The following is a 112,922-nucleotide window of genomic DNA, read 5'->3' as shown; positions in this document are numbered from 1 at the left end:
CGGGCGCGGCCGCGTAAAGCTGGGCGACACGTTGTGGCGCGTCTCCGGCCCTGACCTGCCGGCCGGAACGCAAGTGCGCGTGACGGGCGCCGCTGATACCGACCTGGAACTGACGGTCGAGGCGGTCTAGAAGCCCGCTAGGCAGCACCGATGCGCAGCAGGTCGTGCAGATGGACGAGCCCGATCGGCCGCCTGCCTTCGACCACCATCAGGCTGGTGATAGCCGAGTCGTTGATCGTCTGCAGCGCCGTCGCAACAAGCGTGTCGGGCGCGGCCATTTTCGGCTCTCTGGTCATCACCTGATCGACGCTCATTGCCAGGAGATCGCTGCCGATATGGCGCCTGATGTCGCCATCGGTGATGATGCCGATCAGCTTGCCGTCCGCGGCAGTCACGGCCACGCAGCCAAACCCCTTGCGCGACAATTCGAGGATTGCCTCGCGCATGCCGGTACCTGACGACACCAGCGGCAGCCTGTCGCCGACATGCATGATCTCGCGGATCTGCGTCAGGTTGGCTCCGAGCTGGCCGCCGGGATGGAACGTGCGGAAATGGTCCGGGGTGAAGCCGCGTGCCTCGAGGAGCGCGATGGCCAGCGCATCGCCCATCACCATTTGCAATAGTGTCGAGGTCGTCGGCGCAAGCCCGTGCGGGCAGGCTTCCGGTGCTCGCGGCAGCAGAAGCACAACGTCGGCCGCGCGCGCCAGAGCCGATTTTTCACCCGCGGTGACCGCGACCAGCGGGATCGAGAAGCGCCTCGAATAGGCGATGATGCCCTTGAGCTCAAGGCTTTCGCCCGACCACGAAAGCGCGATTATGGCGTCGTTTCTGGCGATCATGCCAAGGTCGCCGTGATTGGCTTCGGCAGGGTGGACGAAGAAGGCCGGCGTGCCGGTCGAGGCGAGCGTTGCGGCGATCTTCGAGCCGATATGGCCGCTTTTGCCGACCCCGGTGACGATGACGCGGCCATCGATCTGCGACACCATGCCGACGGCTCGTGCGAACGGCTCGGCCAGCCCGTTTTCGAGAGCGTCTGCCAGTGCCGCGACGCCGGCCTGCTCCGTCGCCACGGTTCTCAGCGCCGAGGCAATCGCGGCCTGCCCGTCATGCCGCTTCCTGTCTGGGGATTTCACGTCCATGGACGATGCGATTAGCGCTTCGGCGCGCGCCTGTCCAACGGAATTGCCGTCCCGAACCTCCTGACGGGCCATGCCTCAACGCTCCGTTAACCATCCCCATTTACGGTTTCGTAAGTATGGCGCGCGTGCGCCGCGCAAGCAGTGGTGCCGATGTCCGGGTTTCAGCCTCAAAACAAAATGGGACGAAAGGGCAAGGCGGTCTGCGCTTTGCTGCTGGCAACCAGTGTCTTTGCGTTGTCGCGGCCGGCACTGCTTTGCGCCCAGGAAACCGAGCTGCGCGGCGAGGTTTCGGAATCGACAATCCTGGACGACCAGCAGTACAAGATCAGGCAATCGAGCATAGCCGGAACCCAAGCCGCGCAGGCTGCTGCAACCGCCAACGACAATACGCCGCTGCCTACCTATCGCCCGGCCAGCCAAGGGGCGTTGCCTGACGACGGCACGGGCGAGGCGGCCAAAACCGGCGGCACTTTCGATCAACCAGCGGCCATCGGCGATCCATTTCCCGACAACCCTGCTCCGCCCCCCCGACGGCGGCCAAGCGCGACGCAACGCGCCGCCAATGCGGCCAACGCCGAAGACGAGACCGCTGACAGCCAGAAGCGCAAGAGAACCGCGACTGCAGCCGCGGCGGCGACCGACGACACCGATACCGCCGCCATAGACGAGCAGGATACGGTCAACCGCCGTGCCGTCACCATCGATTCCGCCGAGAGGCTCAAGCTCGACCCTGGCGCCGAGCGCACCGAAGCCATCGAAGGCCAGGACAACAAGAACGAGGACGACCCGTTCGCCGCCACCGGCATCAAGCTCGGCTCCTTCGTGATCCGGCCGACGCTCGAGCAAGGCCTGACGTCTTCGACAAACGCCGATTCGAGCAGCCTCGGCAAGCCGGCCTTGCTGTCGGAAACGACGCTGCGCTTCAACGCCGTCTCCGACTGGCGGGAGAATTCGGCGACGGTTGAGGGCTATGGCATCTTCCGCGAAACCTTGTCCGGCTATGACATTCACGAGGCGCAAGGCCGCGTCGACGGCACACTCAACATCGATCTCGACAATGATCTGCGCGCCATCGCCAAGCTGGGCTATGAGGCCTTGCCCGAATCGGCCTCGGCGCCGGACGCGGTCGTCGGCGCCGTTGGCCAGCCGGTGCGCCAGACCGTGAACGGCAGTCTCGCCGTCGAGAAGGATGCCGGCAAAATGCGCTTCGCGCTGACTGGCGCGGTCGAGCACGACATCTTTGGCGACGCCAAGCTTTCGTCGGGCGGATCGCTGTCGCAGAAGGGCCGCGACTCGACGCTCTACACGGCCATTTTGCGTACCGGTTACGAGATCTCGCCTGCCATCACCCCGTTCACCGAAATCGAGATCGGCCGGCGCGCTTATGATTTGCGCGTCGATCCAAACGGCTTCCAGCGCTCCTCGACCAGGCTTGGCGCACGGGCCGGCGTCGAGCTCGATCTCCGCGAGAAGCTTAGCGGCGAGTTCTCGGTCGGCTGGCTGCGCGAAGCTATCGACGACGATGCCCTGCCGGCTATTTCGGGCGCGACGGTCAATGCCGATCTCAAATGGTCGCCGGAACGCGGCACCACGATCGGGCTCACCGCACAGACGACCGCCGAGAACACGACGAATGCGGGCGAAAGCGGCGACATGCTCTATTCCGGCAGCCTCACCGGCGAGCGGCAGATCCGCGCCAACCTGACCGGAAATGCCGCTCTCGGCCTTGAATGGCGCGACTATACCGGCTCCGACGATCATGATTTGACGCTGAGCGCCGAGGCTGGGCTGACGTGGTGGCTGAACCGCTACACCGGGCTCACCACCCGCGCCAGGACTGAAAAACTGACCAGCAACCTGGTTGGGCGCGACTACACGGCCAACAGTATCTTCGTCGGCTTGAAGTTGCAGCGCTAAATGCATGTCGCGCAAAAGTGTGCAGCGGTTTTGCGATAACGACTTGCGTAAAACAAGAACCTAAAGCGCGTCGCATGAGGCCGGTCGAACGCGGCGCGCTTTAGCCGATCAGCGCGGCAACCGGTGTTGAAACTACAAGGCTACGCCGCGGCGTTCTGACGGCGCGAGTTCGTCGAGAAGCGTGCGAATGACACCGGCCATGCTGGCATTCATGTCTCTGCGCCACAGTGCGAAGGCAACGTTGGCCTCGACGAAGCCTTCGGGCGAGCCGCAGTCGAACGTCCGCCCGCGGTAGTGGTAGCCGTAGAAGGACTGTTGCTTCTGCAGCTTCAGCATTGCATCGGTGAGCTGGATCTCGTTGCCGGCGCCTTTTTCCTGACCTTCGAGTATCTTGAATATCTCCGGCTGCAGGATATAGCGCCCGTTGATGTAGAGGTTCGACGGCGCCGTGCCGGTCTTCGGCTTTTCCACCATGCCGGTGATGCGGAAACCGTGATGCGCGTCCTCGCCGCGGCCGACAATGCCGTATTTGTGCGCCTCGGCCGGATCGCATTCCTGCACGGCGACGATGTTGTTGCCGGTCTCGGCGTAAAGCTCGACCATGTCCTTCATGCAGCTTTTTTCCGACTGCATGATCATGTCGGGCAACAGCAGCGCAAAGGGCTCGTCGCCGACGAGCTCGCGCGCGCACCAGACGGCGTGACCAAGGCCGAGCGGTACCTGCTGGCGGGTGAAGCTGGTCTGCCCCGGCGCCGGCTGCAGCCGCTGCAGGCGGGCGAGCTGGTCGTCCTTGCCGCGCTGCGCAAGCGTGTCGTAGAGCTCGAACTGGACATCGAAGTGATCCTCGATGACCGCCTTGTTGCGGCCGGTCACAAAGATGAAATGCTCGATCCCGGCTTCGCGCGCCTCATCGACCACATACTGGATGACCGGCCTGTCGACGACCGTCAGCATTTCCTTGGGAATGGCCTTGGTGGCGGGGAGAAAGCGCGTGCCGAGACCGGCAACCGGGAACACTGCCTTGCGAACTCTCTTCATGTGCCAATTATCCATTTGCATGACTGTTCGGCAATCCCGATTCGAGACATTTTCATGCCGAAATCGAGGATTACTGAACGGCGGGTCAGAAATCTCAGCTGGTAAAGCATTGACGCATCTTTTCACCCCGGACGACACCTATGGTAAACCAAATGCTAACCGGGTTCGGCGATGAATAGTCTTCCTGAGATGAAGAAGGAGGAAAAGATGTCCGTTCGCAACGCCGCAAGGCGCTTCACCAGCGTCCTGACGGCCGCCAGCCTCTCGTTTGCCTTGCTCATGCCCAGCGGGCCGGCTTTTGCCGATGCCGGCTTCCGCCAATGGGTCGCCAGCTTCCGTGCTACCGCCGTGGCGAGCGGCGTTTCCGGCTCCGTCTACGACCAGGCATTCAAGGGCATCAACGATGCTGACCCGGTGGTGCTGGAAAAGGCCCGTACTCAACCCGAATTCACCGCACCCGCCTGGGATTATTTCGACAACCGCGTCCATGACCAGTCGGTCGCCGTCGGCCAGCAGATGGCAAGGAAATGGAAGCCTTGGCTGGACAGGATCGAGGCAAGATACGGCGTCGACCGCTACATCCTGCTGGCCATCTGGTCTATGGAATCGAACTACGGCGAAACTCTCAAGCGCGATGATATCATGCGCAATGTGGTGCGCTCGCTGGCAACGCTTGGTTATGCCGATCCGAAGCGAGCGAAATTTGCCCGCACCCAGCTAATCGCGGCGCTGAAGATCCTGCAGACCGGCGACATCGACGAAAGCCATCTCAGCGGCTCATGGGCCGGCGCGATGGGCCATACCCAGTTCATCCCCACCAGCTACCAGTCCTATGCGGTCGATATGGACGGCAACGGCAAGCGCGACATCTGGAATTCGATTCCCGACGCACTGGCGACAGCCGCCAATTTGCTGAGGAAGAACGGCTGGCAGGCAGGCAAGACCTGGGGTTATGAGGTCAGCCTTCCGGACGGCAAGAAGCTGCCCGGAGGCTCGAAGTCGCTGTCGCAATGGCAGGCGCTGGGGGTCAGCCGTGCCAACGGCAAGCCGTTCAAGAACGGTGCGGACAAGGCGACGTTGAAGCTGCCCGGCGGCCGCGGCGGGCCGGCTTTCCTGATGATCAAGAATTTCTCGGTCATCAAGCGCTACAACAATGCCGACAAATATGCGCTCGCCGTGGGCCTTCTTGCCGACGAAATCGCCGGCTATGGCGGGCTTGTGCAGGACTGGAAGCGACCGTTTACCAAGCTCTCCTTCGAGGAAAGGCAGGAGCTTCAGAAGCGACTTTCCGAGCACGGCTATTACGACGGCAAGTTCGACGGCAAGATCGGTGACGGATCGAAAACCGCCATCATGGCCTTCCAGGCAAAGGCCGGCTTGACCCAGGACGGGTATCCGAGCAAGGAAGTGCTCAAATGGCTCAGGCAGAACTAGAGCCGGTTGCGGGATGGAGAGGGTGATTGGTTTCGGCTGCGCGCATCCGGTTAATCGTTCGTCGCGTGCCGATCCTGGTTCTGGCGATCGCCGTTCTGGCAGTGGGCGCAGCCAGTGCCTTTCATACCTCGGCCATGGCGCAGGAGCCGGAAAGTCGTGGCTGGTCGCTGCGCGACCTGTTGTTTCCGCGCAGAAGCGAGCGGTTTGAGCAGCCGCCGCCCGAATTCCAGAGAGAATTCCAGAGAACAAAGCCCAGGCCCAAGCTGAGAAAGCCCCGGTCAGTTCGCCGGCCGCCGCCGGCCGGCCCGACAACCCCGGTGGCCGAGAAGGCGCCGGATGCACGCGTCGTTCTGGTGGTCGGCGATTTCATGGCGTCTGGGCTGGCTGAGGGGCTCGACGCCGCCTTTGCCGAGAACACCGGCGTCAGGATCGTCGTCCGTGCCAACGGATCGTCCGGCTTCGTGCGTGACGATGTCTACAACTGGCCAGACCAGGTCAAGTCGCTGATCGCCGCCGAAAAACCGGCAGCCGTCGTCGTCATGCTCGGATCCAACGACCGGCAGCAGATGCGCGTCGGCGATGTGCGCGAGCAGCCGCGATCCGAAAACTGGACCAAGGAATACGAGCGCCGGACCGAAGCGTTCGGCAAGGCCATCGCAGCAACCAAGGTGCCGTATCTGTGGGTTGGCATGCCGGCCTTCCGGGTCTCGAAAATGACCTCCGACATGCTGGCCTTCAACGACATCTTCCGCTCGTCCACCGAAAGCCACGGCGGCGAATTCGTCGACGTCTGGGACGGGTTCGTCGACGAGAACGGCGCCTTCATCACCAGCGGACCGGACATCAACGGCCAATCGGTGCGCCTGCGCTCCGACGACGGCATCAACATGTCGAAGGCCGGCAAGCGCAAGCTCGCCTTCTATACCGAAAAGCCGCTGATGAAGATCCTTGGGCTGGCCGCGCCGGGAAGCGTGGTCCCGGCTTCTGCCCCGGCCGGCGCTCCCGTCGAGGCGCCGTCACCTGCTGCCGCACCGATAGCTGTCGATCGCACCGTGCCGATGCTGCTCAGCGATCCGGCGCTGGACGGCGGCTCGGAACTTCTCGGCGCCGCCCCGCCGGCAAAAGCTGACAAGAATTTGCCGGGCGAAAGGCTGATCGTCGAGGGCAAGGCGCCCGACGCCTCACCGGGCCGCGCCGATGACTTCTCCTGGCCGCCCAAGACACAACCTGCGACGGCGGCCGCATCCGATACGACGACGGCGATCCGCCAGTAAACAGAACCTCTTCGGAACGGGCTCAGCGCGGCAGCACGCTCGATCCCATCAGCGCCTCGTCCATGGCGCGCGCCGCCTGGCGACCCTCGCGGATCGCCCAGACGACCAGCGACTGGCCGCGCCGCACGTCGCCCGCCGCATAGAGCCTTTCGACGCTGGTCCTGTAGTCCCGGTCATTGGCCTCGACATTCTTCGAACGGCGGCTGTCGGTGACGATCTTCATCTGCCCGTCGAGTTCCGAGACCGGCCCGCGAGCGGCTGGCCCGGCAAAGCCGATGGCGATGAACGCGAGATCGGCGCGGATGACGAATTCGGTGCCGGCGATTGGCTTGCGCTTTTCGTCGACCTCGCAGCATTTGACCCCGGTCAGCTGGCCGTCCTCGCCGATGAATTCAAGCGTCGCCACCTGGAATTCGCGCTCGGCGCCTTCGGCCTGCGACGATGACGTGCGCATCTTGGTCGCCCAGTAGGGCCAGACCGACAGCTTGTCTTCCCTTTCCGGCGGCTGCGGCCGGATGTCGAGCTGGGTGACGCGCACCGCGCCCTGGCGGAAGGCGGTGCCGACGCAGTCTGAGGCAGTGTCGCCGCCGCCGACGACGACGACATGCTGGCCGCCGGCGACGATCGGGCGCGACGGCCATGCGACCGACTGGATCGGCTCGCCGCCGATACGCTTGTTCTGCTGCACCAGATAGGGCATGGCGTCGTGCACGCCGTCGAGATCGTCGCCCGGGATGTTGGCCGGGCGCGGCGTTTCGGAACCGCCGCAATAGAGCACGGCATCATATTCGGCGAGCAGTTCGGCAACCGGCTTGTCGACGCCGACATTGACGCCGCAATGGAAGCTGACACCTTCGCCCTGCATCTGCTCGATGCGCCGGTCGATATAATGCTTCTCGATCTTGAAATCGGGGATGCCGTAGCGCATCAGCCCGCCCGGCCGGCTCTCGCGCTCATAGACGTGAACGTCATGGCCTGCGCGGCCGAGTTGCTGGGCAGCCGCCATGCCTGCCGGCCCCGAGCCGATGATCGCGACGCGCTTGCCGGTCTTCCGTTCCGGCGGATAGGGCCGGATATGGCCGGTTTCATAGGCTTTGTCGGCAATCGCCTGCTCGATCGTCTTGATGGCGACCGGAATATCCTCGAGGTTCAGCGTACAGGCTTCCTCGCAAGGTGCGGGGCAGATGCGGCCGGTAAATTCCGGAAAATTGTTGGTCGAATGCAGGTTGCGGATCGCGTTTTCCCAGTCGCCATTGTAGACGAGGTCGTTCCAGTCCGGGATCTGGTTGTGGATCGGGCAGCCGGTCGGTCCATGGCAATACGGAATGCCGCAATCCATGCACCGAGCGGCCTGTTTCTCGACCTCCTTGTCCGACATCGGCAGCGTGAACTCGCGGAAATGCCGGATGCGGTCGGAAGCCGGCTGGTACTTGTGCACCTGCCGGTCGATCTCGAGAAACCCTGTTACCTTGCCCATAGTCCAGTCCCTACTGTCCGGAAGGCACGCCTGGCGACGCACCCGTTAACCTCATAAGGCAGCTGTGGCAACCTTCAGTCCGAGGTCAGGATTCTTGATGAAGATGGTTGCCGGGACGCACGGCCTCCCGGCAATTTCCAAATCTATTCCGCCGCCACGTTCATGCGCATCCGCTCCATCTCGATCAGCGCGCGGCGGTATTCGACCGGCATGATCTTCCGGAATTTCGGCCGGAAAGTCGCCCAGTCGTCGAGGATTTCGCGACCTCGTACCGAGCCGGTGTAGTGGACGTGGTTGGAGATCAGCTGATAGAGCCGCTCCTCGTCATGGCTGGTCATATCGCCGGATACGTCGACACGGCCCTTATGGTCGAGATCGCCGCCATGGTGGAGCAGCTTTTCCATCAGGTCGTCCTCTTCCGGAACCGGCTCCAGCTCGACCATCGCCATGTTGCAGCGTTCGGCGAAATCACCCGCCTCGTCGAGCACATAGGCGACGCCGCCCGACATGCCGGCGGCGAAGTTGCGGCCGGTCTGGCCGATGACGACGACGATACCGCCGGTCATGTATTCGCAACCATGGTCGCCGACGCCTTCAACGACGGCGGCGACACCCGAATTGCGCACGGCAAAACGCTCGCCGGCAACGCCGCAGAAATAGGCCTCGCCCTCGGTTGCGCCGTAGAGCACGGTATTGCCGACAATAATGGACTCGGCAGCAACGATTTTCGTGTTCTCCGGCGGGCGGATGACAATGCGGCCACCCGACAGGCCCTTGCCGACATAGTCGTTGGCAGCGCCCACCAGTTCGAACGAGACACCGCGCGCCAGGAAGGCGCCAAAGGACTGGCCGGCCGTGCCGGTGAGCTTGACCGAGATCGTGTCCTCGCGCAGTCCCTTGTGCTTGAAGCGCTTTGCCACCTCGCCCGACAGCATGGCGCCGGTCGAACGGTCGACGTTGCGGATCGGCAGTTCGATACTGACCGGCTGCCTGGCTTCGAGCGCCGGCTTTGCGAGTTCGATCAGCTTGCGGTCGAGCACGTCGTCGATCGGATGCTTCTGCCGCTCGGTCCAGTGCACCGCCTCGTGCGGCGCATCGGGCTTGTAGAACATCTTGCTGAAGTCGAGCCCGCGTGCCTTCCAGTGCTGGATCAGCTCGCGCTTTTCCAGAAGGTCGGTGTCGCCGATGATCTGGTCGAGATGGGCGTAGCCCATCTCGGCAAGCAGCGCCCGCACCTCTTCCGCCACATAGAAGAAGAAGTTGATGACGTGCTCGGGCGTGCCCTTGAAGCGCTTGCGCAGCACCGGGTCCTGTGTCGCGACGCCGACGGGGCAGGTGTTGAGATGGCACTTGCGCATCATGATGCAGCCGGCCGCGATCAGCGGCGCGGTCGAGAAGCCGAACTCGTCGGCACCGAGCAGTGCGCCGATGATGACGTCACGCCCGGTGCGCAGGCCGCCATCGACCTGCAGCGCGACGCGCGACCTGAGGCCGTTGAGCACCAGCGTCTGGTGCGTCTCGGCAAGGCCCATCTCCCACGGGCTGCCGGCATGCTTGAGCGAGGTCAGCGGCGAAGCGCCGGTGCCGCCGTCATAGCCTGATATGGTGATGTGGTCGGCACGCGCCTTGGCGACGCCGGCCGCAACCGTGCCGACGCCGACTTCCGAGACCAGCTTGACCGATACGTCGGCCGCCGGATTGACGTTCTTCAGGTCGTAGATGAGCTGCGCCAGATCCTCGATCGAATAGATGTCGTGATGCGGCGGCGGCGAGATCAGGCCGACGCCCGGCGTCGAATGCCTGACCTTTGCTATGGTCGCGTCGACCTTGTGGCCCGGCAACTGGCCGCCCTCGCCCGGCTTTGCCCCTTGCGCGACCTTGATCTGCATCATGTCGGAATTGACCAGATATTCGGCCGTGACGCCAAAGCGTCCCGAGGCGACCTGCTTGATCGCCGAGCGTTCGGGGTTCTTGCCGCCGCCCGGCAGCGGCAGATAGCGATCGGCCTCTTCGCCGCCCTCGCCGGTGTTCGACTTGCCGCCGATGGCGTTCATGGCGCGCGCCAGCGTCGTGTGCGCTTCCCTGGAGATCGAGCCGAAGGACATCGCCCCGGTCGAGAAGCGCTTGACGATATCGGCCGCCGGCATCACCTCGTCGAGCTTGACCTTCTTACGCCCGGTCTCTTGCGCAAGCTTGATCTTGAACAGGCCGCGAATGGTCTGCGCCTGCGCCGTCTCGCTGTCGATCTGGGCGGAATAGTCCTTGAACGTCTCCCACGAGCCTTGGCGCACGGCGTGCTGCAAGGTCGCCACTGCGTCGGGCGACCAGATGTGGGCCTCGCCGCGCATGCGGAACATGTATTCGCCGCCGACCTCGAGGCTGTTGCGCAGCACCGGGTCGTTGCCGAAGCCGTCGGTGTGGCGGCTGACCGTTTCGGCGGCGATCTCGTCCAGCCCGACGCCTTCGATCAGCGTCGCCGTGCCGGTGAAGTACTTCTGCACGAAGTCCGACTTGAGCCCGATGGCGTCGAATATCTGCGCGCCGCAATAGGACTGGTAAGTGGAGATGCCCATCTTGGACATCACCTTCAGGATGCCCTTGCCGATCGACTTGATGTAACGGGAGACGACTTCGTAGGCATCGACCTCCGCCGGCAATTCGCCACGCTTGTGCATGTCGAGCAGCGTGTCGAAAGCGAGATAGGGATTGATCGCCTCGGCGCCGTAGCCGGCGAGACAGCAGAAATGATGCACCTCGCGCGGCTCGCCGGATTCCACGACGAGCCCAACCGACGTGCGCAATCCCTTGCGGATCAAATGATGGTGCACGGCCGCAGTCGCCAGCAGTGCCGGAATGGCGATGCGGTCCGGGCCGAGCTGACGGTCCGACAGGATGATGATATTGTAGCCGCCGGCGACCGCCGCCTCGGCGCGCTCGCATAGCCGGTCGATGGCGCCCTGCATGCCGGCCGCGCCTTCATTCGAACCGTAAGTGATGTCGATCGTCTTGGTGTCGAAACGGTCTTCGGTGTGGCCGACGGAGCGCAGCTTCTCCAGATCGCCATTGGTCAGGATCGGTTGGCGCACTTCGAGCCGCTTGCGGCGCGAATTGCCGACAAGATCGAAGATGTTGGGCCGCGGCCCGATGAAGGACACCAGGCTCATCACCAGCTCCTCGCGGATCGGGTCGATCGGCGGATTGGTGACCTGTGCGAAATTCTGCTTGAAATAGGTGTAGAGCAGCTTTGATCTGTCCGACATTGCCGAAATCGGCGTGTCGGTACCCATCGAGCCGACCGCTTCCTGGCCGGTGGTCGCCATCGGCGACATCAACAGCTTGGTGTCCTCCTGGGTGTAGCCAAACGCCTGCTGGCGGTCGAGCAGTGAGACATCCCTGCGCAGGGCGCGCGGCTCGACCGGGTTCAGATCCTCGAGGATGAGCTGTGTGTTGGCGAGCCAGCTCTTGTAGGGGTGCCTGGTCGCGATCTCCGACTTGATCTCCTCGTCGGAAACGATGCGGCCCTTGTCCAGGTCGATCAGCAGCATGCGGCCGGGCTGCAGCCGCCACTTCTTGACGATCCTTTCCTCCGGCACCGGCAGCACGCCGGCTTCCGAGGCCATGATGACGCGGTCGTCGTCGGTGACGATGTAGCGCGCTGGCCGCAGCCCGTTGCGGTCGAGCGTGGCACCGATCTGGCGGCCGTCGGTGAAGGCAACCGCCGCTGGCCCGTCCCACGGCTCCATCAGGGCTGCGTGATACTCGTAGAAGGCCTTGCGGTCCTGACCCATCAGCTTGTTGCCGGCCCAGGCTTCCGGGATCAGCATCATCATGGCGTGGGCGAGCGAATAGCCGCCCTGCGTCAGGAATTCGAGCGCATTGTCGAAGCAGGCGGTGTCGGACTGCCCTTCATAGGAGATCGGCCACAGCTTCGAGATGTCGTTGCCGAACAGTTCGGAATCGACCGAGGCCTGCCGCGCCGCCATCCAGTTGACGTTGCCGCGCAGCGTATTGATCTCGCCATTGTGGGCGACCATGCGGTAGGGATGCGCCAGCTTCCACGACGGGAACGTGTTCGTCGAGAAGCGCTGGTGGACCAGGATCAGCGCCGTCTCGAAACGCGGGTCGGTGAGGTCCTTGTAGTAGGCGCCGACCTGATAGGCCAGGAACATGCCCTTGTAGACGATGGTCCGCGACGACATCGAGACGACATAGAAGCCGTTGTCGACGCCTTTGGTCTCTTCGTGGATACGGCCGGAAATGACCTTGCGCAGGATGTAGAGCCGCCGCTCGTAATCGTCGTCGTTCTCGATCTCGGCGCCGCGGCCCAGGAACACCTGCCGGTGCACCGGCTCGGAAGCGGCGATGTCGGGCGCCTTGGACAGCGATGAATTATCGACAGGCACGTCGCGAAAGCCGAGCAGCGGCTGGCCCTCGAGTTGCGCCACCTCGGCGATGATGCCTTCGATATGCGCCTGCAGCTCCGGGTCGCGCGGCATGAACACGTGGCCGACGGCATAGTGGCCGGGCTTCGGCAGTTCGACCCCTTGCTTGGCCATCTCCTCGCGGAAGAAGCGGTCCGGCAGCTGCACCAGCACGCCGGCGCCGTCGCCCATCAGCGGATCGGCGCCGACGGCGCCGCGATGCGTCAGGTTTTCGAGCACGGCAAGGCCGTCCTCGACGATCTGGTGCGACTTCACGCCCTTCATGTTGACGATGAAGCCGACGCCGCAGGCATCATGCTCGTTGCGCGGATCATAGAGGCCGTGCGCGGCATAGCCGGTGCTGGTTCGCCCAATATTGGTCAGGGACGGATTTTTGACGGCTGCCGCTTTCGTCTGCGCGGCCTTCGTCGCAGATGGCGTCATGTCCGTCATCGTCCTGTCCTCCGTTCCGTCCCCTTCGGGCGCTGGTTTCCGTCGGGAAGCGCGTGGCTCCCCTTTCAATCTTGCGGCACGTCTTGCGAAATTCTTGCCGACCGTGCGGCTTTCCGCATCGTTCGCATATGGTATTCGTACAGGCCGGAGCCAGGCTGTCTAGCTGTCGCTCGCGGCAATGCCGCAGAGGCGCAATCATATGCCAATGCGGCCAGTTTTGTGCGACAAAATAAGACAGCACTACTGTCCTAAATTTTTATGACAGAAATTTTGGATGCACACAAGACCGATTCACAAAATTCTTGAGGCTTTCGCGACAGAAAATTGCGCGGAACGCCGTGTCAGCGTAGCCTTCAGTCGCTGCATCTACGCTCATGCGTTTCGCTGGCTTTAGCGGATTTTCGGCATCTGCCACTTGCGGCCGGCATGCGAAAGCGGCCAAGCTCGCATCGATTTCCCCAGCATAGGCAGACGCATGATTTTCGCTTCCGACAATTGGGCAGGCGCCCATCCCCGTATCGCTGCCGGCCTGTCGGGCCATGCCGACGGCTTCTCCACCGCCTATGGCGACGGTGCCCTCGACAAGGCCGTTTACCAGCGCTTCAATGAAATCTTCGAATGCGAGGTCGCGGTGTTTTTCGTCGCCACCGGCACCGCTGCCAATTCGCTGTCGCTGACTACCTATAACAAGCCAGGCGGCATTTCCTTCTGCCATCGCGAATCGCACGTCATCGAGGACGAATGCGGTGCACCGGAATATTTCACCGGCGGTTCGCGGCTTTATACAGTCGAAGGCGCACTCGGCAGGATCGATGCCGGCAATCTGGAACGGGCGGTGGACCGTTTCGCACCCGAAAACGTCCATTCCGGGCGGCCGGTTGCCGTTTCGATCACCCAGTCGACCGAAGTCGGCACCGTCTACACGCTGAACGAAATCGCCAGGATTTCGGCGATCGCAAAGCAGCATGGACTGCCGCTGCACATGGATGGGGCCCGCTTTGCCAATGCGCTCGTCGCGCTGGAAACGACGCCGGCCGAAATGACCTGGAAGCACGGTGTCGACATCCTCTCCTTTGGCGGCACCAAGAATGGCTGTTGGTGCGCCGAGGCGATCGTGCTGTTCGACCTCGAGCGAGCCAAGGAATTGGCCTTTTTGCGCAAGCGCGCGGCCCAGCTGTTCTCGAAATCGCGCTTCATCGCCGCGCAATTCGATGCTTATTTCAGGGGTGGGCTATGGCTCGACACAGCACGGCACGCCAATGCGATGGCGGCACGGCTTGCCGCGGCGATAGAAGATTCCCCTTCGGCCCGGCTGGCCTGGCTGCCGCAGGCGAACGAGGTCTTCGCAGTCATGAAAAAGGCCGAGGCCGAAAGAATGCAAGCGGCAGGGGCGGCCTTCCACAACTGGCACAGGCCGCTCGGCTACGACGGCTACATTGGCGAAGACGAAGCGCTCTATCGCTTCGTCACCAGCTTCGCGACCACGCCCGACGAGGTCGACCGTTTCGGCTACCTGCTCGCCGGATAGCAAGCCTTGCCCACCAGCAAAAAAGGGCGGCGCATTGCTGCACCGCCCTTTCTTCCCGGGGAGTTGGCGTCCCGGAGTTTAGCTGCCTGGCTTAGGCGGCAGTCTTGGCCTCGATCTGCTTGGCCTTGGCCGGAGCCGAGGTGATCGCGATCTTGCGCGGCTTCAGCTCTTCGGGGATGTTGCGCTTGAGGTCGACGAAGAGCAGGCCGTTCTTCAGCGCGGCGCCGACAACCTCGACGTGATCGGCAAGCTGGAAGCGGCGCTCGAAGGCTCGGCTGGCGATACCGCGATAGAGCAGTTCGGAGCCTTCGCCATTGCCTTCCTCCTTGCGCTCACCCTTGACGGTCAGCACATTGCGGTGAGCTTCGATCGAAATCTCATCTTCCGAGAAGCCGGCCACAGCCATCGAGATGCGATAGGCATCCTCGCCCGTGCGCTCGATGTTGTAAGGCGGATACGTCTGGCCTTCCGGCTGCGCAAGCGAATCGAGCATGGTGAACAGCCGGTCAAAACCGACGGTCGAACGGTAGAGCGGGGAAAAATCAACGTGACGCATGGTGTGTTCTCCTGTTGAGCAACAAGGTTGCGTATGGCCGGTGCGAAACCCGTGACGGCGTTCCGGATGGGCCAGCGGCCCCGACATTGGCGACCGCATGACAAATTTGGGAAGCCGGCGACGGCATTTCAAGATTTCCCGCGTCCGAACGGGACCGGTTCCGGCCCACGTCCCGATGCCGATGAACGGCAGATGAACCGTGGCTTCGGCGAGCGTTCAGCCAGGCGGCACTAAAACTGTTCTCGAGATCACGAACAGGTCGCCGGAAAAGGCGACACGACGAGGCCGAACCGGGTGTAACGTCCCTTCCTCCCGGTCGACAGAGGCCGGAAGCACGCCAAGGCTGCTTCCGGCCTTACTTGTTCGCTGCCTGGGTCGACCTCCCCGGCGTCCCGAATTCCTTTGCTTTTGGCGCATGGGCGTTTATGCCTGACTTGCGCCCACGCCGGCACCGACACCAACCAAACACCGTATGACCGATCTTCTCCACCAGCCCCCTCTCTTCCACGAAACTCCGGGCAATCCGCTGCCGGAAAACACGGCCGGCGGCTTCTTCACCACGCGCGACGGCAAGAAGATCCGCTATGGGCTGTTTGCCGCGGTTGCCCGCCCGATGAAGGGCACCGTCGTTGTCCTGACCGGCCGCAACGAGTGCATCGAGAAGTATTTCGAGACCATTCGCAACCTTACCGACCGGGGCTTTGGCGTGGCAACCCTCGACTGGCGCGGCCAGGGCGCTTCCGACCGGCTGATCGGCGACCGACAGCGCGGCTTCGTCCGGAGCTTCTTCGACTACACCGGCGATCTGGAGCAGTTCTTCGAGGAGATCGTGCTGCCCGATTGCCGAGGACCCTACTACATACTGGCCCACTCGGCCGGCGCGGTGATTGCGCTGCTCGCCGCGCCCTCGATGGCGAACCGCGTGCGCCGCATGGTGCTGATCGCACCGTTCTTCACCGTGCCGGACCTGCCGGTTTCGGTAAAAACCGTCCGCCGCATCTGTTCGCTATTCTGCCTTCTCGGCCTTGGCCGACTCTATGCCGCATGGGGGCCGCGGCCCAAGGAATCGGTGCCCTTCGCCATAAACAAGCTGACCAGCGACCCGGAACGCTATCGGCGCAATACGCTGATCTACGAAACCTATCCGCAGCTGGCGCTCGGCGGACCGACGATCCGCTGGCTGAAGGCGGCGACGGAGGCGTCCTTGATCGTCAGCGACCCGGATTTCATGGCCAAGATCCACGTGCCCTTGCTGATGATCGCCGCCGGCGCCGACCAGGTCGTCTCGACCAGGGCAGTCGAGGCCTATGCGAGACGTCTGCGCGTCGGCTCGCTAGTGATGATCGACGGCGCCCGCCATGAGATCCTGCAGGAAGCCGATCTCTATCGCGAGCAGTTGCTAGCCGCATTCGATGCCTTCATCCCCGGAACCGGTGACGTCTGAGCCACATACCTTGTCCGGCTTCAGCTCGTGCGGGCGAAATCCATGATCCAGTTGGTCTCCCATGCCTTGCCGCCGTCCGGCGAAAAGGCCTGCTCCCAGCGCGCCGACCCGTCCGTGATCCGCGACCACAGGAAGCGGACCTGGATCGGCTGGCCGTCGAAGACGTCTTCGCACAGGAACGTGCCGACGCCCGCCACGAAAGTGCCGCGCATCGGAACATCGATGGTCGACGGATTGCGGCCGTCGATCCACCAGATCGACCATTGCCTCGCCGCAGGGTCGAAGGTCCGCAAGGTGGCGGCGCGATAGGGCCCGCCGGGCAATTCAATCCAATTGTCGTCGACATTGCCGAGGCCGCCAAGGATCGGCCGCACCTCGCACGTGCCGCCAAACACATCCCAGTTGCCGTCGCCCTGCAGCCGCTTCTGCAATCTTCGATGGCCGACGGTCCAGCGCCCGAAAAAGAAATCGAAATCGCTCCGCCCGTCCGCCGGAGCATCGGAATGGCTGGCTGCTGGCTGCGTCGGCATCTATGGTCCTCCCCGGCTGACAGCGTTCCATAGCGCATGCCAACTGACATCATCCTGTCAGGAGGTATGGCAACGATCTTGCCTGGGCAGCAATGGCCAATCTCAGCCGCGCAGCGCCGCCATTGCTGCCGCGTGCAGCTCCGGTGTCGCCGCTGCCAGAATGTCGCCGCCCTTTTCCGCCGGTCCGCCTTCGAAAGTGGTGATGACGCCGCCCGCCTTCTCGATGATCGGGATCAGCGCGACGATGTCGTAGGGCTTCAATCCGGGATCGGCGACGATATCGACGCTGCCCGCCGCCACCATGGCGAAGGCATAGCAGTCGGTGCCGTAGCGGGCGAGTTGGACCTGTTGCTCGAACAGGTCGTAGCGCAGGCGCGCGTCTCCCTTGAACAGCGCCGGCGTGGTGGTGAACAGCGTCGCCTCGGCGAGATTCGTCGTCTTGCGCGTCGCGAGTTTTCGCGGGCCACCGGGACCTTCATAATGCGAGCCCGAGGCATTGGCGTAGAACAGCTCGCCGGTGAAGGGCTGCGACATCATGCCGGCGACGGCATCGCCGTCGACCGTCAGCCCGACCAGCGTGCCCCATACCGGCAGGCCGGAAATAAAGGCGCGCGTGCCATCGATCGGATCGATCACCCAGACATGCCGGCTGGAGATGTTTTCGCCGCCATGTTCCTCGCCGAGAATGCCGTGATCGGGGTACTGCGCTGATATCAGCGCCCGGATGGCGCGCTCGGCCTCGCGGTCGGCCTCGGTGACCGGGTCGAAGCTGCCGCGCTCCTTGTTGGTGACCGCGCCCTGGTTGCGGAAGCGCGGCAAGGTCTCGGCTGCGGCGGCACGCGCAATGCGCCGCATGAACTCGATGCTGATGTCCAACTGATTCTCCCGCTCCAGCATGTTTGGAGATGCCCGTTTGCCTACGGATTTATGCCGAAACAAAGGCGTTCGGAGCCTCTCGCATGGTGCCAACTGTTGCTCGAATGCAACGCCGCCGTCATGGAAATGCAGTTTCCACTTCACAGTGAATTAAAAAAGCCGGAACGCGCCTTGACATTTGTGCAGCGCACAATACGTTTGTTCTCGGACAGGGGTTCCTGTCCATGCCCTCCTTGGGCGTTTCCTCCCTAGACTTCGACCGTGTCGTGCAAACGATGCGGTCTTTTTTTACGCTGCCGCATGAGCGGCGAGTACCGCGATTCCACGGCTATTCGGCGGCCAGCGGCAGATCCATGAAATTGTGATCGGGCATCGCCATCAGTTCGGCCGAAAACCGCGCCAGATCGTCGGCCAGGGCGTCGAAACCAGCCGATCTCTGGAACGTCCGCTCATTCATGTAGAGCCCGCGATTGACCTCGATCTGCAGCGCATGCAGATGGCGCACGGGGCGGCCATAGTGCTCGGTAATGAAGCCTCCGGCATAGGGCTTGTTGTGGGCGACGCTGTAGCCCATGCCGGTGAGCAGGCCGATCGCCGTCTCGGTCAACGCCGCCGCGGCGGAAATGCCAAAGCGGTCGCCGACGATGAAGTCCGGCCGCAATCCGCTGTCGCCGACCCTTATGCTTGCCGGCATCGAGTGGCAGTCAATCAGCACGGCGTAGCCGAAGCGCGCATGGGTTCTGGTCAAAAGCCGTTTCAGCGTCTCGTGATAGGGCTTGTAGACCGCTTCGATGCGCGCCACGGCTTCCGCCAGCGGCAAGCGGCCGGAATAGATGTCGAGCCCCTCGCCGACCAGCTTGGGCACGGTGCCGAGCCCGCCGGCCACCCGCGCCGAGCGGATGTTGCAGAATGACGGCACCGGTTCGGCGAACATGCGCGGGTCGAGTTCCCACGGCTCCCGGTTGACGTCGAGATAGGCGCGCGGGAAGTTTGCCGCCAGCATCGGCGCCCCGAGCGCGACGGCGCCGCCGAACAATTCCTCGACATAGCAGTCCTCTGAGCGGCGGATGGCGTTGCGGTCCAGCTTGGCCATAGCCATGAACCGGTCCGGATAGTAGCGGCCGCTATGCGGCGAGTTGAAGAGGAAGGGAACGCGCTGTTCGGCGCCCGATCGGATTTCGAAGGGAGGAACGACCGAAAAATCCTCGGCTGCCGTTTTCAATTTGAACGAACCCGGGAATACCAATGCATCATGATAGGAAAGTGCCACCTCGCCGCCCGCATGTCCAGCCGCCGAAGCGCAAGCCAAAACAGGATTGTGCGCCCAACGTTCACTTGATGTTTACCGTCGCCTCCTCATATACAGCATGGTTAACGGGCTTGCCGCACGGCATTGTCGGTTGGGTGATTCGGACGGGACAAGATGGCACGCATTCTGCTGGCGGAAGACGACGACGACATGCGCCGGTTCCTCGTCAAGGCGCTGGAGCGCGCCGGTTATCAGGTCAGCGATTTCGACAATGGCGCCAGTGCCTATGAGCGGCTGCGCGAGGAACCTTTTTCGCTGCTTTTGACCGACATCGTCATGCCCGAGATGGATGGCATCGAGCTCGCCCGTCGCGCCACGGAGATCGATCCCGACCTCAAGGTGATGTTCATCACCGGCTTCGCCGCCGTCGCGCTGAACCCTGATTCCAAGGCGCCGAAAGACGCCAAGGTGCTATCGAAGCCGTTCCACCTGCGCGACCTCGTCAACGAAGTCGAAAAGATGCTGCAGGCCGCCTGACGCGCTTTTTGTCGCGTCTTGACCGACGCCGCAAGCCAGCCATTCTTTCCCCTTTCCCGCTATTGACGTGCAGAACCAAAAATGGTGTATGCGCGGCTTCGGATGGGCGTGTAGCTCAGCGGGAGAGCACTGCATTGACATTGCAGGGGTCACAGGTTCAATCCCTGTCACGCCCACCATCCAGACAATCCCTCAATTGGCCGTCGGTATTTTTCGTCGACTGACGTTCCCGGCCTATACCGGCCTCAGGCGGCGCCGAGGCGGAGATCGCCGCTCTCGACGTGCTCCAGAAACCACGCATAGGTCTGTTCCAATCCGCTGCGCAGCGAATAGCGCGGGCGCCAGCCGGTGGCGAACAGACGCGACACGTCCATCAGCTTGCGCGGCGTGCCGTCCGGCTTCGTCGCATCGAACGTTATCGCGGCATCGGCGCCGGCGACCGACACGATGGTGCGGGCAAGGTCGGCAATGGTGATGTCTTCCCCAGAGCCGACATTGATGTGGCTGTCGCCCGAATAATTCTTCAGCAGCCAGACCAGCGCGTCGGCGGCGTCGTCGACATGCAGGAGTTCACGCATCGGCGTGCCCGATCCCCACACCTCCAGGCTCTTGCGGCCGGCGCGCCTGGCCTCGTGCGCCTTGCGCATCAGAGCGGGCACGACATGGCTGGAATTGAGGTCGAAATTGTCGCCCGGACCGTAGAGATTGGTCGGCATCGCCGAGATGTAGTCGACGCCGTACTGGCGCCGATAGGCCTGGCACAGTTTCAGCCCGGCGATCTTGGCGATCGCATACCATTCGTTGGTGGGCTCGAGCGGCCCGGTCAGCAAGGCGTCCTCGGAGATCGGCTGCGCCGCGAATTTGGGATAGATGCAGGATGAACCGAGAAACAGCAGCTTCTGCACCTCGTTGCGGAAGGCGCTGTCGATGACATTGTTCTGCATGACGAGATTGTCCTGCAGGAAATCGACGGGAAGCCTGTTGTTGGCCAGGATACCGCCGACCTTGGCCGCCGCCATCACCACTGCATCCGGCTTGCGGTCGGCCATCCAGCGCCGCACGCCGGCCTGGTCGAGAAGATCGAGCTCGGCGCGCGAGGCGGTCATAACCTCGCAATCCTCGTCGGCCAATCGGCGCAGGATGGCCGAGCCGACCATGCCGCGATGTCCGGCCACGAAAACGCGCTTGCCCTGAAGGTCGAAGGTCATCAGCTTACCCCAATGCAGAACGGCAGCTTTTTGCCAGTTGGCCGGCGGAGCGCCGGATCGGCTTCTCTGTTGCCGGACGCATACCGCATACAGATTTGCCCAGACAAGGCAAATCGCAAAGCCACCCGAAGCAACCTTTGATCGGATGCTGTAGCGCTCGCGATCAGACGCCCGCTACCGCGCAGAGGCTTGTCATTCTGGCAATGGCAAGCTCGGGGTCGGCCAGCAACCCTGCCTGGTCGGCAAGGCGAAAGACATCGGAATAGTGACGGATGCCGCGCGCCGATTGCATGCCGCCGATCATCGAAAAATGCTCCTGGTGGCCGTTCAGCCATGCCATGAAGACGATGCCGGCCTTGTAATATTCGGTCGGCACCTCGAAGATTTTGCGCGACAGCGGCACTGTCGGCGCCATCAGCGCGTCATAGCCGGCGCGGTCGCCGTCGGCCAGCTTTGCCAGCGCTGCATTGGCGACCGGCGCGATCGCATCGAAAATGCCGAGCAGCGCGTGCGAATGTCTGTCGCCGTCGCCGGCGATCAGCTCGGGGTAATTGAAATCGTCGCCGGTGAACATCAGCACGCCCTCGGGCAGCCGGTCCCTGAGCGCAATCTCCTTGCCGACATCGAGCAGCGATATCTTTATGCCTTCGACCTTGCCGGCATGGCGTTCGATGATCGCGACCACCGTCTCCAGCGCAGTTTCGAAGTCGCTGCTGCCCCAGTAGCCTTTCAGCGCCGGGTCGAACATGTCGCCCAGCCAGTGCAGGATGACCTTGCCGGAGGCCTGGGACAGGATGCGGTCGTAGACGCCGATATAGTCGTCGGGGCCTTTGGCGACCGCCGCAAGCGCCCGGCTGGCCATCATGATCGCCTTGCCGCCAAGCCCTTCGATGAAGCCGAGCTGTTCTTCATAGGCCGCGATGACATCGTCTAGCCTGCTGGCGCCCCCCGGCGCCAGATGGTCGGTGCCGGCGCCCGACGCAAGATCGGCGCCTTCGACGCTGCGCGCCTCGGCGATCGAGCGGCGGATCAATTCCTTGGCATTCGCCCAGTCGAAACCCATGCCGCGCTGAGAGGTGTCCATCGCTTCGGCGACACGGAAGCCAAGCCGCCAGAGGTGATGGCGAAACGCCATCGTCTTGTCCCAGTCGACCGCGGGCCTCGACCACGGATCGGTCATGGCGCGGGGATCGGCAACGACATGGGCGGCGGCGTAGGCGATGCGCGAGAAGCGAGCGCCGGCCACAGGCTGCACCGGCTGGCCGACAAGCCGGTAGCGGACACGGCCGGCGCCTTCCCCGGGCAAGGTGATGTCCATGGCTCTCTCCCTTACCAACGCCTATTAACTGGAACGTTCCAACAAATCAAGATATTTTGCCGCCCTGCCTCGTGCAGCAAAAATTGCTGCATCGCAGCAGCCGAAAGCCTGCTTGCCGGAGGATTGCGCCACCGAGCCGCATTTTTCCCGGGTTCGCAAAAACGCGATTGACTCAAATGCGCCCCAGGGATTAGATCGTTCCAATAAAATCGCACAAGAAACCACCGGGAGGACAGATCTGGATGGCCAGCCGGGCCAAGGCAACGATACTCGACATAGCCCGTGAGGCGGGCGTGTCCAAATCGACGGTATCGCTGGTGCTGCAAGGCAGCGGGCTGATCCGGCCCGAAACCGCGCTCAAGGTGCGCAAGGCGATCGAGGACGTCGGCTATGTCTACAACCGCGGCGCCGCCAATCTGCGCAAGGCCCATTCCAACGTCATCGGCATGGTCATCAACGATCTCACCAATCCGTTTTTCGCCGAGCTCGCGGTCGGCATGGAGCGCGTCTTCCAGTCGGCCGGCGTCGTGCCTTTCATCGCCAATACGGCTGAAAACCCGGTGCGCCAGGAAGAGGTTCTGAAATCGTTGATGGAGCAGGGTGTCGCCGGGCTCGTCGTGTCGCCGGCGCGCGGCTCCACGCCTGGCGCGTTCCGTCGCCTTGAGACCGCAGGCGTTCCGGTCGTCTTCGTCATGCGCCGGCTTCCCGAAAGCCGTATCCCGGTGATCACGCCCGACAATCATCGCGGCGCCTATCTCGCCACCGCCCATCTGATCGGCAAGGGCCATCGCCGGCTGGCCTTCTTCGGCGGCTCGTCCGACCTTGTCGTCTATCACGAGCGCCTGGGCGGCTTTCGCGAGGCCTGTGAAGCGCTCGGCATCGAACCGGCCGACAGGCTGGTCTTCGAGGGCGAAACCAGCCGCAAGGGCGGTATTGCCTGCCTGGAAACCGCACTTGCCATGGCCGCGCCGCCGACCGCGGCCCTTTGCTTCAACGATGCGGTCGCCTTCGGCGTCTTGCTGGCGCTGCGCAAGCGCGGCCTGGAACCCGGTGCGGACTTTGCCGTCGTCGGCTTCGACGACGTCGCCGAGGCCGAGCACTATATGCCGGCGCTGACCAGCGTCGCGGTGAACACCGCCGGCCTCGGCGAGCGCGCCGCCCATGTCGTGCTGAAGATGATCCAATCGCGCACCACGCGCGCCGAGGATCATATCGGCGCCGTCAACCTCGTGGTCAGGGAAAGCTGCGGCCCCGATCGCAACGAGCATGGCTGTGCAGGAATGGGAGACGCGGCATGACCGTCAGTTGGGGGCTGATCGGCGCCAGCACGATCGCAAGACAGTTCATGATCGGCGCCATCCGCGCGCAGAAGGACGGCGAGATCGCCGCGGTGATGAGCTCCAGCCCGGAGCGCGCCGCCACTTACGCCAGTGAAAACCGCATTCCGGCGGCGGTCTCGACGCTCGACGCCCTGCTCAAATCCGATATCGACGCCGTCTACATCTCGACCACTAACGAATTGCATCTCGAACAGGCACTCGCCGCCATCGAGGCGGGAAAGCATGTGCTGTGCGAAAAGCCGCTGGCGCTGACCAGCGCCGACGCGCGCAAGATGGTCGCGGCGGCCAGGGCCGCCGGCGTCGTGCTCGGCACCAATCACCATCTGCGCAATGCCGGCTCGCATCGGGCGATGCGCGAAGCGATCGCTGCCGGCCGCATCGGCAGGCTGATCGCCGCGCGCGTCTTCCACTCCGTCTATCTGCCGGAAAACCTGCAGGGCTGGCGCATCACCAGGCCGGACGCCGGCGGCGGCGTGGTGCTCGACATCACCGTCCACGATGCCGACACGCTGCGCTTCGTGCTCGGCGACGATCCCGTCGAGATCTCGGCATTCACGCAGTCGGCCGGCATGGCCGCCGGCGGACTGGAAGACGGCGCCATGTGCCTCTGGCGCTTCGCATCGGGCGTCATCGCCCAATCGCATGAGGGCTTCACGACAAAATTCGCCGGCACCGGCTTCGAGGTGCATGGCAGCGAAGGCTCGCTGATCGCCAAAAATGTGATGACGCAGAAGCCGGTCGGCTCGGTCTTGCTTCGCACGGCACAGGGCGAGGAGGAATTGAGCTTCGACCGCGAAGACCTCTATGCCCGTTCGCTGCGCGAATTCTACGCAGCGATCCGTGGCGACGGCCAGCCGTCCGCCACCGGCGAGGACGGCGTCTGGTCGCTGACATCAGCCGAGGCGGCATTGCAATCGGCCAGGTCCGGAAACGCCGTTGCCATCGACCCGAAGCTCGGGAGCGCCGCGTGAGCAAGCTCGTTTCAGCGGCTGAAGCTGCCGGCCTGATCAGGGATGGCATGGTCGTTTCCGTGTCATCGTCGAGCGGCCTCGGCTGTCCGGATGCGGTGCTGGCTGCCGTCGGCGAGCGCTTCGACGCGGAAGGCCATCCCAGGGACATCACGACGCTGCATCCGATCGCCGCCGGTGACATGTACGGCATCAAGGGCATCGACCATCTAGCCAAGCCCGGCCTGTTGAAGCGCACTTTGTGCGGCTCCTATCCGTCCGGGCCGTCATCGTCGGAACCGCCGCAGATCTGGAAGATGATCGGCGACAATTCGGTCGCCGCCTATAACGTGCCGTCCGGCATCCTGTTCGACATGCATCGCGAGGCCGCGGCCAAGCGCCCCGGCGTGCTGACCAAGGTCGGGCTCGATACCTTTGCCGACCCGCGCCATCAGGGTTGCGCCATGAATGCTGCCGCCAGCGAGCCGATCGTTTCGGTGCAGCAGTTCGACGGCGAGGAATGGCTCTATTTCCGCTCGATCGTACCGCAGGTCGCGATCATCCGCGCCACCACGGCGGACGAGCGCGGCAACCTTACCTATGAGCATGAGGGTGCCTATCTCGGCGGCCTCGAACAGGCGCTGGCCGCCCGCAACAATGGCGGCATCGTCATCGCGCAGGTCAAGCGCGTCGTCGCGAACGGCACGCTGAAGCCGCACGATGTGCGCGTGCCCGGCGTGCTGGTCGACCATATCGTGGTGGCGCCCGACCAGTTGCAGACGACGCTGACGCCTTACGATCCGGCCATCTCCGGCGAGATCTTCCGGCCGCTGTCGAGCTTTCGCAACGCCGAGATGAACGTCCAGAAGGTCATTGCGCGCCGCGTCGCCATGGAGCTTGCCGACGGCATGGCGGTCAATATCGGCTTCGGCATCTCGGCCAATGTGCCGCGCATCCTGCTCGAGGAAGGCCAGCACGGCAAGGTCACCTGGGTCATCGAACAGGGCGCGGTCGGCGGCGTGCCGCTGCTCGATTTCAAGTTCGGCTGCTCGTCGAACGCCGACGCCTTCATGCCTTCGCCGCACCAGTTCATCTATTTCCAGGCCGGCGGCTTCGACGCCTCCCTGCTGTCCTTCCTGCAGATCGACCGGCACGGCTCGGTCAATGTTTCGAAGCTTTCGGCGCGGCCGCATGTCACCGCCGGCGCCGGCGGCTTCGTCGACATCACCGCGCGGGCGAAGAAGATCGTCTTTTCCGGTTTCTTCAATGCCGGCGCCAAGCTGTCGCTTGCCGGTGGCGGCATCCGCATCGACCAGGAGGGCAAGGTCAAGAAAGTCGTCGGCGAGGTCGAGCATATCTCCTTCTCGGGCAAGCGTGCCGTCGCGCAGGGACAGGATATCACCTATGTCACCGAGCGCTGCGTGATGAAGCTGACGCCTGCGGGGCTGATGGTGACCGAGTTGGCGCCGGGCATCGACCTCGAGCGCGATGTGCTGGCGCAGGCCGAGATCCCGCTCGCCGTCGCCAACGACCTGAAAGTGACGCCGGATGCGCTCTACCGGGACCGGCCGATCGGCCTATCGCTCAATGGCGGCGTGTCGCTTGGAGCCGCACATGGCTGAGCGTCTGGTAACCTTTGAAACCGACGGCGCCATCGGCATTGTCACGCTGCGCCGGCCGGAGAAATTCAACGCGCTCGATATTCCGATGCTGCGGGCGCTGGAAGCGGCACTCGACGAGGCCGAGACAGCAACCGGCGTCCGCGTCGTGCTGGTCTGCGGCGAAGGCAAGGGCTTTTGCGCCGGCGGCGACGTCGAGGCTTGGGCAGAAATGAGCGCTGCCGATTTCCAGGTGCAATGGGTGCGCTACGGCCACCGCGTCTTCGACCGGCTGGCGCGGCTGCGGCAGCCGACGATCGCCGTTCTTGCCGGCCATGCGCTGGGCGGCGGGCTGGAACTGGCGGCGGCTTGCGACTTTCGCGTGGCGGAAACGCAGGTGAAGTTGGGGTTCCCCGAAACCTCGATCGGCGTCGTTCCCGGCTGGTCCGGCACCCAGCGCGCCGTGCGCCGCTTCGGTGCGCAGGCAGTGCGGCGGATGGCGCTCGGCGGCGAAGTGTTTCTGGCTACCGAGGCTCTTGCTCTGGGGATTGTCGACCGGGTGGTCGAGACCGGTAAGGCGTTCGCCGAAGCCAAGGCCTGGGCCGGCAAGATCGCCGAGCGCGGCCCGCTCGCGACCGAAGCCGCCAAGCTGATGATTACAATCGCCGAGGGCGAAGAGAGTGCTGCCGCGACCGAAGCGCTGGCCAGCGGCTTCATCGCGCTGACAAGCGATCTCAGGACCGGCGTCGAGGCTTTCAAGACCAAGCAGAAGCCGGCGTTCTCAAGATCTTAGGAACCTGGAAATCACATGAACGCACCCCTCAACATCGCCATGCCCGCCGAGGCAGCCGCAGCGCCGAAAAGCTACCGGCTGCTGATCGGCGGCAGGTTCATCGACGCCCAGGACGGCCGCACGCTGGAGCGCAGCAGCCCCGGCCACGGCTTCACCGTCTCGCGCTATGCGCAGGCCGGCGCGGCGGACGTAGAGGCGGCAGTTCAGGCCGCGCACAAGGCCTTCGACACCGGCCCGTGGCCGCACATGAAGGCCGCCGAACGCGCCACGATCCTGCTCAAGGCTGCTGACCTGATCGAGGCGCGGCTGGACGAGATTGCCCGGCTCGACGCGCTGGAATCCGGCAAGCCGATTGCGCAGGCGCGCGGCGAGATCGGCGGCGCCGTCGACATCTGGCGCTATGCCGCGGCACTTGCGCGGACGCTTCACGGCGAAAGCTACGCCAATCTCGGCGATGCCATGCTCGGCGTCGTGTTGCGCGAACCGATCGGCGTCGTCTCCATCATCACGCCGTGGAATTTCCCGTTCCTTATCGTCAGCCAGAAACTACCCTTCGCGCTCGCCGCCGGCTGCACGGCGATGGTCAAGCCGAGCGAGATGACCTCGGCCTCGACCTTTGTGCTCGGCGAGATCCTGATGCAGGCCGGCTTGCCGGATGGCGTCGTCAACATCCTTGCCGGGTTGGGCGCCGATGTCGGCGCACCGATGGTCAGCCATCCGCTGGTCGAGATGGTGTCGTTCACCGGCTCCACCCGCGTCGGCAAGATGACCATGGCGTCTGCCGCCAACTCGCTGAAGAAAGTCGCGATGGAGCTCGGCGGCAAGAACGGCCAGATCGTCTTTCCCGATGCCGACCTCGAGGCCGCCGCCGACGCGGCGGTGTTCGGCGGCTTCTTCAATGCCGGCGAATGCTGCAATGCCGGCAGCCGGCTGATCGTCCATGAGGCGATCGCCGACGAGTTCCTCGGTGCCGTCAAAGCCCTCACCGCCAAGGTGGTTGTCGGCGACCCGCTCGACGACCGCACCAAGGTCGGCGCGATGATCTCTGCCGACCATGTGGCCAAGGTCACCGGCTACGTGACGGCAGCGGAAAACGGCGGCGGCCGGATCTGTAGCGGCGGCAATCAGCTTGCTTCGAGCGCCGGCCAGTATCTTGATCCGACCATCGTTCGCGACGTCACCGAAGACATGGCCATTGCACGCGAGGAAGTGTTCGGTCCGGTGCTCTCGGTGCTGACTTTTGAATCGATTGAAAGGGCGTTGCACATCGCCAACAACACGCCCTATGGTCTGTCGGCGGGCGTGTGGAGCGCCAGCATCGATACCTGCATGTCGGTGGCGCGGAATGTGCGTTCGGGAACCGTTTGGGTGAACACGTTCATGGAGGGTTACCCCGAGCTGCCTTTCGGCGGCTACAAGCAGTCCGGTCTCGGACGCGAACTCGGCAAGCGCGCCGTCGAGGATTATACCGAGGAAAAGACAATCCAGTTTCATCGCGGCCAGCGCACCGGATGGTGGGTCGGCTGAGTTGGGAAGAACCCGGTGGGCATCCGCCGGTCGTGTAAGTTCAACAAGGGAGGAAGTACATGTTGCGCAAACTGCTTATCGGGACGGCTCTCGCATCGGGCGTTGCGTTCGCGGCCCATGCCGAGGACGTCAAGGAAGTCCAGATGCTGCATTGGTGGACGTCGGGCGGCGAAGCTGCCGCTCTGAACGTGCTCAAGCAGGATCTGGCCAAGGAAGGCTTTGCCTGGAAGGACGTGCCGGTGGCCGGCGGCGGCGGCGACGCCGCCATGACGGCGCTGAAGGCGATGGTGGCAGCGGGCAACTACCCGACCGCCTCGCAGATGCTTGGCTATACCGTGCTCGATTACGCCGCAGCCGGCGTTATGGGCGACCTGACCGAGACGGCGATAAAGGAAGGCTGGGACAAGTCCGTTCCCGCGGCCCTGCAGAAATTCTCCGTCTATGACGGCAAGTGGGTCGCGGCTCCGGTCAACGTCCACTCGGTCAACTGGCTATGGATCAACAAGGCGGTGATGGACAAGATCGGCGGCACCGAGCCCAAGACCTTCGACGACTTCATTGCGTTGCTGGACAAAGCCAAGGCGGCGGGCGTCATCCCGCTCGCGCTGGGCGGCCAGAACTGGCAGGAAGCGACAATGTTCGACTCAGTCGTGCTGTCGACCGGCGGGCCTGAGTTCTACAAGAAGGCCTTCAACGACCTCGACGAGGAGTCGCTGAAGTCCGACACGATGAAGAAGTCGTTCGACAATCTCGCCAAGCTCGTCACCTATGTCGACCCGAACTTCTCCGGCCGGGACTGGAACCTCGCCACCGCCATGGTCATCAAGGGCGATGCGCTGGTGCAGGTGATGGGTGACTGGGCCAAGGGCGAATTCAACGCCGCCAAGAAGGTCCCGGGCACCGACTTCCTGTGCTACCGCTTCCCGGGCACCGACGGCAGCGTCGTCTACAACTCCGACATGTTCGGCATGTTCAACGTTCCGGAGGACCGCAAGGCCGCCCAGATCGCCCTGGCCACCGCCACGCTGTCGAAGAGCTTCCAGTCGGCCTTCAACGTCGTCAAGGGCTCTGTTCCGGCCCGCACCGACGTGCCGGACACCGATTTCGACGCTTGCGGCAAGAAGGGCATGGCCGACCTGAAGGCCGCCAATGAAGGCGGCACGCTGTTCGGTTCGCTGGCGCAGGGCTATGGCGCGCCTCCCGCGGTTGCCAACGCCTATAAGGATGTCGTCTCGAAATTCGTGCACGGCCAGATCAAGACCTCGGACGAGGCCGTGACCCAACTGGTCAGCGCGATCGAAGACGCCAAGTAAGGCACCCGCCCATGTGAATGATCTCCCCGGCGCAAGCCGGGGAGATCCCCTGCGGCGAGGTTTTGCGGTTGCGCCGACCGGCACGCTTTCGTGCCGCAGAGCCCGAGACAGCAGAATTCCGGACCCGCCATACGGAATGGACAGATGAGCACAGTTGCTGAAACCAGTATCACGCTGACGCCGGAGCACGATGCCCGTCCGGGCGCCACGGTGCGCTCGCGCCTTCAGGACGCGCTGCCGAAGCTCGTGCTGGCGCCGAGCTTCGCCGCCACTATCGTCTTCGTCTACGGCTTCATCCTGTGGACGATCTATCTGTCCTTCACCAATTCCAAGACCTTTCCCTCCTATGCGATCACCGGGCCACGCGCCTATCAGCGGCTATGGCGCTGGACTTTCGAAAGCGATCCGCCGTCCTCCTGGTACACGTCGATCACCAATATGGGGATTTTCGGCTTCCTCTATATTTCCATCTGCCTGGCGCTCGGCCTGTTCCTGGCGATCCTGCTCGACCAGAAGATCCGCGGCGAAGGTGTGCTGCGGCCGATCTACCTCTACCCGATGGCACTGTCGTTCATCGTCACCGGCGTTGCCTGGAAATGGTTTCTGGACCCCGGCCTCGGCCTCGAGCAGACGCTGCACCAATGGGGCTGGACGAGCTTCCATTTCGACTGGATCAAGAACAAGGATTTCGTCATCTACACAGTGGTCATCGCCGGCGTCTGGCAGGCGTCGGGCTTCATCATGGCGATGTTCCTGGCCGGCCTGCGCGGCATCGACGGCGAGATCCTGAAGGCGGCGCAGATCGACGGCGCCACCACCTTCCAGCTCTACCGTCGCATCGTCATCCCGCTGCTGCGGCCGATCTTCCTGTCCGCCTTGATCGTCCTCGCGCATCTCGCCATCAAATCCTACGATCTGGTGGTCGCGCTGACCAGCGGCGGGCCGGGCGGTTCGGCCTGGCTGCCGTCCAACTTCATGTATGAGTACACCTTCAAGCGCAACGAGATGGCCGTCGGCTCGGCCAGCGCCGTGATCATGCTGATGACCATCACCGCGATCATCGTTCCCTATCTCTATTCCGAGCTTCGGGAGAAGCCGCGATGAGCGCCGTGGCCACTCCTGCTCGCCAGAGCACTGGCGGTATCAGCGCCAGGACGGTCAACCGTATTGTCATCTACGGGCTGCTGGCGCTGTTCGCGCTGTTCTACCTGATGCCGTTGTTCGTCATGCTGGTGACCTCGTTCAAGACCATGGACGAAATCCAGAACGGCAACATGCTGGCGCTGCCGCAGGAGCCGACCTTCGCACCTTGGATAAGGGCGTGGAGCGAGGTTTGCTCGGGTCTCACCTGCGTCGGCATGAAGGGTTATTTCTGGAACTCGATCAAGATGGTGGTTCCGGCCGTCATCATCTCGACCCTGCTCGGCGCGCTCAACGGCTATGTGCTGACGAAATGGCGCTTTCGCGGGGCGACGCTGGTGTTCGGGCTGATGCTGTTTGCCTGCTTCATTCCGTTCCAGTCCGTCCTCTTGCCGATGGCAACGATCCTCGGCAGCCTCGGCCGGTTCGGCGTCAAGCTGCAGAACGCGACCGGCCTCACCTTCGGCTTCGGCAATCCGACCGTGAACCTGGTGTTCGTTCACGTCGTCTACGGCATCGGCTTCACCACCCTGTTCTTCCGCAATTATTACGAAGCGTTTCCGAACGAGCTGGTGAAGGCGGCGCAGATCGACGGCGCCAGCTTCTTCCAGATCTTCCGGCGCATCATGCTGCCCAACTCGCTCCCGATCATCGTGGTGACGGTGATCTACCAGTTCACCAACATCTGGAACGACTTCCTCTTCGCTTCCGCCTATGCCGGCTCAGGCGACGTGATGCCGATGACGGTGGCGCTGAACAATGTCGTCAACACCTCGACCGGCGTCGTCGAATACAACGTCAACATGGCGGCGGCGATGATCGCCGCGCTGCCGACGCTCCTCGTCTACGTGCTCGCCGGCCGCTATTTCGTGCGCGGCCTGATGGCCGGCGCCGTCAAAGGATAATCGCATGGCTTTTCTGGAAATTGACGGGCTGAAGAAGCGTTTCGGAGCGGTCGAGATCCTGAAAGGCATCGACCTCGACCTGGAAAAGGGCGGCTTCCTCGTGCTGGTCGGGCCTTCCGGTTGCGGCAAGTCCACGCTGCTCAACACTATTGCCGGCCTGGAAACCATCACCGAAGGGGAAATCCGCGTCGACGGACGCACGATCAACGATCTCCACCCCTCCAAGCGCGACATCGCCATGGTCTTCCAGAGCTACGCGCTCTATCCGAACATGACGGTTGCCGGCAATATCGCCTTCGGCATGGAGATGCGCGGCGTGCCGGCCGGCGAGCGCCAGAAGGCGATCGACAAGGTGGCGAAGGTCCTGCAGATCGGCCATTTGCTGAAGCGCAAGCCAAGCCAGCTCTCCGGCGGCCAGCGCCAGCGCGTCGCCATGGGCCGGGCGCTGGTGCGCGATCCAAAGCTGTTCCTGTTCGACGAGCCTTTGTCCAATCTCGATGCCAAGCTGCGTGTCGACATGCGCATCGAGATCAAGCGCCTGCACGCCACCACCGGCACCACCATCGTCTACGTCACCCACGACCAGATCGAGGCGATGACGCTGGCCACCAAGATCGCGGTGATGCGCGACGGCGAGGTGCAGCAGTTCGGCACGCCAGCCGAAATCTATAACAATCCGGTCAACCTGTTTGTTGCCGACTTCATGGGCTCGCCGGCGATGAACCTGATCCCGGCGACGATCGGCAGCAACGGCAGCGGCTTCTCCGTCGTCATGGAGCGCGAGGCGCGCCAGCCGATCTCGCTGCCGCTGGGCAATGCGCCGGCCGGCCTGTCGGCATTCCAGGGAAAACCGATCATCTTCGGCGTCCGCCCGGAAGCACTGACCGATCCCGAGGGTGCCGAACGCAATGCCTCGAACATCGCCCGCGCCGACTGTCACATCGAGGTCATCGAGCCGGCCGGCTCGGATACGTTCGCGGTCACCAATCTCGGCGGCAAGGCGGTGGTGGCGCGGCTGCGCGCCGATGCCAAAATCCAGCCCGGCACGGTCACGCCGCTCGCCTTCAACCTGACCAAGGCGGTGTTCTTCGATCCGGCGACCGAGAAACGCATCGTCTGACCGCCATGACAAATCCCGACATCGTCATCATCGGCTCCGGCATAGGCGGCGCCACGATCGCCTCCGGCCTTGCCGGCAGTGGCGCCTCGATCCTGATGCTGGAGCGCGGCGAACCACTGCCAGCAACGCCGCACACACGCGACACCCACGCAATCTTCGTCGACGGCCATTATCGGCCGAAGGAGATGTGGCTCGAGGCCGGCGGAGCGCCTTTCAACCCGGGCAATTACTACTATGTCGGCGGCAATTCGAAATTCTACGGCGCTGTGCTGATCCGCTACCGCAGGGAAGACTTTTCGGAGATGGAGCACTATGGCGGCATCTCGCCGGCCTGGCCGTTTTCCTATGAGGAATTCGAACCCTGGTATTCCAAGGCCGAGCAGCTTTTTCGCGTGCGCGGTGCACTCGGCGAAGACCCGACCGAGCCGTTCCACTCTACGCCCTACCCTTTCGGGCCGGTACCAGACGAGCCGCCGATCGCGCGTGCGCGCGCCGAGTTGAAGAGCCTGGGCCTGCATCCGGCATCGCTGCCGCTCGGCGTCGACATCGAAGCCTGGCTGAAAGACGGCAGCACGCCGTGGGACGCGTTTCCCAACACCGGGACCGGCAAGATCGACGCGCAATCCGGGCCGTTGGCAGCAGCCCTTGCCGATCAGAATATCCGGCTTGAGACCGGCGCCCATGTCGAATATCTCGAGGCATCGCCGGACGCCAGGACGATCGAGACCGTCCATTACCGCCAGAACGGTGCGCTGAAGAAAGTCGCGCCGAAGCTGGTCATCCTATCGGCCGGCGCAGTCAATTCCGCCGCCATCCTGCTGCGCTCGCCCACCCCTCAGGGCAGAGGCGGTGGCAGAGGCCTGGCCAACCGCTCCGACCAGGTCGGCCGCAACTTCATGAACCACAATTCGAGCGCCATGCTGGCGATCGATCCACGCCGGCGGAACAAATCCGTCTACCAGAAGACGCTGATGCTGAACGATTATTATCTGTCCGACGGCAAGGGCGGCAAGCCGCTCGGCAATGTCCAGCTCCTCGGCAAGATCGACGGCAACATCCTCAAGGCCAATGTCAGGCGCGCGCCCAAATTCGCGCTGGATTTCATGGCCGGCCACGCCGTCGACTGGTATTTGATGTGCGAGGACCTGCCCGATCCCGAGAGCCGCATCATGGTGGACGGCAAGGACATCGTCATGCAGTGGCGGCGCTCCAACATGCAGTCGCTCGACGGACTGACCAAGGTGATGCGCGAGAATTTCCGCGCCTGCGGCTATCCGATCGTCCTGTCGCGTCCGTTTGACAAGCGCACGCCCTCACATCAGTGCGGCACGGTGAAGATGGGCAACGATCCAGCGACCTCGCCGCTGGATCCGTTCTGCCGCTCCTTCGACCACAGCAATTTGTTCGTCGTCGATGCCGGCTTCCTGCCGAATTCGGCCGCCGTTAATCCGGCGCTGTCGATCGCCGCACAGGCGCTGCGCGTCGCCGATCATATCCGCAAGACGGAGCTTGCAACATGAGCCGCCCAGCAGCGATCGTCACCGGCGGCGCGCGCGGCATCGGCCTTGCCTGCGCCGAGGCGCTGGCCGACGCAGGCTTCGACATCCTCGTCTCCGACCTTGCCGACGAAGCCGCCAACGGGCTCGCCGCCGACATCACCGGGCGCGGCGCGAAATTCGCCTATGTCAGTTGCGACATCGCCGACCTCGACGGCCATGCAGCGCTGATCGATGCCGCGACAAGCGCCTTCGGTCGCATCGACTGCCTGGTCAACAATGCCGGCATCGGCGCCGTCCTGCGCGGCGATCTGCTCGAGCTCAAGCCGGAAAATTTCGACCGGGTGCTCGGCATCAATCTGCGCGGCACCGTATTCCTCAGCCAGGCCGTCGCCAAAGCGATGCTCGGCCTGCCAAGCGATGGTGCGAGATCGATCATCACCATCACCTCGGTCAGCGCCGCCATGGCCTCGCCGGAACGTTCCGATTACTGCATCTCCAAGGCTGGGCTTTCGATGTGGGTGAAGAACCTGGCGCTGCGGCTTGCCACCGAAAACATCGCCGTGTTCGAGGTGCGGCCAGGCATCATCCGCACCGACATGACCGCGGGTGTGACCGCCAAATATGACGGGCTGATCGACGGCGGGCTGGTGCCGGCGATGCGCTGGGGCGAGAGCGAAGATATCGGTGCCGCCGTGGCAGCACTCGCCGGTGGCAAGTTCGGCTTTTCGACCGGCTCGGTCATCAATGTCGATGGCGCGCTGTCGGTGCCGAGGCTATGAACAGGTGACGCCATGACGGACTACATAATCGTCGGCGCCGGCCCGGCCGGCTGCGTACTCGCCAACCGGCTGAGCGAAGATCCGTCGCATCAGGTGCTGCTGCTCGAAGCCGGCGGCAAGGACTGGCATCCGCTGATCCACATGCCGGCCGGTTTTGCCAAGATGACCAAGGGCATCGCCGCCTGGGGCTGGTCGACGGTGCCGCAAAAGCACATGAACGACCGCGTCTTCCGATACACGCAGGCCAAGGTGATCGGCGGCGGCTCGTCGATCAACGCGCAGATCTACACGCGCGGCAACGCCCGCGACTACGACGCCTGGGAGAAGGAAGAAGGTCTTGCCGGCTGGGGCTATCGCGACGTGCTGCCCTATTTCAAACGCGCGGAGAACAACCAGCGTTATGCCAACGATTTCCACGGCGACCAAGGCCCGCTCGGCGTGTCGAACCCGATCGCGCCGCTGCCGATCTGCGAGGCCTATTTCCGTGCCGGACAGGAGATGGGCATCCCCTTCAATCCCGACTTCAACGGGGTAGCCCAGGAGGGCGTCGGCTATTACCAATTGACGCAGAAGGACGCGAAGCGCTCCTCCGCCTCTGTCGCCTATCTCCGGCCGATCCGCGAGCGAAAGAATCTCACCGTCAGGACCGGCGTTCTGGTGACACGCATCGTCGTCGACAAGGGCCGCGCCGTCGGCGTCGAGATCGTCGACAGGCCGGGCGGCCAGCCAACGATCCTGCGCGCCGAGCGCGAGGTGATCGTCTCGTCCGGCGCTATCGGCTCGCCGAAGCTTCTGATGCAGTCGGGCATCGGCCCGGCCGACCATCTGAAGACGATCGGCGTGACACCGGTGCACGATCTGCCCGGCGTCGGCTCCAACCTGCAGGATCATCTCGACCTGTTCGTCATCGCCGAATGCACCGGCGATCACACCTACGACAACTACGCCAAGCTGCACTGGACGGCGTGGGCCGGGCTGCAATATCTGCTCCTGAAGAAAGGCCCGGTGGCTTCCAGTCTGTTCGAGACCGGCGGCTTCTGGTACGCCGATCCAACCGCCGCCTCTCCCGATATCCAGTTGCATCTCGGCCTCGGCTCCGGCATCGAGGCCGGCGTCGAGAAGCTGAACAATCCGGGCGTGACACTGAACTCGGCCTTCCTGCGTCCGCACTCGCGCGGCACGGTGCGGCTGAACAGCGCCGACCCGGCCGACCGCCCGCTGATCGATCCGAACTATTGGTCCGATCCCTATGACCGCGACATGTCGATCAAGGGGCTGAGGCTGGCGCGCGAGATCATGCGGCAGAAGGCGCTGCAGCCCTATGTGCTGCGCGAGGTATTGCCGGGACCCGACCTGCAGAGCGGCGACGAGTTGTTCGACTACGCTTGCCGCAGTTCCAAGACCGACCACCACCCGGTCGGCACCTGCCGCATGGGCTACGATGCAATGAGCGTGGTGACGCCCGATCTCAAGCTGCGCGGTATCGAGGGCCTGCGCGTCTGCGACGCCTCGGTGATGCCGCGCATCCCCTCCTCCAACACCAATGCCCCGACGATCATGGTTGGCGAAAAAGGCGCCGATCTGATCCTTGGCCGCGAGCCGCTGCCGCCGGCGGTGTTTTCCACCAACCGAGCGGCATGAGGGACAAAGAATGATCAGGCACTGTGTCTTCGTCAGATTTCGCAACGATGTCGCCGACGCCGAGCGCGCGGCAATCCATGCCGATCTCGAAGCGTTGCGGGCGGTGATCGACGGCATGGGCAAGGTCGAATTCAGCGCCAATACCAGCCCGGAACCCTTCGCCCGCGGCTTCACGCACGGCTTCACCATCGACTTTCGCGACGCTGCGGCACGCGATGCCTATCTGGAGCATGAAGCGCATCAGCGAGCCGGCGCAAAACTGGTCGCGGCGCTCGAAGGCGGCACCGACGGGCTGATGGTGTTTGATCTGGAGATCGCGTGACTATCCCATTCTCAGCGCAACGACGCCGGCAACGATGCTAAGCACCGCGGCACCTCGCCATGCCGTCATCTTCTCGCCGAGCGCGAACACCGAGATCATCATGGCGAACAGGATCGATGTTTCGCGCAGCGACGCCACCGAGGCGATCGGCGCCTTGGTCATCGCCCACATCACGATCCAGTAGGCGCCGCCGCTGAGCACGCCGGTATAGATTCCGGCCTTCCAGTCGCGCGCCAGCACCGGCAGCGCCTGTGGGCCGCGAAAGACGACGCATAGCACCAGCGCCCACAGCGCATCGCAGACGAACAGCCAGGCGGCATAACTCGACGCGGTGGCGGCCAGCCGCGCGCCGCTGCCGTCCGACAGCGTGTAGCTGGCGATGAAGATCGATGTGCCCAGCGCGAAGCCGACGGCGCGCAGGTTCAATTTCTCCAGATGCGCGCCGCCGCGAAACGACAGCACCAGCGTGCCCGCCGACAACAAGAGGATGCCGAGAATGGCGAGCGGCGCCGGCATCTCGGCAACCACCACAACGCCCCCCAAAGCGGCCAGCAATGGCGCGGTGCCGCGCGCCAGCGGATAGGTCTGGGCGAAATCGCCGGCCTTGTAGGCGCCGATCAGGAACGTCCTGTAGCCCATGTGGAAGACAACCGAGGCGAGGATGTATGGCCACACTTCCGGCTTCGGCACCTCGACGAAAGGCAACGTCACCAGCGCAGCGGCACCCATGCCGAGCGTCATCAGTGTGATCGACAGGAAACGGTCGAGATGGACCTTGACCAGCGCGTTCCAGATCGCATGCATGGAAGCGGCGGCGAGCACCGCGAAAAAGACAAACAGGCTCATCGGCGCTTCATCCGCCGCCCGTCCCGATGACGATCGGCGTCTCCAGGTCGATATCGACCCAGAGCGGAAAATGGTCGGAAGCGATTTGGCCGATATCGGCGCTGACCGAGCGCACGCGCCCGGCAAACATGCCGCCGACGAAGCAATGATCGAGCCGGCGCTTTGCCAGCCTGCCATCGATAGTCTTCACATGGGTGTGGAAATCCGCTGTCGGTTCCATTGCGACGGCGGCGGCATCGACAAAACCGTCGAGATAGGCGGCACCGCGATGATAGGGCGCGCTGCCGACAATGCGCCGGTACTCGGCGCTATCCGGCTCCATGTTGAAGTCGCCCAACCAGATCGCCGCTACGGGGTTTTCTGGCTCCTGTTCGCCATTGCTCCAGTTGCGCGCCGGCTCGTCGTCGGCGCCGCTCCATGGGCCGCCCTCGGACGGCGCGCGGCGATGCTCGGCCAGCAAATAGTCGATCTGCTCCAGCCGCTCCTCGGCCGCGATATGCGCCAGATGCAACGACAGCACCCGCACCGGACCGGCAGGGGTGCGGATCATGCATTCGAGTGCGGCATTGCGGGTGTTGAGCGGCCGCAGCGTGCGCCTGAGCGGCAGCGTATGCAGCCGCGACCAGACGATCGGAAGCTTCGACAGAACCATGGTGCCGAATTGCCGCCGCCGGTTGACGATGCGGCCTTCATGCCGGTGGCTGGCATCCATGTCGAAGGCCGGCCCGTAGACCCAATGATAGTCGGGCAGCAATTGCGAAAGAAGTTCCGGCTGGTCGTCCTCGTTGCTGCGCAACCAGTGCCGTTCCACCTCCTGCAAGGCGACGATGTCGGCGCCGGCCACGACCTTGGCACAACGCGCCAGGTCGTAGCGGCCATCGCTGCCGAAGCAGTACTGGATGTTATAGCTGACCAGCTTCATTGCTTATCCGGCTCAGTTTCCTGCTGGCAGTAGCCGTTCGCTGACAGCCTTGCAATGTGCAGCCGGGCGGAGGGAGCTTGGGCCAGATGCTAAGTGGTCAGCGGCTGGAACCGACCGGGCGGGGATGCTGCCAGTTCCGACCAGTCGATTTCTTCCTCAAGGCGGTGGTAGGCTTCGTCGCCGATCGTTCCGTCGATGCGCAAACGCTCCAGCGCATCGCGCTGGCTCTTGATGGCGTAAAGACGCAATCTGTCATACTCGGTCGCCGCCTGGGCATCCTCCGGGTTTTCGGCGATGGCGCGCTGGGCGGCATATTGCTCTCGCACCGCCCCGGCCGCGCTGGATGTCTTGCCGCTGAGCACGTCCAGCGCCGCCTGCATGATGGCGACGCGCGCCTGCGCCACCTCCCGGTCGACCGTCCGGTCGAGGTCGAGATTGAGCAGAAGCAGCAACGGTTTCAGGCTGACGCCTTGCAGCACCAATGTGCCGAGCACGACCGTGAAAGCGGCGAGCACGATCGGATCACGGCCCGGAAAGTCGGCCGGCAAGGCAAAGGCTGCCGCAAGCGTCACCAGGCCACGCATGCCGCACCAGCCGATAAGCACGCCGCCGCGAAATGTCGGCGCGTCTTTTTGCCTGTCCTCGTCACCCAGACGTGCCAGCGCTCTGAGGATCGCGCCGCAGCCCAGCACCCAGACGAGCCGTGATACGATGACGACGGCCAGCACAGCCAGGGCAAAGACGAACGCCTCGCTTTGCCCTTGCTCGGCAAGTCGACCGACGATCGACCGCGCTTGCAGGCCCATCAGAACGAAGGCCAGCACGTTGAGCACGAACACCGCCGTCTCCCAGACCGAGTAGGAGCTGACACGATTCCTTGCCGGCATGCGGCGCGGCGATGTACGTGCGATCGTCATGGCATAGACGACGATCGTGATGATGGCAGAAAGCCCTATCCTGTCGGCCAGGATCCAGACGCCGAAGGTTGAGGCGAATTGCACCACGGTGCCGCTCGCCGGGTCGTCGATGCGGCCGAGTATGGCGAGAGACAACCGGCCGAGCACATAGCCTGCGGCAAGGCTGCCGACCGTCGACAGCAGGATCATTGGAACGGCACTGCTCAACAGGATGGAGCCGGCGGCTGCGGAAACCGACATCCTGTAGATCAGCAGCGCCGTGGCGTCGTTGAGCAGGCTCTCGCCTTCCAGGATGGCGGTGATGCGGTGCGGCACCTTGAACTGTCCGAGCACGGCCGCCGCCGCCACCGCATCGGGCGGCGCTACGATCGCGCCGAGCGCTATGGCCGCGGCAATGGGCAGGCCTGCCATCGTCCAGCCGACCAGCGCGACCGTCACGGTGGTGAAGATGACGGCGCCAAGCGCCAGCAGGATGAGCGAAACCTTGTAGCGGTTGAGATCGCGCAGCGACGTGTCATAGGCCGCGTCGAGCAGAACCGGCGCGATGAACAGAGCGAGCGCCAGCTCCGGGTCGATCTCGATGGTCGGGGCAAACGGCAGGAAGGCGATGCCGGCGCCGGCCAGCGCCAGCAATGACGGATAGGGAATCTGCAGACGCCGCGACAGCGCGGTCAGGGCGACTGCGATGAGAAGCAGGACAAGGGTGAGTTCGAATAGCGCCATGCCTTATCGTAGCGGTGAAGCCGGGCGATTGGCACTGCAAAAACGGCGACGGCTTTGGCTGCTCGTGAATGGTGAATGGTGAATGGTGAATGGCTGCGTGCAGAGGAATTTCGGCGCGTAAAGCGCATTCTTACTATTCACTATTCACTATTCACTATTCACCATTCACTCTTCTCCTAGTGCAGCACCAGCATGTCGCCCGACGAGAACGAAATCTCGGCCTTTTCGCCGACGGCAGGCGGCGGTGTGGCCGGACTGTTGAACGTGTCGAGCGAGACCGTGCTGCCGCCGATGCCGACGCGAACCCGGATGACCGAGCCGAGGAAATGCACCTCGGCGATTTCGCCCGAAAGGCTGGAATCGCGGCCGGGGTGTCGGCCGAGCGAGATCGCCTCGGGCCGCAGCGCCAGCGACAGCGTGTCGCCGGATTTCGAGCCGTTGAGCTTGCCCTTGAGCGAGACCTCTTGCGAGTTGACGCGCACCTTGCCCGAAGCGGCGTCGGTGACCGTGCCTTCGAGCACGTTCAGCGTGCCGACGAAATTGGCGACGAATTTGGTTGCCGGCCGGTTGTAGATCTCGAACGGCGTGCCGACCTGCTCGGCCTTGCCGCCATACATGACGGCGATGCGGTCGGAGATCGACAGCGCCTCTTCCTGGTCGTGGGTGACGAAGATGGTGGTGATGCCGAGCTTCTTCTGGATCGAGCGGATTTCCTCGCGCAGTGACACGCGCACCTTGGCGTCGAGCGCCGACAGCGGCTCGTCGAGCAGCAGCAGTTTCGGCTTGGGCGCAATCGCCCGCGCCAGCGCGATGCGCTGCTGCTGACCGCCGGAGAGCTGATAGGGATAGCGGTCGCCCATCTGTGGCAGCTTGATGATGTCGAGCATCTCGGCAACGCGCCTGTCGGCATCGGCCTTCGGCATACCGGCGACCTTCAGCCCGAAGCCGATATTCTGCGCCACGGTGAGGTTCGGAAACAGCGCATAGGCCTGGAACACCATGCCGACATTGCGCTGGTTGGGCTTGAGCCGGGTGATGTCCTTGCCGGCCACGACGATCTTGCCGGCGGATGGCTCTTCGAAACCGGCGACCATGCGCAGCACCGTCGTCTTGCCGCAGCCCGACGGGCCAAGGAAGGAGACGAATTCGCCCGGCTCGACGTCGAGGTTGAAATCCTGCACCACGGTGATGGGGCCGAAGGATTTTCGCACATGCTGGATTGAGAGGAATGGCTCGGTCATGGCTTTTTCTTTCGGGTCAGTTCGGACGGTTCGCCGATCGCGGCGCGAAGCGCGACAGGATCTGGATCAGCGACATGCAGCCCCAGGTGATGGCGAAGGCGATGATGGCAAGCGCCGCCGGCTCGTAGGCGCGATTGGCGCCGACGTTCTGCAGATAGGGTCCGAAAGCAGGCCGGTTGAGCAGGCTGGCCATGGTAAATTCACCGATGACGATGGCGAAGGTCAGGAAGGCGCCCGACAGCACCGCGATCAGCACGTTCGGCAGGATGACCCGAGCGATGATCGTGCCCCAGCCGGCGCCGAGGATCTGCGCCGCCTCAGTCAGTGTCCGCACGTCGATGGTGCGAAGCCCGGTGTCGACGGCGCGATACATATAGGGCAGCGCCAGTGTCGCATAACCGATGACCAGCAAGGCATTGGCTCCTGTGTCGCTGGCCAGGAACGGCAGCGGTGAGTTCGACCCGTACATTCTGATGTAGCCGAAGACGATAACGATGGCCGGGATGACCAGCGGCAACAGCGTGATGAACTCGACGACGGGCCTTAGCTGCGGCAGCCGCAGACGAATCCAGTACGCCGCCGGCACCACCACCAGCACGCCAAGGATGATGGTGAAGATGGCGGCGACCACCGAATAGATGAAGGTCGCCTGGAAGCGGGGATCGCCGAGCACGACCTGATAGGCATCGAAGGAATACGCGCCGCGCCGCATGCGCATGGAGAATTCCACGGTCGCGATCAGCGGAATGAAGAAATAGGCCGCGCCCAGCGCGAAGACGATCCAGGCCCAGAATCTGCCGGACTTCATTTGAGCCACCTCTCAGAGCGCGTCCTGAACCAGATGTAGAAGACATTGGCCAGCCCAGTGATGACGATCATGCCGAAGGCGATGGCGTAGCCGAGATGGGCATTGTGCAGCACGTCACCGCGGATCTGCGCGTAGAGCAGGATAGGGACGATGTTAAGCGAGGAGCCGGTCAGAGCGTAAGCGGTGGCGATGGCACCGAAGGCGTTGGCGAACAAGAGGATGACGGTGCCGAGGAAACTTGGCCAGATCACCGGAATGACGACCATGCGCCAGAACTGCGCCTGGGTCGCGCCAAGCGTTGCCGCCGCTTCGCCCCATTCCTTCTTCAGCCCATCGATCGCCGGCACGATGATCACCACCATCAGCGGGATCTGGAAATAGACATAGGTCAGCGTCAGGCCCCAGAACGACAGGATGTTGAAACCATGGGCATAAATGTTGAAGCCGACCAAGACGTTGAGCAGCACCGTGGCGAGCCCGAGCCGGCCGAGCGTCGCGAGAAAGGCGAAGGCCAGCGGCACGCCGGCAAAATTGGAGGCCACGCCGGAAAAGGTCAGTGTCGCCGAGCGTATCCACTCCGGCAGCCCGCCGCGGACGATGGCGATGGCAATGGCAAGTCCCGCGAAAGCACCGATCAGCGACGAGGCGAGGCTGACCTTGATTGAGATCCAGTAGGCGGCAACGATCGACGGCTGCGCCAAGGCCGCTATGTTTTCGAAAGTGAATTCGCCGGCATCGTTCCGGAATGCGCCCAGCATCAGATAGAGCGTGGGCAGGATCAAGAACATGATGGCGAAGATGAAGAAAGGCGCAACGCCAAGCCATTGCGTCGGCAGCCTCATGCTGCGGGCGTCGGCAGGAGGCGCGGTCTTCCCGGCAACAGCGTGATCGGACAACGAGATATCGGTCATGCGCCGGCTACCGTCCTGGAGGTATGCCGGGCGGCGATCTAAGCCGCCCGGCTGATCTCAAGTCTTACTTGACGTTGGCGCCGACGACGGCATCCCAGTTCTTGGTGATGGCTTCCTTGGCCTTGCCCTGCTCGTCGAGCGTCGGGAACACCGCGGCTGCATAGGACTCGGCCGGCGGCAGCTTGGCCATCACGTCAGCCGGGAGCTTGCCATTCTTGGCGAGGTCGTTGAAGCGGATCGGGTGACAATAGCCCTTCAGCCAGCCGATCTGGCCTTCGTCGGAATAGAGATATTCCAGCCATAGCTTGGCAGCATTCGGGTGCGGCGCGTAGGCACTAATCGCCTGAACATAGACGCCGGCGACGACACCGGTCTTCGGCACGACGACGTCGACCGGCGGATTGCCCTTCAGCGTATCGCGGCCGGCAAGCGCGTTATAATCCCAGGTCACCAGGATTGGCGTCTGGCCTTGGGCAAGCGTCGCGGGCTTGCCGATGACCGGCACGAAATTGCCGGCGGCGTTGAGCTTCTTGAAGAAGTCGAGACCAGCCGTGCCGGCGGCTTCGCCGGCAGCCGCACCGCCGGAAAGGCCGGCGGCATAGACTGCCTGGATGGCCTGGTTCGAAGCACGCGGGTCACCGGCGAGCGCCACGGTATTGGCGAATTCCGGCTTCAGCAAGTCGGCCCAGTCGGCCGGCGCTTCCTTGACCAGGTCCTTGTTCACCAGAAACGAAAGCACGCCGTAATAGTCGCCGGTCCAAAAGCCTTCGGCATCCTTGGCGCTGTCCGGGATCGAGTCCCAGGTTGATACTTTATAAGCCTGGATCAGGCCATCCTTCTTTGCGGTCGGGCCGAAGCTCAGGCCGACGTCGATGACGTCGGGCGCTTGCGGGCCCTTGTTGTCCTTGTTGGCCTTGATCGCCTCGACCTCGTCGCCGGAGCCGGCATCCGGGTTGAGTTCGTTGATTGTGATTTCCGGATATTTCGCCTTGAAGCCGTCGATGACCGCGCCGTAGCCGCACCAGTCATGGGGCAGCGCGATGGTGGTGAGCTGGCCTTCAGCTTTGGCTGCGGCGACCAGTTCATCCATGGACTGGGCCGACGAGATGGCAGAGGTCGCCATCAGGGCGACGGCCGAAAGGGAAAGCAGTTTTCCCGTGAATTTGAACATGTGTTCTCTCCGTTGAACTGACGCCGTTGGACGCCTGCGATGCGGTATCGTTTTCGTGTGACAGCCAGATGAAAACTTTGTGAAAGCGATGCCCCGCAGTATGAAAAAGTAAACTCTTTTTAACCGGCTGTAGCAATCGCTTCGCGATTCTTTTTCCGGCTAACTAGTTTCGATCTTGCCTTTCATCTTTCCCCCTTTCCTTTGCCTCTTTCCCAAGTCGATTTCCGATGCGAAAATTGTCTCAGACGGTGCCGGCGATGGCGTTTTCGAGCAGCGTCAGCGCCGCCTTTTTGGTCAGCTTGACGGGGTTGCCGCCGGCGGTCGGGTCGACCACCGCCATGTCGGCAATCAGGCCCTTGCGCTTCTTGTCCATGTCGAGGCCCTTGATCAGGCCGGGCAGCGCGTGCGGCACCTTGAGCTCCTTGCGCAGCTTGACAACAGCCTTGGCAAAACCGTCGAAGCCGCCCTTGATGCCGCAATAGGCGGCGAGCCGGGCTATGCGCGGCTCGATCGCCTCTCGGTTGAAGGCCAGCACATAGGGCATGAACACGGCGTTGGTCATGCCATGGTGGGTGTCGTAGAGCGCGCCGATCGGATGCGACAGCGAATGAATCGCTCCAAGCCCTTTCTGGAAGGCGGCCGCTCCCATGGCAGCGGCGCTCATCATGTTGGCGCGGGCGACCAGATCCTTGCCGTTGGCATAGGCTTTCGGCAGGTTTTCGAAGACCAGCCTGATGCCTTCCACGGCGATGCCGTCGGCCATCGGGTGATAGCCCGGCGCGCAATAGGCTTCGAGGCAATGGGCAAGCGCATCCATGCCGGTGCCGGCTGTGATGAAGCCCGGCATGCCGACCGACAGCTCCGGATCGGCAATGACGATCGCCGGCAAAAGCTTTGGATGGAAGATGACCTTCTTGGTATGGGTCGCTTCATTGGTGATGACGCCGGCGCGGCCGACTTCCGAGCCGGTGCCGGCCGTGGTCGGCACGGCGATGATCGGCGCGATCGCATCGGCATCGGCGCGTGTCCACCAGTCGCCGACGTCCTCGAAATCCCAGACCGGCCGTGTCTGCCCGGCCTGGAAGGCGATGAGCTTGCCGAGATCGAGCGCCGAGCCGCCGCCAAAGGCAATGACGCCGTCATGCTTGCCCTTCTTGAACACGGCAATGCCGGCGGTCAGGTTGGAATCCACCGGGTTCGGCTTGACCTCGGAAAATACGCCATACGGCACCTTGGCGTCGTCGAGGATCTTCAGCGTCGAGGCCACCACCGGCAGTCTGGCCAGTCCCGGATCGGTGACGAACAGCGGCCGCTTGATGCCGGTCGCCGCCAGCACCTCCGGCAGCTCCTTGATGCGTCCGGCGCCGAAGCGGACGGTCGTCGGGTAATTCCATTTGGAAACGAGTTTTGTCATTTCGACCTTCTTGACTGCTTTCGTGCTCTTGGATGTCATTAGTTCACAAAGGTGTTGGCCACACGTTCCGACCGCATCATGTACGGAACCCAGATGACTGCGGCCCATATCGAGCGCGAAATTCCGCCCACGGTGTCTGCGTCGTACGCATCGGCCAATTCTGGAACGACGGTGGGAAAAGCCAGATGCACAGCCCATGGATCGAGAACGGCATATACCGGCATCGCGAATGCCCAAATCATGTACCAGCCGGGGAATATCTGCCAGCGCTTGAACATGAAGAACAATATTAGGGCCGGGGCCGTAAGGTTTAGTATGCCGGATATCACCAATTCGGCAAGAATCAGCACACCTTGGGACAAACTGTAGGCCTGCCAGTTCTGTAACATGCCGAGATAGTCGGAATTGTGCAGTTGTACCAACCCCAGTATCGGCGTGAGCATCAACCCGAGCATCGGCAGGACAAGCCATCCGCCGATACTCTCGGGACCCTCACGATCTGGCAGCGCCGATTGTTGTGTATCCGCCATTACTCCCCCTCAACAGCGATCGCATGCTTGTCGATCGCCACCTTAGATCACCTCGCGCAGATGGTATGATTTCGGCCTGGTCAGATTGTCGTAGCCGATGGCCGACAGTGCCGCGCCCTTGCCGGTGTCCTTGACGCCGGTCCAGACCAGCGCCGGGTCGAGATAGTCGCAGCGGTTCATGAACACGGTGCCGGTCTCGACGCGATCGCCGATCGCCGCCGCATGGCCGGTGTCGCGCGTCCAGATCGAGGCCGTCAGCCCATAGGGGCTGTCGTTCATCAGCGCGATCGCTTCCTCGTCGTTGCGCACCTTCATGATGCCGACGATCGGGCCAAAGCTTTCCTCGCGCATGACGCTCATCTGGTGGTCGACCTGGGTCAGCACTTCCGGCGCCAGATAGGGGGAACCTTGCCTGTCGTTGGCCACCTTCATATTGATGTGTGCCCTGGCGCCCTTGCGCAACGCCTCGGCCTTCTGCTCGCGGATCAGGTCGGCGAAGCGCGCCTGCGCCATCGGCCCCATGGTGGTCGCCTGGTCGAGCGGATTGCCGACGACGTAATTCCTGGTCTCGGCAATGAAGCCCTCGACGAATTCATCGTAGACCTTCTCGTGGACATAGACGCGTTCGATGCCGCAGCAGCACTGGCCGGAATTGTAGAAGGCGCCGTCGACCAGATTGGCAACGGCATGGTCCATCTTTGCGTCCGGCAGCACATAGGCCGGATCCTTGCCGCCGAGTTCGAGGCCGAGCGTCATGAAGGTGCCCGCCGCCGCCTTTTCGATGGCGCGGCCGCCGGCGACCGAGCCGGTGAAGTTGACATGGTCGATCTTGCCGGAGCCGAGCAGCCTTTCAGTCTGCGCGTGGTTCAGGACGAGGTTCTGGAACAGGCCCTTGGGCAGGCCGGCCTTATCAAACGCCTGCTGAAACCGTTCGCCGACCAACAATGTCTGTGCCGCATGCTTGAGGATGACGGCGCTGCCCGCCATCAGCGCCGGGACGATGGTGTTGACGGCGGTGAGATAGGGATAGTTCCACGGCGCGATCACCATGACCACGCCGAGTGGCACCTTCTTCACATAGCGGCGAAAGCCGTCCTTCGGATTGGAGGCCATGACCGGCTTCAGGGCCGCCTCGGCGATCTCGACCATGTAGCTGACGCGTTCCCTGACGCCGCCGAACTCGCCGCCATAGCGCACCGGCCGGCCCATCTGCCAGGCGATCTCCGGCACGATCTCGTCGGTCATGGCGACCAGCGCTTCCAGCATGGCAAGCATGTATTTGCCGCGCTCGACGACCGGCGTCTCAGCCCACTTCTCCTGCGCCGCCTTGGCACGTTCGACCGCGGCACCGATCGCCTGGTCGGTGGCAAGAGGCCGTTCGGCATAGATCGAACCGTCGACGGGGGATTTTATCTTCACGGTTTCCAAGGAGGTCTCCAAATCAACAAGGCACTGTTTTGACGAAGCCGGCCGCGCCATAGGCAAGGATTGCGCGATCGCGGGTGATGATCTCGAGGTCTTTCGAGCGCGCCGTGGCTATGATGATCCGATCCGTTGGATCGTTGTGAACGACGCCGGGCAGGAACGAAGACTCGACCAAAAGCTCACTGTCGATCCCCTCGACGCTCGCTGCCCCGGTCTGCACGAACCGTTCGAACCATGCGAGCGGTGACTTGATGAATGGCAACCGGCCCTTGGCTACAAGCATGCCGATTTCCCAGGCGGACATCACGGAAACGGCGATCACGCTGCCATTTTTGCGTGCGCTGGTCACCTTCTCGACCGCAGCCCTCGTGACCGGCTGCTCCGTTGACAGCCACAGCATGAAGCATGTGTCGAGCAGAACCCCCTCACTCGTCATAGACATTGCCCCAATCCGGATCGGCGGGCGCGGTATAGTCGACGTCCGGAAGCAGGGTGAGCGTCCCGGCCATGCATCCAAACAACGGATCGGCACCCCGAGGCGGCACGATGTACTCTTCCTTGTTGCCGTTCATGTCGTCCACGAAATCCACTTGCCCCTCCTTGAAACCAGACCGGCGATCAGGCTCCGGTGGCTTCGCCGCATCATTGGAACTTCCCAGGTGCACCAATATCTCGCTTTCCTGCCGGTCGAGAATTTCAGCAATCTTGCGTATCTCGTCGACCTGCATACGCCGCTCACCGTTCAGTGTCCGCGACAAGGCGCTGTAGTGTATGTTCATGCGGCCGGCCATGCTGCGTACCGTGAGCTTGCGCTCGTTCATTCGACTCATGAACCACGCCTTGTCGACATGGGCTCTACCTTTGGGCAAACGCTGCCTCCTGCGTGTTGCTGGTGCGATAACCGCAACAATATTGCGTAAAGCGCAACGCCGTCAATACCGCTCGAACCCCCTGTGCAGTTCCCAGTCCGTAATCCGGCGGTCGTACTCCAACTGTTCCCAGTGTGCCGTGTGGACGTAATGTTCCAGCACATCGTCGCCGAGCGCCTGCCTCAGCATTTTCGATTCCGCCAGCGTCGCGGTGGCGTCGCGCAATGTCTTTGGAATTTCAGGCAGCTGCGAGGCCTGGTAGGCATCACCGACGAAGGGCTTCTGCAGTTCAAGCTTTTCATCGATGCCGGCAAGCCCGGCCGCGATCAGCGCGGCGAAAGCCAGATAGGGGTTCAAATCGGCGCCGCCGATGCGGCATTCCATGCGGATGCCCTTGGTGCCCTCGCCGCAAAGACGGAAGCCGGCGGTGCGGTTGTCCTCGCTCCACATGATCTTGGTCGGCGCAAAGGTGCCGGCCTGGAAGCGCTTGTAGGAATTGATGTAGGGCGCCAGGAACCAGGTGAATTCCTTGGCATATTTGAGCTGGCCGGCCGCCCATTGCTGGCCGAGTGTCGACAGCGTCCACTCGGCATTTTTGTCGTAGAACAACGGCGTCTTGCCGTCGGCGCTCCACAGCGAATTATGGATGTGGCTGGAATTGCCGGCGAGCCCGTAATTGTACTTGGCCATGAACGAGATCGCCTTGCCTTCGGACTCGGCGATTTCCTTGGCGCCGTTCTTCAGGATGACGTGGCGGTCGGCCATGTCGAGCGCCTCGGCGTAGCGGACATTGATCTCTTCCTGGCCTGGCCCCCACTCGCCCTTCGAATTCTCGATCGGGATGCCGGCCGCCTCCATCTCGTTGCGCAGCCGGCGCATGACGCCTTCTTCCTTGGTGGTGATGCCGATCTGGTAGTCGCCGATGTAGGGCGATGCCGTCTCGAGGCCCTGCCAGTGCTTCTTGCGGGCGGAATCGTAGGTTTCGCTGAACAGATAGAATTCGAGCTCGGAAGCGAAATAGCCGATATAGCCGCGATCCTGCAGCCGCTTGACCTGCTTCTTCAGCATGGCGCGCGGCGAATGCGCCAGGTCGTCATGGGTATGGTGGTCGAGCACGTCGCAGATCACCAGCGCCGTCTTCTCCAGCCACGGAACGAGCCGCAGCGTCGCAAGGTCCGGCTTCATGACAAAATCGCCATAACCCTTCGACCAGCTCGCCGCCTTGTAGCCGGGCACCGGTTCCATATCGATGTCTGCCGCCAAGAGATAGTTGCAGCCATGCGTCTCGTCATGCGCGGAATCGACGAAATAACGGGCCAGGAACCGCTTTCCCGCGAGCCGGCCCTGCATATCGACGATGCAGGCCAGCACCGTGTCGACCTCGCCGCTGGAGACCGCTTGCTTCAACTGATCGAACGAGAAATTTCCGGCCATTCCTTTGGCACTCCAGCGCTTGTCGTTTCGGGCTTGTCACTTTGAAAAGGAAACGGAAATCCATGGCCGGCACGATGCCGGCCATGGTCATCAGAGAGCGTCAGGCGCCGGCTTCGCCGACGGCTATCTCGGCTGCCTTGATCGCCGCCTGGCGCTTTGCGATCTGGTCGCCGATGGGCGGACCCTGGAAGCGGCGGTTCTCGAAACCGAACCAAAGCACCGCGGTCAGCACAATGAAGCCCAGGGTGATATAGAGCACTTTGTCGTTCGGCGGCTGGATGGCGATGTAGAAGATGATCGCCATGCCGATGACCGACAGGATGCAAAACAGCTTGAACAGGCCGGCGCCGAGATTCCATGGGCCGGGGTTCGGCCATTTCTCCGTTCCGAAAGCCATCATGCCGAGCACGATCGGAATAATGAAGGACAGAAACAGGAACACCAATGTCGAATTGACGACGATGGTATAGATGTTCGTGCCGCCGACCGAGATGAACTGGGCAAGAAAGACATAGATGACCTCGAGCACAGCAGCCGTCCAAATCGCATTGACCGGCGTGCGCCAGGTCGGGCTGACCTTGGCTAGCGAGGCCGAGCCGACCGGCATGCCGCCGTCACGCGAAAAGGCGAAAAGCATGCGCGAGGCAGAGGTGACCGTTGCCAGACCGCAGAGGAACTGCGCGATCAGAATGCCCAGATAGAGCAGTGTCTTCAGCCACGCCGGCAAGATTGCGTCCATCGTGGCGAAGAACACGCCCCAGCCCTGCTTGGCGCCGGCCGCCAGATCCGGAATCGCCAGTACGATCGCGCACAGCATCACCCAGCCGATCAGCGACGACCAGAGTACGGACGAAACGATTGCCCGCGGAACCGAGTGGGCCGCCCTCAACGTTTCTTCCGAAGTATGCGCCGACGCGTCATAGCCAGTGATGGTGTAAACCGGCAGCAGCAGGCAGAGCAGGAAGAGATACGTCATGGAATCGGACTGCGGGAAAACACCGCCCCCCGCATCGCCCGAATAGTTCGTGAACGTCCACAGCCGCGTGATGTCGATCGCTGGCGCAAACACCAGGCAAGCGACGATCAGCACGGCTGTCGTTGCCAGGATCAGGAAGCCGGAGGCGTCCGTCAGCATAGCCGTCAACCTGATGCCGAAATGATTGAGCAGCGCCTGCAACACCGTGATGAAGGCGACAAACCCGACGATCTCACCAGGCGTGCCGGTCATGCCGAAGGCTGCGCCGAAAGTGCCGACGAAAAAGAAAGCCGTGCCGATGTTGATCGCACCGAGCACGGTGATCAGGCCGAGCAGGTTGAGCCATGCGGTCAGCCAGCCAGTGAAACGGTTCCCCAGAATAGATGCCCAGTGATAGAGGCCGCCCGCGGTCGGAAATGCAGAGGCGATCTGGGCCATGGCGAGCGCGAAAAGTCCCGAAACCATGCAGCCGACGATCCAGCCGATACCAGCGCCCGCGCCACCAATGGACGATGTCGCTTGCGCGAAGGAATTGATGCCGCCTGAGAGAATGCAGATGATCGAGAACGAGATCGCGAAATTCGAGAAGCGGCTCATGCTTCGAGAAAGTTCCTGAGCATAGCCCATTCCATGGAGAACTTTCAGGTCCTCCTTCTTATCAACTTCACTGTAACCCGGTGCTACCATTTTGAAGTCCCCTTTTGGTTTCTTAGCTGGCCGATTGAACTGACTCTCCGACTGCGCTTGGTCTGGGGCCATTGGCCGCCTCGGGCTCCAGATTGAGAAAAATGCCGGTGAGCAGATCCGCCCATTTCCGCTGCCCGGCCGCGCCGGAGATCTCGTCGTTGCGGATTTCGATCATCGCGCAAGGCAGCCCGCGCGAGCGCGCATGGCGTTCCAGCGTGAAATAGACCCGGTCGGCCGGCGAATAGGGTTCGTTGACGCCGACGGTGACGCCGGCGAGCCGCTTCAGCGCCGCGATCAGCGGCGCCGCCAGCCGGCGGTCCTCGTCATGGATGATGCCGATGTGCCAGGGCCGGCTTTTGCCTTTGTAGAGCGGCGTGAAGGAATGGATCGAGACCAGCCTGGTCTCCCGCCCGGCCGCCAGGCGCTCGTCTACGATCGTTGCGATCCGCTCGTGAAACGGTCGCCACGCCAGCGCGATGCGCGCCTCCCGCTGGTCGGCCGAAAGTCCCTGGTTGGCCGGGACCACGGTTTTTTCGCTGGCGCTGACCGTCACTATCAGGTCCGGCGCGTCGAGCGGGCGGTTGCAGTCGATGACGAGCCGCGAGATGCAGGTCTCGACCAGCGTCGCATCGAGCGCCTCGGCCATGCGGCGCGCCACCGGCAAGGCGCCGGGATCCCAGGCGATGTGGCGGGAAAGATCCTCGGCGGCAAGGCCGAGCGTTCCGAATTCCGGTGGCAGGAAATTTGAGGCGTGGTCGCAGGTCAGCACGAAGGGGCTCGATCCGCCGGGGTTCGTCACCCTTACGGTTTCAGGCGATGCAAGGCTGGCGGGCCGTGCTGTCTCCATTGTCTGCTGTCCCCGGGGAGCGCTGTATCGTATGTTACGTATTTTGCCTCATTGCGTCCCTGCGGATGATTTCATACAGTTTGGCCGGCTTTGTCAAACGCGATTTCGATAATGCGCTAACGGCACGGCCAGGGTGGGGAAAAACATGGTTTCCAGCATTGCCGAACTGATCTCCGACCGCATCGGCACCATGCCGGCAGGCGAGCGGCGCGCAGCGCAAGCGCTGATCGCCAGCTATCCGCTGATCGGGCTGAAGACGGTCGCCGAATTCTCGGCTACGGCCGGCGTATCATCGCCCACGATCCTGCGTTTCGTCGCCCGGCTCGGCTTCCAGAACTATCCGGAATTCCAGTCGACGCTGCAAGACGAGCTGGCGGCGCAATTGCAGTCGCCGGCCTCGCGCACGCTCAATCCGCCATCGCCGGGCAGCAGCGCCGTGTCGCCGATGCTGGAGGCGACCCTCGACAACATGCGCGAGACCTTCCGGCATCTCTCGGACAAACAGCTTGCCGACATCGTCGCCAAGCTTGCCGACCGGCGCGGCAAGACATTCCTGATCGGTGGCCGCTTCACCGACCCGCTGGCGCGCTACATGGCCGCCCACCTCGCCATCATCCAGCCCAACGTTTTTCACCTCGGCGGGCAGGAAAGCGTCTGGCGCGACCGACTGATCGACATGGGTAAGCGCGACGTGCTGGTGATCTTCGACATCAGGCGCTACCAGGACAGCCTGGTCCGCTTTGCCGAGACGGCCAACCAGCGTGGCGTGCAGATCGTGCTGTTTACCGACCAGTGGCTGTCGCCGATCGCCCGCTTCGCCCGCCACGTCATCGCCGGGCGCACCGCCGTGCCTTCGGCCTGGGACTCATCCGCCGCCCTTTTCGTCGTTGCCGAAGCGCTGATCGGCGCCGTCACAAGGCAGCTCGAGGCCGACGGCGCCAAACGCATCCGCGAGCTGGAAAGCCTGCGGTAGAGCCCCTCCGGAAAGGGACGCGTTTCGCTTCGGTCTAGTCCTCTAAAAAACTGATCATCTGCAGGATCAGGATCAGCAAAAAGACGCCAAAGACAGTCGCAAAAACCGCTGCCAGCAGGACGGTGCGTTGTTTCTTACCCATGGCTTTCCCCCCGAAAGCATAGTCCCCGTCCACGAATACGAATGTCAGTCCCGCCCCACTGCTCGGCCACCTCCCAACTCCTCAAGACCCGCCTGCGGCTGGGGCGGAGGAGTAACGACGACTGGTTCACGCGCGAAATGAACAGCTTACCAAGGTGCTCGCTAACGGGCACGGCCGCATCATTCATCCGACCCATGTCACGGCCGAATGACCACCTTGCATTTCGGGCTTAACCATTCAGCCGCTAAAGCGTGCCCCACCCCAGCTACTTTACCCATGGCAAGCATGATCGAAGTTCGGCTAGCCTTGTCGACGCGAAGCCGCTTCCTGAACCAAAGCGCGGTGAACTGCACGGAGGAATTCGATGAGCTATCTGGACGAGCTGTTCTCAGTCGCCGGCAAGACGGCGCTGGTCACCGGCGCCGCGACCGGCATCGGCCGCATGGCGGCGACCGCTCTGGTCATGGCCGGCGCCGCGGTGATGATCGCCTCGCGCAAGAGCGAGGATTGCGTCAGGGTAGCGGGCGAGTTGAACGGCCTTGGCGCATCCGGCCGGGCGGAAGGTTTTGCCGGCGACGTCTCCAGCGAGGCCGGCATTGCGGCGCTTGTGGCCGAGGTCAGGGCGCGGACCGAGCGGCTGCATATCCTGGTCAACAATGCCGGCATCTCCTGGGGCGCGCCGCTGGAAAGCTTTCCCTACCATGCCTGGGCCAAGGTGTTCGGCGTCAACGTCACCTCGGTCTTCCACCTGACGCGCGAATTGCTGCCTCTGCTCGAGGCCGCGGCCAGCGACGCCGACCCGGCCCGGGTGATCAACCTCGGATCGGTGATGGGCACGCAGCCTTTAGCCGAAGATGCCTACTCCTACTCGGCCTCGAAGGCCGCGGTTCACCACCTGACGCGCATCCTGGCAATCGAGTTCGCCGCCCGCCGCATCACCGTCAACGCCTTTGCGCCTGGCCCTTTCCAGAGCCGGATGACGGCCTTCGCCACCGGCACCGAGGACCAGGCAAGACATATCGGCAACCACGTTCCGATCGGCCGCATCGGCGCACCGGATGACATTGCCGGCGCAACGCTCTATTTGTGCAGCCGGGCCGGCAGCTATGTCACCGGCGCCATCCTGCCGATCGATGGCGGGCAGTCGGTGCAACACGGGCTGACATTGTTCAAGGAATGAGACGCACGCCATCCGGCGAGTGAAATGCCGGGGGTGAAGATGGAGGACATCAGCGTGGAACCGATCAGTCTCGATGTGCTTCTGGCCAACGTCGGCAAGGAAGTCGGCGTGTCGCCATGGCGGGTCGTCACCCAGCGCATGATCGACCAGTTCGCCGATGCCACCGACGACCATCAGTTCATCCATTGCGATCCGGAACGCGCCAGCCGCGAAACGCCGTTCGGCGGCACCATCGCGCATGGCTTCCTGTCGCTTTCGCTGTTGTCGGCGATGACCTTCGAAACCATGCCGCCGCTGGAAAACAGCAAGATGGGCGTCAATCACGGCTTCGATTCGCTGCGCTTCCTGGCGCCGGTGAAGACCGGCTCGCGCATCCGCACCCGTTTCGTGCTGGCCGACGTCAAGGTCAGGCCGTCGGGGTGGGTGCAGACGGCGCACGACGTGACGATCGAGATCGAGGGCTCGAAAAAACCGGCGCTGACCGCACGCTGGCTGACGCTGACCCTGATCGAACGCCAGCCGGAAGCGGTCTGACTCTCGTCAGGCGGAGAAGCCCAAATCTATCTGTGCCAAATCTATTTAGCTTCGGCCGCGACGTACTTCATGTGGCGGCTGACCTGCAGCGCAATGTAGACGACCAGTGAACAACCGATTGGGAACACGATCTCGTTGAGGCCGGTTGCGATCGCCTGTGGCATTGCGAGAGCAGCGTCATTTGCCGCGGCCGTCTCGATGGTCAGCACCGTGGTGCCGCCGCCGAATACCGCGCCTATCAGGGCGCCTGCCAGCGCGAAATGGAGCGGACGCGGTTCTTCCTTCGATGCCAGCGACGCCAGTGCCCAGCCGAGCAGCCCGTATTCGATCGCCCGCAGCACACCGAGCGTCGTGAGCGACAGGATGGCCGGCTTTGCCGCCGCGTCCAGCGCGCTGACCATAACCTTTTGCGTCCCTTTGGCGATGCCCATCGCCAGTGGCTCCGAAATCGCACCGATCAGGCCACCGAGCGAGCCTCGCACCTTGGTGAGCGCCGTGCCGAGGCTGACGCCGGCGCAGACGAAGAACGACCAGGTCACGCCTTGCGCCAGTTCGATCAGAAACTGCGTCGTCGCGGGGTTGGCACCTGCCGCAAATCTGACGGTCAGAATGAGAGCTTCCATGGCGAAGCCGAGCGCGATCGCCAGCCATGCGACAGTCAAGCTTCTGCTTCGTGCCACCCTTGCCCGACGCCGTACAGCGTATATATGCTGCATCCAGCCATCAGTCATAAGGCAGTAGAAAGTTGCAGCTAAGCGTCCAGGAGCGCCGCGAAAAACAAAAGGCTGAACTGCGTTCCGAACTTGTCGACGCCGCGCACAAGCTTGTCCAGGAAGAAGGCTATGACGGCCTCACCATCCGCAAGCTCGCCAAGCGCGTTGGCTATGCGCCGATGTCGGTCTATTCCTATTTCGCCGACAAGCAGGACATCCTGTTCGCGCTGGCCGAGGATGCCTTCGAGACCTTGGCCAGGCGCATCGCAAATCATACGGCCGACGACCCGATCGAGGCGCTCAAGGCGGTGCTTGTCGAATACGCCGCCTTTGGACTGGAAAATCCCAACGAATACCGCACCGTCTTCATGACCGAAAAAGTCAGGCCGCCAGCCGGAAAGACCTTCGCCGAAATGGAGAGCGGCAACCCGGCGATGAAAGTGCTGATCGCGAGGGTCGAAGCCTGCGTTGCCGCCGGCAGGCTCAAAGGCGATCCACGCGCCATCGCCACCATGCTGTGGGCGGTCGGCCACGGCGCCATCTCGCTGCTGATCACCTTCCCGTTCTACCCGTTCGGCGACCAGACGACGTTCATCACACGGATCGGCGACATCATGCTCGAAGCCATCGCCGCGCACGAGATTGCGCCGCTCACGCCGCCGGTCAACTGCTGAAGAGCGGCGCTCCTCCCGATCTGTAATTTCTCCGAACGCTCCGGCGCCGAGCGTCCGGCAATTCCTGCGCTCAATTTCTCCGTACATGTACGATTTTGCTTGAACTCCCTAAGTCCTGGGCGTATCTGTACGCAATTCCGTACATGTACGAATCCAATAACTGGAAACCGGAGACAGACCATGAAGAAGGCAATCCTCGCGCTCGCCGCCCTGCTGGCGCTCTCTGGCGCCGCATTTGCCGGCAGCAGTCAGACAGGCAAGCAAGAAGCGGCCTGCATCGACACCAAGGTCGATGTGAAGCTCGATTGCGCGCCGACCGGATCGCTTGAAAAGGCGGACGCCGCGACCCACAAGGCCGACAGCAAGGGCCCGAGGCTCGGCATCGGCATCGACCCGTGGATCGTGCCAAGCAGCTTCTGAGCCGATCGGGCGACAATACGCGGTGAGGAAACGAAAGGGCGGCAGCAATTTCCGGCCGCCCATCGTGCCGGCCTCAGCCCTGCTTTTTGTCACCCCGCGCAGATCACTTCTTGCGCTTCTGTCCCACCACGCTTTTGGGCTTGCCGGGTCTTGCCGGTGCGCCGGGAACGGCCGTTCCGGTGATCGACACCGGATCGCTGGCCGGGAATGTATCCTCGAGGCCTTCCTCGAGTTCCTCTTCGATATCCGTCCCCGTGCGCTGCTCGTCTTCGAAAGAGCGCACGGCCGGCGTCTTGACCGGCGACTTCGGCGCGGAGTTCGGCATTTGCATTCTCCCTCGGCTCGCTGTCGCAGAACGGTCGGGCGCGGCGAACATGCCTATGCTGCCGCGTCGCGCGCTGCCTCCAATAGAAAAGTAAAGACATAATCGGAAAAGGAACGCCAGCATTCGACGCGGAACGCGTCGGCCGCCGTGCGCAACAGCACGATTTCGACCTTGCCGAGAATGGTGCGCGACGCCGCCCCGACCGGAAAGGCGTCGAGCGACAGATCCTGCGGGCAGCCGGCATTGATCGTCGCCGCGGCAGCCGGACCGATAACCGATATGGCGACGTTGCGGTGCGAGATGCCGACCGCCGAATGCAGTACGGAAATGCTGGCGCAGTCGGCGAGCGGATCTTTTCCGCTCTCGTCGATGACCAGCCATTCGTCCGGCCCGAGCCACAAGGCCGTGCGTCCGGCCTTTGCCGCCGAGGTTTTCGGCCTTTGCGGCAGGACAACGCCGAGCGCTTTCGAAAGTGCCGCAATCGAGGCTTCCGGCGCGCGCAGCGATATGCGCTCGGCCGGCGGCAGCACGGCAAGTGTAACGCCGGCGGCGGAAAGCGACTGGCCGGCGAGAGCCGGACGGCGTTCGACTGAGGGTCCGGCGGCGTCGGTTTTCAAAGCGGCCTTAGCCATTGAGGCGCTCCCCCTTCTCGTCGAAGAACACCATCCCGGTGACCTCCACCTCGATCACCCCGTTCGGCATCGGCACATAGAGCGTCTCGCCCGTGCGATCGCGGCCGCCGGCGACCAGCCCCAGCGCGATCGAGCGGCCGCAATTTTGCGACCAATAGCTCGAGGTGACATGGCCAATCATCTTCATCGGGATTGCCTGCTTCGGGTCCGCGACAATCTGCGCGCCCTCCTCCAGCACCACCTTGGGATCCCTGGTCTTCAGGCCGACAAGCTGCTTGCGGCCCTTGGCGACCAGATCCGGCCGCGCCATGCCGCGAATGCCGACGAAGTCGGTCTTCTTCTTGCCGACCGCCCAGTCGAGCCCGGCGTCGTTCGGCGTCACCGTGCCGTCGGTATCCTGGCCGACGATGATGTAGCCCTTTTCAGCGCGCAGCACATGCATGGACTCGGTGCCGTAAGCACAGGCGCCATGCTTCTGGCCCTCGGCCCATAGCGCTTCCCAGACTGCCTCGCCGTAATCGGCCGGCACGTTGACCTCGAAGCCGCGCTCACCGCTGAACGACATGCGAAACAGCCTGGTCGGCACGCCGCAGATCCGGCCTTCGCGCACCGACATATGCGGCAGCGCCTCATCCGACATGTCGATGCCCTCGACCAGCGGCGCAATGATGTCGCGAGACTTCGGTCCCTGCACGGCAATCACCGCCCACTGCTCGGTGATCGAGGTCAGCCAGACGTGGAGATGCGGGAACTCGGTCTGGAGATAGTCTTCCATATGGTTCATGACGCGCGGCGCGCCGCCGGTCGTCGTCGTCACATGGAAACGGTCGGGTGCAAGCCTGCCGACGACACCGTCGTCATAGATGAAGCCGTCCTCGCGCAGCATGATGCCGTAACGGCAGCGGCCGGGCTCGAGCTTCTCCCATGGATTGGTGTAGAGCAGTTCCATGAATTTGGCCGCATCCGGCCCGACCACCTCGATCTTGCCCAGCGTCGAGGCGTCAAACAGGCCGGCTGTCTTGCGCACCGTGACGCACTCACGATCGACGGCGGCATGTATGTCCTCGCCCGGCTTCGGGAAATACCAGGCGCGCTTCCATTGGCCGACATCCTCGAATACAGCGCCCTGGCGCTCGGCCCAGGGATGGATCGCCGTCTTGCGGGTCGGGTCGAACAGGGGACCCCGCGCGTGGCCGACGATCGAGCCGAATGTCACCGGCGTATAGGGCGCGCGGAACGTCGTCAGCCCGACCTGCGGGATCGGCTTGCCCAACGTCTCGGCGGCAATCGCCAGGCCGTGCATGTTGGAGGTCTTGCCCTGGTCGGTCGCCATGCCATTGGTGGTGAAGCGCTTGACGTGCTCGATCGAGCGCATGCCCTCATGCACTGCCTGGCGGATGTCCTTAGCGGTGACGTCGTTCTGGAAGTCGACAAAGGCCTTGACCGTCGTATCCGATCCGGCACCGGGTGCTGCACCCAGCATGCCGCGCGACCAGCTCTCGCCGGCGTCGACCTTCGGCTTGGTGCCCTTGGCCGGCCTGCTGCCGGCGTCCTTGGCCGCCTTGGCGCCCGCTGCATAGGCCTCGTCGATCGTCGCCGACAGCCCGTCGGTACCGTTGCAGGCGCCGACCGAGACGCAGTCCTGCGCATAAATTCCGGGCACGAAGCGCTTGGTCTCGTCATTGAAGGCGACCTTGCCGCGCGATTGCGAGAACAGATGCACCGATGGCGTCCAGCCGGCCGACATCAGAATCGCGTCAACCGGGATGGTGCGCTCGCCGCCGCCATTCTTCGGCTGCACAGTCATCGACGACACCCGCAATTTGCCGCTGGCGCGGATCACCGCGCGGCCGAAATTGACCTCGATGCCGAGCGCCCTCGCCTCGTCGATCGCCGGCCCGGTCGGGTTGTCGCGCAGGTCGACGATCGCCGCCACGTTGATGCCGGCCTTTTTCAGGTCGATCGCCGCCGCATAGGCGGAATCGTTCGCCGTATAGACGCCGATATTCCTGCCGACGGCGACGCCGTGATGGTTGAGATAGGTGCGCGCCGCCGACGCCAGCATGATGCCCGGCCGGTCGTTATCGGCAAACACCATGTGGCGCTCGATGGCGCCGGTCGCCAGCACCACGCGTTTGGCGCGAACCTGCCACAGTCGCTCGCGCGGCAGGTCGCGGCCGGGGTTCTGCAGATGGTCGCTGACGCGCTCGACCAGCCCGACGAAATTCTGCGCGTAATAGCCGAAGGCCGTGGTACGCGGCAGCACGCGGACATTGTCCATCGCGCTCAACTTGGCGAGAGCCGATTGCGCCCAGGAAAAGCCGTCCTGGCCTTCGATCTTCGCGCCGCTCTCGAAGCGCAGACTGCCGCCGAATTCCGCCTGCTCGTCGGCAAGGATAACGCGCGCGCCGGTCTCGGCCGCGGCCAATGCCGCGGCGATGCCCGCGGCACCGCCGCCAAGTACCAGCACCTCGCAATGGGCGAAGCGCGCCGAATAGTGGTCGGGATCCGGCTGGTCAGGAGCGACGCCGAGACCGGCGGCGGCGCGGATCTTGGGCTCGTAGAGGTTTTTCCACGCGGCCTTCGGCCACATGAAGGTCTTGTAGTAGAAGCCGGCCGAAAGCATCGGCGAGGCAATACTGCTGACGGCGCCGACGTCGAAAGCGAGCGACGGCCAGCGGTTCTGCGACTGGGCGGTCAATCCGTCATAGAGTTCCTGCACCGTGGCACGAACGTTCGGCGTCTTGCGTCCCGCGTCGCGCTTGATCTCGACCAGCGCGTTCGGCTCTTCGGCGCCAGCCGACAGAAAACCGCGCGGCCGGTGGTACTTGAACGAGCGGCCGACGAGATGGACGCCGTTTGCAAGCAGCGCCGAGGCCAACGTATCGCCCTCGATGCCGGTATAGGGGCGGCCGTCGAAGCTGAAGCCAGCTATCTTTGCCTGTTTGAGCCGCCCGGCGCCGGCAATGCGGAACGTGGCGCTCATTTGGCGGCTCCCGGCAGCTTGGTGGGCTTCGGTTCGCCGGCCTTGTAAGTCATCAGGAACCTGTCGCTGACGGTGTCGCGCACGGCATTGAAGAACCGCGCACAGCCATGCATGTGCCGCCAGCGCTCATAGATGATCCCCTTGGGATTGGAGCGGATGAAAAAGAACCTTTCAAAATCGTCGTCGCTCTCGCCGGCGATGTTTGGGGAACGCGCGATATGCGCCTCGCCGGCGTTGCGGAATTCGAGCTCCGGACGCTCTTCCTCGCAATAGGGGCAGCGGATGAGAAGCATCAATCGACTTTCTTGGATCTAGACCCATCATGTGCAGAGCCGTCATGTCTGCCACGATTGGTCACAACATTTTCTTCGGCAGGGCGGTCTTCGACGAGCAATCCTACCGCCCGCAAATTCACTTTGGCTCGATCGACATCAGCCTGCGTTCGTGGTCCAGAGAAGGTTCTTGGGGAACCGATATCCAGAAAAGCGTTTTCGAGTATTTTCGGTATGGCAAACGCCCATACGCAGAAAAAAGTAGGTACGCCCACAATTACAAACATGGCCAACATGACGGGATCGACCCCGTTGGGCTCATACCCGACTATTCGAACCAAAATCTCCCTGACCACTAACAGCATGAAGAGCACCGTGGCGCCCACGAGGGCCAATCCGAAAAGCATGGTGTGAGTCTTGCGCGTCATTGCGGCCTTCAGTGCGCCACCGCTGCCGCCGCCGCCTCGTCGATGAGGCGGCCGGTGCGGAAACGCTCGATGGTGAAGGGCGCGTTGATCGGGTGCGGATCGTCCCTGGCGATCGTATGGGCAAAGACATGGCCCGAACCCGGCGTCGCCTTGAAGCCGCCTGTGCCCCAGCCGCAATTGACATAGAGGCCGGGCACCGGCGTCTTGGCCAGGATCGGCGAACGGTCCGGCGTCACATCGACGATGCCGCCCCATGAGCGCAGCATCTTCATGCGCGTGAAGATCGGGAACATCTCGCAGATGGCGTCCAACGTATGCTGCAAAATGTGCAGACCGCCGGTCTGCGAATAGGAGACATACTGGTCGGTGCCGGCGCCGATGACCAGCTCGCCCTTGTCGGACTGCGAGATATAGGCATGCACGGTGTTCGACATCACCACGCAAGGCACCACCGGCTTGACCGGCTCCGACACCAGCGCCTGCAGCGGATAGCTTTCCAGCGGCATGCGCACGCCGGCCATGTTCATGATCACCGATGAGTGCCCGGCGGCCACCACGCCGACCTTCCTGGCACCGATGAAGCCGCGCGTCGTCTCGACACCGGTTACAGCGCCGTTCGGCGCCCGCCTGACCCCGGTGACCTCGCAATTCTGGATGATGTGGACGCCGCGCGCCGAGGCGCCGCGCGCATAGCCCCAGGCAACCGCATCGTGACGCGCCGTGCCGCCGCGGCGCTGCAGGGAGGCGCCCATCACCGGATAGCGCGCATTGCGCGAAATGTTGAGCGGCGGGCAGAATTCCTTGGCCTGCTCCGGCGTCAGCCATTCATTGTCGATGCCGTTCAGCCGGTTGGCGTGGACGTGCCGCTTCAGCACCTGGATGTCGTGGATGTTGTGGGCGAGCATCATGACGCCGCGCGGCGAATACATGACGTTGTAGTTGAGCTCCTGGCTGAGCCCGTCCCACAGCTTCAGCGCATGGTCGTAGATGCCGGCGCTCTCGTCGTAGAGATAGTTCGAGCGGATGATGGTGGTGTTGCGGCCGGTATTGCCGCCGCCGAGCCAGCCCTTTTCCAATACCGCGACGTTGGTGATGCCGTGCACGGTGGCGAGATAATAGGCGGTGGCCAGGCCGTGGCCGCCGGCGCCGACGATGACGACGTCGTACTCCTTCTTCGGCTCCGGCGAGGACCACTGTTCCTTCCAACCCTTATGGCCGCGCATGGCCTCGCGGGCGATGGCGAATACCGAGTATTTCTTCAACGTCGCAGGCCTCGCAAATGGCGGCCGGGCAGATCAGCCAACCCCGGCGCGCGAGCTTGTATCACTAGCGAAACCGTGCTGCCAGCCTTGCACTGTTTGCGACGGCGCTTGCCGTTTTGCGCCGTGGTGAAAAAGCCGCATCCGGGCAGGTTGATGCAATTGCCTTCCACCGCTATCCGTCGCCTGACGATCGGAGGATTATGGCGGTGGGTAACGTCTGGTGGAATCTGACATTGCGCTTCTTGCTGGAGCTCGCCGCTTTGCTCGGCCTCGGCATGGCGGGCTGGAGCCTCTCAGCGGGCATGTGGCGCTGGATCCTTGCCGTGGCATTGCCGTTCGTTGCCGCCGCGCTCTGGGGAGTCTTCGCGGTGCCGAACGATCCGAGCCGCTCGGGGCGGGCACCGGTTCCGGTGCCGGGCGGTTTGCGGCTGGTGCTCGAACTCGTCATCCTGTTCGGCGGCGCTGCCGGATTCCACCTGGCCGGCTACACGACGGCCGGCATGGCCGTCGCCCTGCTGATCGCCGTCAGCTACGCATTTTCGCTCGATCGGCTCGGCTGGCTGCTTAGGCAATAGTGGCCTTGCACCGTTTGCGACGGCGCTTGCCGTTTGCGCCGTGCTTTCACTGGTCGCTGTTCTGAGCTTCGCTTTTCGTTGGGTCAGCCGGAGCACGCTTCACGATGCACGGCCCGATTGCATAGATCGATCGCAAATAACCCTCACGGCAATCGGCCGCGATTTTGCGAACTTCCGCGTCGTTCGACTGCTCCGCCATGGCAACGAAGCGCTCGACGATCACCTCGCGTGGCCTGATCGCCACTGCCGCCGCAAAGCGCCGCAAAACCGCATCCGGATGTTCGAGTAACCGTGGCAGGTCCTTGGAACTCGGCATGACATAGTGACCATAGGCGTCGACCAGTGTCGTGAAAGCTGAGTCCAGACGAAGCGCGGCGGCATTTTCCACCGCAAGCCTTAGCTGCCAGCGCTGTGCAAGGCAGATGAATTGGACGACCCTCCACCGAACGCCGGCATGTTCGTCATCCAGCCGCAGCATCACGCGGCCGAGAATGGTGCCGTCCGCAGGCGTGGTGCACCCTAGAAGCGCCTCGATCGCGTCGCACCGGATGCCCGAAGATTCGCTGTCGAGCAGATCGGCTATTTCCGCGACAACGCAATTCATCTTGTAGCTTGTTTTGGGACTGGCTTCGGCCACCAAGAAAGCGGCGGCGGCTTGGGTATGAAGGTTGCCGGACGTCAGCAGCGGCCGGAGATTTTCTATCGGAAAGCCTTTGCCAAATTCCGATTGAAGGGCGGACGTCAACTCGCTGTCGCCCTCGAAGCCGGGGGCCAACAACCTGCTCATTATGTCTTGGGGGGTCATTGGAATGGGTGGCGCGTCCACCCGCGAGTTTTGGATGACGATCCGTAGCCTGGTGGCAAGCGGACGTCAAGAAGGGCTGTCGAGGGCAGCGCAGGTATCGGGTGGCTCGCGCCGCCCCGATTTGCGACCAAGCATCCCGATTGCCGGCCAGAGCCGGCGCGAAAAAAGGATGCAGAAAATGTTCGCACTCACCAACAAGGTCGCCATCGTCACCGGCGCCAGTTCCGGGATCGGCCGCGCCACGGCAAAACTCTTTGCCGAGCAAGGCGCCAGGCTCGTCGTCGCCGCCCGCCGCCGGGCGGAACTCGATGCGCTGGTTGCCGAAATCGAAGACGCCGAGGGCACCGCCATTGCGCTTGCCGGCGACGTCCGCGACGAAGCCTACGCGAAAGTCCTGGTCGACCTGGCGGTCGAGAAATTCGGCGGGCTCGACATCGCCTTCAACAATGCCGGCTCGGTCGGCAGGATGGGGCCGGTTTCTGAGCTGTCGCTGAAGGGCTGGCGCGAGACGCTCGATACCAATCTGACCAGCGCCTTTCTCGGCGCGAAATACCAGGTGCCGGCGATGGTCGAACGCGGCGGCGGGTCGTTGATCTTCACCTCGACCTTCGTCGGCCACACGCTCGGCATGCCCGGCATGACCAGCTATGCCGCGAGCAAGGCCGGACTGATCGGATTGACGCAGGTGCTGGCCGCCGAATTTGGCGCCAAGGGCGTCCGGGTCAACGCGCTGCTGCCGGGCGGCACCGACACGCCTTCGGCGACATTCAACACACCTGAATCGCGGGCGTTCGTCGAAAACCTGCATGCCTTGAAGCGCGTCGCCGAGCCAGAGGAGATCGCCCGCTCGGCGCTTTACCTGGCTTCCGATGCATCGAGCTTCACCACCGGCACGGCACTGTTCGCCGACGGCGGTGTCTCGATCACCCGCACGTGAAGCGTTTCGCGGTTGGCGTCGGCCCGCCAGCCGCAATGTCAGCCCGCCAGCCGCAATGCCGGAAAAACCGGTCTTGCTTTTCCCGGCGATTTGACGATTCCGTCTTCTCCTCGAAAACGGGTTGGAAACATGCTGCTGATCAGGACGTATATCGCTGCAAGCGCAATCGAAGGCGTCGGCGTGTTCGCCGCCGAGCCGATCCGGAAAGGGGCGCAGATCTGGCGGCTCGATCCGGACTTCGACCGGCTGATCCCGATGGAAAGATACGAGACGGCGCCGCCGCACCTCAAGGAATTGCTCGACAGATATGCCTATCCCAGTCCGGACCGGCCGGGCTTCATGGTCTATGAGGTCGACAATGGCCGCTTCATGAACCACGCCGACAAGCCGAACACCGACTTTTCGCAATATGGCGGGGCCACCGCGACCCGCGACATCGCCGCCGGCGAGGAGATAACCTGCGACTACGGCGAGTTCTTCGAGGGTTTCGAGCAGCTCCACCTGGACACGGCATAGCCGCGCCTATCTGACCCAAGGCGAATTTTGTTCTTGCTTTGTGCCGGCAGCTATGCTACTAAATTGCGTATGGTGCTGATTCACCAGAGACCCGCCGCCGAGGCGGGTTTCTCGTTTCGGGATCGGCACCGCCTCTCAATCGGCTGTGGACAGCGCCCCTTGATTCTGCTATCAGCCGCCCCAATTCGTGGTGTAACGCGCCGCGGAGGCTTGCGGCTATGGCCGCTTGCCTGTTGATTTCAAACCGAAAGACAGGATTGCACGTGCAGGTACTCGTCCGCGACAACAATGTTGATCAGGCGCTTCGCGCGCTCAAGAAAAAGATGCAGCGCGAAGGCATCTTCCGCGAAATGAAGATGCGCGGACATTACGAAAAGCCCTCCGAGAAGCGCGCCCGTGAAAAGGCGGAAGCCGTGCGCCGTGCCCGCAAGCTGGCCCGCAAGCGCGCCCAGCGTGAAGGCCTGCTGCCGATGACGCCGCGTCCGGTCGCGGCCGGTGCTGCCGGTGCCGGTGCTCCGCGTCCGCCGCGGTTCTGACGTCAATTTTTCGTCCTTTTCCAAGGATATCCAAGGTGGCGCGATGCGGAATCGCCGCCACCTTTTTGTTGTGAGTTCGATCCGGTCCGAGAGGACCGGTTGGGAGAGATGCCGGTTCGGAGGGGGAACGGACCAGACGGCGCAGTAAGGACAGGGCAGACATGGACGCAATCACCGTAGAGCGCAGAACCGCGTGGCGCGGCCTCGCCCTGACGGCAGCCCTGCTTTCCGGGATGGCGCTTGCCAGCTGCCAGAGCGTTCCGACCGGCGAGTTCAACAACATCGACAAGGCGCAAGCCTCGACCGAGAACATCTCCTCACTGTCGGCGGTGATCCAGCGCAACCCCCAGGATCCGGAAGCCTACAATGTGCGCGGCTCGGCCTATGGCCGCGGCGGCCAGTACCAGGCGGCGCTCAAGGACTTCAACACCGCCATCCAGCTCAATCCGAATTTCTACCAGGCCTATTCCAACCGGGCGCTCATCCAGCGCTTCCTCGGTGATCAGGCAAGCGCGCTTGCCGACTACAACCGCTCGATCCAGATCAATTCCAACTATGACGCCGCCTATATCGGCCGCGGCAATCTCTACCGCAGGGCGGGCCGGGTCCAGGAAGCCTTCAACGATTTCCAGAAAGCCATCCAGCTCGACACGACCGATGCGCGCGCCTATCACAATCGCGGCCTGATCTACCAGAGTCAGGGCCAGCACGCCTTTGCCATCGAGGATTTCTCGACCGCCATTTCGCTGGCGCCGGATGCCTCCGAGCCTTACAACGGGCGCGGCCTCTCCTACCTTGCCATGAACGACGAGGACAATGCCTTCGCCGACTTCAACATGGCCATCAAGCTCGACGGCAAGAATGCCGAGGCCTGGTCCAACCAGGCGTTGATCTACGAGCGGCGCGGCGACAAGGTCAGGGCCGCGAAATCCTACCGCGAAGCCGTGCACCTCAATCCGACCTACCAGCCGGCCAAGGACGGCCTGGCCCGCACCAGTGCCGGCTCAGCGGCCGGTTAATCGGGCCTCCGTTTCCGCACTCCGACAACCCTGCGTTTAGCTTCGCCTTGCTGGCGCCAAGTTTTCGGCGGAACGCTCGGCGTGCTCAGCCGTTTGTACAAGGCAATTTCGAAAGGACCCTGCCATGATCAAGAAACTCGCTTGTGCCGCTGCTCTCGCCACGACCGTCGTTGCCGCTCCCGCCAGCGCCAGCAAGCTCCAGCTCGGCGTGCTCGACTGCACCATCGACGGCGGCACAGCCTATCTCGTCACCTCCAACAAGGGTGTTTCCTGTGTCTTTCGTCCGCATCGTGGCGGCCCCTCCGAAGTCTATACAGGGGTGATTTCCAAGCTCGGCGTCGATGTCGGCCGGACGCATCAGGGCCAGCTGGTATGGGCGGTTCTGGCGGCGACCCGCAACCACGATGAAGGTGACCTTGCCGGCAGCTACTATGGCGTGAACGCCGAGGCCAGCGTGGTCACCGGTGGCGGCGCCAATCTCCTGGTCGGCGGCCTCGACAGCGCCTTTTCGCTGCAGCCGCTCAGTGTCCAGGCACAGACCGGCGTCAACCTGGCGGTCGCCGTCACTTCGCTGGACCTGATCCATTCGTTCAAATAGCGGCCTCTGGCAAATACGGCCGTGGCCTTTCATCATGCGCCGGGATAGGACGGTTCCGCGTCGCGTAGTCGCCGGCGCGTGGCAGCCTTTTGATTGGGCGCCTTGCGGCTTCGAAATTGACCGATGATCGCGCGGTGGCGCCAAACTCATTCTGCGCGCAGCGCTTCGATCGGCTGTAGGCTTGCGGCCTTGCGGGCGGGATAGTAGCCGAAAAAGACGCCTACAGCCGCGGCAAAGCCGATAGCCAGCAGGACGGCGCTGAGATCGATGATCACCGGCCATTGAGCGATAGACCCAAGGGCGATTGCAGCAACAATCCCAATACCAGCACCTAGAATACCCCCGAGCAGGGCAAGCGTTGCTGCCTCAACGAGAAACTGGGCAAGGATATCTCGCCGTCGCGCGCCCACCGCAAGCCGCAGTCCGATCTCGCGGACCCGCTCCGTCACCGTCGCCAGCATGATGTTCATGATGCCGATCCCGCCCACGACCAGCGAAATTGAGGCCACCGCCGAAAGCAGCAGCGACACCACGCGTGTGGTCGAACCTTCGGCATTCGCAGCTTCGGCGAGGTTGCTCACCATGAAGCTGTCTTCCTGACCCGTCCGCAACCGGTGACGCTGCCACAGGAGTTGGCGGATCGCTGCCATCGTGTCCTCGGCCGAGGTCCAATCGGCGAACTTGACGGTGATGTTGTGTACGAAGGTCGGATTGGCACGGCTCGTGCCAATGAACTGACGTCGCGCCGTCCTCAGCGGCACAAGTGCCACATCGTCCTGGTCATCGCCCCACACGCTCTGGCCCTTCCGCTCCAGCAGTCCGATCACCGTGAACGGCACGTCGCGGATGCGGATCGCGGCGCCCAGCGGATCGGCTTTTCCGAACAACTTCTCCCGCATCGTCGTTCCGAGGAGCACCACGTTGGCGACGCGGTTGTTGTCCTCCGGGGTCATCTCCTGCCCGGCAATAACCCTCCACTCGCGCGCTGAGAAATATTCCGGCGTCACGCCGCGAAGCACGCCTTGCCAATTGGCGGAGCCGATCGTGAACTGCTCGCGGGCGTAGAGGAGTGGCGCCGCCACCACGACGCCGGGGATTTCCATTCCGATCGCCGCCGCGTCCTCTTCACTCAGCCGCGGCGCGCCACCGGCCCCAAGCCGCACGCTGCCCATCTTCGCACTGCCCGGACTGACGCTGATGAGGTTGGCGCCGAGGCTGCGGATCTGCGCAGTGATCCGTTCGCGCGCACCAACCCCGATCGCGATCATCACCACGACAGCGGCCACACCGATGATGATGCCCAACATGGTGAGCGCGCTGCGCATATGATGGGAGCGTAATGATCGCAGGGCGGTTCTTGTGCTACCGGACATTGTTGTACGCCAGCGCTAGACGGCGAGTGTCATCCAAAGGTCGGACCTGCTGTATGACAGGGGTGTCTGACAGAACGCGGCCGTCTCGAAAGGCTACAATGCGATCCGTATGGGCAGCTATCTCAGCCTCATGGGTGACCAGCACAATGGTCAGGCCCTCTCCATTGAGTCGGCGGAAAATTGCCATGATCTCCAGCCCTGTCTGGCTGTCGAGCGCACCAGTGGGTTCATCGGCCAGTAAAAGTAAAGGCTCCGTCACCAGGGCGCGGGCAATGGCAACGCGCTGCTGTTGTCCGCCCGAGAGTTCGGCAGGAGTATGTCTGGCCCGATCGGCGAGCCCTACCTTGGCCAGCATCGCCAGCGCTGCGCGCCGCCGCTCACCAGCCCACATGCGGCGATAGACAAGCGGCAGTTCCACATTTTCTAGTGCGCTGGCCCGCGGCAGCAGATTGAACGACTGAAACACGAAACCGATGTTCCTATTGCGGATCGCAGCGAGTTCATCGTGATGGAGTCCACCGACGTTTACCCCGTTCAGCCGATAGCGGCCTTCACTCGGACTGTCGAGGCAGCCCAGTATGTTCATGAAGGTAGACTTGCCCGATCCTGAAGATCCGATCACCGCGACGAATTCGCCTCGTTGAATCGTCATGCTCACCCCTTCGAGCGCCCACACCGGCTCTCCGCCAACACGGTAGCAATGGCGCAGCCGGTCGACGTCAATCAGAGCCATGAATACCTCACCACAACCGGAACTTGACCAGGACGGAAGACGCGTCATCGTCCCGACGCGGAGCAGTAGCAAGCCCCGTAATGACCTGCTGCCCCTCAGTCAGGTCGCCTGCCAGCACCTCTGTTGCACGACCGTCGGTGATTCCAAGCCGGAGCGAGACAAGCTTCGGCTCGCGGTCTGGCCCAAATACAAATACCTCGCCCGGGCTTCCCGCCTCTACGCCCGTTTTGGCAATGGCCGGCGCGGTTGATCGCGCCTCGTCCCCGGTATCACTCGGCGGCCGAAAACGCAGGGCCGCATTGGGCACTTTCAAGACCCCCTGTCGCTTGGCCATTACCACGCTCAGATTGGCGGTCATGCCGGGCAACAGCAGCTCATCGGAATTTTGCGTACCGACCACCACTATGTATGTGACGACGTTTTGAACGACCTGCGGTGCCTTGCGTATCTGTTTTACCGTGCCGGTGAAAATTCGGTCGGGATAGGCATCGGCAGTGAAAGTAACCGGCTGCCCGAGCGCAAAACGGCTAATGTCGGCTTCCACCACGGAAGCTTCCACCTGCATCTCAGTCAGGTCTTGAGCTATGGTGAACAGTATCGGGGTCTGCAGGCTAGCCGCCAGGGTCTGACCGCCACTGACGGCGCGATTGACCACTGTGCCGGTGACCGGCGCGCGTACATAGGTGCGGTCAAGATCAATTTGGGCCTGCTGAAGCACCGCTTCCTTCTGCTTCACCTGGGCAAGCGTGTTGGCGAGCTCCGCTTCTGCCATGTTGAGGGTCGCCTTGGCGGCTCGAACGACTGCCGATTGCGACAGTTCCTCGGCCTGGGCGGCAGTCGCCTGCGCCTTGGCAGAATTGTGCGCGGTATTCTCCCGCTCCCATTCTCCCACCGCGATGATCTTCTGCTTAGCCAGGGAACGTTTGCGGTTCACTTCCTGCGCCGCACCATCGAGCGCGATTTCGGCGCGTGTAGTCTGTGCGGCTGCAGAATCATATCTGGCCTCGGCGGTCTCCATCTCTGCCCTGGCCCGCTCGATCTGCGCCCGATGTACCGAAACCTGCGTTTGCGCCATCTCCCGTTCGGCAAGGGCTTGCGCTACTCTCGCTTCGTAAATCTCCGGCTCAACCCGGGCTATCACCTGGCCTTTGGTGACCTTGGAGTTGAAGTCGACATAGAGTTCCTTCACCCGACCCGAGAGCTGAGAACCGACTTCCACCATAACTAGCGCGTTCAGCGTGCCAGCCGCCTGCACCGTTGTGACGATATCGCCGCGCTCCACGGCTTGCGAGCGATAGGCGGGGGTATCGGGCCGGATGGAGGACGGCTCGAGGAGAGCTGAGAGCTGATTGAAGGCCGACAAAACCTGGCCGGAAGTCACCGATGGTGTCGGTCCCATGGAACTCCCGGGCGTTACCGCCGCGCCGAGGATTACCGTAACGAACAAAACGCTGCGCATCATGTTCTGACCACCTCTGAGCCGGAAGGGAAAGGTAGTCCCTTCCAGCTCTTTAATCTGCACTTGGCAGTGCCGCAGAGGAATTCTACGAACCTATAGAATAAACCCGTCAACAGCCAAATACATAGATGTTTATTCGAAAATTTCGGATATTACTACTTGCAGTGGCCGGGATTACCCTCGCAGGCCGCCTCGGTCTTGTTGCCAATGTTGCCTTGGCCTTCAGCCGTATCCTGCGTTGCCGTGCCGAACGCATTGCCATTCACATCCTTCGTGGTCTCATTGCACACGCAGTCCGGAACCGACCCCGTCTTTGTACAGGAGGCCACGCCAGCGGTGCCGCAGAAGTCCGTGCACTGTGTCTGCGATACGCCGGGACAGGTCTGCGCTAGCGCTCCGCCTGTTCCAAGCAACAGTGCCCCACCCATGAAAGCCGCAGCCGCGGCCACCTTTAAACCACTACATCTACATCCAATAATCATGTTTTCCTCCGATTTTGCCAGAGCTAGAGGGTGCTGCGCAGGCCATCTCTGGCACTGGTCGGCAGCATGAGGGCGCAACAAAGCCCTCGATTCGGTTCGATCGATTATGCTGTGGGGGATGCGGAAGTTATGAGGCCGCCAGCAACGGCTTTAAGCCGCCGGGCCTCCCAAGACTCTTTCGGGTGACAAGACTCTTTCGGATGAAGGGCCCTCTGCGGCGCACAGAATCGCCGCAATACTTGGCCTGCGCAAATCGGCAGCGCCCATTGTCGTGCTCCAGTACGACTGTAAGCGGGAATATTTCTTCTTGCTAATATATTAACCATATTTGCGGAAGCTGGCAACCAGTATCTGGGATATGCGTCGGTTGAGGTGCTGCTAAATCGATTGGTAGAACGGCGTGAACATCGCAATCGGCGTCAGCCAGTATCAGTTGCGCCGCAGAGCGGGTTGATCGTGGAGCCGAGATGCACGATCACCCTGGCTTCCGGCCTACATCATCATCTCAGCACACCGGAAACCGCTTGAACTCAACTGCGGTTGAGGTTTTACAAGCCGTCCCCGAAGCGCCGCGTGCCCATTTGGAGACGAAGAGCGCTCCAATATTTTAGACCAGCGTCTAGGGAAGCTCGGGGGGCTGGATGACCAAAACAAGCACAAACGGGGTCGATTGGCGCGCGCTGTGGGCGAGCGGCGACCTGGCGCGCTTCTGCTTTATCGGCCTCGGCATCCTGCTGCACGCCACCAACGAAACCATGGTAGCAACGGTCATGCCGGCCATGGTCGGCGACCTCGCCGGCGTGCAACTGGTCGGCTGGTCGCTGGCGATCTACGAGTTCGGCGCCATCGTTGCCGGTGCGGCCGCCGGACGGCTGGTGAGCTATGTCGCGCTGCGTACCAACATGATGGTCGCCGCAATGCTCTATGCCGTCGGCGCGCTGGTCTGCGCCACCGCGCCTTCGATGCCGCTGTTCCTCTGCGGCCGCCTGATCGAAGGGCTCGGTGGCGGCGCGCTGGTGTCGCTGGCCTTCGTCTCGGTCGAGCGGCTGTTTGCCCGCGCGATCTGGCCGCAGCTTTTCGGCGTCATGTCGGCGATCTGGGGTGTCGCCGCCTTCAGCGGGCCGGTGCTCGGCGCGGTCATGACCGAATTCTCGTCCTGGCGCTGGGCCTTCGGCGTCTTCACCCTCGGCGGCACGGCCATGGCGCTGGCAAGCTTCCTCGTGCTCGATACGCCTGAAGCAACGAGGCCGCAGGCGAAGGGCGGCTCGGCGCCGCCCTTCCCCTTTGCGGCACTTGGCTGCCTCGCCGGCAGCGTCGTGCTGATTGCCACTGCCGGCGTCGACATCGCCCTGCTGCGCTCGTCGCTGCTGCTCACCCTCGGCCTGATCGGCCTGGCGCTGTTTATCTATATCGACGCACTGAAGCCGCGCTCGCGCCTGTTCCCGTCGCGGCTGTTCTCATGGCGCTCGCCGGTCGGCGCGGGCATGACCATGGTCGCGGCGTTTTCGGTGGCGACCTGCTCGTTCGCGGTCTACGGGCCGCTGCTTCTGACCAGCCTGCAAGGCATTCCGATCCTGACCACCGGCTACATCATCGCCGCCGAATCGATCGCCTGGTCGATCCTGTCGATCCTCGTCGCCAATGCGCCGCCAGAGCGAGAGCGGCTGATCATCGTCGGCGGGGCGCTGATGATCGCCACGGGCGTCGCCGGTTTCGCCTATACGGTGCCGGCCGGCTCTATCCCGTTGATCCTGCTTTGTGCCTTGCTGCAAGGCGGCGGTTTCGGCATCGCCTGGCCGTTCGTCACGCGTGTGATCGTGGCATCGGCCAAGGAAGGCGAGCAGACGATCGCCTCGGCCGCTGTGCCGACCATGCAGCGCATCGGTTATGCCGTGGGTGCGGCACTGACCGGCATCGTCGCCAACGCCAGCGGCTTTTCCGAAGGCCTGAACCGCGAGGCCGCGGCGAACGTCGCCGCCTGGCTGTTCCTCGCCTTCATACCGCTCGGCATCCTGGGATGCCTCGCCGCCCTGCGGATTTCGGGGACGACCGACACGAAGCCGGCGAAGCTGTCAATCTCCGTGGGGGAGATTGACTAGACAACGACCGTCTTCAGCCGGTCGGCGATTAGTGCCGCGAGCCGCGTCGCCACCTCGTCCTTGCTCATCTCCGGCCATTCCTCGACGCCGGCCTTCGAGACGATTCGCACCTTGTTGCGGTCGCCGCCCATCACGCCCGGGGAACCATCTTCATGCGAGACATCATTGGCGACGATAAGATCGGCGCCCTTTTTTGCGAGCTTGGCCTCGGCATTCCTGACCAGATCCTGCGTCTCCGCGGCGAAACCGACCACCAGCATCGGCCGCTTTTTGTGGTGCCCGACACCGGCAAGAATATCGGGATTTTCCACCATCTGCAGCGAGGGCGGCCCCTCGCCCGCCATCTTCTTGATCTTTTCCCCGGCCGAACTTTGAGTGCGCCAGTCGGCGACAGCCGCGACGAACACCGCCGCGTCGGCCGGCAGCAACTGCTCGACCGCGTCCTTCATCTCGACGGCGGTTTCGACGTGCAGCGTGGCGACGCCGGCCGGATCGGCAATGCCGACCGGGCCGGAGACGAGACGCACGTCGGCGCCGAGCCTGGCCAGCGCCGCCGCGATGGCGTGGCCCTGCTTGCCCGACGAGCGGTTGGCGATGTAGCGCACCGGGTCGATCGGTTCATGCGTCGGTCCGGAAGTGACGATGATCCTCCTGCCTGCCAGCGGCTTTGGCCGGCTGTCGAGCAGCGCCTCGATCGCGGTGACGATCTTCAGCGGCTCGGCCATGCGGCCCTCGCCCACCTCGTTGCTTTCGGCCATCTCGCCTTTCGCCGGGCCGACGAATGCGACGCCGTCCTTGCCCAGCATCGCGCGGTTGCGGCGGACCGCCGGATGCGCCCACATTTTCGGGTTCATCGCCGGCGCCATCAAAACCTCCTTGTCGGTGGCGATGAGCACCGTCGAGGCAAGGTCGTTGGCGTGGCCGTTGGCGAGCTTTGCCATCAGGTCGGCGGTGGCCGGCGCCACGACCAAAAGGTCGGCCTCGCGCGACAGCCTGATATGGCCGATGTCGTGCTCGTCCTGCCGATCGAACAGTTCGGTGAAAACATGGTCGGCGGACAGCGCCCCGGCCGACAGCGTAGTGACGAACTCCTGCGCCGCCGCGGTCATCACCACCCGCACTGCCGCACCGCGCTCGCGCAGCCGGCGGATCAGGTCGAGCGCCTTGTAGGCGGCGATGCCGCCGCCGATGATCAGCAGGATGCGCTTGCCGGAGAGGATGCCTCGCGGGCTGGAGACGGCGACCACCGACGTTGCCGGACTCTGCGAACTCGTCAGTTCGCGCAGTGTTTTCTCGATCTGGTCGATGCGACCGGCCGAACCGAACTGACCTTCGACCGCTGCGCGGATCATCACCCGCGCTTGGTCTTCCATCGACCGGCCATTCTCCGCCGCCAGTCGGCGCAGCAGGTCCTTGACCTCGTCATCAAGGTTGCGGATCGTGATGCTGGCCATCTGATTGCACCTTGCCCGGAATTGCTGAGTGCAATGATAGCAATGCAATCACTTTGCAACAAGCGCTAGAATATACGCCAGGCGATATACACCAGCGTCAGCGCGATCACCCACAGCGCCAGCCGGCCGGAGCGGGTGTGGCGCGCCTCGGCTTTGCCGATCGCGTCCGCCGTCCCCTCGTCGAAGCGCAGGCCGTTTTCGGCCATCAAGTCGATTTCGCGCGACAGCCGCTCGGTACGGGCTGCGAGGTCCGGCGCCTGACGGGCCAGCGCCAGCAGCGCGTTGGCACCGTCGCGCGCATCGGCCAGCAGGGCGCGCGGGCCGAGATTGCGGGCAATCCAGCCGCTCACCACCGGCTCCGACGTCTTCCACATGTTGAAGGCCGGGTCGAGGGTGCGGGCGACGCCTTCGACAACGACCATGGTCTTCTGCAGCAGCACCAGCTCGGACCGCGTCGCCATGTCGAAGAGGTCGGTCACCTCGAACAGCAGCGTCAACAGCTTGGCCATCGAGATGGTCTCGGCCGGCTGGCCGTGGATCGGTTCGCCGATCGCCCGGATCGCCTGGGCGAAAGCCGCGACATTGTGCTGGCGCGGCACGTAGCCGGCCTCGAAATGAACTTCGGCGACGCGCTGGTAATCGCGCGTGATGAAGCCGTAGAGGATTTCGGCGAGGAACCGGCGCTCCTTCCTGCCGAGCCGGCCGGCAATGCCGAGATCGACGGCGACGATGGTGCCGTCGGCCTCTATAAACAGGTTGCCCGGGTGCATGTCGGCGTGGAAGAAACCGTCACGCAGCGTATGGCGCAGAAACGACTGAACGAGGTTGGCGGCAATCGCCTTCAGGTCGTGGCCGGCGGCGGCAAGGCCGGCAACATCGTTCATCTTGATGCCGTCGACCCATTCCATGGTCAGCACGTCACGACCGGTGCGCTCCCAGTCGACCGACGGCACACGGAAGCCGGGATCGTCCTTGGTATTCTCGCCGAGCTCCGAAAAAGCCGCCGCCTCCAGCCTCAAATCCATTTCGATTTTGGTCGTCTGGGCCAGTGTCTCGGTCACCTCGACCGGCCGCAGCCGGCGCGACGACGGGATGTATTTTTCCTGCAGCCGGGCGGCGAGGAAATAGCTCTCGAGATCGCGAAAGAAGCGGCGGCGCACGCCCGGCCGGATGACCTTTACTGCTACCCGGGTAATGACGCCGTCCTGCAGGGCTTCGGCGGTATGAACCTGGGCGATCGAGGCGGCGGCGACGGCCTCGCCGAAACTGACATAGAGCTCCTCGATCTTGCGTCCGAGCGAGGCTTCTATCGCTGCAACGGCCTCGGCCTTCGCAAACGTCTCCATCTTGTCCTGCAGCATGGCGAGATCAAGCGCGATATCGTTTCCGACGACATCCGGCCGTGTCGCCAGGAACTGGCCGAGCTTGACGTAGGATGGGCCGAGCCGCACGACCGCCTTGGCCAGCCTGTCGCCGCGCTCATAGGCAAGCGCGCGACGGCGGGTGAACAGCCGGGCCATGCGCCAGCCGAATTTCGGCAAGCCGAAGAGCTCGTCACCGGGCAAAGCCGCGATGACACCCTCGCGGACCAGCACCCAGCCGGCCCGTACGAGCCTGAAACCAGCGCCGATGCTGCTCATGGCTGGCTTTGCCCTGCCGGTTTCCTGAACTGGCGCAAGGCACGTCGGAAAATGCGGGCCAGCCTCAAAGCTTCCAGCCCGAATGAAGCGCGGCGATGCCGCCGGAATAATTGCGGAATGAGGCGCGCTCGAAGCCTGCGCGCGAAATCATCGCCGCGAAATTCTGCTGATTGGGAAACTTGCGGATCGATTCGACCAGATAGGAATAGGGCTCGTCATCGCCGGTCACCACCTTGCCGATCCGCGGAATGGCGTTGAACGACCATGCTTCATAGACCTTGTCGAGCAGCGGCATCTCGACCTCGGAGAATTCAAGGCAGAGAAAGCGCCCGCCAGGCTTCAGCACGCGATAGGCTTCGGCAAGCGCCACATCGATGCGCGGCACGTTGCGGATGCCGAAAGCGATGGTGTAGGCGTCGAAAGTAGCGTCGGCAAAAGGCAGTTCCTCGGCATTGGCTTCGACGAAATCGGTATTTGCCGACAGGCCTTTTTTCTCGGCCCGGTCGCGGCCGACGGCGAGCATCGAGCCGTTGATATCGAGAACCGTTGCATGAGAGTGCCTGCCGCTCGCCTCGACGATGCGGAAGGCGACGTCGCCGGTGCCGCCGGCAACGTCGAGAACGCTCCAGCCCGGCCGCTTCGGTGGATTGAGCCAGGCGACCATGGCGTCCTTCCACAACCGATGCAAGCCGGCCGACATCAGGTCGTTCATCAGGTCGTAGCGGTTCGCCACCTTGTGGAAAACATCATTGACCAGGGACTGCTTGTCGCCTGGCCCTACCCGCTTGAAACCATAGGAGGTTTCCATGCCGCCCGCAGCAGTGGTTCTTTCAACCGACATCGTTTTGATCCGCCATAAAATCGGCGGGACCATAGCCGATCGATGGTGCGGGCGCTATTGTTTAAGGCGCGGTGTTCGGCCGCGCTTCGAAGCAGGTTCCGGAAAAGTGTCACACGGTTTTCCGACAGGAACTTGCGTCATAAGAAAAAGCCTGACGGGATAATTGAATGCCTTTGAAAGCAGAACTGCACTGCCACATCGAAGGGGCAGCGGCGCCTGAACTCGTCCTCCGCCAGGCTGAGAAATACGGCAAGGATGCCTCGCCCTACATCCAGGACGGCTCCTTCGTCTGGCACGACTTCACCTCTTTCCTCGCCGCCTACGACTTCTCGTCGGACCTGTTCCGCACCGAAGAAGACTATGCGCGGCTGGCCGATCATTACCTGACCAGCCTCGCCCGCGACGGCGCCATCTATTCCGAGGTTTTCACCTCGCCCGACCATGCCAGCAAGGCCGGGCTGTCGCCGAAGGCCTATACCGACGCGCTCGGCGAAGGCATGGCCCGCGCCAAGGCGAAGACCGGCATCGAAGGCCGCATGATCGTCACCGGCGTGCGCAATTTCGGTGTCGAATCGATCGAGCGAGCGGCGCGTTTCGCCGCGCGCTGCGGGCATCCGCTGGTCACCGGTTTCGGCGTCGCCGGCGACGAGCGGATAGGCGACCTGGAAGATTATGTCAGGGCCTTCGAGATCGCCCGCGAGGCCGGCCTCGGCATCACCGTCCATGCCGGCGAATTGATGGGCTGGGAGAGCGTCGAGGCGGCACTCGACCACATCCGCCCGTCTCGCATCGGCCATGGCGTGCGCGCCATCGAGAACCCCGAGCTTGTGCGGCGCATCGCCGACGAAGGCGTCGTGCTCGAATGCTGCCCTGGCTCCAACATCGCCCTGAAAATCTTCGACAGCTTCGCCGACCATCCCTTCCCCGCCTTGCGGGCAGCGGGCTGCAAGGTGACGCTCAACTCCGATGACCCACCCTATTTCTGGACCTCGCTGAAACGCGAATACGACATCGCTGCCGAGCATTTTGCGATGGACGACAAGGCGCTCACCGCCGTCACCAGGACGGCCATCGAGGCAGCCTTCGTCGACAGGAAGACCAGGGCGGTGCTGCTGGGCAGGCTCGGCGCCAAGGGCAGGTGAATGGTGAATGGTGAATGGTGAATGGTTCACCCGGCGCTTCGGTTCGTCAACCGCGAGTTTTTCCGCGCAACCAAGGACTCGCAAACCAGTTCACTATTCACTATTCACCATTCACCATTCATTTGCGCAGTTGGAGAACACCATGAAGGGCGTCACCGTCGTCGACCATCCGCTTGTCCAGCACAAGCTGACCATCATGCGCAAGAAGGAAACCTCGACGGCCGGCTTCCGGCGGCTGCTGCGCGAGATCTCGCTGCTGCTCGGCTACGAGGTCACCCGCAACCTGGAACTGACGACGACGACCATCGAGACGCCGATCGAGACGATGGAGGCGCCGACGCTGGAGGGCAAGAAACTGGTCTTCGCCTCGGTGCTGCGCGCCGGCAACGGCTTGCTCGAAGGCCTGCTCGATCTGGTGCCGGCGGCGCGTGTCGCCCATATCGGCCTCTATCGCGACCATGAGACGCTGGAAGCGGTCGAGTATTTCTTCAAGGCGCCGGGCGACCTCGCCGACCGGCTGGTGATCGTCGTCGACCCGATGCTGGCGACCGCCAATTCGGCGATCGCGGCGATCGACAAGCTGAAAGGCCGCGGTGCCACCAACATCCGCTTCCTCTGCCTGCTGGCGGCACCAGAGGGCCTCGAGCGGTTTACCCAGGCGCATCCCGATGTTCCGGTCTTCACCGCTTCCATCGACCGCCAGCTCAACGAAAAGGGCTATATCATGCCGGGTCTCGGCGATGCCGGCGACCGCATGTACGGCACCAAATAGATCCGTTTACCGATTGTTTACGCAAACGGCTGGTTTCCGCACTCGTTAAAGCGGCAATCACCATGTCGGACTAAGGATCGGCAACCACAAAGGCCGGTCCATGCTGCGCAAGCTCCTCATCCTTGGCGTGTTTGCCGGAACGTCGGCATCGCTGCCGATCGTCTATCAGTCCAATTCACAGGTAATCGAGCGGCTGTTGAAATCCGCCATCGGAGCCAGGCCGGCCGACACACAAACCGACCTGAATCTCGCCGCCGTCCCGGACAGGCCCACAACGCCGCAGCCGCTCGGCCGCAAGGTCGTGGTCACCGCGGACTCGCGCGGGCATTTCATGTCGGTCTTCAAGTTGAACGGCCGCCAGATCGACGGCATGATCGATACCGGTGCCACGCTCGTCGCCATCAACACCTCGACTGCGCGCAGGATCGGCATCTCGCTCAATTCGACGGACTTCAGCCATCAGGTCAACACCGCCAATGGTGCGATCAAGGCCGCCGTGGTGACGATTGATCGCCTGCAGATCGGCAAGATCACCGTCGAGGGCGTCGAGGCCGTCGTGCTCGACGACAGGGCGCTGCACACCAACCTGATCGGCATGAGCTTTCTGCAGCGACTCGAAAAATACCAGGTCGAAGACGGCAAGCTGCTGCTGGTTCAGTAAAACGTGATCCCGAACCGCAGGTCCGCGCCAGCGAAAAGTGGGGACCGGTTTTCGGACAAGATCGTGGTCCAAAGAAAGATAGAGCCCATCCGATACCATCGGAATGGCTCTACCCGCGCGGCAGGATCCGCCGGATGACGGTTTTCTCCGTGGCCGGTTTGGAAGTGCCGATGGTATAGGCCGAAAGCACGGCGGCCGCGGCCGCTTCGGCATCCCCGATATTGCGGGCATGGACCAGCGCCAGCGCTTCGCCGGCCCGCACTTCAGCGCCGACCGGCAACAGCCTGGTGATGCCGACGGCGTGATCGATCCTGTCGTCGGGCCGCGTCCGCCCGCCGCCAAGCCCGACCACGGCAAGCCCGATCTCGCGGGTCGCGATGCCGGTGACAAAGCCATTCGCGCTCGCCTTGACCGCGAATTCCGTTGCCGCTTTCGGCAAATATTTTTCCGGGTTGTCGACAAAGTCGACGGGACCACCCAGTGCCGCCACCATGCGCGCGAAGATGGAAGCGGCGCGGCCGCCGGCCAGCGTTTCGGCGGCGCGGCGCAGGCCGTCCTGGTTGGACGATACCAGGCCTGCCGATTGTAGCATCTCGGCGGCCAGCGCCAGTGTCACGTCCTCCAGCCGCCGGTCGCGAAAGCGGCCGGTGAGAAAATCGACGGCGTTGCGCACCTCGACCGCATTGCCGGCGGCGGACGCCAGCGGCTCGTTCATGCCGGTGACCAGCGCCGAGGCCTTAAGGCCGGCGCCATTGGCGACGTCGACCAGGCTGTTGGCCAGTGCGGTTGCGTCGCGCGATTTCTCCATGAAGGCGCCGTTGCCGACCTTGACATCGAGCACCAGCGAACCAAGGCCGGCCGCCAGCTTCTTCGACAGGATCGAGGCGGTGATCAGCGGCACCGATTCCACCGTTCCCGTCACATCGCGGATCGCGTAGAGCCTGGCGTCGGCGGGTGCCAGATCGGCGGTCTGGCCGATGATGGCGCAGCCGGTTTCGAGCACGGTCTTGCGGAAGCGCGCAACATCCGGCTGGCTGATATAGCCGGGGATGGCATCCATCTTGTCCAGCGTGCCGCCGGTATGGCCGAGACCCCTGCCGGAAATCATCGGCACATAGGCGCCGCAGGCAGCGACGATCGGCGCCAGCATCAAGGAGACGTTGTCGCCGACGCCGCCCGTCGAATGCTTGTCGGTGACCGGGCCGGGCAGATCCGACCAGTCGAGCACATCGCCGGAATCGCGCATCGCCATAGTCAGCGCCACCGCCTCGTCGCGGCTCATGCCGTTGAAGAACACCGCCATGGCAAAGGCGCCGACCTGCGCGTCGGTGACTGTGCCGGCGGTCAGACCCTCGATGAAGAACGCTGTCTCCTCAGCCGAGAGCTTCTGGCCATCGCGCTTGCGGCGGATGATTTCCTGTGGAAGCATCAGGCGTCGACCCTGTGCTCCGGAAGCCCGTCCTGAAAAACACGCTGCAGAATGGTCGCCAGCCGCGCGCCGCCGACCGGCGCCATGTCCTTGGTCTCCTGGTGCGACAGCTCGGCTCCGGTCATGCCGGCGGCAAGGTTGGTCACGACCGAACACGCGGCGACGCGCAGCCCAAGGAAGCGGGCGAGAATGACCTCCGGCACCGTCGACATGCCGACCGCGTTGGCGCCCATGACGCGCGCCATGCGGATCTCGGCGGGCGTCTCGAAGCATGGGCCGGAGAACCACATATAGACGCCCTTGTGCAGCGTGGTACCGGTGGCCTTCGCCGCCTGCTCGATGGCGGAGCGGAGACCGGCGTCGTAGGCTTCGGTCAGGCCGACGAAACGGCGGTCGCTCGGTTCGCCGATCAGCGGGTTGGAGCCCGAGAAATTGATGTGATCGGTGATCAGCATCACCGAGCCCGGGCCCATCCCGGGATCGACCGAACCGGCGGCGTTGGTGAGGATCAGCCTGGAGATGCCGAGGCCGGCGAGCACCTCGAGTGCCGGCCGCATCGCCGCGGCGTTGCCGTGCTCGTAATAATGCGCCCGGCCGGACAGCATCAGCACCGGCGTGCCGGCAAAGAGCCCCGCCACCACCTCGCCGGCATGGCCGCTGACTCCGCTTCGGGGAAACCCCGGCAAGTCGGCGTAGGAGATGCGCACCGCATCCTCGACCTGGTCGACAAGCCCGCCAAGCCCTGACCCCAGCACCAAGGCGGTGGTCGGCGCCAGCCCGTCCAGCCTTTCGACGAGGTGATCGAGCGCTTCCTTCATTTCAGCACATCGCCTTCAAACCCGTATGGCAGCAACTCGCCCATGGTCACGGTCTCAACCACGCCGCTATCATCGCAGAGATAGAATTTCGTCTCCGGCCGGCAGAATTCCGCCAGCCGCTGCCGGCAGCCGCCGCAGGGCGAGCATTTTGCCACGCGTTCGGCGATCACGGCGATTTCCGTGATCTTGCCGCCGCCGCCCATGACGTAGTGGCCGAGCGCGGTGGTTTCGGCGCACCAGCCCTCCGGATAGGACGCGATCTCGACATTGGCGCCGGTGAAGACACGGCCGTCCTCGGTGCGCAACGCCGCGCCGACCGGAAATTTCGAATAGGGCGCATAGGCCTTGGCCATGGCGGCTTTCGCCGCTTCGAACAGATCATGAGCCATGATAGATCAGCGTTCCTTGACATACGGCACGCCGCCGGCGCGCGGCGGGATTGCCTTGCCGATGAAGCCGGCAAGCAGGATGACGGTCAGCACATAGGGCAGCGCCTGCATGAATTGCACCGGCACCTTGCCGATCATTGGCAGTGGCGTGCCTTGCAGGCGGATCGACGCCGCGTCGAGGAAGCCGAACAGCAGGCAGGCGAACATGGCGTTGACCGGTTTCCATTTGGCGAAGATCAGCGCGGCCAGCGCGATGTAGCCCTTGCCGGCGGTCATGTCCTTCACGAAGCCGCCATTCTGCACCATCGACAGATAGGCGCCGGCAATGCCGGTGAGCACGCCGGTGCAGATCAGCGCCCGGTAGCGCAGCCAGGCGACTGATATGCCGGCGGTGTCGACGGCGGCGGGGTTCTCGCCGACGGCGCGCAGGCGCAAGCCGAAGCGGGTGCGAAACAGCACCCACCAGGTGAACGGCACGGCCAGGAAGGCGAGATAGACCAGCACGGAATGGCCGGAGATGAGTTCCGAATAGATCGGCCCGAGGATCGGCACGCTCCTGAACGCCTCCGCGCCCGGCCAGGTGATTGCCTCGAACCGCTCGCCGGCGGCCAGCGCCGGCGTGCGCCCGCCTTGCTGGAACCAGGCTTGGCCGAGCATGATCGTCGATCCGGCGGCAATGAAATTGATCGCGACACCCGAGACGATCTGGTTGCCGCGATGGGTGATCGAGGCAAAGCCGTGGATCAGCGCGAAGGCAACCGAAATGAGGATGGCCATGCCGAGGCCGAGATAGGCCGAGTGGAAGACCGAGGCGGCGGCCGCACCGGCGAAGGCGCCGACCAGCATCTTGCCCTCGAGCCCGATGTCGAAGACGCCGGCGCGCTCCGAATAGAGGCCGGCGAGGCAGGCGAGCAGCAAGGGCACCGACAGGCGGATGGTCGAGTCCAGGACCTGCACGATGGCGTTGAAGAAATCCATCTCAGGCGCCCTTCCCCTTGACCGCTTCCATGCCGACCGATCTCGGGCTGAGCGAGGCGAACAGCGCCTGGACATAGGGCCGGAACATATGCTCGAGCGCACCGGCGAACAGGATGACCAGGCCCTGGATGATGACGATCATGTCGCGGCTGATCGCCGGCATCTCGAAGGCGAGTTCGGCGCCGCCCTGGTAGAGCATGCCGAACAATATTGCCGCCATGACGATGCCGACCGGATGCAGGCGGCCCATCAGCGCCACCGCGATGCCGACGAAACCGGCGCCCGAAACGAATTCGAGTGCGACATTGTGCTGGTCGCCCATCGTCGGGTTGAGCGCCATCATGCCGGCTAGCGCGCCCGAGATCATCATCGCGATAATGATGATGCGGATCTCCGAAATGCCGGCATAGCGCGCCGCTTTCGGGCTGTGGCCATAGGTGCGCATCTCGTAGCCGAGCTTGGTGCGCCAGATCAGCACCCACACCAGGAAGGCCATGGCTAGCGCCAGCAGGGAACTGACGTTGAATGGCGCCGAACGGATTTTGGCGCCGAACAACTCGATGACCCAGTTGAGCTTCGGCAGTTGCGCGCCTTCGAGAAAGGTGCGCGTCTGCGGTGCCATCGAGGCGGGGGGCTTCAAGTACCCGACCAGCGCACGGACCATGACGCTGGCGGCGATGAAATTGAACATGATGGTGGTGATGACGATGTGCGAGCCGCGCTTGGCCTGCAGATAGGCCGGGATCAGCGCCCACAGCGCGCCCATCGCCGCGGCGGCGATAATGGCGATCGGGAAGGTCAGCCACCAAGGCAGCACGCTGTCGAAGGCCAGGCAAACAATGCCAATGCCGAGACCGGCGATATAGCCCTGGCCCTCGCCACCGATGTTGAACAGGCCGCAATGCGCCGCAACCGCCACCGAAAGCCCGCTGAAGATGAAGGTGGTGGCATAGAAAAGCGTGAACGCGATGCCTTGGCCGCGGCCGAAGGCACCCTCGACCAGGACGACGGCTGCGCGCAGTGGGTTCTCGCCAACCAATATGACGACGAAGCCGGCAACGACGAAGGCGACGAACAGGTTGATCAGCGGGATCAGGACGTAGTCGGCCCAGGCCGGCAGCTTGGCATAGGGAGTGCTCATTCCGCCGCCTCGCGCTGCTCGACGCCGGCCATCAGCAGGCCGAGCTCGCCCTCGGTCGCGTCGGGGCCGCGTTCGCCGACGATGCGGCCGGCAAACATCACCAGGATGCGGTCGGACAGCGAGCGTATCTCGTCGAGCTCGACCGAAACCACCAGCACCGCCTTGCCCTGGTCGCGCATGGCGATGAGGCGCTTGTGGATGAATTCGATGGCTCCGACATCGACGCCGCGCGTCGGCTGGCCGACGATCAACACGCCGGGATCTTGTTCCATTTCCCGCGCAAGCACGATCTTCTGCTGGTTGCCGCCGGAGAAATTGGCGGTCTTGAGGCGGCAGTCCGTCGGGCGGATATCATATTTGACGATCTTGTCCCAGGCATCGTTACGGATGGCGTCAATGTCAAGGAACGGCCCCTTCAGATAGCGCTCGTCGTCCTGGTAGCCGAGGATCGAATTCTCGTTCTCCTCGAAGGCCAGCACCAGCCCGACATGATGGCGGTCCTCCGGCACATGGGCAAGGCCGCGCTCGCGCAGCTCGCCAGGGTCGGCGGCGCCGGTGAGGTCGATCGGCTTGCCGTCGAGCATGACCGAGCCCGAAACGGCATGCCTGATGCCGGAAATCGCCTCGAGCAATTCGGACTGCCCGTTGCCGGCGACGCCGGCAATGCCGACGATCTCGCCGGCATGGACATCGAAAGAGACGTCGTCGACCATGGTGACGCCGCGGGAATCCTTCACCGTCAGGTTCTTGATCGCGAGCTTGACGCCGCCGGCCTTCGCCTCGCCCTTCTCGACGCGCAGCAGCACGCGCCGGCCGACCATCAGCTCGGCCAGTTCCTCGACCGTGGTCTTCTTGGTCTCCCTGGTCGCCACCATCGTGCCCTGGCGCATCACCGAGACGGTGTCGGTGATCGCCATGATCTCGCGCAGCTTATGGGTGATCAGCACGATCGTCTTGCCCTGCTCCTTCAGCTGCCTGAGGATGCGGAACAGGTGGTCGGCCTCGGCCGGCGTCAGCACGCCTGTCGGCTCGTCGAGGATCAGGATCTCGGCGCCGCGATAGAGCGCCTTGAGGATTTCGACGCGTTGCTGCAGGCCGACCGGCAACTCCTCGATGATGGCGTCCGGATCGACTTCGAGCCCGTATTCGCGCTCGAGCCGCTCCAGCTCGGAACGCGCCTTGGCGATGCTCTTCTTCAGCAGCGCATCGCTTTCGGCGCCGAGAATGACGTTTTCCAGCACCGAGAAATTGTCGACCAGCATGAAATGCTGATGCACCATGCCGATGCCGAGCGCGATCGCATCGTTCGGTGTCTTGATCGATGCCGGCTGCCCACCGACACGGATTTCGCCGGAATCGGCCTGGTAGAAACCATAGAGGATCGACATCAGCGTCGACTTGCCGGCGCCGTTTTCGCCGACTATGCCATGGATAGTGCCGCGCATAATCTCCAGATTGATGTCGCGGTTGGCGCGCACGGCGCCAAAGCTCTTGTCGATGCCGATCAGCTCGATTGCGGCTTGCGCCATGCAGCCTGTTCCCACTGTTATTTTTTTACCGCTTGGTCAAACGCCTAGCATGACGCCCAGTCTGTGCCAATTGGGTCCGTACCAATTGGCCGGAGCAGGGTTCACTCTCGACAAATCCCGCCATGCTTGTCAATTTCCAACGTGGCCGCACCCCTGCACAATCGCCTGATCGAGGATTTCACATGACCATGCCCGACGACCGGCTGACGACGCTGGAAATCCGCGCCGCCGAGCAGGAGAAGACCATCGAGGAACTGTCCGGCCAGATCGCCGAGCAGTGGAAGGTGATCGAGCGCATGCAGCGCAAGCTCGACGCGCTGGCCGAGCGCTTCCTGGCGCTGGAGGAACAGGCCGCACCCGACGTGCCGGTGACAAAGCCGCCGCACTGGTGAGGCGGGCCGACAAGACAAAACCGCCGGGCTTTCACCCGGCGGCTCGTCAGTTCAGCAGTACCAGTCGATCAATAACGGCAATCGATCAATACGGGCAGGCATTGTCCGACATGTAGTCGTGCACCTTGATGGTGCCGGCGATGATGTCGGCCTTGGCTTTTTCGACCGCCGCCTTCATTGCATCGTCGACAAGCGCCTTGTTGTTGTCGTCCATGGCGTAGTCGACGCCGCCTTCCTTGAGGCCGAGATCGTTAACGCCGGCCGTGAATTTGCCGTCCTTGGCATCCATGAAGGTGTTGTAGACGGCAACGTCGACGCGCTTGACCATGGAGGTCAGCACCTTGCCGGGCTGCAGGCCGTTCTGGTTGGAATCGACGCCGATGCCGAGCTTGCCGGCGTCGGCCGCTGCCTGCAGCACGCCGACACCGGTGCCGCCTGCCGCCGCGTAGACCACGTCGGCGCCCTGGTCGATCTGCGTCTTGGCGATCTCGCCGCCCTTGGCCGGATCGTTCCAGGCTGCCGGCGTATCGCCGGTCATGTTCTGGATGACGTCGGTGGCGCCGGCCGCCTTTGCGCCGCCGACATAGCCGCAGCCGAACCTGCGGATCAGCGGAATGTCCATGCCGCCGACGAAGCCGACCTTCTTGGTCTTGGAAGCCATCGCCGCCATCACGCCGACGAGGTAGGAGCCTTCCTGCTCCTTATAGACCAGCGAGCGGACATTGGGCTTGTCGACGACCATGTCGATGATGGCGAATTTGGTGTCGGGGAACTCGGTGGCGATCTTGTCAAGCGCGTCAGCCCACGAGAAGCCCGCCATGACGATGGGGTTGCGACCGTCCTCGGCGAAACGGCGTAGCGCCTGCTCGCGCTGGGTGGCGTTGCTGACCTCGAATTCCACATAGGGGATGCCGGTCTCGGTCTTGAACTTTTCAGCGCCGTTGAACGACGCCTCGTTGAACGATTTGTCGAACTTGCCGCCGAGATCATAGAGGATCGCGGGTTGAATGTCCGCGGCGAAGGCCGGAAGAACCATTGCAGCTGCGGCCATAAGGCCGAGAACGATACGTTTCATGTGATCCACACCCCTGTCAGTTATTTGTCCATTATGCACCGCATTCCGGCCCGGTTCTCCGGCAGGCACACGGCGTCGGGCAGGAGTGTCTTCCTCCCGCTTCGGGTCAATCTGGCACGGCCCGAAACAAAATTCACGTGGAATTTTGACCCTTTGGAAAAGCATGGCGCCGCATCGCGGCGCCACAGCATATTCCTTGCGTCAGGGGCATAAAATCAGGCGGAGACGGCGGCCGGAATGGCGCAGGAGACGCCGGTTCCCTGCAGGCCGCAATAGCCGTAGGGGTTCTTCGCCAGATATTGCTGGTGGTCTTCCTCGGCGAAGTAGAATTCCGGCGCCGGCGCGATCTCCGTGGTGATCTTGCCGCGTCCGGCGCCGCGCAGCGAACCCTCGTAGGCATCGCGCGAGGCGAGCGCCGCCTGGTACTGCGCGTCGTTGAACGTATAGATCGCCGAGCGGTAGGTGGTGCCGACATCATTGCCCTGGCGCATGCCTTGCGTCGGGTCGTGGCTTTCCCAGAACAGCTTCAAGAGCTCGGCATAGGACACGATCTTGGGGTCGTAGACGACGAGCACGACTTCGGCATGGCCGGTGAGCCCCGTGCAGGTTTCCTGATAGGTCGGGTTGGGCGTGACGCCGCCGGCATAGCCGGCCGCCGTGACCCAGACGCCCTCGACTTGCCAGAACAGGCGCTCGGCGCCCCAGAAGCAGCCCAGCCCGAACATCGCCGTTTCCATCCCTTCGGGATAAGGACCCTTGAGCGGCCTGTTCGAGACAAAGTGCTTCGATGCCGTCGGGATCGGCCGGTCGCGGCCGGGCAACGCCTCGGAGGGTTTCGGCAGGTTGAGCTTCTTGTTCAGCATGTCGCTGAGAAACATGTGTGGCTTCCTTTTCTTTTTGGTTGAGCCTTCCTGGTACGGGAACACCGGGTCAGGCTGGAAATGTCAGGTTGCGGCGAACCGCCCGCTGGGGCGCTGCCGCCTGTAACCGATGGCATAAAGAATGAACGCCAGCACCGCGAACACGGCAAAGCCGGGCTGACTGAGCACCCAGGCGATGGCACCGTCCCACAGCAGCGGGTTGATCTTATCGCGGACGAAGCTTTCGAAGGCGCTGCGCGTATCCGGCGAAACAGCGAGCCAGCTGGTGTTGAGCGGGGTCATCACCAGCGCCGAAGCCGCCACCGAGCGGGTCGCATCGAGCACGGCCATGATGACCGAAACCGAAAGCGCGACCATTGCAGCGAAACGAAAGACGAAGCGGAACATCCGGACCCTTCCTCCCCAGGAGTTTATCAGAATGTCGTGTCGGACTGTTAAATAGGACCTGCGCGCTTTATCCGCAATCGCGACACGTGAAGTTGAACCCGCGACCGCCGGTTCGCCGGAACCGGTGGCGCGCCGGACGGCAAGCACACCTCCGCCGATCGTTTCGATAGGCTCCCAACGGGTGCTCCGATAACATGGGCTGAGCATCCCTATCCGGCAAAGCGAATAGACTGCCGTTATGTCTTGGCATTCGGCACCGGATCGACTAGATGAGCCCCGCGCCTGTTGCTTTGACGGCTCGGGTGCGGGGAAAGGGTATCCGCTGGTTGACGGCGCCCACGGCCGGAATTCCGGCCGGAATCCCAAAGGAGATGCATCTCCCCAACCCGCGCGGCGAAACCGGCCGCGTCGAAAATGCTAAAAGGACGGAGAGGTGGCCGAGTGGTTGAAGGCGCACGCCTGGAAAGTGTGTTTACGGGAAACCGTAACGCGGGTTCGAATCCCGCTCTCTCCGCCAGTTAAATCTCACCGGCTCGCCGAGTCTGAAGGGACACTGGACGGCGACTGCCGCTGCGATGCAGTATCTTGAGGCAGGCAGGCAGAGGGGCGCGCGAAGGCTACTGAGCGGCTTTCATCTTCGCCGCACCCTTACCTCAGATCAGCCTACAACCAATCGGCCCGCGCTTCACCAGAAGCACGGGCTTGGTCGACTCGGCACCGGCGCCGCCCCGTCTAGCGCGGGACCGCTTGTATTCCCGAGACCGAGCGCTCTGTTTCGGCGGAGAAAACCACGAAGGCAAAGATCAGCACGGCGACAGCGACGATCATTGAGCCGGTGGCCACGATCGGCTCGAGCGCCGGATTTCCCTGCAGCATCAGGTAAAGCGCCGGCAGCATCACGACCAGGCCGAGATTGTAGACGCCATAGTGGATCATCGCGCTCCTGCGGGCAGCCTTCGCCGGGTTCAGCGCATAATAGCCGCCGAATATTGCACTGGTGACCCAGCCCAGCAGGTTGATGTGCGCGTGAGCCGGAAACGCGCCGTGATCGCCTGAAATTGCCATCTGCAGGCCAGCTGCAATTCCCAGAATAAGAAAGATGATGGCTGTCTTGAAAAAGAGTTCCGAAACCTTCGGCATGTCATTCTCCCAAACCCGTTTTGCCGCATCATGCTGTGGTTCCGGCGATCTTGCCAAGGGACCGTCGAGCCTGCGGAGCCATTTGTCGCCGGCCAGACAGCCCGTTGGCGGCCGGCCGCCGGGCCTGGCCGGTTGCGAGTCCAGCCAGCAAAAAATATGCACTCACGCTAATTTAATTGCAACATTACCGGGCAGGCTTCATGTCGTTCTCGCCAGGAAAGTGTCCTGCACGATGGTGGTACCATACGCGCCAAAGGTCTGCCCGTCAGTGTTGCAGCAAGGCCTCGCCGAACTTCTCCCACAGCTGTGCGCAATCTGTTGCTCTGAGGCTGGGGGTTCCGAGTGGGCCATATCTGATGACGGCGGCGTGAACATCATAGCCAACGATAGGTGCATTGGCGACAAAGTGGATAGCCTCGCCCAATCGGCGGGGGCCAATTGGCGCATCGGTTTTGTTGGTGATGTCGAAGACACCACGAATATCCGCTTCCTGATTCCTGGCTGCCAACGCAGCCGCCATTACCCTTTCTTGCATCATCGAAATCTCTCCTATCGGTCTAAGTCTAAGAACCGCGGCTTGTGCCGGTCCGGCAGCTGACAACCGGCAAATCGAAGTGCCTTTTGCAGCATCTCGATTGGCTCTTGCTGCGAGCCACTCCGCCCGCTCCCGCGGCAAGCCGATAAGGCAACTGCCAGCGAAATCCGCAGGCACGTCCACGGTCGCATCAAACACGGCCCACGTGCCAGTCGGCTCCTGAACGGGCAAAAACCTCATAACAGCGCCTGCTAATATACTATGCCGACTGTGAGGACGAGACTTTTTCCTGCATCGATTAAACGAATGAGAGATGGTGTCGAAATGGCAGGCGACGCTCGCCGAAAACAATCGTCTGCGACATCGCCAGGATCGAAGGTGGGCTTGAGCAGCGATCCGGCCGCGTTCGGGGCTCGCCGGTAGGGACAAGTACAAGACGCAGCGCCGGCACGCCTCGTCAGATGTCACTTTCTGCCCTGCGGATAGATGGTCTCGCCGCGCTTCAGCATCTCCACGAACGCCGCGATCTTCTTCTTGCGTCCGGCTTCGGTTTTCATGTTGTGGGTGCGGAAGGCTAGCGCGAAGCGGTTTTGCCCGCTGAGCTTTGCCAGCATCTCTTTCGCCCTGGGCTCGGCGTCTATTGCCGCCTGGAGGTCGTCGGGGATCTTCATCTCCTTGCCGCTCTTGTAAGCGCGCGCCCAGCGGCCATCGGCCTTGGCTGCCTCGACCTGCTTCAGCCCGTGCTCGATCATCCGGCCCTCCTCGATCAGCCGGGCGACATTGTCGACATTGATCTGGCTCCAGGTGCTCTTCCTGCCGCGCGGGGTGTAGCGCTGCAGGTAGCTTTTGCCGTCCAAGGCCTTGCGCACCGCATCGATCCAGCCCCAGCACAACGCCACGTCGATGGCTTGCTTCGGCGTGATCGACGGCAGTCCCGAATCGAGCTTATGGATCTTGATCCAGACTTCGTCCTCGCTGTCGTGATGCTCGCCAAGCCAGGCATGGAAGCTTTCGGCATCCCTGAACTCGCGCACCTTGGCGGGATCGACCTTGACGGGCGCCATCAGCCGGTCCGCCCATGACGCGAGCGCGTAACGACGCCAAACCGCTTGCCGGCCGCGCGCGCGCTCATATCAGCTCCGAGTCCGCAATCCGCAGGCCTAGTGATTCTCGCCGGCACGCATTCAGCCCGCACGATTGGGCGTGCCGAGGACATGGGATTTCGGCGGCAGCATGACATCGTCGAATGTCTGCGTGAACATCGCCGCCGCAAAGAAAGCGACGGCGCGCAGGGTTTCGGTGCCGGTGTTGACGAGGTCGTGCCGGACCGGCGTCGGAAGTACCAGGACGCTGCCGGGCCCGACCGGGTGGGTGCTGCCGCCCTCGATGTACAGCTCGCCGGTGCCGGCGATGATGTATTGCGTCTCTTCGGTGGCGTCGGTGTGCCAACCAAGCCGCTTGCCGGGCTCGATCTCGTAGACAATGACCGAGGACTGGGTGGTGCCGTGCCCGCCGTAAACCGCGAAAGCGCCAGCCCATTTGACCGACGGATCGTCCTCTGCCCAAACCAGCGAACGTTCGAGCCTGTCGGATGCGACGACTGCTGTCATGGCTTCGTTCCTCTCAGCGAATTGCGAACACGAATCTAGATGATTTTTCTGGTCTGCGTCAGCAAAACTGGCTGCTGACCGTTCCCTCGTCCATTGCGCGTGACGATTTGTCGGGCCGCGATCCAATCTATTCTACTCTCGGGCCGGATCACTGAGCCGATCCCCCAATGCAACCAAGCCTTTACCTTTTAGTCAGTTTTGAGTTGCCCCTGCGTTGCGTTCGTGGTCTGGTACAACCAGGGCGCTCAATGCGGCATTCGGCAACGGTCGCCCCACCGACCGTCAAGGCAACACACCGTCGAGCCAACACAGGAGATAGCAATGGGCATTTTCGACAGTATCAAAGGTGCGATTTTCGGAAACGCGGTTGCGGCCGAAGCGCCGCCGGCGCAACCGTCTCCCGCGCCTGCTTCGAGCACGGCCACCCAGCCGACGGCGCCTACCCGATCCGCCCCGGCCCCGGCTCCGGCCGCGCCGTCCTCTGCCCCGGACATCGCTGCCATTCTCGACAAGGCGGTGGCCGTGAAGGGGCAGAAACTCAACTGGAAGAATTCGATCGTCGACCTGATGAAGGCTCTGAATATCGACAGCAGCCTCGGCGCCCGCAAGGAGCTTGCCCACGAGCTGAACTACACCGGCGATATGAACGACACTGTAACGATGAATCTGTGGCTGCACGACGCACTGATGAAAAAGCTGGCCGAAAATGGCGGCAAGCTTCCGAGCGACCTGGCCGCCTAGAGTCACAAGACAAGCAATTCCAGGAAAACGTGTGAACGGCTTTCCGTCCGGAATTGCGTCAAACAAAAAAGACAGACCGGTTCTGCCCGCACCGTGGTTCTTGCTGCGCCGGCTTCGGCCGCAACCGAGCAGACCACACTGCCAAGCATTAGACTGCCAGTAAATAAAATTGAGACCGATCCCGGCCGCCGGGATTGGGTCTATGGCGAAGTCGCATGGCACAAAAGCGCTGCCGCCTCGCGCCCGGATTGCCTCCCGCAAAACCGACGATTTCGGTCGCTGCCCACGCGCTGGTAGGACCACCATTTTGCTGGCGAAACGCGACGTTCGGCGTATCATTCTCCCGGGAGAGGGTTCATGGTGGGAGGAAGCCAATGAACGTGGTGCAGAGGGTGACCGTCGCCGACTTGACGGCCCAAGAGCTTGTTTCATCTGCGCTTTCACGGTTCGGTGCCGGCGACACCATATCGACGAGGGCGATGCTGGACATCGTTCGCAGGACGGCCCCGGCCTGCGGCAACAGTGACGACGATCTGGTCGAGCTTATCGTCATGACGGCCGTTGGTAGGACCATGGGCGTCGTGTTCGACCATCGCTCCCATTAGCAATCCGGAACGAATACCAGGCTGCGCCCAGGAGCAGTGGCGGGCGGTTGGCAGCGCCGCCAAAGAGGCCAGCCTATTTGTGCGCGAAGGCCGGCCTGACGCCAAGCCCCTGCTTTGAGCAAACCGCCGCGCATGCCGGGTCATGCCCGAAGGCGGTAATTGGGCGACACGCTCGAAGGAACTCGCTGAAATCTTGCCCGTTATGCTCTCGTCGAGATGAGGAGAGCTGCCATGGCCGACGACAAAACCAAGACCGACAGTCGCGACCGCTCACGAATGGCGGGCGGCGAAGACTACGAGGTACGTCACTTCGCCGAGGAAGCGGGCATCACCCCGGATCAGGCACGCACGCTGATCAAGCGCCACGGCACCGACCGCAAGGTGCTGAACGAAATCGCCGAAAGCATAAGAGCGTCGTAATGGCTGACAAGAAAACCACAATGGCCGACCGCAAGACGCGCGATGCGGACGAAAAGGAGGCTCTGCGTCTGGCCGAAACCACCGACGTTTCGCCGAAGCAGGCGAAGGATCTGATGCGCAAGCACGGCAAGGACAACCCGAAGGTCGAGAAGGAAGCCAAGAACTTCAAGGCCGAGGGCTAAGCCGCCGAGCCGATTGGACGCGCGGCACAGGGTTGTGGCCGCAATCCTGCAGCTTATCGGTTTTCTAACAAATTCGGCCTATCCCTTCCGCTATCGCGGCTCAGGGATGCCATATGCGCGGGATATCTGGTGAGGCGAGGCCATCGATAGACGACATACGGCGTGTGAGGCTGGTGTTTTGCCTGCTGGCGGCGGTCGTGATGGCGGCGGCGCTCCTCGCCTTTGCCACCTCCCTCCTGCAGGATCCTGATAGCTGGTGGCACATCAAGGTCGGCATGGATATGCTGGCAAGCCGCACATTCCCTACCGTCGACATCTATTCCTACACTTTTGCCGGCCAGCCATGGATCGCCAAGGAATGGCTTAGCCAGGTTCTCCTTGCAATTGCCTTTGAAGCCGGCGGCTGGAACGGCGTGGTGCTGCTGGCGACTGCAGTAATCGCGCTGACGGTCTTCTTGACGTCGTGGTATCTCGGCGCGTGGTTGAAGCCGACGCTGGCGATAGGACTGACGCTGGTTCTCGCGCTCTTGATCGGGCCAATCTATGTCGCCCGGCCGCACATCTTTACCTTGCCCATCATCGTCGTCTGGACCGCCGGTCTTTTCCAGGCCGCACGCAACGAGAAAGCACCGCCCTTATGGCTGCTGGCGCTGCTATGCCTGTGGGCCAATCTCCATGCCACCTTCACCTTCGGTTTCGTCATCGCCGCCTTCGCCGGCCTCGATCTCGTCATGCGCACACGCTTGTCGAACCCCCGGCTGCTGGCCAAGTGGATCGTTTTCGGGCTGCTTTGCCCGCTGGTCAGCCTGCTCAATCCCTATGGCGTCAAGGCCATACTCGCCACATTCACCGTGGCCTATGGCAATGAGGCGGTGCCTTACATTGCGGAGTGGCAACCCTTCGACGCCTCGCGGCACACCCCCCAGGAGGTGGCCCTGCTGGTGGCGTTTTTCGGGCTGCTCGTGTCGAGATTGCGCATTGGCTGGGCCAAGGCGCTGTTCCTTGTCTTCACGTTGCACGTCTATCTCACCCACATACGGTTCATGTACCTGTTCTTTCTTCTCGTGCCGGTGGTCCTTGCCGTCGAGGTCGCGCAACAATATCCAGCGCTTTCAGCCGAGAAATGGGCGGCGGAAAAGCGTGACGGACTTGAACAATTTTTCGCACGACAATTTTCCAGGATTTGTGCTGGACTTGCCGTTTTGCTGGTTTTGGCGGCTGCCGCCTTCACGACCTATCCGGTCGCGCCGAGCCAGAAGACCTCGGCGAGGGACGCACTGGCCTTTGCCCAAACCCATAATCTGTCGGGCAATCTGCTGAACTCCTACGATTTCGGCGGCACGCTGATTTTCCATGGCATCAGGACGTTTATCGACGGCCGGGCGGATCAGCTCTTCCTGAATGGCTTTACGGAAACGGATGAGCAGACGGGGCACAGCCGGGGCAAGCCGATCCTGAAAGCCCAACTCGACAAATATACGATAGGCTGGGCATTGTTGACCGCCGACGACAGCCGCATTCCGTTCTTCGACGAACTGGGCTGGAAGCGGGCCTATGCGGACTACTACGCGGTGATCTACACCCGCGCGAACTGAGCTCCGGCAGCTTCGCGCGCCGGCGCGCACTTTCCCCCCTGAAGCTGTGGCCAGCGCCGAGGCGGCGAAATCCTTATGGGATTTTGATTTCTTTGCTCCGCGTCCCGTCTCGAACCTTTATGGCACTTTGATCCATATTCGCCGGAGCGATGTATCCAGCCGCCGACATGATGCGGCGACGAGTTTGGATAGTTTGTTAAAGTAAACAAACAAATACAACATAAGGAAAATGCGCGGTGGACATAGTTGTTGTCGCGATTGGAATCGCGTTCTTTGCTCTATGCTTCGGCTACATCAAAGCTTGCGACAAGCTGTAAGTTTAGGGGATCGTAACATGCTTTTCGACTATATCCTCGGCGGCGCCGTGACCTTGTTTCTTCTCGCCTACCTGACATACGCCCTCGTTCGCCCGGAACGCTTCTGATCTCCGCTGGCAAGGAGCCAACCCCATGACAATCAACGGATGGCTGCAGATCCTCGTCTATTGCGGGATCGTCGTTCTGCTGGCCAAGCCGCTCGGCGGCTACATGCATCGCGTTTTCAGCGGCGAGCGCACATTCCTGTCGTCAATTCTGGCCCCGCTCGAGCGCGGGCTCTACCGCATATCAGGGACCAGCGAGCGCGAGGAGCAGCACTGGACTTCCTACGCCGCGGCCCTGCTGTTCTTTAACCTGGCCGGCTTCCCGGTGCTCTATTCGCTGCAACGGCTGCAAGGCGGCCTGCCCTACAATCCGGCCGGCATGACCGCCGTCGAACCTGGGCTGGCCTTCAACACCGCCGCCAGCTTCATGACCAACACCAACTGGCAGAACTACGGCGGCGAAAGCACGATGTCCTATCTCGTGCAGATGGCCGGCTTGACCGTGCAGAATTTTCTGTCGGCGGCGACTGGCGTCGCCATTGCGGTCGCATTGATCCGCGGCTTTGCCAGGGCCTCAGGCAAATCGATCGGCAATTTCTGGGTCGATATGACCCGCGGCACGCTCTACCTGCTTTTGCCCTTTTGCATCGTGTTGACTCTGGTCTATGTCTATCTCGGCATGCCGCAGACGCTCGCTGCCTACGTCAACGCGACGACGCTCGAAGGCGCGCAACAGACTATCGCGGTCGGGCCGGTCGCTTCCCAGGTTGCCATCAAGATGCTCGGCACCAATGGCGGCGGTTTCTTCAACGCCAATGCAGCGCATCCCTTCGAAAATCCCGATGCAATCTCCAACCTGATCCAGATGGTGACGATCTTCGCCCTCGGCGCGGCGTTGACCAATGTCTTCGGCCGCATGGTAGGCAACCAGCGCCAGGGCTGGGCAATTCTGTCGGCTATGGGCGTGCTGTTCATCGCCGGCGTTGCCGTCTGCTACTGGGCGGAAACCGCCGGCAATCCGCTCGTCCATGCGCTGGGCGTCGACGGCGGCAACATGGAGGGCAAGGAGAGCCGCTTCGGCATCGCCCTGTCGGCACTGTTTGCCGTCATCACCACGGCCGCATCCTGCGGCGCGGTCAACGCCATGCATGACAGCTTCACCGCACTCGGCGGCATGATCCCCATCATCAACATGCAGCTCGGCGAGGTCATTGTCGGCGGCGTCGGCGCCGGCTTCTACGGTATCCTGATGTTCATCGTCATTGCCGTTTTCGTCGCCGGGCTGATGGTCGGACGCACGCCCGAATATCTCGGCAAGAAGATCGAGGCCAAGGAGGTCAAGATGGCTATGCTGGCCGTGCTCTGCCTGCCGCTTGCAATGCTGATCTTCACCGCTGTCGCGGTCATGCTGCCGACCGGCGTTGCTTCCATCGCCAACGCCGGCCCGCACGGCTTCTCCGAGGTTCTCTATGCCTACACCTCGGCCGCGGCGAACAATGGCTCCGCCTTTGGCGGCCTCAGCGGCAACACGCCCTGGTACAACATAACGCTCGGCATCGGCATGCTGATGGGCCGCTTCCTGGTCATTATTCCGGCGTTGGCGATTGCTGGCTCGCTGGTTGCGAAGAAGACCGTCCCTGCCTCCGCCGGCACCTTCCCGACCGACGGTCCGCTGTTCGTCGGGCTGCTGGCCGGTGTCATCCTGATCGTCGGCGGCCTGACCTTCTTCCCGGCCCTGGCGGTCGGACCGATCGTCGAGCACCTGGCGATGATCAACGGTCAGACATTCTGAAACGGCCATGCCCTGGTTCAAGATCATACCTCGAAAGGTCCGGCATCGCCCCGAGCCGGAGGGGGAGAAAACACCCCCTCCTTTCCCGACGCTGTCCACATTCCTCGCTATTGCGGCAGCCTTGATCATGATCTGGCTGCTGGCTTACGGGCCGCCGCACCTTCGTTCGGCACACGATCGACCGGTCAACAACATCGACACTGGAGCTACCAAATGAGCCCGTCGAAATCCGTGAGCATCATGGATACCCGCATTCTGTGGCCCGCTATCGGCGGTTCCTTCAGAAAACTGAACCCGCGCACCTTGATGCGAAACCCGGTGATGTTTGTCGTCGCCGTCGTCTCGGCGCTCACCACCGTGCTGTTCGTCAAGGATCTTGTTACCAGCGGCGGCGATCTTGGCTTCATGCTGCAGATCATCATCTGGCTGTGGTTCACCGTGCTCTTCGCCAATTTCGCCGAAGCGGTGGCCGAAGGCCGCGGCAAGGCGCAAGCTGACTCGCTGCGTCGGGCGCGAACCGAGACGCAGGCCAAGCTGTTGAACGGTGGCGACCGCAGCAAGTTCAAACTGGTGCCCGGCACCAGCCTGAAGGTCGGCGACATCGTGCTTGTCGAAGCCGGCGACATCATCCCCTCGGACGGCGAGGTGGTCGAAGGCGTGGCGTCGGTCAACGAGGCGGCCATCACCGGCGAATCCGCACCGGTCATCCGCGAATCCGGAGGCGATCGTTCGGCGGTGACCGGCGGCACGCAGGTCTTGTCCGACTGGATCCGCGTGCGCATCACTGCGGCTGCCGGTCATACGTTCCTCGACCGCATGATCTCGCTGGTCGAGGGCGCCGAGCGCCAGAAGACACCCAACGAGATCGCGCTCAACATCCTGCTCGTCGGCATGACGCTGATCTTCGTGCTGGCGACGGCGACGATCCCGAGCTTCGCCTCGTATTCGGGCGGCTATATCTCGGTGACCGTGCTGGTCGCCCTGTTCGTTACCCTGATCCCGACCACAATTGGCGCCCTGCTGTCGGCTATCGGCATTGCCGGCATGGACCGCCTGGTGCGCTTCAACGTGCTCGCCATGTCGGGCCGCGCCGTCGAGGCGGCCGGCGATGTCGACACGCTGCTGCTCGACAAGACCGGAACCATCACGCTGGGCAACCGTCAGGCGACGGCATTTCGTCCGGTCAAGGGCGTCACCGAACAGGAACTGGCCGACGCGGCTCAGCTTGCCTCGCTTGCCGACGAAACGCCGGAAGGCCGCTCGATCGTCGTCCTGGCGAAGGAAAAATACGCCATCCGCGCCCGCGACATGGCAAGCCTGCACGCGACTTTCGTGCCCTTCACCGCGCAAACCCGCATGAGCGGTGTCGATCTGGAAGGCTCCTCAGTCCGCAAGGGCGCAGTCGATGCGGTACTTGCCCACGTCAACCTCTCGACCGTTGCCACAGGCAGTACGCGCCCCGGCAGCGACACCGTCCGCGACCTTCAGGCGATCGCCGACGAGATCGCCAAATCGGGTGGCACTCCACTCGCGGTCGAGCGCGACGGGCGCCTGCTCGGCGTCGTCCATCTGAAGGACATCGTCAAGGGCGGCATCGCAGAACGCTTTGCCGAATTGCGCCGCATGGGCATCCGCACGGTGATGATCACCGGCGATAATCCGATGACCGCGGCGGCGATCGCGGCGGAAGCCGGCGTCGACGACTTCCTTGCCCAGGCGACGCCCGAGGACAAGTTGAAGCTGATCCGCGACGAGCAGGCCAAAGGCAAACTGGTCGCGATGTGCGGCGATGGCACCAACGATGCGCCGGCCCTTGCGCAGGCCGATGTCGGCGTTGCCATGAACACCGGCACGGTCGCGGCGCGCGAGGCCGGCAACATGGTCGATCTCGACAGCGATCCGACCAAGCTGATCGAGATCGTCGAAATCGGCAAGGCGCTCCTGATGACGCGTGGCTCGCTGACCACCTTCTCCATCGCCAACGACGTGGCCAAGTATTTTGCCATCATCCCGGCAATATTCGCCGTCTTCTACATCGCCCCGGGCCAGACCGCCGGGCCGCTGCAAGCGCTCAATGTCATGCATCTGGCGACGCCGCAGAGCGCTATCCTCTCGGCCATCATCTTCAACGCGCTGATCATCATTGCGCTGATCCCGCTGTCGCTGAGGGGCGTCAAATACCGCGCGGTCGGCGCCGGTGCGCTGCTCAGCCGCAATCTCATTGTCTATGGCCTTGGCGGCGTCGTAGTGCCCTTCGTCGGCATCAAGATGATCGACATGGCCATCACCGCTCTCGGTCTCGCCTAAGGAACCTCGTCGATGCTCAATCAAATCAGGCCCGCGATCGTCATGATCGTCTTCTTCACCATTCTGACGGGTTTGGTCTATCCGATCGGCATGACCGGCATTGCCCAGGCGCTGTTTTCGCGCCAGGCCAATGGCAGCCTGATCGAGAAGGACGGCAAGCTCGTCGGTTCCGAGCTGATCGGCCAGGCTTTCGAAAGCGACCGCTACTTCCATGGCCGCCCGTCGGCTGCCGGCGACGGCTACAATGCCGCCGCCTCGGGCGGCTCGAATCTCGGCCCGACCAACCCGAAGCTCATCGACAGGATCAAGAGCGACGCCGAAAAGCTGAGAGCCGAAAACCCGAGCCAGCCGGTACCGATGAATCTGGTCACCACGTCCGGCAGCGGCCTCGATCCGCATATCAGCCCCGATGCGGCCTATTTTCAGGTTGCCAGGGTGGCCAAGGCCAGGGGCGTCGATGAATCCAGGATCAAATCGCTTGTCGACAGCCATGTCGAAGATCGCGAATTGGGATTCATCGGCGAGGCGGTGGTCAATGTGCTGGCCCTCAACCTTGCGCTGGACGATGCGATGAAACAGTGAAGGACCGGCGCCGGGATCGACACCGAAGCCGGCGCCGTTCATGATTGACCCTTATGCCAGACGACAGCCGCACCGCCGAAACCAGGCCCTCTCCCGACGCGCTGCTCGAGCATGCCGAGCGGGAGGAGCGCGGTCGCCTGAGGATATTTCTCGGCGCCGCCCCCGGTGTCGGCAAGACCTACGAGATGCTGATGTCGGGCCGCGCCAGGCTGGCCGACGGGGTCGACGTGGTGATCGGCATCGTCGAGACGCACGGCCGCAAGGAAACCCAGACGCTGGTCGAAGGCTACGAGGTCATTCCTCGCCTTGAGATCGATTACAAGGGGCGGATCCTTGAGGAGATGAATCTCGACGCCATCCTCGCCCGGCACCCGGCGCTAGTTCTGGTCGACGAACTCGCCCACACCAACGTCGCCGGCAGCCGTCACCCCAAGCGCTATCTCGACGTCCAGGAAATCCTGACGCACGGCATCGATGTCTACACGACGCTGAATATCCAGCACGTCGAGAGCCTGAACGATGTCGTGGCGCAGATCACCCGCGTCAGGGTGCGGGAAACTGTCCCCGACTCCATAATCGACCAGGCCGACGACATCGAGATCATCGACCTCACCCCCGACGATCTGATCAAACGGCTTGAGGAAGGCAAGGTCTACATCCCCAGCACCGCCCAGCGCGCCATCGAGAACTATTTCTCGCCGGGCAATCTGACGGCGCTCCGGGAATTGGCGCTCCGCCGCACTGCCCAGCGGGTCGACGAGCAGTTGCTGACCCACATGCAGGCCCACGCGATACCCGGGCCTTGGGCGGCGGGGGAAAGGGTTCTCGTCTGCGTCGATGCGCGTCCGGGCGGGGCGGCCCGTGTACGCTATGCGCGGAGGTTGGCCGACCGGCTCCGCGCCCCTTGGACGGCGCTTCATGTCGATACCCCTCATTCAGCGGCCATGCCCGAGGAGGACAAGGATCGGCTGGCGACGCAGCTGCGCCTTGCCGAGCAGCTCGGTGCCGAGGTGACGACCATTCCGGGTCAGAACGTCGCGCAAGACATCGTTCGGCATGCGACGGCGAACAACTTCACCCATATCGTGATCGGCAGGCCGACCCGATCGCGCTGGCGGGAATTGATCGAAGGCTCGCTCACTTACGATCTCATCCGCAATGCCGGCGACATCAGCGTCCATGTCATTTCGGGAAACGAACGCAACGCCGAGGCGACGTCGAGGACCGTCAAGGCGGCGGACGAGCAGTGGCAGTTCGAGATCTGGCCTTATCTCAGGGCCACGGCCTATGTTGTTGGCTCGCTCGCCTTCGCCGTTCTTCTCGACCAGTTTCTCGACGTCCGCAATCTGGCGATCATCTTTCTCATTGGGGTCCTGACGTCGGCGGTGACCGGCGGTCTCTGGCCGGCTTTGTATGCCTGCCTCATCAGCGCCATTGCCTTCAACTATTTCTTCCTGGAACCACGCTACACGCTGACGATCGAGGATCCGGAGAGCATCGTTGCGCTGGCTGTCTTCCTGGTTGTTGCGGTCATTGCCAGCAATCTAACAGCGCGCGTGCAGCGTCAGGCGGTCGCTGCGCGCTCGCGGGCACGCGCCACAGAAGATATTTATCTCTTCTCAAAGAAGCTCGCCGGCGCTGGGACGCTTGATGACGTTCTCTGGGCGACTGCCTTCCAGATCGCCTCGATGCTGAAGCTGCGCGTGGTGCTGCTTCTGCCGGAGAACGGCACAATTGCGGTCAAAGCCGGCTACCCACCCGACGACACGCTGGCCGAGGCCGACATCGCAGCAGCCCGCTGGGCCTGGGAGCATAACCGCGCCGCCGGGCGCGGCGCCGACACGCTGCCCGGAGCAAAGCGCCTCTATCTGCCCTTGCGGACCGGACGCACGGCGGTGGGCGTTGTCGGCCTCGACAACGACAAGCAAGGTCCGCTGCTGACACCCGAGCAGCAGCGTCTGCTCGATGCGCTCGCCGACCAGGCGGCGGTCGCCATCGAGCGCATCCAGCTCGTCGCCGATGTTGACCGGGCCAAGCTCGCGGCCGAGGCAGACCGTCTGCGCTCGGCCTTGCTCACCTCCATTTCCCACGATTTGAAGACGCCACTTGCCGCCATCATGGGCGCGGCCGGAACACTCAGGGACTTCGAGGCCGCACTTCCCGAGCAGGACCGGACGGAACTGCTGTCGACCGTGCTCGATGAAGCGGAGAGGCTTAACCGCTTCATTGCCAATCTGCTCGATATGACCAAGATCGAATCCGGCACGATGGAGCCGAACTATGCGTTTCACTATCTCGGCGACATTGTCGGTTCAGCTCTGTATCGGGCCCGCAAATTCGTCGGCGAGCATAAGACCGAGATCGACATTCCATCGGATCTGCCGATGTTGCGGGTCGACCCCGTTCTGTTCGAACAGGTGCTGTTCAACCTCCTCGACAATGCTGCAAAATACGCGCCGCCAGGTTCGACGATCCGCCTGCAAGCCTGGGCCGACAACGGCTTCGTCATCCTGCAGATCATGGATGAGGGACCAGGCATTCCGCCAGCGGATCTAGAGCGCGTTTTCGACACTTTCTACCGTGTGCGCAAGGGTGACCAGGTGCGTGCCGGCACGGGGCTCGGCCTGTCGATTTGCCGCGGCTTCATCGAAGCGATGGGCGGGACGCTCTTGGCGGCAAACAGGTCCGACCGCTCGGGGGCGGTTTTCACGATCAAGATGCAACTGGTGCCGGCGGAACTGCCCAATCTCGGCGAACCCGAGACGGGCCATCAAAATATGGACGATCTGGCATGACGAGCCTGGACGTCAGGATATTGGTGGTCGACGACGAACCGCCGATCCGGAAACTGCTTCGCGTCGGGCTTGGCAGCCAAGGCTATGCGATCAGCGAGGCGCCGAACGCCAGGGCGGCGATTGAACTCATCGAGACGGAAAAGCCGGACCTTGTGCTGCTCGATCTCGGCCTCCCCGGCATGAGCGGCCATGATTTGCTGCGCAAATGGCGGGATGATGGCCTGGACATTCCCGTGGTTATTCTTTCCAGCCGCACTGATGAGGCCGGCATCGTGTCCGCCCTCGAACTCGGCGCCGACGACTATGTCACCAAGCCGTTCGGTATGAACGAGCTTGTCGCACGCATCCGCGTAGCGCTTCGCCACAAGTTTCAGCAGCAGGGTGAGAGACCGGTGTTCCAAACCGGCGACCTCTCCGTCGATCTGGTGAAGCGCGTCGTCAAGGTCGAGGACAAGGAGATAAAGCTCTCGCCGAAGGAATACGACATTCTTCGCACCTTGGTGCAGCACGCCGGCAAGGTTCTCACCCACCAGTTCCTGCTGAAGCAGGTCTGGGGCGATTCCACCGACGTTCAATATCTCAGAGTCTACGTCCGGCAGATCAGGCAAAAGATCGAAAAAACGCCCGACCAGCCCCGCTATATCACCACCGAGACCGGCGTTGGATACCGGCTGCGCGAAATCGATTGACGCGACGAGCATCCGAAGCCGAAATGCCTCTTCCAATCCGCTTCAAATCAGCGGCGGCCATGGTGTCGCCGGACAAAAGCCCTATATTAAGGAAAGATCGGTTTTGTGCGGGAATGAATGGATGTCACGGCTTCGTCTATTGACGTTTTTAGGGTCGGCAATGCTGACCGCGGCGATGCTGTCGGGCGTAAATCCTGCTGCATCGGCACAGGTCGTCAGTCCCGCCGACCGCAACGTGTTGATCCAGCAGGACCAGTTGCAGATGTTGGAGAACAGGCTGCGGCGGCAGCAATACCAGCAGCAGCAACAGCAGTACCGTGCCCAGGATCGCCAAATCCCAACACCGCAACGGCAGGAGGTGCCGCAGATGAGGCCAACTTGCCAGTTGCTGCCGTCGGGGAGCGGCTTTGTCAGCACCTGCCGCTGACGACCGGCCCTTTCCATTTATTTAGCCGACTTATATATTGTGGAAACCGCTCCGCTTGCGCCCCATTGAAAGCGGGCGAGTTTGCAACGCTGCCCTTGCCGTCTGGGCACCGATTCGACTGGATTATCGAATGGCAGCCAGCAAGAAGAAGGTCGTACGCAAGGCAAGGAAGGGCGACGGGGTTCGCCAGGTCGCGGCGATTCCCTTTCGGCTGAACGAGCATAGCGATGTCGAGGTGATGCTGGTCACATCGCGAACGACGAGGCGCTTCATCGTGCCGAAGGGCTGGCCGATGAAGGGCAAGAGCGGCCGCAAGGCGGCCACTGTCGAAGCACAGGAAGAAGCCGGCGTTCTCGGCAAGACACTGAAACAACCGGCCGGCACCTATTGCTACTGGAAGCGGCTGGCAAACCGCTTCGTCCGTGTCGACGTCGTCGTCTATTTGCTGGAAGTAACCGAGGAACTTGCCGACTGGCAGGAAGCCAGGAGGCGTCAGCGTGCGTGGCTGGCACCAGCCGACGCGGCGTTGCTCATCGACGAGCCGGATCTTTCGACGCTGGTGAGGAACATCAGGATTGCCGAGCTGGAGCATAATCCCAAAAAGCAGGGTCCGGCGTTCGGAAAAGATCCCGCTCAATAGAAGATGGAGGCCTGCCCCGACTGTGTCGGGATGGAATTGGTTCCAGCGCCCGCCGCCGCCGTCTCTTGAACCGATGCCTCACTGACTGCCATCGTCTTCCTCGGGCAGAGGCCGCGCCGGCGTGCCGGTATAGGCCCACAGCCATTCGCGCGGCAGCGGCCCCTTGTTGCGGTCGCTTTCCTGCGACTGTTCCCACGCATGTGCGAGGATGCCGACCGAGCGCGACAGCACGAAAAGGCCGCGCGTCAGCGGCGGCGGAAAGCCGAGCTCGCCGTAGATGACGGCCGTGGCGCCGTCGATATTGAGCGGGATTTTTTTGCCCTTGCGCCGCGCCACCTCGGCCTCGATCGCCTCGGCGATATCGGCGAAGCGCCCGCTGACGATGCCGCGCGCGGCAAAGTCGCGGGTTAGCTCGATGAGGCGGGGCGCCCGCGGGTCGACCGGATGGAAACGATGGCCGAGCCCGGGCACATAACCGTTTTCCCCGGCAAGGAAACGATCGAGCCGCGCCGACACGGCGTCCGCAAGCGGCATGCCGGCGTCCAGTTTGGCAGCGATGTCTCCGTAGAAGGAAAGCGCCTGTTCGCCGGCGCCGCCATGCACATCGCCAAGCACGTTGACGGCTGATGCCATGGCGCTGTTGATGCCGACGCCGCAGGTGATCGCCATACGGGCGATGGCGATCGACGGCGCCTGCGGCCCATGGTCGACGGCAGCACCCAGCGCGATGCCAAGCAGCGCCGCCTGCTCCTCGCTTGGCGTTTCGCCGCGCAGCATGAGCCAGATCATTGCCGGAAAGCTGACGCGACCGATCAGATCCTGGATTTCATAGCCGCGCAGCCGGATGACGCCGGGGCGCATCTCGATGATGCCGGTCTGCCACCATTCCTCGCCGCGCGCGCGACCAGTCTTGTTTTGCGTTCCGCTCATGCCTTCGCTCTTTTCTTGGCGCGTGGCGGCAGGTCGGCAAAAACCTCGTCCATATGCTCGCCCAGCCCCGGCGGCGGCCTGCTCGGCAAAGGTGCCTTGCCATCGACCATGAAGCCGCCGCGCACCACGGTCAGCGGCTTGTCCATTCCGGACACAGCCTGGAAGCGCGCCGTCATGCCGCGCTCGATCACCTGTTGCTCCTGCAGTATCTGCGGGATTGTCAGCACCCGGCCTGCCGGCACGCCGGCGCGATTGAACGTCTCCTCCCAGGCGGCGGCCGAGCCGCTCGCCAAGGCATCCTCGATCAGCGCTTTCAATGCAATGCGGTTCTGCTTGCGCGTTTCTCGCTCGGCAAAGCGGACATCCGAGGCCAGCTCCGGCCGGCCGATCAATCGGCACAGCGCGATGAACTGCTCCTGCTTGTTGGCTGCGATGTTGAGCAAGCCGTCGCCGGTGCGAAACGCGCCAGACGGTGCGGCCGTCATGTTTTCATTGCCCATCGGCTGCGGCTCGACGTCCGCCGTCAGATAGTTCGACACCGGCCAGCCGAGCGCAGAAAGCGTGCATTCGAGCATCGACACGTCCAGGAACGCGCCCTCGCCTGTCGTCTTCTGCTTGACCAATGCGGCGGTAATGGCGAACGCCCCGACCAGCCCGCCAAGCGTATCGGCAACCGGATAGCCGACACGCAGCGGCGCCGTTTCCGGTGTACCGGTGATGCTCATAATCCCGGAAAGACCCTGGATGATCTGGTCGTAGGCTGGATTGTCGCGCATCGGCCCGGTCTGGCCGAAGCCCGATATCGCACAATAGACAAGGCTTGGCCGGACCTCCTTCAGCCTGGCATGGCCAAGCCCCAGCCGGTCCATTACGCCGGGGCGGAAATTCTCGACCAGCGCGTCGGCCGAAGCGACCAGATCGAGGAAGCGTTCGCGGCCGGCCTCCTGCTTGAGATCGAGCGCCACCGAGCGTTTGCCGGCATTCTGCGCCAGGAACGAAGCGCCCATGCCCGCCCGGTTGAGCTCCGGCGAGGCGCCGAGCTGGCGCGCCAGATCACCGCCTTGCGGCGTCTCGACCTTGATGACGTCGGCCCCGAGCAACGCCAGCTGGTAGGCGCAATAGGGGCCGGCCAGCACATTGGTCAGGTCAAGAACGCGGATGCCGGAAAGCAGGTCTGTCATGACGTCACGAACAGCTCAGGCATCGCCCGGCACGTGCTCCGGTCCACGCATGCGTCTGTGCTCGATGTAGGCCCAGATATGCGGTCCAACCAGCCCGATGAAGGCCAGCGTCAGCAGCGTCAGCGACAGCGGATGCTTGTAGAACACCGTCCAATCGCCGTTGGAGATGGTCATCGCGCGGCGGAACTGCGTTTCCGCAAGCGGCCCGAGAATCATGCCGATGATGACGGGCGCGGTCGGGAAATCGAAACGCCGCATCAGAAAGCCGGCGGCACCGAGCAGATAGAGGATGACGAGGTCGATCGGCGATTGCGAGATGCCGTAAGTGCCAACCGTGGCGAACACCAGGATGCCGGCATAGAGTTGCGGGACCGGGATCTTCAGCAATCGCACCCAGAGCCCGATCAGCGGCAGGTTGAGGACGACGAGGATGAAATTGGCGATGAACAGGCTGGCGATCAGCCCCCACACCAGGTCGGCCTGTGTCGTCAGCAGCAGCGGCCCCGGATTGATACCGTAGCTCTGGAACGCCGACAGCATGATCGCGGCCGTCGCCGAGGTCGGCAGGCCGAGCGTCAGCATCGGCACCAGCACGCCGGCCGCGGATGCATTGTTGGCGGCCTCCGGCCCGGCAACGCCCTCGATGGCGCCGACGGTGCCGAACTCCTCCTTGTGTCTGGAGAGTTTCTTCTCGATCGCATAGGACAGGAAGGTCGGGATTTCGGCGCCGCCGGCCGGCATGGCGCCTATCGGGAAGCCGATCAGGGCGCCGCGCAGCCATGGCCTCCACGAGCGCGACCATTCGGCCGCGGTCATATAGAGCGACCCTTTCAACGGCACGATATCGTCCTTACCGGCATAACGGCGCGAGGCCATGTAAAGCGTCTCGCCAACGGCGAACAGGCCAACGGCGACGACGATGACGTCGACGCCGTCGAGCAATTCGCTCGTGCCGAAGGTGAAGCGCGGCTGCCCCGTCTGCAGGTCGACGCCTATCATGCCGACGACGAAGCCGACGAACAGGCTGGTCAGGCCGCGCACCGACGACGAGCCGAGCACTGCCGAAACCGTGATGAAGGCCAGCACCATCAGCGAGAAATATTCGGCCGGGCCGAAGGCCAGCGCGAATTTGACGACGATCGGCGCCAGGAAGGCAACGCCGATGGTGCCCAGCGTGCCGGCGACGAAGGAGCCGATCGCCGAGGTCGCCAGGGCCGCACCGCCGCGGCCGGAGCGGGCCATCCGGTTGCCTTCCAGCGCGGTGACGATGGTGGCGCTTTCGCCAGGCGTGTTGAGCAGGATCGATGTCGTCGAGCCGCCATACATGGCGCCGTAGTAGATGCCGGCAAACAGGATGAAGGACGCCTCCGGCGCCACCTGATAGGTGATCGGCAACAGCAGCGCGATGGTCAGTGCCGGCCCGAGGCCGGGCAGCACGCCGATCGCAGTCCCCAGCGTGGTGCCGACCAGGCACCATATGAGATTGATCGGCGAGAAGGCGACCGAAAATCCGTGCGCGAGATGGCCGAGCGTTTCCATGGCGTCAGCCCCTCAGCATGGCAACGACCGAATCGACGATCGCGTTCAGCTGGTTTTCGATGAAGCCGGCGCCGATATTGACGCCAAGCGCCCTGGCAAAGCCGAAATAGGCGGCCAGCGCCAGGATCAGCCCGAGCAGCACGTCACGCAGCGGACGCCGGCTGCCGAAACCGTGGCAGATGAGAACGAACATGATGACAGATGCAGCGGTAAAGCCGAGCGGCTGGATTAGCACCAGATTGGCGATCAGTCCGAGGGCGACGATGCCCATCGCCTTCCAGTCGGTCGGCGTCTCCTTTTCGTCCTCCGGCTGCCATCCGCCCCGCAAGGCGGCAATGATGAGCAGCAGCGACAGGATCATCATCCCGGTCATGGTGATGTAGGGAAAGACGGTCGGACCGACCTTGGAATAGAGCGGCGACACCGGGATTGCCAGCGTCTGCCAGGCAACCGCACCGGCACAGGCGAGGAGCCCGACGCCGATCAGCAGTTCGGGCACTGCAAGGCGCGGCGGCGCCGGCTGGTCGCTGGTGCTCATCATCGTCCTCCCAATGTCGGTCCCTTCGGGCCGGTTCTCCTTGGACCGGTCTCACTCGGCCGATCTCGGCGTAGTTTCACCTCCGGCGCCGCGTATGTCCATGCGGCTGGCGAAAGTCGGCAAGGGTTGGCGCAGGCTGCCGCCCCTTGCCGAGAGCATCACGCTAGGCCGAGGTCCTTGAGGATCGTCCCGATGCGGGCCGTGTCTTCTGCGACGAATTTCGCATAATCGTCACCGGTGAGCAGGATCTGCGTCCAGTTGCGGTTCTTGCATTCGGTGGCCCAGGCGTCGCTCTTGGCCATGGTCTCGATCAGCTTGATCATTGCTGCCTTGTCGGCGTCCGAGACGCCGGGCGGTGCGAAGACGCCACGCCAGTTGAACAGCTCGACATCTATGCCGGCTTCCTTCATCGTCGGCGCATCGATTCCCTCCTGGCGTTTATCTGCGGAGATGGCCAGCAGCCGCAGCGCACCCGCCTTGACCTGTTCGGCGAACTCGCCATAGCCGGAGATGCCGGCCGCGACCTGGTTGCCGAGCAGCGCCGAGAGCGCCTCGCCACCGCCGGCAAACGGCACATAGGAGAGATTGGTGGCCGGAACACCGACGGTCTTGGCGATGAGGCCGAACAAGATGTGGTCCGAGCCGCCGGCCGAACCGCCGGCAACGGGAACCTGCGTCGGGTCGGCCTTGAGGGCAGCAACGAAGTCGGCCGCAGTCTTGAACGGCGAGGCGGCCGGCACCACCAGCGCCTCGAACTCGCCGGTGAGGCGGGCGATCGGCGTGACCTCGGTAAGGTTGTTGGCCGCCTTGTTGGCGATAATGGCGCCGACCATGACCATGCCGGCCACCATCAGTGCATTGCCCTTGCCGTTCCACTGGTTGACGAACTGCGGCAGGCCGACGGTGCCGCCGGCGCCGCCAACATTGGTAATCTGCGAGCCGGAGATCAGCTTTTCGCTGCGCAGCACCTGGTCCATGGCGCGCGCCGTCTGGTCCCAACCGCCGCCCGGCGCCGCCGGCACGAAGATCTGCAGCTGCGGTGCGTCCTGCGCGAAAGCGGGGATAAAATGCGATGCCGCGAGCCCGGCAGCACCTGCCGCCGCGGTGCTCATCAAGAATCGGCGTCTGTTCAGCATGGGATTCCTCCAAATCGCGACACCTCCTCCGGTGCCTGCCAGAAACGTGGCCTGACTTCAGACCCGCTCGATAAAATTCATGCAGAGTTTGCGTCCTCCTGTCAAAGACAGAACACTTCGCATGCGGCACAATCGGCCTGCGCGATTTTCAGGCTGGCGAACCGGACGCCCGAAGACGACGTGGCAGGCAGTGCCAAACAGCATCCGTCAGGGTTGCCGCTCCAGCAGGATGGTCGGCTTGCCTTGGTAGACGGTTCGCAGCACTTCGCCATAACCGCATTTTGCCGCGACGTTCAGCGAGCCGGTGTTTTCCGGATCGATGATGCAGACGGTCTTCGCGGCTGCAAATGCCTCATCGCCCCAGGCAAGCACCCGTGCGACGACTTCGCTGGCCAACCCGTGGCCATGCGCGCCCGCAACCAGAGCCCAGCCGGTCTCCGGAATGCCCTCGATCGAGGGCGTCATGTCGCGTTTCAGATCGTGAAAGCCGGCCTCGCCGATGAAGCGGCCGGTGGCCTTTTCCTCGATCGCCCAGAAGCCGTAGCCCAGAAGCGACCACAGGCCGGCGTGGCGCAGGAAGCGCATCCAGCTTTCCTCCCGCGTGCGCGGCTTGCCGCCGATAAAGCGGGTGACGACGGGATCGGCCCACATCGCGACGTAGGCGTCGAAATCGTCAAGCCGGTGCGGCCGCAGGACCGTGCGCGAGGTCTCAATCACTGGGGCGACAATTGTATGCGGACTGGCCATGGTCATGTCTCGGTTGTGTTGCCGGTGCCTAATGCAGGTCTTCCAAAAGTGGGGACAGCGACACGCTCGAGACGGGAAATCCAAATCCGTTGCGAAAAACAAGAGCCAAGGCTGTGTAGATCATCTTCCAGGCTGATGTGAATCCTGCCAGGCGGTGTTAGTTTTTCTCCAGTACTGGTTCAGG

General features: G+C 63.1%; 107 protein-coding genes and 2 tRNA genes (1 of these 109 cut by a window edge). 51 read left to right on the top strand and 58 right to left on the bottom strand.

Annotated features, from left to right (window positions below; genetic code table 11):
* On the top strand, positions 1-130 hold the 3' portion of the coding sequence (locus NKI29_RS15690; protein ID WP_023675390.1) for an NfeD family protein. It extends 335 nt beyond the left edge of the window; the window shows 130 of its 465 coding nt (coding positions 336-465); its start codon lies beyond the left edge, outside the window; the stop codon is at positions 128-130.
* A gap of 7 nt (positions 131-137) precedes the next feature.
* On the opposite strand, the gene NKI29_RS15685 is transcribed toward NKI29_RS15690, so the two are convergent.
* Complete coding sequence (locus NKI29_RS15685; RefSeq protein WP_023675389.1) at positions 138-1,139, bottom strand: KpsF/GutQ family sugar-phosphate isomerase; 1,002 nt, start codon at positions 1,137-1,139, stop codon at positions 138-140.
* 177 nt (positions 1,140-1,316) lie between these two features.
* Here NKI29_RS15685 and NKI29_RS15680 point away from each other — a divergent pair, with 177 nt between their 5' ends.
* Positions 1,317-3,056 (top strand): outer membrane beta-barrel protein, encoded by a 1,740-nt coding sequence (locus NKI29_RS15680; RefSeq protein WP_502896702.1) that lies wholly within the window; start codon positions 1,317-1,319, stop codon positions 3,054-3,056.
* 132 nt (positions 3,057-3,188) lie between these two features.
* On the opposite strand, the gene galU is transcribed toward NKI29_RS15680, so the two are convergent.
* Positions 3,189-4,094: a UTP--glucose-1-phosphate uridylyltransferase GalU gene (gene galU, locus NKI29_RS15675; protein WP_023675387.1), complete on the bottom strand. Its 906-nt coding sequence runs from the start codon at positions 4,092-4,094 to the stop codon at positions 3,189-3,191.
* Between the two features lie 207 nt (positions 4,095-4,301).
* Here galU and NKI29_RS15670 point away from each other — a divergent pair, with 207 nt between their 5' ends.
* Positions 4,302-5,528, top strand: coding sequence for a lytic murein transglycosylase (locus NKI29_RS15670; RefSeq protein WP_352588121.1), 1,227 nt, complete (start codon positions 4,302-4,304; stop codon positions 5,526-5,528).
* A gap of 26 nt (positions 5,529-5,554) precedes the next feature.
* Positions 5,555-6,802, top strand: coding sequence for an SGNH/GDSL hydrolase family protein (locus NKI29_RS15665; RefSeq protein WP_352796642.1), 1,248 nt, complete (start codon positions 5,555-5,557; stop codon positions 6,800-6,802).
* Between the two features lie 22 nt (positions 6,803-6,824).
* Here the strand turns inward: NKI29_RS15665 and NKI29_RS15660 are convergent, their stop codons facing one another.
* Together NKI29_RS15660 and gltB are read right to left on the bottom strand one after the other, a co-directional pair.
* Positions 6,825-8,279: a glutamate synthase subunit beta gene (locus NKI29_RS15660; RefSeq protein WP_352796639.1), complete on the bottom strand. Its 1,455-nt coding sequence runs from the start codon at positions 8,277-8,279 to the stop codon at positions 6,825-6,827.
* A gap of 143 nt (positions 8,280-8,422) precedes the next feature.
* Positions 8,423-13,153, bottom strand: coding sequence for a glutamate synthase large subunit (gene gltB / locus NKI29_RS15655; protein ID WP_352796636.1), 4,731 nt, complete (start codon positions 13,151-13,153; stop codon positions 8,423-8,425).
* A gap of 475 nt (positions 13,154-13,628) precedes the next feature.
* On the opposite strand from gltB, the gene NKI29_RS15650 reads away from it, so the two are divergent.
* On the top strand, positions 13,629-14,681 hold the full coding sequence (locus tag NKI29_RS15650) for a threonine aldolase family protein (protein ID WP_352588132.1): 1,053 nt from the start codon (positions 13,629-13,631) through the stop codon (positions 14,679-14,681).
* A 91-nt stretch (positions 14,682-14,772) separates the two neighbouring features.
* On the opposite strand, the gene NKI29_RS15645 is transcribed toward NKI29_RS15650, so the two are convergent.
* On the bottom strand, positions 14,773-15,237 hold the full coding sequence (locus tag NKI29_RS15645) for an Hsp20 family protein (protein WP_023675381.1): 465 nt from the start codon (positions 15,235-15,237) through the stop codon (positions 14,773-14,775).
* 472 nt (positions 15,238-15,709) lie between these two features.
* Here NKI29_RS15645 and NKI29_RS15640 point away from each other — a divergent pair, with 472 nt between their 5' ends.
* Complete coding sequence (locus NKI29_RS15640; RefSeq protein WP_352633671.1) at positions 15,710-16,681, top strand: alpha/beta fold hydrolase; 972 nt, start codon at positions 15,710-15,712, stop codon at positions 16,679-16,681.
* A 20-nt stretch (positions 16,682-16,701) separates the two neighbouring features.
* On the opposite strand, the gene NKI29_RS15635 is transcribed toward NKI29_RS15640, so the two are convergent.
* From NKI29_RS15635 to NKI29_RS15625, 3 genes are all read right to left on the bottom strand, one after another.
* Positions 16,702-17,211, bottom strand: coding sequence for a DUF1579 domain-containing protein (locus tag NKI29_RS15635; protein ID WP_352588141.1), 510 nt, complete (start codon positions 17,209-17,211; stop codon positions 16,702-16,704).
* 102 nt (positions 17,212-17,313) lie between these two features.
* Complete coding sequence (hisN, locus tag NKI29_RS15630) at positions 17,314-18,087, bottom strand: histidinol-phosphatase (RefSeq protein WP_352568152.1); 774 nt, start codon at positions 18,085-18,087, stop codon at positions 17,314-17,316.
* Between the two features lie 328 nt (positions 18,088-18,415).
* Positions 18,416-19,357 (bottom strand): N-formylglutamate amidohydrolase, encoded by a 942-nt coding sequence (locus NKI29_RS15625; RefSeq protein ID WP_352488728.1) that lies wholly within the window; start codon positions 19,355-19,357, stop codon positions 18,416-18,418.
* Between the two features lie 153 nt (positions 19,358-19,510).
* On the opposite strand from NKI29_RS15625, the gene cpdR reads away from it, so the two are divergent.
* Entirely contained in the window at positions 19,511-19,873 is a 363-nt protein-coding gene (cpdR, locus tag NKI29_RS15620; RefSeq protein ID WP_006199474.1) for a cell cycle two-component system response regulator CpdR, read from the top strand.
* Positions 19,874-19,977: 104 nt separating this feature from the next.
* Positions 19,978-20,052: transfer RNA gene (locus NKI29_RS15615), tRNA-Val, on the top strand.
* A 66-nt stretch (positions 20,053-20,118) separates the two neighbouring features.
* Here the strand turns inward: NKI29_RS15615 and fcl are convergent.
* Both fcl and NKI29_RS15605 read right to left on the bottom strand, forming a co-directional pair.
* The gene (gene fcl / locus NKI29_RS15610) at positions 20,119-21,081 is read right to left on the bottom strand and encodes a GDP-L-fucose synthase (RefSeq protein ID WP_352796633.1); all 963 of its coding nucleotides are present in this window, start codon (positions 21,079-21,081) and stop codon (positions 20,119-20,121) included.
* Positions 21,082-21,244: 163 nt separating this feature from the next.
* Entirely contained in the window at positions 21,245-22,399 is a 1,155-nt protein-coding gene (locus NKI29_RS15605; RefSeq protein ID WP_352568154.1) for a dihydrodipicolinate synthase family protein, read from the bottom strand.
* 242 nt (positions 22,400-22,641) lie between these two features.
* Here NKI29_RS15605 and NKI29_RS15600 point away from each other — a divergent pair, with 242 nt between their 5' ends.
* From NKI29_RS15600 to NKI29_RS15540, 13 genes are all read left to right on the top strand, one after another.
* Complete coding sequence (locus tag NKI29_RS15600; protein WP_352568155.1) at positions 22,642-23,697, top strand: LacI family DNA-binding transcriptional regulator; 1,056 nt, start codon at positions 22,642-22,644, stop codon at positions 23,695-23,697.
* Complete coding sequence (locus NKI29_RS15595) at positions 23,694-24,710, top strand: Gfo/Idh/MocA family protein (RefSeq protein WP_352796631.1); 1,017 nt, start codon at positions 23,694-23,696, stop codon at positions 24,708-24,710. The genes NKI29_RS15600 and NKI29_RS15595 overlap by 4 nt, the downstream gene beginning before the upstream one ends.
* On the top strand, positions 24,707-26,308 hold the full coding sequence (locus NKI29_RS15590; RefSeq protein WP_352568157.1) for an acyl CoA:acetate/3-ketoacid CoA transferase: 1,602 nt from the start codon (positions 24,707-24,709) through the stop codon (positions 26,306-26,308). Before NKI29_RS15595 ends, NKI29_RS15590 begins: the two co-directional genes overlap by 4 nt.
* Positions 26,301-27,077, top strand: coding sequence for an enoyl-CoA hydratase/isomerase family protein (locus tag NKI29_RS15585; protein ID WP_352568158.1), 777 nt, complete (start codon positions 26,301-26,303; stop codon positions 27,075-27,077). The genes NKI29_RS15590 and NKI29_RS15585 overlap by 8 nt, the downstream gene beginning before the upstream one ends.
* 15 nt (positions 27,078-27,092) lie before the next feature.
* Positions 27,093-28,604 carry an aldehyde dehydrogenase family protein gene (locus NKI29_RS15580; RefSeq protein ID WP_352568159.1) on the top strand — a complete coding sequence of 504 codons (1,512 nt, stop codon included), beginning with the start codon at positions 27,093-27,095 and terminating at the stop codon, positions 28,602-28,604.
* 59 nt (positions 28,605-28,663) lie between these two features.
* Entirely contained in the window at positions 28,664-29,917 is a 1,254-nt protein-coding gene (locus NKI29_RS15575; protein WP_031194023.1) for an ABC transporter substrate-binding protein, read from the top strand.
* Between the two features lie 144 nt (positions 29,918-30,061).
* On the top strand, positions 30,062-31,021 hold the full coding sequence (locus tag NKI29_RS15570; protein ID WP_023675368.1) for a carbohydrate ABC transporter permease: 960 nt from the start codon (positions 30,062-30,064) through the stop codon (positions 31,019-31,021).
* The gene (locus NKI29_RS15565; RefSeq protein WP_023675367.1) at positions 31,018-31,962 is read left to right on the top strand and encodes a carbohydrate ABC transporter permease; all 945 of its coding nucleotides are present in this window, start codon (positions 31,018-31,020) and stop codon (positions 31,960-31,962) included. The genes NKI29_RS15570 and NKI29_RS15565 overlap by 4 nt, the downstream gene beginning before the upstream one ends.
* 4 nt (positions 31,963-31,966) lie before the next feature.
* Positions 31,967-33,082: an ABC transporter ATP-binding protein gene (locus NKI29_RS15560; protein ID WP_023675366.1), complete on the top strand. Its 1,116-nt coding sequence runs from the start codon at positions 31,967-31,969 to the stop codon at positions 33,080-33,082.
* A 5-nt stretch (positions 33,083-33,087) separates the two neighbouring features.
* Positions 33,088-34,602 carry a GMC oxidoreductase gene (locus NKI29_RS15555; RefSeq protein WP_352568160.1) on the top strand — a complete coding sequence of 505 codons (1,515 nt, stop codon included), beginning with the start codon at positions 33,088-33,090 and terminating at the stop codon, positions 34,600-34,602.
* Positions 34,599-35,360 carry a 3-ketoacyl-ACP reductase gene (locus tag NKI29_RS15550; protein WP_352755022.1) on the top strand — a complete coding sequence of 254 codons (762 nt, stop codon included), beginning with the start codon at positions 34,599-34,601 and terminating at the stop codon, positions 35,358-35,360. The genes NKI29_RS15555 and NKI29_RS15550 overlap by 4 nt, the downstream gene beginning before the upstream one ends.
* A gap of 12 nt (positions 35,361-35,372) precedes the next feature.
* The gene (locus NKI29_RS15545) at positions 35,373-37,001 is read left to right on the top strand and encodes a GMC family oxidoreductase (RefSeq protein WP_352755024.1); all 1,629 of its coding nucleotides are present in this window, start codon (positions 35,373-35,375) and stop codon (positions 36,999-37,001) included.
* A gap of 10 nt (positions 37,002-37,011) precedes the next feature.
* Positions 37,012-37,323 carry a Dabb family protein gene (locus tag NKI29_RS15540; RefSeq protein WP_352448247.1) on the top strand — a complete coding sequence of 104 codons (312 nt, stop codon included), beginning with the start codon at positions 37,012-37,014 and terminating at the stop codon, positions 37,321-37,323.
* Here NKI29_RS15540 and NKI29_RS15535 read toward each other — a convergent pair whose 3' ends face one another.
* The 15 genes from NKI29_RS15535 to NKI29_RS15465 all read right to left on the bottom strand — a co-directional run bounded on the left by NKI29_RS15535 (position 37,324) and on the right by NKI29_RS15465 (position 53,044).
* Complete coding sequence (locus tag NKI29_RS15535; RefSeq protein ID WP_023675361.1) at positions 37,324-38,169, bottom strand: EamA family transporter; 846 nt, start codon at positions 38,167-38,169, stop codon at positions 37,324-37,326. It abuts the gene before it with no gap.
* A 7-nt stretch (positions 38,170-38,176) separates the two neighbouring features.
* A complete protein-coding gene (locus NKI29_RS15530; protein WP_352796629.1) occupies positions 38,177-39,091 on the bottom strand; it encodes an endonuclease/exonuclease/phosphatase family protein in 915 nt (304 codons plus the stop codon).
* Between the two features lie 89 nt (positions 39,092-39,180).
* Positions 39,181-40,731: a cation:proton antiporter gene (locus tag NKI29_RS15525; RefSeq protein ID WP_352568165.1), complete on the bottom strand. Its 1,551-nt coding sequence runs from the start codon at positions 40,729-40,731 to the stop codon at positions 39,181-39,183.
* A gap of 176 nt (positions 40,732-40,907) precedes the next feature.
* Positions 40,908-41,972 (bottom strand): ABC transporter ATP-binding protein, encoded by a 1,065-nt coding sequence (locus NKI29_RS15520; protein WP_023675358.1) that lies wholly within the window; start codon positions 41,970-41,972, stop codon positions 40,908-40,910.
* A 16-nt stretch (positions 41,973-41,988) separates the two neighbouring features.
* Complete coding sequence (locus NKI29_RS15515) at positions 41,989-42,780, bottom strand: ABC transporter permease (RefSeq protein WP_352588181.1); 792 nt, start codon at positions 42,778-42,780, stop codon at positions 41,989-41,991.
* Positions 42,777-43,691, bottom strand: a complete 915-nt coding sequence (locus tag NKI29_RS15510) for an ABC transporter permease (protein WP_023675356.1) — start codon at positions 43,689-43,691, stop codon at positions 42,777-42,779. The genes NKI29_RS15515 and NKI29_RS15510 overlap by 4 nt, the downstream gene beginning before the upstream one ends.
* Before the next feature lie 64 nt (positions 43,692-43,755).
* Entirely contained in the window at positions 43,756-44,862 is a 1,107-nt protein-coding gene (locus tag NKI29_RS15505; protein WP_352588184.1) for an ABC transporter substrate-binding protein, read from the bottom strand.
* Between the two features lie 241 nt (positions 44,863-45,103).
* Positions 45,104-46,276, bottom strand: a complete 1,173-nt coding sequence (locus NKI29_RS15500) for an iron-containing alcohol dehydrogenase (protein WP_352588187.1) — start codon at positions 46,274-46,276, stop codon at positions 45,104-45,106.
* Between the two features lie 38 nt (positions 46,277-46,314).
* On the bottom strand, positions 46,315-46,806 hold the full coding sequence (locus NKI29_RS15495) for a DUF2569 domain-containing protein (protein WP_352588190.1): 492 nt from the start codon (positions 46,804-46,806) through the stop codon (positions 46,315-46,317).
* A 42-nt stretch (positions 46,807-46,848) separates the two neighbouring features.
* The gene (locus NKI29_RS15490) at positions 46,849-48,285 is read right to left on the bottom strand and encodes an aldehyde dehydrogenase family protein (RefSeq protein ID WP_352588193.1); all 1,437 of its coding nucleotides are present in this window, start codon (positions 48,283-48,285) and stop codon (positions 46,849-46,851) included.
* A complete protein-coding gene (locus NKI29_RS15485; RefSeq protein WP_352588196.1) occupies positions 48,248-48,673 on the bottom strand; it encodes a type II toxin-antitoxin system VapC family toxin in 426 nt (141 codons plus the stop codon). Before NKI29_RS15485 ends, NKI29_RS15490 begins: the two co-directional genes overlap by 38 nt.
* Positions 48,657-49,052: a helix-turn-helix domain-containing protein gene (locus NKI29_RS15480; RefSeq protein ID WP_352588199.1), complete on the bottom strand. Its 396-nt coding sequence runs from the start codon at positions 49,050-49,052 to the stop codon at positions 48,657-48,659. The genes NKI29_RS15485 and NKI29_RS15480 overlap by 17 nt, the downstream gene beginning before the upstream one ends.
* 111 nt (positions 49,053-49,163) lie before the next feature.
* Positions 49,164-50,534, bottom strand: a complete 1,371-nt coding sequence (locus tag NKI29_RS15475) for a glutamine synthetase family protein (protein ID WP_352588202.1) — start codon at positions 50,532-50,534, stop codon at positions 49,164-49,166.
* 100 nt (positions 50,535-50,634) lie between these two features.
* Entirely contained in the window at positions 50,635-52,197 is a 1,563-nt protein-coding gene (locus NKI29_RS15470) for an amino acid permease (protein ID WP_352588205.1), read from the bottom strand.
* 22 nt (positions 52,198-52,219) lie between these two features.
* A complete protein-coding gene (locus NKI29_RS15465) occupies positions 52,220-53,044 on the bottom strand; it encodes an N-formylglutamate amidohydrolase (protein ID WP_352796627.1) in 825 nt (274 codons plus the stop codon).
* A 145-nt stretch (positions 53,045-53,189) separates the two neighbouring features.
* On the opposite strand from NKI29_RS15465, the gene NKI29_RS15460 reads away from it, so the two are divergent.
* The 3 genes from NKI29_RS15460 (at position 53,190) to NKI29_RS15450 (ending at position 55,873) form a co-directional block, all read left to right on the top strand.
* A complete protein-coding gene (locus NKI29_RS15460; RefSeq protein ID WP_023675348.1) occupies positions 53,190-54,017 on the top strand; it encodes a MurR/RpiR family transcriptional regulator in 828 nt (275 codons plus the stop codon).
* 506 nt (positions 54,018-54,523) lie between these two features.
* Complete coding sequence (locus tag NKI29_RS15455; protein ID WP_023675346.1) at positions 54,524-55,339, top strand: SDR family oxidoreductase; 816 nt, start codon at positions 54,524-54,526, stop codon at positions 55,337-55,339.
* Positions 55,340-55,378: 39 nt separating this feature from the next.
* Entirely contained in the window at positions 55,379-55,873 is a 495-nt protein-coding gene (locus NKI29_RS15450) for a MaoC family dehydratase (protein ID WP_031211357.1), read from the top strand.
* A gap of 41 nt (positions 55,874-55,914) precedes the next feature.
* On the opposite strand, the gene NKI29_RS15445 is transcribed toward NKI29_RS15450, so the two are convergent.
* Positions 55,915-56,535, bottom strand: a complete 621-nt coding sequence (locus NKI29_RS15445; protein WP_352755030.1) for a hypothetical protein — start codon at positions 56,533-56,535, stop codon at positions 55,915-55,917.
* An 83-nt stretch (positions 56,536-56,618) separates the two neighbouring features.
* Here NKI29_RS15445 and NKI29_RS15440 point away from each other — a divergent pair, with 83 nt between their 5' ends.
* Both NKI29_RS15440 and NKI29_RS15435 read left to right on the top strand, forming a co-directional pair.
* Positions 56,619-57,260 carry a TetR/AcrR family transcriptional regulator gene (locus tag NKI29_RS15440; RefSeq protein WP_023675343.1) on the top strand — a complete coding sequence of 214 codons (642 nt, stop codon included), beginning with the start codon at positions 56,619-56,621 and terminating at the stop codon, positions 57,258-57,260.
* 180 nt (positions 57,261-57,440) lie between these two features.
* Positions 57,441-57,680: a DUF680 domain-containing protein gene (locus tag NKI29_RS15435; protein ID WP_352755032.1), complete on the top strand. Its 240-nt coding sequence runs from the start codon at positions 57,441-57,443 to the stop codon at positions 57,678-57,680.
* A 103-nt stretch (positions 57,681-57,783) separates the two neighbouring features.
* On the opposite strand, the gene NKI29_RS15430 is transcribed toward NKI29_RS15435, so the two are convergent.
* The 6 genes from NKI29_RS15430 to NKI29_RS15405 are packed head-to-tail and all read right to left on the bottom strand — an operon-like array spanning position 57,784 to position 63,585.
* On the bottom strand, positions 57,784-58,005 hold the full coding sequence (locus NKI29_RS15430) for a hypothetical protein (protein WP_352796626.1): 222 nt from the start codon (positions 58,003-58,005) through the stop codon (positions 57,784-57,786).
* A gap of 53 nt (positions 58,006-58,058) precedes the next feature.
* Positions 58,059-58,637 (bottom strand): sarcosine oxidase subunit gamma, encoded by a 579-nt coding sequence (locus tag NKI29_RS15425; protein WP_352690433.1) that lies wholly within the window; start codon positions 58,635-58,637, stop codon positions 58,059-58,061.
* Entirely contained in the window at positions 58,630-61,623 is a 2,994-nt protein-coding gene (locus NKI29_RS15420; protein WP_352796624.1) for a sarcosine oxidase subunit alpha, read from the bottom strand. The genes NKI29_RS15425 and NKI29_RS15420 overlap by 8 nt, the downstream gene beginning before the upstream one ends.
* Positions 61,620-61,916, bottom strand: coding sequence for a sarcosine oxidase subunit delta (locus tag NKI29_RS15415; protein WP_352713637.1), 297 nt, complete (start codon positions 61,914-61,916; stop codon positions 61,620-61,622). Before NKI29_RS15415 ends, NKI29_RS15420 begins: the two co-directional genes overlap by 4 nt.
* Positions 61,916-62,323 carry a hypothetical protein gene (locus NKI29_RS15410; RefSeq protein WP_352796621.1) on the bottom strand — a complete coding sequence of 136 codons (408 nt, stop codon included), beginning with the start codon at positions 62,321-62,323 and terminating at the stop codon, positions 61,916-61,918. Before NKI29_RS15410 ends, NKI29_RS15415 begins: the two co-directional genes overlap by 1 nt.
* 8 nt (positions 62,324-62,331) lie before the next feature.
* A complete protein-coding gene (locus tag NKI29_RS15405; RefSeq protein ID WP_352796618.1) occupies positions 62,332-63,585 on the bottom strand; it encodes a sarcosine oxidase subunit beta in 1,254 nt (417 codons plus the stop codon).
* A gap of 200 nt (positions 63,586-63,785) precedes the next feature.
* On the opposite strand from NKI29_RS15405, the gene NKI29_RS15400 reads away from it, so the two are divergent.
* Positions 63,786-64,160 carry a YrdB family protein gene (locus NKI29_RS15400; protein ID WP_352755042.1) on the top strand — a complete coding sequence of 125 codons (375 nt, stop codon included), beginning with the start codon at positions 63,786-63,788 and terminating at the stop codon, positions 64,158-64,160.
* A gap of 46 nt (positions 64,161-64,206) precedes the next feature.
* Here NKI29_RS15400 and NKI29_RS15395 read toward each other — a convergent pair whose 3' ends face one another.
* A complete protein-coding gene (locus NKI29_RS15395) occupies positions 64,207-64,986 on the bottom strand; it encodes a hypothetical protein (RefSeq protein WP_352633704.1) in 780 nt (259 codons plus the stop codon).
* A 157-nt stretch (positions 64,987-65,143) separates the two neighbouring features.
* Here NKI29_RS15395 and NKI29_RS15390 point away from each other — a divergent pair, with 157 nt between their 5' ends.
* The 5 genes from NKI29_RS15390 (at position 65,144) to NKI29_RS15370 (ending at position 68,571) form a co-directional block, all read left to right on the top strand.
* Positions 65,144-65,902, top strand: coding sequence for an SDR family oxidoreductase (locus NKI29_RS15390; protein ID WP_352755045.1), 759 nt, complete (start codon positions 65,144-65,146; stop codon positions 65,900-65,902).
* A 129-nt stretch (positions 65,903-66,031) separates the two neighbouring features.
* Entirely contained in the window at positions 66,032-66,418 is a 387-nt protein-coding gene (locus tag NKI29_RS15385) for an SET domain-containing protein (RefSeq protein WP_352755047.1), read from the top strand.
* A gap of 263 nt (positions 66,419-66,681) precedes the next feature.
* Positions 66,682-66,954 (top strand): 30S ribosomal protein S21, encoded by a 273-nt coding sequence (gene rpsU, locus NKI29_RS15380; RefSeq protein ID WP_023675331.1) that lies wholly within the window; start codon positions 66,682-66,684, stop codon positions 66,952-66,954.
* Positions 66,955-67,115: 161 nt separating this feature from the next.
* Positions 67,116-67,973 (top strand): tetratricopeptide repeat protein, encoded by an 858-nt coding sequence (locus NKI29_RS15375; protein WP_352755050.1) that lies wholly within the window; start codon positions 67,116-67,118, stop codon positions 67,971-67,973.
* Between the two features lie 124 nt (positions 67,974-68,097).
* Positions 68,098-68,571: a DUF992 domain-containing protein gene (locus NKI29_RS15370; protein ID WP_023675329.1), complete on the top strand. Its 474-nt coding sequence runs from the start codon at positions 68,098-68,100 to the stop codon at positions 68,569-68,571.
* Between the two features lie 146 nt (positions 68,572-68,717).
* Here NKI29_RS15370 and NKI29_RS15365 read toward each other — a convergent pair whose 3' ends face one another.
* Genes NKI29_RS15365 through NKI29_RS15355 form a run of 3 tightly spaced genes read right to left on the bottom strand, consistent with a single transcriptional unit; the run spans position 68,718 to position 72,139 of the window.
* On the bottom strand, positions 68,718-69,896 hold the full coding sequence (locus NKI29_RS15365) for an ABC transporter permease (protein WP_352640830.1): 1,179 nt from the start codon (positions 69,894-69,896) through the stop codon (positions 68,718-68,720).
* 37 nt (positions 69,897-69,933) lie between these two features.
* On the bottom strand, positions 69,934-70,677 hold the full coding sequence (locus tag NKI29_RS15360) for an ABC transporter ATP-binding protein (RefSeq protein ID WP_352568182.1): 744 nt from the start codon (positions 70,675-70,677) through the stop codon (positions 69,934-69,936).
* Between the two features lie 7 nt (positions 70,678-70,684).
* Entirely contained in the window at positions 70,685-72,139 is a 1,455-nt protein-coding gene (locus NKI29_RS15355) for an efflux RND transporter periplasmic adaptor subunit (RefSeq protein WP_352568183.1), read from the bottom strand.
* 1,120 nt (positions 72,140-73,259) lie between these two features.
* On the opposite strand from NKI29_RS15355, the gene NKI29_RS15350 reads away from it, so the two are divergent.
* Complete coding sequence (locus NKI29_RS15350) at positions 73,260-74,717, top strand: MFS transporter (RefSeq protein WP_352633708.1); 1,458 nt, start codon at positions 73,260-73,262, stop codon at positions 74,715-74,717.
* On the opposite strand, the gene coaBC is transcribed toward NKI29_RS15350, so the two are convergent.
* The 3 genes from coaBC to ubiE form a co-directional block, all read right to left on the bottom strand.
* Positions 74,714-76,171, bottom strand: a complete 1,458-nt coding sequence (gene coaBC / locus NKI29_RS15345) for a bifunctional phosphopantothenoylcysteine decarboxylase/phosphopantothenate--cysteine ligase CoaBC (protein ID WP_352568184.1) — start codon at positions 76,169-76,171, stop codon at positions 74,714-74,716. The genes NKI29_RS15350 and coaBC overlap by 4 nt on opposite strands.
* 65 nt (positions 76,172-76,236) lie before the next feature.
* Positions 76,237-77,811, bottom strand: coding sequence for a 2-polyprenylphenol 6-hydroxylase (gene ubiB / locus NKI29_RS15340; protein WP_352568185.1), 1,575 nt, complete (start codon positions 77,809-77,811; stop codon positions 76,237-76,239).
* 64 nt (positions 77,812-77,875) lie between these two features.
* On the bottom strand, positions 77,876-78,652 hold the full coding sequence (gene ubiE / locus NKI29_RS15335; protein ID WP_352698522.1) for a bifunctional demethylmenaquinone methyltransferase/2-methoxy-6-polyprenyl-1,4-benzoquinol methylase UbiE: 777 nt from the start codon (positions 78,650-78,652) through the stop codon (positions 77,876-77,878).
* Between the two features lie 167 nt (positions 78,653-78,819).
* On the opposite strand from ubiE, the gene NKI29_RS15330 reads away from it, so the two are divergent.
* The 3 genes from NKI29_RS15330 (at position 78,820) to NKI29_RS15320 (ending at position 81,227) form a co-directional block, all read left to right on the top strand.
* Positions 78,820-79,794 (top strand): adenosine deaminase, encoded by a 975-nt coding sequence (locus NKI29_RS15330; RefSeq protein WP_352454014.1) that lies wholly within the window; start codon positions 78,820-78,822, stop codon positions 79,792-79,794.
* 142 nt (positions 79,795-79,936) lie between these two features.
* Positions 79,937-80,566 carry a uracil phosphoribosyltransferase gene (gene upp, locus NKI29_RS15325; RefSeq protein ID WP_023675320.1) on the top strand — a complete coding sequence of 210 codons (630 nt, stop codon included), beginning with the start codon at positions 79,937-79,939 and terminating at the stop codon, positions 80,564-80,566.
* A 100-nt stretch (positions 80,567-80,666) separates the two neighbouring features.
* Complete coding sequence (locus NKI29_RS15320) at positions 80,667-81,227, top strand: TIGR02281 family clan AA aspartic protease (RefSeq protein ID WP_352568187.1); 561 nt, start codon at positions 80,667-80,669, stop codon at positions 81,225-81,227.
* A 109-nt stretch (positions 81,228-81,336) separates the two neighbouring features.
* Here the strand turns inward: NKI29_RS15320 and deoA are convergent, their stop codons facing one another.
* From deoA to NKI29_RS15290, 6 genes are read right to left on the bottom strand one after another with little or no spacing between them, the layout of a single operon-like run.
* Positions 81,337-82,656: a thymidine phosphorylase gene (deoA, locus tag NKI29_RS15315; RefSeq protein ID WP_352755060.1), complete on the bottom strand. Its 1,320-nt coding sequence runs from the start codon at positions 82,654-82,656 to the stop codon at positions 81,337-81,339.
* Entirely contained in the window at positions 82,656-83,474 is an 819-nt protein-coding gene (locus NKI29_RS15310) for a purine-nucleoside phosphorylase (RefSeq protein ID WP_352448279.1), read from the bottom strand. Before NKI29_RS15310 ends, deoA begins: the two co-directional genes overlap by 1 nt.
* A complete protein-coding gene (gene cdd / locus NKI29_RS15305; protein ID WP_023675315.1) occupies positions 83,471-83,863 on the bottom strand; it encodes a cytidine deaminase in 393 nt (130 codons plus the stop codon). Before cdd ends, NKI29_RS15310 begins: the two co-directional genes overlap by 4 nt.
* A gap of 6 nt (positions 83,864-83,869) precedes the next feature.
* Positions 83,870-84,841 carry an ABC transporter permease gene (locus tag NKI29_RS15300; RefSeq protein WP_352576206.1) on the bottom strand — a complete coding sequence of 324 codons (972 nt, stop codon included), beginning with the start codon at positions 84,839-84,841 and terminating at the stop codon, positions 83,870-83,872.
* Position 84,842: 1 nt separating this feature from the next.
* Positions 84,843-85,982 carry an ABC transporter permease gene (locus tag NKI29_RS15295; RefSeq protein WP_352576208.1) on the bottom strand — a complete coding sequence of 380 codons (1,140 nt, stop codon included), beginning with the start codon at positions 85,980-85,982 and terminating at the stop codon, positions 84,843-84,845.
* On the bottom strand, positions 85,979-87,511 hold the full coding sequence (locus NKI29_RS15290; protein WP_352796615.1) for an ABC transporter ATP-binding protein: 1,533 nt from the start codon (positions 87,509-87,511) through the stop codon (positions 85,979-85,981). Before NKI29_RS15290 ends, NKI29_RS15295 begins: the two co-directional genes overlap by 4 nt.
* A 182-nt stretch (positions 87,512-87,693) precedes the next feature.
* Between NKI29_RS15290 and NKI29_RS15285 the strand changes: the two genes are divergently transcribed.
* A complete protein-coding gene (locus NKI29_RS15285; protein ID WP_031194007.1) occupies positions 87,694-87,903 on the top strand; it encodes a SlyX family protein in 210 nt (69 codons plus the stop codon).
* Between the two features lie 85 nt (positions 87,904-87,988).
* Here the strand turns inward: NKI29_RS15285 and NKI29_RS15280 are convergent, their stop codons facing one another.
* The 3 genes from NKI29_RS15280 to NKI29_RS15270 form a co-directional block, all read right to left on the bottom strand.
* Complete coding sequence (locus NKI29_RS15280; RefSeq protein WP_023675310.1) at positions 87,989-88,978, bottom strand: BMP family lipoprotein; 990 nt, start codon at positions 88,976-88,978, stop codon at positions 87,989-87,991.
* 215 nt (positions 88,979-89,193) lie between these two features.
* Positions 89,194-89,856: a peptide-methionine (S)-S-oxide reductase MsrA gene (msrA, locus tag NKI29_RS15275; protein ID WP_352568194.1), complete on the bottom strand. Its 663-nt coding sequence runs from the start codon at positions 89,854-89,856 to the stop codon at positions 89,194-89,196.
* Between the two features lie 66 nt (positions 89,857-89,922).
* Positions 89,923-90,246 (bottom strand): hypothetical protein, encoded by a 324-nt coding sequence (locus tag NKI29_RS15270; protein ID WP_352620300.1) that lies wholly within the window; start codon positions 90,244-90,246, stop codon positions 89,923-89,925.
* Positions 90,247-90,673: 427 nt separating this feature from the next.
* Between NKI29_RS15270 and NKI29_RS15265 the strand changes: the two genes are divergently transcribed.
* Positions 90,674-90,763, top strand: a tRNA-Ser gene (locus NKI29_RS15265).
* Between the two features lie 215 nt (positions 90,764-90,978).
* Here NKI29_RS15265 and NKI29_RS15260 read toward each other — a convergent pair.
* From NKI29_RS15260 to NKI29_RS15245, 4 genes are all read right to left on the bottom strand, one after another.
* Positions 90,979-91,386, bottom strand: a complete 408-nt coding sequence (locus NKI29_RS15260; RefSeq protein ID WP_023675307.1) for a hypothetical protein — start codon at positions 91,384-91,386, stop codon at positions 90,979-90,981.
* A gap of 265 nt (positions 91,387-91,651) precedes the next feature.
* Positions 91,652-91,924, bottom strand: a complete 273-nt coding sequence (locus tag NKI29_RS15255; protein WP_031211351.1) for a hypothetical protein — start codon at positions 91,922-91,924, stop codon at positions 91,652-91,654.
* A gap of 461 nt (positions 91,925-92,385) precedes the next feature.
* Entirely contained in the window at positions 92,386-92,985 is a 600-nt protein-coding gene (locus NKI29_RS15250; protein ID WP_352568198.1) for a YdeI/OmpD-associated family protein, read from the bottom strand.
* Positions 92,986-93,105: 120 nt separating this feature from the next.
* Positions 93,106-93,531, bottom strand: coding sequence for a cupin domain-containing protein (locus tag NKI29_RS15245; RefSeq protein WP_352568199.1), 426 nt, complete (start codon positions 93,529-93,531; stop codon positions 93,106-93,108).
* A 321-nt stretch (positions 93,532-93,852) separates the two neighbouring features.
* Here NKI29_RS15245 and NKI29_RS15240 point away from each other — a divergent pair, with 321 nt between their 5' ends.
* From NKI29_RS15240 to NKI29_RS15180, 13 genes are all read left to right on the top strand, one after another.
* Positions 93,853-94,272 carry a DUF3597 domain-containing protein gene (locus tag NKI29_RS15240; protein WP_352796612.1) on the top strand — a complete coding sequence of 140 codons (420 nt, stop codon included), beginning with the start codon at positions 93,853-93,855 and terminating at the stop codon, positions 94,270-94,272.
* Positions 94,273-94,646: 374 nt separating this feature from the next.
* Positions 94,647-94,877, top strand: a complete 231-nt coding sequence (locus tag NKI29_RS15235) for a hypothetical protein (RefSeq protein ID WP_023675303.1) — start codon at positions 94,647-94,649, stop codon at positions 94,875-94,877.
* A gap of 231 nt (positions 94,878-95,108) precedes the next feature.
* Positions 95,109-95,297: a DUF3606 domain-containing protein gene (locus NKI29_RS15230; protein WP_023675302.1), complete on the top strand. Its 189-nt coding sequence runs from the start codon at positions 95,109-95,111 to the stop codon at positions 95,295-95,297.
* Entirely contained in the window at positions 95,297-95,479 is a 183-nt protein-coding gene (locus NKI29_RS15225) for a hypothetical protein (RefSeq protein WP_352568201.1), read from the top strand. The genes NKI29_RS15230 and NKI29_RS15225 overlap by 1 nt, the downstream gene beginning before the upstream one ends.
* A 113-nt stretch (positions 95,480-95,592) precedes the next feature.
* Positions 95,593-97,074, top strand: a complete 1,482-nt coding sequence (locus NKI29_RS15220) for a hypothetical protein (protein ID WP_352568202.1) — start codon at positions 95,593-95,595, stop codon at positions 97,072-97,074.
* Between the two features lie 334 nt (positions 97,075-97,408).
* On the top strand, positions 97,409-97,498 hold the full coding sequence (locus NKI29_RS15215; RefSeq protein ID WP_023675300.1) for a K(+)-transporting ATPase subunit F: 90 nt from the start codon (positions 97,409-97,411) through the stop codon (positions 97,496-97,498).
* A 25-nt stretch (positions 97,499-97,523) separates the two neighbouring features.
* The gene (gene kdpA / locus NKI29_RS15210) at positions 97,524-99,227 is read left to right on the top strand and encodes a potassium-transporting ATPase subunit KdpA (RefSeq protein WP_352568203.1); all 1,704 of its coding nucleotides are present in this window, start codon (positions 97,524-97,526) and stop codon (positions 99,225-99,227) included.
* 213 nt (positions 99,228-99,440) lie between these two features.
* A complete protein-coding gene (kdpB, locus tag NKI29_RS15205; protein ID WP_352568204.1) occupies positions 99,441-101,534 on the top strand; it encodes a potassium-transporting ATPase subunit KdpB in 2,094 nt (697 codons plus the stop codon).
* Between the two features lie 12 nt (positions 101,535-101,546).
* Positions 101,547-102,116: a potassium-transporting ATPase subunit KdpC gene (gene kdpC, locus NKI29_RS15200; RefSeq protein WP_023675296.1), complete on the top strand. Its 570-nt coding sequence runs from the start codon at positions 101,547-101,549 to the stop codon at positions 102,114-102,116.
* A gap of 53 nt (positions 102,117-102,169) precedes the next feature.
* Positions 102,170-104,911 (top strand): DUF4118 domain-containing protein, encoded by a 2,742-nt coding sequence (locus tag NKI29_RS15195; protein WP_352568206.1) that lies wholly within the window; start codon positions 102,170-102,172, stop codon positions 104,909-104,911.
* On the top strand, positions 104,908-105,600 hold the full coding sequence (locus NKI29_RS15190; RefSeq protein ID WP_352454001.1) for a response regulator transcription factor: 693 nt from the start codon (positions 104,908-104,910) through the stop codon (positions 105,598-105,600). The genes NKI29_RS15195 and NKI29_RS15190 overlap by 4 nt, the downstream gene beginning before the upstream one ends.
* Positions 105,572-106,027 (top strand): hypothetical protein, encoded by a 456-nt coding sequence (locus NKI29_RS15185; RefSeq protein ID WP_352568207.1) that lies wholly within the window; start codon positions 105,572-105,574, stop codon positions 106,025-106,027. The genes NKI29_RS15190 and NKI29_RS15185 overlap by 29 nt, the downstream gene beginning before the upstream one ends.
* Positions 106,028-106,157: 130 nt before the next feature.
* A complete protein-coding gene (locus tag NKI29_RS15180; protein WP_352568209.1) occupies positions 106,158-106,667 on the top strand; it encodes an NUDIX hydrolase in 510 nt (169 codons plus the stop codon).
* Positions 106,668-106,745: 78 nt separating this feature from the next.
* Here the strand turns inward: NKI29_RS15180 and NKI29_RS15175 are convergent, their stop codons facing one another.
* From NKI29_RS15175 to NKI29_RS15150, 6 genes are all read right to left on the bottom strand, one after another.
* The gene (locus NKI29_RS15175; RefSeq protein ID WP_352796610.1) at positions 106,746-107,597 is read right to left on the bottom strand and encodes a citryl-CoA lyase; all 852 of its coding nucleotides are present in this window, start codon (positions 107,595-107,597) and stop codon (positions 106,746-106,748) included.
* Complete coding sequence (locus NKI29_RS15170) at positions 107,594-108,778, bottom strand: CaiB/BaiF CoA transferase family protein (protein ID WP_352568210.1); 1,185 nt, start codon at positions 108,776-108,778, stop codon at positions 107,594-107,596. Before NKI29_RS15170 ends, NKI29_RS15175 begins: the two co-directional genes overlap by 4 nt.
* A 15-nt stretch (positions 108,779-108,793) precedes the next feature.
* A complete protein-coding gene (locus NKI29_RS15165; RefSeq protein WP_352796608.1) occupies positions 108,794-110,317 on the bottom strand; it encodes a tripartite tricarboxylate transporter permease in 1,524 nt (507 codons plus the stop codon).
* 4 nt (positions 110,318-110,321) lie between these two features.
* On the bottom strand, positions 110,322-110,855 hold the full coding sequence (locus NKI29_RS15160) for a tripartite tricarboxylate transporter TctB family protein (RefSeq protein ID WP_352453996.1): 534 nt from the start codon (positions 110,853-110,855) through the stop codon (positions 110,322-110,324).
* Between the two features lie 158 nt (positions 110,856-111,013).
* Positions 111,014-111,991, bottom strand: a complete 978-nt coding sequence (locus NKI29_RS15155; protein ID WP_352568212.1) for a Bug family tripartite tricarboxylate transporter substrate binding protein — start codon at positions 111,989-111,991, stop codon at positions 111,014-111,016.
* Positions 111,992-112,198: 207 nt separating this feature from the next.
* Positions 112,199-112,738, bottom strand: coding sequence for a GNAT family N-acetyltransferase (locus NKI29_RS15150; RefSeq protein WP_352568213.1), 540 nt, complete (start codon positions 112,736-112,738; stop codon positions 112,199-112,201).
* Between the last annotated feature and the right edge of the window lie 184 nt (positions 112,739-112,922).

This window comes from Mesorhizobium sp. M0678, assembly GCF_040320505.1.
In the GTDB taxonomy this organism is placed as follows: Bacteria; Pseudomonadota; Alphaproteobacteria; order Rhizobiales; family Rhizobiaceae; genus Mesorhizobium.
This window is presented reverse-complemented; position numbering and strand designations above follow the sequence as displayed.

Coding starts and splice junctions, on each gene's coding strand:
- NKI29_RS15685 (WP_023675389.1), bottom strand. CDS start 1,139: ATGGACGTGAAATCCCCAGACAGGAAGCGGCATGACGGGCAGGCCGCG.
- NKI29_RS15680 (WP_502896702.1), top strand. CDS start 1,317: ATGGGACGAAAGGGCAAGGCGGTCTGCGCTTTGCTGCTGGCAACCAGT.
- galU (WP_023675387.1), bottom strand. CDS start 4,094: ATGAAGAGAGTTCGCAAGGCAGTGTTCCCGGTTGCCGGTCTCGGCACG.
- NKI29_RS15670 (WP_352588121.1), top strand. CDS start 4,302: ATGTCCGTTCGCAACGCCGCAAGGCGCTTCACCAGCGTCCTGACGGCC.
- NKI29_RS15660 (WP_352796639.1), bottom strand. CDS start 8,279: ATGGGCAAGGTAACAGGGTTTCTCGAGATCGACCGGCAGGTGCACAAG.
- gltB (WP_352796636.1), bottom strand. CDS start 13,153: ATGACGGACATGACGCCATCTGCGACGAAGGCCGCGCAGACGAAAGCG.
- NKI29_RS15650 (WP_352588132.1), top strand. CDS start 13,629: ATGATTTTCGCTTCCGACAATTGGGCAGGCGCCCATCCCCGTATCGCT.
- NKI29_RS15645 (WP_023675381.1), bottom strand. CDS start 15,237: ATGCGTCACGTTGATTTTTCCCCGCTCTACCGTTCGACCGTCGGTTTT.
- NKI29_RS15640 (WP_352633671.1), top strand. CDS start 15,710: ATGACCGATCTTCTCCACCAGCCCCCTCTCTTCCACGAAACTCCGGGC.
- NKI29_RS15635 (WP_352588141.1), bottom strand. CDS start 17,211: ATGCCGACGCAGCCAGCAGCCAGCCATTCCGATGCTCCGGCGGACGGG.
- cpdR (WP_006199474.1), top strand. CDS start 19,511: ATGGCACGCATTCTGCTGGCGGAAGACGACGACGACATGCGCCGGTTC.
- fcl (WP_352796633.1), bottom strand. CDS start 21,081: ATGACCTTCGACCTTCAGGGCAAGCGCGTTTTCGTGGCCGGACATCGC.
- NKI29_RS15605 (WP_352568154.1), bottom strand. CDS start 22,399: ATGGACATCACCTTGCCCGGGGAAGGCGCCGGCCGTGTCCGCTACCGG.
- NKI29_RS15600 (WP_352568155.1), top strand. CDS start 22,642: ATGGCCAGCCGGGCCAAGGCAACGATACTCGACATAGCCCGTGAGGCG.
- NKI29_RS15595 (WP_352796631.1), top strand. CDS start 23,694: ATGACCGTCAGTTGGGGGCTGATCGGCGCCAGCACGATCGCAAGACAG.
- NKI29_RS15585 (WP_352568158.1), top strand. CDS start 26,301: ATGGCTGAGCGTCTGGTAACCTTTGAAACCGACGGCGCCATCGGCATT.
- NKI29_RS15580 (WP_352568159.1), top strand. CDS start 27,093: ATGAACGCACCCCTCAACATCGCCATGCCCGCCGAGGCAGCCGCAGCG.
- NKI29_RS15575 (WP_031194023.1), top strand. CDS start 28,664: ATGTTGCGCAAACTGCTTATCGGGACGGCTCTCGCATCGGGCGTTGCG.
- NKI29_RS15570 (WP_023675368.1), top strand. CDS start 30,062: ATGAGCACAGTTGCTGAAACCAGTATCACGCTGACGCCGGAGCACGAT.
- NKI29_RS15565 (WP_023675367.1), top strand. CDS start 31,018: ATGAGCGCCGTGGCCACTCCTGCTCGCCAGAGCACTGGCGGTATCAGC.
- NKI29_RS15560 (WP_023675366.1), top strand. CDS start 31,967: ATGGCTTTTCTGGAAATTGACGGGCTGAAGAAGCGTTTCGGAGCGGTC.
- NKI29_RS15555 (WP_352568160.1), top strand. CDS start 33,088: ATGACAAATCCCGACATCGTCATCATCGGCTCCGGCATAGGCGGCGCC.
- NKI29_RS15550 (WP_352755022.1), top strand. CDS start 34,599: ATGAGCCGCCCAGCAGCGATCGTCACCGGCGGCGCGCGCGGCATCGGC.
- NKI29_RS15545 (WP_352755024.1), top strand. CDS start 35,373: ATGACGGACTACATAATCGTCGGCGCCGGCCCGGCCGGCTGCGTACTC.
- NKI29_RS15540 (WP_352448247.1), top strand. CDS start 37,012: ATGATCAGGCACTGTGTCTTCGTCAGATTTCGCAACGATGTCGCCGAC.
- NKI29_RS15535 (WP_023675361.1), bottom strand. CDS start 38,169: ATGAGCCTGTTTGTCTTTTTCGCGGTGCTCGCCGCCGCTTCCATGCAT.
- NKI29_RS15530 (WP_352796629.1), bottom strand. CDS start 39,091: ATGAAGCTGGTCAGCTATAACATCCAGTACTGCTTCGGCAGCGATGGC.
- NKI29_RS15525 (WP_352568165.1), bottom strand. CDS start 40,731: ATGGCGCTATTCGAACTCACCCTTGTCCTGCTTCTCATCGCAGTCGCC.
- NKI29_RS15520 (WP_023675358.1), bottom strand. CDS start 41,972: ATGACCGAGCCATTCCTCTCAATCCAGCATGTGCGAAAATCCTTCGGC.
- NKI29_RS15515 (WP_352588181.1), bottom strand. CDS start 42,780: ATGAAGTCCGGCAGATTCTGGGCCTGGATCGTCTTCGCGCTGGGCGCG.
- NKI29_RS15510 (WP_023675356.1), bottom strand. CDS start 43,691: ATGACCGATATCTCGTTGTCCGATCACGCTGTTGCCGGGAAGACCGCG.
- NKI29_RS15505 (WP_352588184.1), bottom strand. CDS start 44,862: ATGTTCAAATTCACGGGAAAACTGCTTTCCCTTTCGGCCGTCGCCCTG.
- NKI29_RS15500 (WP_352588187.1), bottom strand. CDS start 46,276: ATGACAAAACTCGTTTCCAAATGGAATTACCCGACGACCGTCCGCTTC.
- NKI29_RS15495 (WP_352588190.1), bottom strand. CDS start 46,806: ATGGCGGATACACAACAATCGGCGCTGCCAGATCGTGAGGGTCCCGAG.
- NKI29_RS15490 (WP_352588193.1), bottom strand. CDS start 48,285: ATGGCGCGGCCGGCTTCGTCAAAACAGTGCCTTGTTGATTTGGAGACC.
- NKI29_RS15485 (WP_352588196.1), bottom strand. CDS start 48,673: ATGTCTATGACGAGTGAGGGGGTTCTGCTCGACACATGCTTCATGCTG.
- NKI29_RS15480 (WP_352588199.1), bottom strand. CDS start 49,052: ATGAACGAGCGCAAGCTCACGGTACGCAGCATGGCCGGCCGCATGAAC.
- NKI29_RS15475 (WP_352588202.1), bottom strand. CDS start 50,534: ATGGCCGGAAATTTCTCGTTCGATCAGTTGAAGCAAGCGGTCTCCAGC.
- NKI29_RS15470 (WP_352588205.1), bottom strand. CDS start 52,197: ATGGTAGCACCGGGTTACAGTGAAGTTGATAAGAAGGAGGACCTGAAA.
- NKI29_RS15465 (WP_352796627.1), bottom strand. CDS start 53,044: ATGGAGACAGCACGGCCCGCCAGCCTTGCATCGCCTGAAACCGTAAGG.
- NKI29_RS15460 (WP_023675348.1), top strand. CDS start 53,190: ATGGTTTCCAGCATTGCCGAACTGATCTCCGACCGCATCGGCACCATG.
- NKI29_RS15455 (WP_023675346.1), top strand. CDS start 54,524: ATGAGCTATCTGGACGAGCTGTTCTCAGTCGCCGGCAAGACGGCGCTG.
- NKI29_RS15450 (WP_031211357.1), top strand. CDS start 55,379: ATGGAGGACATCAGCGTGGAACCGATCAGTCTCGATGTGCTTCTGGCC.
- NKI29_RS15435 (WP_352755032.1), top strand. CDS start 57,441: ATGAAGAAGGCAATCCTCGCGCTCGCCGCCCTGCTGGCGCTCTCTGGC.
- NKI29_RS15430 (WP_352796626.1), bottom strand. CDS start 58,005: ATGCCGAACTCCGCGCCGAAGTCGCCGGTCAAGACGCCGGCCGTGCGC.
- NKI29_RS15425 (WP_352690433.1), bottom strand. CDS start 58,637: ATGGCTAAGGCCGCTTTGAAAACCGACGCCGCCGGACCCTCAGTCGAA.
- NKI29_RS15420 (WP_352796624.1), bottom strand. CDS start 61,623: ATGAGCGCCACGTTCCGCATTGCCGGCGCCGGGCGGCTCAAACAGGCA.
- NKI29_RS15415 (WP_352713637.1), bottom strand. CDS start 61,916: ATGCTTCTCATCCGCTGCCCCTATTGCGAGGAAGAGCGTCCGGAGCTC.
- NKI29_RS15410 (WP_352796621.1), bottom strand. CDS start 62,323: ATGACGCGCAAGACTCACACCATGCTTTTCGGATTGGCCCTCGTGGGC.
- NKI29_RS15400 (WP_352755042.1), top strand. CDS start 63,786: ATGGCGGTGGGTAACGTCTGGTGGAATCTGACATTGCGCTTCTTGCTG.
- NKI29_RS15390 (WP_352755045.1), top strand. CDS start 65,144: ATGTTCGCACTCACCAACAAGGTCGCCATCGTCACCGGCGCCAGTTCC.
- NKI29_RS15385 (WP_352755047.1), top strand. CDS start 66,032: ATGCTGCTGATCAGGACGTATATCGCTGCAAGCGCAATCGAAGGCGTC.
- NKI29_RS15375 (WP_352755050.1), top strand. CDS start 67,116: ATGGACGCAATCACCGTAGAGCGCAGAACCGCGTGGCGCGGCCTCGCC.
- NKI29_RS15370 (WP_023675329.1), top strand. CDS start 68,098: ATGATCAAGAAACTCGCTTGTGCCGCTGCTCTCGCCACGACCGTCGTT.
- NKI29_RS15365 (WP_352640830.1), bottom strand. CDS start 69,896: ATGCGCAGCGCGCTCACCATGTTGGGCATCATCATCGGTGTGGCCGCT.
- NKI29_RS15360 (WP_352568182.1), bottom strand. CDS start 70,677: ATGGCTCTGATTGACGTCGACCGGCTGCGCCATTGCTACCGTGTTGGC.
- NKI29_RS15355 (WP_352568183.1), bottom strand. CDS start 72,139: ATGATGCGCAGCGTTTTGTTCGTTACGGTAATCCTCGGCGCGGCGGTA.
- NKI29_RS15350 (WP_352633708.1), top strand. CDS start 73,260: ATGACCAAAACAAGCACAAACGGGGTCGATTGGCGCGCGCTGTGGGCG.
- coaBC (WP_352568184.1), bottom strand. CDS start 76,171: ATGGCCAGCATCACGATCCGCAACCTTGATGACGAGGTCAAGGACCTG.
- ubiB (WP_352568185.1), bottom strand. CDS start 77,811: ATGAGCAGCATCGGCGCTGGTTTCAGGCTCGTACGGGCCGGCTGGGTG.
- ubiE (WP_352698522.1), bottom strand. CDS start 78,652: ATGTCGGTTGAAAGAACCACTGCTGCGGGCGGCATGGAAACCTCCTAT.
- NKI29_RS15330 (WP_352454014.1), top strand. CDS start 78,820: ATGCCTTTGAAAGCAGAACTGCACTGCCACATCGAAGGGGCAGCGGCG.
- upp (WP_023675320.1), top strand. CDS start 79,937: ATGAAGGGCGTCACCGTCGTCGACCATCCGCTTGTCCAGCACAAGCTG.
- NKI29_RS15320 (WP_352568187.1), top strand. CDS start 80,667: ATGCTGCGCAAGCTCCTCATCCTTGGCGTGTTTGCCGGAACGTCGGCA.
- deoA (WP_352755060.1), bottom strand. CDS start 82,656: ATGCTTCCACAGGAAATCATCCGCCGCAAGCGCGATGGCCAGAAGCTC.
- NKI29_RS15310 (WP_352448279.1), bottom strand. CDS start 83,474: ATGAAGGAAGCGCTCGATCACCTCGTCGAAAGGCTGGACGGGCTGGCG.
- cdd (WP_023675315.1), bottom strand. CDS start 83,863: ATGGCTCATGATCTGTTCGAAGCGGCGAAAGCCGCCATGGCCAAGGCC.
- NKI29_RS15300 (WP_352576206.1), bottom strand. CDS start 84,841: ATGGATTTCTTCAACGCCATCGTGCAGGTCCTGGACTCGACCATCCGC.
- NKI29_RS15295 (WP_352576208.1), bottom strand. CDS start 85,982: ATGAGCACTCCCTATGCCAAGCTGCCGGCCTGGGCCGACTACGTCCTG.
- NKI29_RS15290 (WP_352796615.1), bottom strand. CDS start 87,511: ATGGCGCAAGCCGCAATCGAGCTGATCGGCATCGACAAGAGCTTTGGC.
- NKI29_RS15285 (WP_031194007.1), top strand. CDS start 87,694: ATGACCATGCCCGACGACCGGCTGACGACGCTGGAAATCCGCGCCGCC.
- NKI29_RS15280 (WP_023675310.1), bottom strand. CDS start 88,978: ATGAAACGTATCGTTCTCGGCCTTATGGCCGCAGCTGCAATGGTTCTT.
- msrA (WP_352568194.1), bottom strand. CDS start 89,856: ATGTTTCTCAGCGACATGCTGAACAAGAAGCTCAACCTGCCGAAACCC.
- NKI29_RS15270 (WP_352620300.1), bottom strand. CDS start 90,246: ATGTTCCGCTTCGTCTTTCGTTTCGCTGCAATGGTCGCGCTTTCGGTT.
- NKI29_RS15260 (WP_023675307.1), bottom strand. CDS start 91,386: ATGCCGAAGGTTTCGGAACTCTTTTTCAAGACAGCCATCATCTTTCTT.
- NKI29_RS15255 (WP_031211351.1), bottom strand. CDS start 91,924: ATGATGCAAGAAAGGGTAATGGCGGCTGCGTTGGCAGCCAGGAATCAG.
- NKI29_RS15250 (WP_352568198.1), bottom strand. CDS start 92,985: ATGGCGCCCGTCAAGGTCGATCCCGCCAAGGTGCGCGAGTTCAGGGAT.
- NKI29_RS15245 (WP_352568199.1), bottom strand. CDS start 93,531: ATGACAGCAGTCGTCGCATCCGACAGGCTCGAACGTTCGCTGGTTTGG.
- NKI29_RS15240 (WP_352796612.1), top strand. CDS start 93,853: ATGGGCATTTTCGACAGTATCAAAGGTGCGATTTTCGGAAACGCGGTT.
- NKI29_RS15235 (WP_023675303.1), top strand. CDS start 94,647: ATGAACGTGGTGCAGAGGGTGACCGTCGCCGACTTGACGGCCCAAGAG.
- NKI29_RS15230 (WP_023675302.1), top strand. CDS start 95,109: ATGGCCGACGACAAAACCAAGACCGACAGTCGCGACCGCTCACGAATG.
- NKI29_RS15225 (WP_352568201.1), top strand. CDS start 95,297: ATGGCTGACAAGAAAACCACAATGGCCGACCGCAAGACGCGCGATGCG.
- NKI29_RS15220 (WP_352568202.1), top strand. CDS start 95,593: ATGCGCGGGATATCTGGTGAGGCGAGGCCATCGATAGACGACATACGG.
- NKI29_RS15215 (WP_023675300.1), top strand. CDS start 97,409: ATGCTTTTCGACTATATCCTCGGCGGCGCCGTGACCTTGTTTCTTCTC.
- kdpA (WP_352568203.1), top strand. CDS start 97,524: ATGACAATCAACGGATGGCTGCAGATCCTCGTCTATTGCGGGATCGTC.
- kdpB (WP_352568204.1), top strand. CDS start 99,441: ATGAGCCCGTCGAAATCCGTGAGCATCATGGATACCCGCATTCTGTGG.
- kdpC (WP_023675296.1), top strand. CDS start 101,547: ATGCTCAATCAAATCAGGCCCGCGATCGTCATGATCGTCTTCTTCACC.
- NKI29_RS15195 (WP_352568206.1), top strand. CDS start 102,170: ATGCCAGACGACAGCCGCACCGCCGAAACCAGGCCCTCTCCCGACGCG.
- NKI29_RS15190 (WP_352454001.1), top strand. CDS start 104,908: ATGACGAGCCTGGACGTCAGGATATTGGTGGTCGACGACGAACCGCCG.
- NKI29_RS15180 (WP_352568209.1), top strand. CDS start 106,158: ATGGCAGCCAGCAAGAAGAAGGTCGTACGCAAGGCAAGGAAGGGCGAC.
- NKI29_RS15175 (WP_352796610.1), bottom strand. CDS start 107,597: ATGAGCGGAACGCAAAACAAGACTGGTCGCGCGCGCGGCGAGGAATGG.
- NKI29_RS15170 (WP_352568210.1), bottom strand. CDS start 108,778: ATGACAGACCTGCTTTCCGGCATCCGCGTTCTTGACCTGACCAATGTG.
- NKI29_RS15165 (WP_352796608.1), bottom strand. CDS start 110,317: ATGGAAACGCTCGGCCATCTCGCGCACGGATTTTCGGTCGCCTTCTCG.
- NKI29_RS15160 (WP_352453996.1), bottom strand. CDS start 110,855: ATGAGCACCAGCGACCAGCCGGCGCCGCCGCGCCTTGCAGTGCCCGAA.
- NKI29_RS15155 (WP_352568212.1), bottom strand. CDS start 111,991: ATGCTGAACAGACGCCGATTCTTGATGAGCACCGCGGCGGCAGGTGCT.
- NKI29_RS15150 (WP_352568213.1), bottom strand. CDS start 112,738: ATGGCCAGTCCGCATACAATTGTCGCCCCAGTGATTGAGACCTCGCGC.